The organism is Massilia mucilaginosa (genome assembly GCF_011682145.1).
Taxonomy (GTDB): Bacteria; Pseudomonadota; Gammaproteobacteria; order Burkholderiales; family Burkholderiaceae_D; genus Telluria_A; species Telluria_A mucilaginosa.
The window spans coordinates 56,928-170,357 of sequence record NZ_WHJH01000006.1 but is presented as its reverse complement, the minus strand read 5'-3'; the positions used below and the strand labels follow the sequence as shown (position 1 = coordinate 170,357).

Sequence of the window (113,430 nt, the reverse complement as noted above, 5' to 3'; positions counted from 1 at the left end):
CGCGTCTGTCCTATGCGGATTTGTCGATGTTCCAGGTGATGGAGGGCTTGCGCTATGCGTTTCCCAAGGCAATGAAGCGGCTGGAAGGCGACTATCCGGGGCTGGTGGCCTTGCACGATCAGGTGGCGCAGCGGCCGAATATTGCCGCCTACCTGGCGTCGAAGCGCCGGATTGCGTTCAACGAAGAGGGGATTTTCCGGCATTATCCGGAGCTGGACCGCTGACCACGCCTAGTGCGCCCCGACCGCGCGGCTTGTGCCCGCCACATGCACCAGCCCGTCGCGACGGTCCAGCCAGCCAGCGAGCGTGGTCAGTCCCAGCGCGCCGACCACGACAATGGCGCCGATCCATGGCGTGGCCATCAGGCCCAGGTGCGCCACGATCAGCCCGCCGCCCCAGGCGCCGAGGGCGATGCCGACGTTGAATGCGGCGATATTCAGGCCCGATGCCACGTCGACCGCCTGCGGCGCGTCACGCTCGGCGCGCTGCACCACATAGACCTGCAATCCCGGCACATTGCCGAACGCCACCGCGCCCCACAGCAGCACCGTGCCCAGCGCCAGCCACGTGTTCGATGCAGTAAACGTCAGCAACAGCAAGACGGCGGCCAGCAGCGCAAAGACAATCTGCAAGGCCTTGATCGGGCCTTTCTTGTCGGCCAGTTTGCCGCCCCAGATATTGCCGAACGCAACCGACACGCCGTACACCAGCATCACCAGGCTCACGCTCGACGCCGAGAAGCCTGACACGTCCTGCAGGATCGGCGCCAGATAGGTGAACGCGATGAACGTGCCGCCGTAGCCGAGGGTGGTCATGGCATACACCAGCAGCAGGCGCGGTTTCCTGAGCACGGCCAGTTGCGTGAGCAGGCTCGCCGGTGGGCTCATGGCGATGGTCGACGGCACCAGGACATAGCTGCCGATGAACGCAATCACTCCCAGCAGCGAGACCGCAAGAAAGGTCGATTGCCAGCCGAAACTCTGTCCGATCCAGGTTCCCAGCGGCACGCCGGTGACCAGCGCGACGGTCAGGCCGGTAAACATCAGGGCAATGGCGCTGGCGGCTTTTTCTTTGCCGACCAGGCTGGTGGCGATGGTGGAGCCGATCGAGAAAAACACGCCGTGCGCCAGGCCGGTCAGCACGCGCGCGGCCATCAGGGCGTAGTAGCCGGGCGCCATCCAGGCCACCAGGTTGCCCAGGGTGAACAGTGCCATCAAACCCAGCAGCAAGTGCTTGCGCGGCACGCGGCCGGTGAGGGCGGTCAGCACCGGCGCGCCGATGGCCACGCCAAGCGCATACAGGCTCACCAGCAAGCCGGCCGAGGGAAGCGATACGCCGAGGCTGGCGGCAATGGTGGGAATGAGGCCGACGATGACGAATTCGGTGGTCCCGATGGCGAAAGCGCTGAGTGTCAGCGCCCAGAGTGCGAGTGGCATGGATTCTCCAGTTGAGGCGGTGTGCGATGGCATGCAGTCTGCGCCCAAGGACCGTGAAGAAAAATGCCTCGCAGCACACTATACTTTTGACTCCGAGTCACTAATCAACATGGCTGGCGGGGTCATCCCGGTACAATGGCTTTTTGACTGTGGAGAAAGACATGATCGACGTCGACGCGCTCAGGGCGTTTGCCGCAGTCATCGATACCGGTTCATTTTCGGCCGCCGCCGAACGTCTCGGGCAAACGCCGTCGGGCATCAGCCGCGCCATTGCCCGGCTCGAATCGCAGCTGGGCCTGACCTTGATGCACCGCACGACGCGGCGCCAGGACCTGACCGAAGAGGGCGACTGGCTGCTCGGCCGCGCCCGCACGATCCTGGCCGAGCTGGAAGATACCGAAGCACAAGTATCGGCGCGCCGCTCGCAGCCATCGGGCCTGGTGCGCGTCAACGCCGCCACACCCGCGCTCGATCATCTGGTGGCGCCGCTGGTGCCGGCCTTTCTCGACGCCTACCCGCTGATCCGGCTCGAACTGGCCAGCGGCGAAACCGTGGTCGACCTGATCGAAGAGCGGGCCGATGTGGCCATTCGGATCGGCCAACTGGCCGATTCCAGCCTCAACGCGCGCCGCCTCGGGAGCAGCGCGCTGCGGCTGCTGGCCGCGCCGTCCTACCTGGCGCGGCACGGCACGCCTGCCACGGTGCAAGAATTGGCGGCGCATCGCCTGCTCGGCTTCAGCGCGCCCGCCTCGCTCAACACCTGGCCGCTGGCGGACGCGGGTAGCGACCCGGGTGGCGACCCGGGTAGCGACGGCGTGACGGTGACGCCGGCGGTGCTGGCGTCCAGTGGGGAAACCTTGCGCCATCTGGTGCTGGCGGGCGCGGGCATTGCATGCCTGGCGGATTTTATGACGCGCGCCGATGTCGAGGCGGGCAGGCTGGTGCCCGTGCTCGGTCCGCTGACCCTGCCGTGGTCGCAGCCGGTATGGGCCGTGTTCTACAAGCAGGGCGCGCTGGCGCCGCGGGTGGCGGCGCTTGTCGATTTCCTGGCGGACCGGCTCGGCGCGACGGTGCTGACGCGCTGAGCCTGCCCGCGTGACCGTGATTTAGCGGTCGAGCGTGCGCAAGTGCCTGGCGATCACATCGGCCGCTTTCTCGGCGCTGGCGACATCCGGATGAATGCCATCGCCGATGTGCGTGTAATCCTTCCAGATATCGAGCACGATCGCGCCCGGCAGCTCGGCCTTGAGGCGCGTGCTGCTCAGGGTCCGCAGCTGCTTGTAATCGGATTCGCCGATCACCCACGCCAGGCCGAACGCGGCCTGGAACTTCGGCAGGTCCAGATTGTCATACTGTGGAGGGATGTCGAAGATCGGCGTGAGTCCTTTTGCCAGCGCAAATTTGCCCACGGCGACGAGGCGGTCGACGCTCGCGTTCATGTCATTGAGCGTGCAGGGCTGCGATTCCGACTGCGGCACGCCGGCCGCGTCGGCGTGCAGGCAATCGTTGGCGGTGGTCACGACAACGTAGCTGGCCGTGTGCTGGCTGAAGGTCGGCGGCATGGCCACGCGCGAGAGCGCACGGTCGAGCTGGGTCTGGTAGCTGTCCCAGCCGGCCGGTCCGCAGGTGGCGGCGCCGGGCGCGCAGAACGGGTGCGCAAAGGTGCCCGCGCCGGCCTGCGCCTCGTTGATCACATAGCCGGGCAGTTTGCGGTGGCGGGTCAGCGCCTGCCCCAGGCTGAGGTAATTGCCGAAGCCGACGGCAACGCCGCCGAGCGGCGCATCGGCGCCGTGGTAGGGCGTTTTACCTTCGGCAAACGAGGCGCCGATCAGCAGCAGGGGATGTTGCGAAGGAGGGGGCTGGGACGGTTTTTGCTGGGCGAACGACGATTGAGCAAGCAGCAGACTGCAAGCGGCAACAAGCCATGTTTGAATGTGCATTACCAGAGTGACTCCCAAAGTGACTGCCGCCGCGCAAGGTGCACGGCGGATCAGTGAACGATCGACATTGCACGGCAGGAAGACCGGCACGCTTCCCCTGCTGTGTAAGTACGATACTACTTCGGCAATCCTGTTGTTTCAAAAAATATTTTTATTGGGCAATAATCAAAGGCTGATGGTGATCTTGCGCGGCGCCTGGTACATTTCCTGGGTCATCAGATCGACGCCGCAGGGCAGGGATTCAATCCAGTCGAGGAAGCGCCCGATCATGTCGCGGCCCTTGAACGGCGCGCCGTGCTGCGGCACCATCCATTCCGGATCGAGCTTGCGCACCATCTCGACCCAGTAGCGGCAGACTTTGTTCGAGACCATGTAGCGCGAGTGAAAACCGTGCATGTAGGGCAGATGCTTGTCGAAATCCTGCACCGGGCCCATTGCCTGGCCTTCCGGCAGCATTGACGCGCCCATGTCGCCCGAGAACAAAATGCGGCTGACCGGATCGTAAAACTGGAAGTTGCCTTCCGCATGCAGAAAGTGGGCCGGCAGGATCTGGAATTCGGTGTCGCCCAGCGGCAAAAGACTGCCTTCGTCCGGAATCGCGATGATGCGGCCCTCGGTTTTGCCCTGCGCGCAAAAGTGCGGCACGAAGCGCGACCAGATCGACGAGATCAGCAGCTTGGTATCGGAACCTGCCAGCCAGCGCGGCAGCGAGGCGATGATATCGGGGTCGGCGTGCGAAGCGAATACATAGCGGAGCTGTTTTGGTGGAAAATACTTGCTCATTCCAATGTACAGATCGTTGTAGGTCAGCACCCCGCCCGGGTCGAGCAGGATGCCGGTGCCATCCTGGACAATCAAAAACTGGTTCGACTGGACCGAGGCCTCGCCTTCGTCGACCAGATCGGAGAACATCAGGCAGATGTGCTTGCCATTATTGAACAGTTCGATAGCCATGATAACCCTACCTATGAAAGGGTTTATTGTAGACCTCTAATTGGTTCTTGGCAATGTTTCCAATTCAAACTTGTGAGTCGTGCAGCCCGGTGCGGGGTTTTGCGGTAGGCTGATGCGAATGACCTCAGGAGCATCCGCATGAGCACACCCTATTCCCCGGCGCAGCCGGAACGCAGCGAGATCGATGCCACGCCCGGCGTGGTGGTGCTGGACTTCGGCACCGACTGGTGCGGCCATTGCCGCGCGGCGGCGCCGCTGATCGAACAGGCGCTTGCCGCCGCGCCCGACGCGCGCCATATCAAGGTCGAGGACGGCAGCGGCCGCAAGCTGGGCCGCTCGTTCAAGGTCAAGCTGTGGCCGACGGTCATCGTGGTCAAGGATGGCAAAGAGGTCGCGCGCGTGGTGCGCCCGGATGATGTGGCCGAGGTGCGCAAGGCGCTCGACGGGTAGCGACGGCTATCAGCGCGGCCGCTGGCGGCAGGCTTGCGCAGGGGCGCTTCGCAGGGCCGTTTCAATTGCGGGTCAGGCAGTCGCGCAATGTTGTTTTATGTGTTACGGTTGAGGAATCGATGCTGCTAAAAAATGCGGCAACCCGCGCCCACGAGGACATCATGATCTTTGCCGCCGATACCGAAGAATGTTCGCTGCTCGTCTTCCCAGACGCGCTGACAGCGTCCGTCTACTGCGACGCGGTCGATGTCGAGGCAAGCTTGTGGCGTTTTTGGGATGATGAGGGGGCGCCGCTGATGCCGGCCTTCCTCGTGCCCAACGAGCGGCATTTGTTCACCACCACCACGGGCGTGTACAGCCTGGTTCCGGTGAACGAGGGACACTATGAATTTTTGTGGGATGCGCTACGGCATATCCGCCAGGTGATCGGGGAAATGCCGTTTACCGATGTGCGCGCCGTACGCGATTATCTGGTCATGCAATGCGGCGGACAGGCTTCTCCGGCCTGAAGCAGGCCTTGCAAGCCGCCGCCGCCGCGCAGGGGGGCATTGCCTCCCGCGCGGACAATCAATTACTGGCGATTCGGATTGTTGGGGCGCTCGTCGCGACGATTCGGTACGCCGTCGCCATCATTGTCGCGCTGTCCGCGTGCCCAGTTACCGCGCTGCATTTCCCAGCGTCCATCACGCTCCTGCCAGGCCGGCGCGGTGTAATGGTAGCCCTTGCGGTCGCGAATCCAGGTGCCGCGCACCCAGACGTGGTGATTGTTGCGCCAGTCCCAGTGTCCGGGTGCCCATACATAACCGCGGCGTGGCGCCGGCATGCGTTCGGCACGCGGCTCGGGCGGCGCTTCGCGCACGATGATCACCGCCGAGATGGCGGGAGCGGCAACGCTGCCGAGCGAGCCGGCGATCAGGGCGGCAATTATCAGTTTTTTCATCATCTTCTTCTCCTGGTATCGAATAGTGTCTCACTGTTATACAGCTTGCATAAGTGCATGTATGTGCGAATTCGCGCATAGCGTTACCTTTGCAAAACGTTGACATTTGCGTGGCCCGGGCCTATCGTCATCGCCACCAACACCACACGAGAGCGAGCTTCATGATCCTGCGCACCACTGCCATCGTCCTGGCCGGCTTGCTGGCGCTGCCCTGCCGCGCGGCCCCCGCCAGCGACGCGCGCGACGCTTTTTTCGCCAACCTCGGCAAACTCTGCGGCGCCGTCTACGCAGGCGCGTCGGTCGCGCCCGATGACGGCGGCGAGGCCTTCGCCGGCAAGAAGCTGGTCGCCACCGTCAGCGCCTGCAACGCCAGCGAGATCCGGATTCCCTTCGTCGTCGGCGAGGACGCCTCGCGCACCTGGATCGTCACCCGCACCCCGTCCGGCCTGACCCTGCAGCACGACCACCGCCACGCCGACGGCTCGCCCGACGAACAAACCATGTACGGCGGCGCCGCCGGCAGCGACGGCAGCGCCATCGCCCAGATGTTTCGCGCCGACGCTTACACGGCCAGGCTGATTCCCGCCGCCGCCACCAACGTCTGGACGCTCTCGGTCTCGCCGGACGGGCGCAAACTCAGTTATGTGTTAGAGCGCGACGGCAAACCGCGCTTCAGGGCCGAGCTGCTGCAAACGCGTGTGCCCAACCGATGACCGCACCGCAGTTCGAGGTGGTCGTCATCGGCAGCGGCTTCGGTGGCCTGTGCGCCGCCGTGAAGCTCAAGCAGGCCGGCATCGACAATTTTGTCATCCTCGAAAAAGACGCGCAGTTCGGCGGCACCTGGCAAGTCAACACCTATCCCGGCTGCGCGGTCGACATTCCCAGCCAGGTGTATTCGTTTTCGTTCGCGCCCAACCCGCACTGGACGCGCCGCCTGGCCAGCCAGTCCGAACTGCTCGACTACACGCGCGCCATCGTGCGCGATTTCGGCCTTGGGCCGCACCTGCGCCTCGGGGTCGCCTACGAAGGCGCGCAGTTCGAGGAGGAGGGCGGCTACTGGCAGGTGCGCACCAGCGCCGGGCCAATCAGCGCCAAGAGCGTGGTCTCGGCCCTGGGCGCGATGAACCGCGCGGCGATACCGGCCTTGCCCGGCATCGACACGTTTGCCGGCACGGCGTTTCATTCGAGCCGCTGGAACCACGACGTGGACCTGCGCGGCAAGCGCGTGGCGGTGATCGGCAACGGCGCCAGCGCGATCCAGTTCATCCCGAAGATTGCGCCCATCGTCGCGCAGCTCGATGTGTACCAGCGCACCGCGCAGTGGATCGTGCCGCGCCACGACCGCGCCATCGGCCCGCGCGAACGTTCGCTGCTGGCCAGGATCGCGCCGATCCGCCTCTTGTACCGCGCCTTCAACTACACCCTGTATGAAATCAACGCGCCGCTGTACGTGTTTTTCCCGCGCCTGTTCCGCCTCGCGCAGGCGGTCGGCCTGCGCCACCTGCACCGCCAGGTGACCGATCCGCTGCTGCGGCGCCAGCTCACGCCCGGCTACACCATGGGCTGCAAGCGGGTGCTGGTCATGAGCGGCTACTACCCGGCGCTCACGCGCCCCAACGTCAGCCTGGTCACCAGCGCGGTGGCGCAGGTGCGCGCCAACAGCATCGTCGATGCCGACGGCGGCGAGCGAGCGGTCGATGTGTTGATCTACGCGACCGGCTTTCATGTGGGGCACGCGCCCGGTGCCGTCGAGGTGCGCGGGCGCGGCGGCAAGCGCCTGTTCGAGCATGACCAGGACTGCTACAAGGGCTGCGCCGTGGCCGGCTTTCCGAACTACTTCACCGTCACCGGGCCGAATAGCGGGCTGGGTCACAATTCGATGATCTACATGATCGAGTCGAGCGTGAACTACGTGGTCGAGGCCGTCAAGGCGATCCGTGCGCGGGGCCTGCACTCGGTCGAGGTCAAGGCGGAGGTGCAGCGCGACTTTGTGGCAAAGGTCCAGCGCAAGCTGCGCGGCACGATCTGGAACAGCGGCTGCAAGAGCTGGTACCTCGATGGGCGCGGGCGCAATTACGCGGCCTGGCCGGGCTTTACCTTCACCTATCGCTGGGCCACGCGCCGTTTCGACATCGGCAACTACGTGGTGCGCACCTGATGGCCGCGCCCGAGTTCGAGGTCATCGTCATCGGCAGCGGCTTCGGCGGCCTGTGCGCCGGGGTGCGGCTCAAGCAGGCCGGCATCGACAACTTCGTCATCCTCGAAAAGGACAAGGACTTCGGCGGCACCTGGTGGGTAAACACCTATCCCGGCTGCGCGGTCGACATTCCCAGCCATCTGTATTCGTTCTCGTTCGCGCCCAATGCGCGCTGGACGCGCCGTTTCGCCGGCCAGGATGAACTGCTGGCCTACACCCGTTCGGTGGTGCGCGACTTCGGCCTGGCGCCGCACCTGCGCCTGGGCACCGCGTTCGACGGCGCGCAGTTCGACGAGGAGGGCGGCTACTGGCTGGTGCGCACCAGCGCCGGCGCGCTGACCACCCGCTCGGTCATCAGCGCGCCCGGTGCCCTGAGCCGCGCAGCCATGCCGGCCCTGCCGGGACTGGACGGCTTTGCGGGCGCCAGTTTTCACTCCAGCCGCTGGGATCACGCGGTCGATTTGCGCGGCAAGCGCGTGGCCGTCATCGGCAACGGCGCCAGTGCGATCCAGTTCATTCCGCGGATTGCGCCGCTTGTGGCGCAGCTCGACGTCTATCAGCGCACGCCGCAATGGATCATGCCGCGTCCGGACCGCATGATCGGCCCGCGCGAGCGCGCGCTGCTGGCGCGCGTGGCGCCGCTGCGGCTCGCCTACCGCGCGCTGAACTATCTGCTGTACGAATCGCGCGCGCCGCTGTTCCTGTACACGCCGCGCCTGCTGGCGCTGCCCCAGTGGGTGGCGCGGCGGCATCTGGCGCGCCAGATCGCCGATCCGCTGCTGCGGCGCCAGCTCACGCCGGCCTACAAGATGGGCTGCAAGCGCGTGCTGATGGCGAACGATTTTTATCCGGCCCTGACGCGCCCCAACGTGCAGCTGGTCACGGACAGCATCAGCCAGGTCGGCGCCAGCGCCATCGCCACCGCCGGCGGCGCCGAACGGGCGGCCGACGTGATCATCTTCGCCACCGGGTTCGAGGTCGAGCGCGTGCTCAATGCCGTCGATGTGCGCGGACGCGCCGGCAAGCGCATGTTCGCCGACAGCCTGGAAGCCTACAAGGGCTGCACGGTGGCCGGCTTTCCCAACTACTTCACGATTGTCGGGCCGAACACGGGCCTGGGCCACAGTTCGATGATCTACATGATCGAGGCCGCCGTGAACTACGCGGTCGACGCCATCAAGACCATCCGCGCGCGCAAGCTGCTGTCGGTCGAGGTGAAGGAAGAGGCGCAGCGCGCCTGGAACGACAAGCTGCGGCGCAGGCTGCGCGGCGGCGTGTGGAGCAGCGGCTGCAAGAACTGGTACCTCGATGGTCAGGGCCGCAATTACGCCATCTGGCCGGGCTTTACCTTTGCCTACCGCTGGGCCACACGCCGTTTCGACAGCGAGAACTACACCCTGCGTTGAGGTCAGTTCGCCAGCGGCATCACCAGCGCGATGCGCAGGCCGCCGCCTTCGCGGTTGCTGACCTGGAGTTCGGCGTTGTGGCGCAAGACCACCCGTTCCACGATCGCCAGTCCGAGCCCGGCGCCGTTGGCCTGTCCGCGCGCGCTGTCCATGCGCGTGAAGGGCTTGAGCAGCAGTTCGATATGGTCGTCCGGCACGCCCTGGCCGTGGTCCTGCACGTCGATCACGACGCGCTTGCCCAGGCCGTGCGGCTTGATGCGGCACGAGATATCGAGTTCGGTGAAGTCGCTGCCGGCGGTCTTGCCGTAGCGGCGCGCGTTCTCCACCAGGTTGTTGAAGACGCGCCGCAGGTCGGTGGCGTTGCCCATCACGTGCACGCCTTCTTCGATGTGGGTCGTCACATGAACGTCGAGCATGCGCTCGGCTTCGCGCGCGGTGTCCTTCAACAGCTCGCCGATGTCGACCGGCACGAACGTGGCCGCCTCGGTCGGTTTGGCGTAGTCGAGGAACTGGCCGATGATGGCGTCCATCTGGCCGATATCGGACTGCAAGCCCTCGCGCGCTTCGTTACTGAGCTTGGCCATTTCGAGTTCGAGCTGCATGCGCGTGAGCGGCGTGCGCAGGTCGTGCGAAATGCCGGCCAAAATCACCGCGCGGTCCGATTCGACCTGCTGCAAGTCTTCCACCATCTGGTTGAAGCTGCGATTGGCCTCGATGATCTCTTTCGAGCCTTTTTCGGGCAGGCGGTCCGGTTTTTTGCCCTGGGCGATGGCGCGCGCGGCCGCCGTCAGGCGCGCCAGCGGCAGGTTGACCAGGCTCGAAATGAGCGCCGCGCCCACCACCGACAAGGCGCCCACCACCGTGGCCCAGCCGAGCCACTGCACGCCGGTCAGGCCTTCGAGGCGTTCGCGTTCGAGCATCAGCCAGTAGCTGTCGTCGTCGATCTTGAAACTGATCCAGAAGCCGGCGGTGCCGTTCACGCGGCTCGAAAAGCGCGTGTCGGCGCCCAGCTTGGACTTGATGATGGCTTCGATTTCCGGCATCAGGGCGCTGTCCGGCGGCGGGTCGACCGCGTCGGAACTCTCGAGCGTGAAGATGCGGATGCCCTCGTTGCTGACCAATTCGAACAGCAGCTCGCGCCGCAGTTCGGGCGCGGAGTGGGTCAGGGCGGCTTTGGTGATGGTCACGACCGAGATGACCAGGTCGGCCGTCTGTTCGACTTGCGGACCGCGCTGCACGGCGCTGATCATCCCGATCCACGAGGCCATCGAGACCGTGGTCAGGATGCTGAGGAGGAGGAAGGTGCGCCAGAACAGGCCGCTCCTGAGCCAGCTCATTCGCGTGCGCGTGCTGCCGGGCGTGGTCGAATCGCGCGCAAACACTACCTTGGCTGGCCTTCAGGAATGAACACATAGCCCAGGCCCCACACGGTCTGGATGTACAGCGGCGAGGACGGATCCGGTTCGATCAGCTTGCGCAGGCGTGAAATCTGCACGTCCAGGCTGCGGTCGAACACTTCGTATTCGCGCCCGCGCGCCAGTTCCATGAGTTTTTCGCGCGAGAGCGGCTGGCGCGCATGGCGTGCGAACACCTTGAGCACCGAGAATTCGCCGGTCGTCAGCGGCACCGTCTCGCCATTCTTTTTCAGCGTGCGCGTTCCCAGGTCCAGCACGAACTGGCCGAATTCGAAGGACTGCGGCGTTTCGGATGGCGCGCCCGGAATTTCGTCCGGGCCCTTGCGGCGCAGGACGGCGCTGATGCGCGCCACCAGTTCGCGCGGGTTGAAGGGCTTTGGCAGGTAGTCGTCCGCGCCCATTTCGAGGCCGACGATGCGGTCCACGTCTTCGCCTTTGGCGGTGAGCATGATGATCGGGGTCTGGTCGCCGGCGCCGCGCAGGCGGCGGCAGATCGACAGGCCGTCTTCGCCAGGCAGCATCAGGTCGAGTACCAGCAGGTCGTAGCGCTCGCGCAGCCACAGCTTGTTCATGGCCGGCGCGCTCTCGGCGGTGACCACCGAAAAGCCTTGTTCGGTAAGATAGCGGCGCAGCAGGTCGCGCAGGCGCACATCGTCGTCGACTACCATAATCTTGGCGGCGTGACCATTGGCGTTCGCCTGCGTTGTATTGTTGCTTGAGATAGGCGTGGCTGGTGTGTTCATTTGGCTGTCAGATTTGTCAGATTCATATCGCTATGGTAACGTCTTATCGCCCGATAGAACATGACGCGCGAAGGTCATTACATACTGTTACAAACTTTACCCAATTCGGCTTATGCCCACATGCAAATGGTCATACACTGAGTCCAGTAGCAGGTCAAGCTTATATGTTTATCAGGCACTGCGGAAGAGGATCACCATGAATATCGCACACACCAAAACCAAGACAGCCACCCTCGCAGATCGTTGCAGGCATGCGTTCGTCCGTCGCGTGGCTGTGTGCTGCCTGTTCGCTTGCGCCGGCTTGTCCGTGGCACAGGCCAATCCGGGCGACAAGGAGCGCGATGCCCAGCGCAGCGCCGACGCCCAGCGCGCCCAGCAGCAGCAGCGCCAGTTTGAACTGCGCGCCGAAGACAATCGCCGCCGGCTGGAATCCCAGCAGGAGCAAAACGCCCAGAGTGCCGATGCGTCCCGCCGCGGCAGCGGTAGCCGCATGACGCCCGACGAGCGGCGCGACCTGCGGCGCCAGATCAACGAAGCCGGCGTCGACATCTACCGGAACGCGCCGCGCCGCTGACCTTCTCCCGGGCGCGCCACGGCGCCCGCTCCCGCACCGCGCGGTTTTTCCCTCGCTCCATCCCCTTTCCCCGAATTGTTACATTTGTTCAGTTTCGCGCATCCAATTGTTTATTTGGGTGAGACAACCTGTTACGCTAGAAAAAACTTACCAATAGCGAAATATACTTGCCAGGTGTATAAGCTTGCCTCAGCAATGGAGTGCCGTCTTGTCGATTGAATTTTCTGGCGCAAGTTCGCCCCGTGCGGCCGCCGGCCCGGGTGCCGCGATGCCCGAGCTGGACCACTGCATTATCGAGCGTCCCGACGGCGTGTATGGCGACCCGAGCGTGCTCGGCACGACTTTCGGCGCCGCCATCGACCGCATCTTCGCCACCAGTTATCTGGTCGACCTCGACTATCCGCTGCTGATCAAGGCCATTTACGGCGCCGGTCCGGCGTTGCCGAAGTCCCCCGACGGCCACGTGATCATCCGCCTGGCCTCCGCCATCCTGCCTTTCAGCCCGCTGCGGCGCCCGCTCTACAAGGCGGTCAAGATCAACCGCGGCAAGGCCGAGTATTTATTCGAGCCGGTGTACCTGGCCGACCCCGCCGACCCGGACGGACCGGGCAATCTGGAACGGCTCGATGTCGACGAATTCATCGCCGACATGTGGGTCAAGGGGATCCGTTTCGGGGTCGACGTCGAGGCGGTGCGCCAGGCTATCGATGCCGGCAAGTCCGAGCGCGTGGTGGTGGCCAAGGTGCTCGAAGCGCGTCCCGGGCGTGACGCCCATGTGATCGAAGTGACCAGCGACCTGCATCGCAGCGACGCGCCGCTGCAACTGGCCAACGGCAAGCTCGATCTGATGGCGTTCCAGAACCGCTTTCCGCAGGTCGAGAAGGGCGTGCGGCTGCTGAAAAAGGTGCCGCGCGTGGCGGGCACCCCGGGTTTCGAGCTGTCCGGATTGCGCATCGATCCGCCCGTGCCCAAGGATACCGAAGTGACGCCCATGGCCGGACCGGGCACGGCGGTCGAGGTCTCGGGCGACGGTGAGTTCCTGGTCGCGCAGCACGCCGGTTTTTTGAACGTGGACAGCAAGAGCGGCCAGATTTCGGTGGGCGACAAGATCATCAGCCGCGATGGGGTCAGCGCGCGCACCACAGGCAACCTGAAACTGACCGGCGACTTCGAGGAATTCGGCGAAGTGCAGGAAAAGCGCGTGGTCGAAGGCGAGGGCATCACGATCCACGCCGACGTGTTCGGGAACATCATCTCGCGCGGCGGCATGGTGCTGTTGAACCGCAACCTGGTCGGCGGCACAGCGCATAACGCGCGCGGCGGCATCCGCGTCAAGGGCGTGGCATCGGGCTCGGTGATCCAGGCCAGCGCCGGCGAGGTGGTGCTCAACCGCGCCGAGAGCTGCGTCATTTCCGGCACCCGCGTGACCATCCTGCATGCGGTGAACTGCGAGATCATGGGCGAGGAAGTGACGATCAGCCAGGCCGAGGGCTGCGCCATCGCGGCGCGCACGGTGACGGTCAACAGCGCCGGGCCGCGCCGCCAGAGCGAGATGAACATCTTCGCCCTGCAGCCCGACAGCGCGCGCCTGGATGAGGTGATCGCGGCGATGACGGCGCGGGTCGCGCAGTTCGCCGCGCTGGCGCTGCGGCGCAAGGCCGAGATGGAAGCGATGACCAACGAGCCGGAAGTGCGCAAGTACGTCATGCTGGCCTCCAAGGTGCGCAAGAAGGAGTTGATCCTGACCGAGGAGCAGGTGCCGATGTTCCAGAAGATGGCGCTGGCGGCGGGGCCGGCCCTGAAGGCGATCGCCAAGGTGTCGCTCGACGTGAAGGCGGCCGAAACGGAGCAGCAGGCCGGCGCCGCCCTGGTGGCGGAACTGGTGCGGCAGCGCGTCGACAGCGCCGGCGTCAGTTCGGTGAAGGTCAAGCGGATCGAGGGCGAGACGGTGGTGCGCTCCATGACCTACAACCCGGACGGAACCAGCATCTACGACCTGCCGGCCAAGGACATCAAGCTCAAACTGCGCACCAAGCGCGCCGAAGGGGAGGTGATTTTTGCGGGGGAGGCGGGGGTGGTCGATTGGAAGAGCGGGGCGTGAGACGCGCTACTCGCTGACCTTGCCCCGCATCGCCTTGGTCTGCCCGCTTTTGGTCTTCGAATCGAGCCGGCGGCGCTGCGAGCCCCTGGTCGGCTTGGTTGCGCGCCGTACCGTGGGCAGCACCGCCACGCTGTCGACCAGCTCCTGCAACCTGCGCAGCGCGTCTTCCTTGTTCTGTTCCAGGCTGCGCGACTGCTGCGCCTTGAGCACCACCACGCCGGCCTGGGTGATGCGCTGGTCCGACAGGGCCAGCAAGCGCTCCTTGATCGCCTCGGGCAGCGACGAGGCGCCCACATCGAAGCGCATGTGCACCGCGCACGAGACCTTGTTCACGTTCTGTCCGCCCGGCCCCTGGGCGCGGATGGCGGAAAACTCCACCTCGCCCGGATCGATCGTTGCGTTCACGGCGCCGGCGCCGGCGTGGCCAGCGCGGGCGTCGCCACGACATCGTCTTCGATCGCGTCGAGTGTGCGGTAGCAAGCCATGGCCTGCGCCGACAATCCCTTGAACAGCACCGGATCGTCGCGTCCCAGGCGGTCGTTGTCGACCAGGATGCGCACCTTGCTCAGGTAATCGGATTGCGTCAGCAGTTGCCCCAGCGGCGACACCGCCACGCCTTTGCGCATGCCGGCCTGCTCGCCGATGGCCGTGACCACGCTCTCCGGAAAATTCCATTCGCGTCCGATGCTGCAGGTGAGGATGCGGGCGTCGCGCACCAGGCGCGCGCAGAACATCTCCGAGCCCAGTTCCTTTTCTCCACGGCTCATCTGGTCCATGATGCGCAGGGTGACGATCAGGCCCACGTTCTGCACCAGGCCGGCGAGGAAGGCTTCGAAGGGATCGACGCCCATGTCTTCGGCCAGCATGCGGTTGGCCACCGCGCAGCGCTCGGACTGGTCCCAGATGCGCGGCGCCAGCAAGCGTGTGTACTGGCCGGAATTGAGGTCGATGATGGGGCGGAAGGCGACGCTGGTAATCAGGTGGCGCAAGCCCTCCTGGCCGATCAGCATGACCGCGTGTTCGACGCTGGTGATGGTGGTGCCGCTGCCCTTGAACGAGGTATTGGCCATGCGGATCACGGCCGCCACCAGCACCACGTCGTTGGAGATGGTGCGCGAGAGATGCGCGCCCGAGAAGTTATCGCTGCGCAGGCTTTGCAGCAGTTGCGGCAGCAGGCCGGGAAGGCGCCGCACCAGCGCAGCGCCGGACTGCTGCGATGCCAGGATGGCCGTGAGCGCGTCCAGCACCTGGTTTTCGTGCGGCGTGGTGTCCAGGCCAGTGACCTCGGCATTCTCGAACAGCCAGCTGAAATAGGTGCCGTTGACGCCGTCGCGCTGCTCGAACGATAAGGGGGCAGCCGATCCGCGTGGCGCGCCGCTGGCGGCTGCGGCGGCTGGTGGCTGGTTCGCTTGCGCCGCGCCGGGCGCGTCGGGCGCCGGCTCGGAAGCGGAAAAAAGTCGCTTCACCCATTGATACATTGTCCATCCTTCAAGTTCGCCGTATCCCCGTGGAATATTGCCGCCCCATTGTAAAGACTTCCCGTTGCATTGCAAGCGCAGCCAGAGTGCCGCAAACCTTGATCGCGCTCAACGAGACGCTTGCACACGCGCATTACGATGAGGTTTCGCGACCATGCCGCAGCTCCCGCAAAGACGAAAGGACCACCATGCACACGATTTCAACGCAGACCGCCCCCATCGTCAAGATGGAGTTCCTGAGTTTTCAGCTGGCGGGCATGGAATACGGGGTGGATTGCCGCAAGGTGAAGGAACTGCGCACCTTCCAGTCACTGGAGCGTTTCGCCTCGGAAGGGGCGATCGTCAAGGGCGTGGCGGTGTCGCGCGGCGTGATCATGCCGCTGGTCGATATGCGGGTGGCCTTCAACGAGCGCGCCGCCTCGCCCGGCCCGCTGACCGACGTGATCATCCTGCAACTGTCGAGCTGCGTGATGGGGATGGTGGTGGACGGGGTGACCGACGTGGTGCGCATGTATCCGGACCAGATCACGCCGATTCCGGGCATGACCCGCGACAGCGGCTGCGATTATCTGATGGGGCTTGGCGAAATCGACGGACGGCGCTTGATCCTGGTCGATATCGACAAGCTGATGTCGATCCGGCGCGAGACGGTGGCCGGGGCGCAGAAGGCTGCGTGACATTAACCGTCCCCCTTGAGCAAGCGGCCGTGGTAACCGTCGTCCTAGCATGGCGCCGCGCGTAAACCACCGTCGCCCCCGCCTGCGCGGGGGCGACGGTCTTAAGGTCTGCGGCTTGAACGTGAAGCGTCAGCCTCTATTAGGCTAAAGCGCCCAAGCCTTCCAACTGCTCCTGCAACTCCATCCACTCCGCTTCCAGCTGCGCCAGGTCCTTCTTGTAGAACGACTGATCCGCCAGCAGCGTTTTCAGCTTGGCCTTGTTGGCCGCTTCATAGATGCTCGCTTCGCCGAGCTTCCCATCCACGTCGGCCTTCTGCTCGTTGCGCTTGGCGATCTGCTCTTCCAGGCGCTTGATCTTGCCCTCGATAGGTTTACGCAGCGCCGCCGTGCGCTGGCGCTGCTCAGCGTCCTGGCGCTTCTGCTCCTTTTGGTCCTTCTTGTCGACCACCGGCGCGGCCGGCGCCGCAACCGCCGCCGCCACCGGGAACGCGGTCTTGTTGTCCTTGCCCGCCGCCGGCAGCACGGTGGTGCCCTTGCCAAGCTTGGTCTGGAACAGCCAGTCCTTGTAGTCGTCCAGGTCACCGTCGAACGGCTGCAGCTTGCCGTCGGCGACGATGATGAACTGGTCGGTGGTGGCGCGCAGCAGATGGCGATCGTGCGATACCACCACCAGGGTGCCTTCGAACTGCGCCAGCGCCATGGTCAGCGCTTCGCGGGTTTCCAGATCCAGGTGATTGGTCGGTTCATCGAGCAGCAGCAAATTCGGCCGCTGCCAGACGATCAGGGCCAGCGCCAGGCGCGCCTTTTCGCCGCCGGAAAACGGGCGGATCGGGCTGGTGACCATATTGCCGGGGAAGTTAAAGCCGCCCAGGAAGTTGCGCAGTTCCTGCTCGCGCACGGTCGGCGCGATTTTTGCCAGGTGCCACAGCGGCGACTCGTCATGGCGCAGCATTTCCACCTGGTGCTGGGCGAAGTAGCCGATCGACAGGCCCTTGCCAAGCGTGGCGTCGCCCGTCAGCGGCATCAGTTCGCCGGCGATGGTCTTGATCAGGGTCGATTTGCCGGCGCCGTTCACACCCAAGAGGCCAATGCGCTGGCCGATCTGCAGCGAGAATTTGATGTTCGAGACGATCACCTTGTCGCCGACCTTGTCGCCATGCTCGTCGAGGATGTGGTAGCCGGCGTCCACGTCTTCCATCACCAGCAGCGGATTCGGTGCCGCCAGCGGCTCGCGGAATTCGAACGAGAATTCGGCGGCGGCGCGCAAGGGCGCCAATTCTTCCATTTTCTCCAGCGCCTTCATGCGGCTCTGGGCCTGGCGCGCTTTCGAGGCCTGCGCCTTGAAGCGGTTCACGAACGACTCGAGGTGGGCACGCTGGCGCTGCTGCTTGGCGAGGGCGCCGGCGGCCAGGATCATCTGGGCCGCGCGCTGGCGTTCGAAACCGGAGTAGTTGCCCGAGTAGCGTTTCAGCCTGCGCTCGTCGATGTGCACGATGACGTTGACGATTTCGTCGAGGAAGTCGCGATCGTGGGAAATGATGATCAGGGTGCCGGCGTAGCGTTTGAGCCAGTCTTCCAGCCAGATGATCGCGTCCAGATCCAGGTGATTGGTCGGTTCATCGAGCAGCAGCAGGTCGGAAGGGCACATCAGCGCCTGCGCCAGGTTCAGGCGCATGCGCCAGCCGCCCGAGAAACTGGCGATCGGCTGCTGCATCTGCGACAGCGAAAAGCCAAGGCCCAGCAGCAGCTGTTCGCCGCGCGACTGCACCGTGTAGGCGTCGGCATCGGCCAGCGCGCTGTAGATGTCGCCGATGGCGATGCCGTTTTCGGTCGATTCCGGTTCCGATTCCAGGCGCGCCAGTTCCGCTTCGAGTTTGCGCAGGTGGACGTCGCCGTCGATCGCGTAATCGAGCGCCGCGCGTTCGAGCGGCGGCGTTTCCTGGGCCACGTACGCCATGCGCCATTTGGCGGGGAAATCGATCTCGCCCTGGTCCGGGTGCAGCTCGCCGCGCAGCATGCCGAACAGGCTCGATTTGCCGGCGCCATTGGCACCAATCAGGCCAATTTTATCGCCCGGGTTGAGGGTAAGGTCGACGCCTTCCAGCAGCGGCTTGGTGCCGCGCATCAGACTAACGTTCAGGAAACGGATCATGTTCTACTTTTTGTAATGAGTGGGATTACTGTGCTTGCAACTGCTCTGCGGTGAGCAGGAAAACCATGTCGTCGCCGGCGCTGGTGGTCACCCAGGTCAGGCCGAGGTGGCCGAAGGCCGCTTCCGCGTACTCGCGCTCGTTGCCGATTTCGACCATCAGGATGCCGTTCGGCGCCAGGCGTTCAGCCGCCCCGGCGACGATCTTGCGCACCAGGTCCATGCCGTCGGCGCCGCCGTCGAGCGCAATCTGCGGCTCGCGCAGGTACTCCGGCGGCAGCGACGCCATCGACGCCGAATTGACGTACGGCGGGTTGGAGATGATCAGGTCGTACTTTTTGAACGGGACGTTCTGGTACAGGTCCGAGGCGATCGGGTTGACCCGGCCTTCGAGCTTGTATTCGCGGATATTGCGTTCGGCCACGGCCAGCGCGTCGGTCGAAATATCGACCGCGTCGACGACGCTGTCGGGGAAAGCGTCGGCCATCATGATCGCCAGGCAGCCCGACCCGGTGCACAGTTCGAGGATGTTCTCGACCGCGTACGGATCTTCCACCCAGGGGCTGAACTGGTGCGGGATCAGTTCATGGATGAAGGAACGCGGCACGATCACGCGCTCGTCGACGTAGAAGGCATAGGTGCCCAGCCACGCTTCGTTGGTGATGTAGGCGGCCGGCACGCGCTCGTTGGCACGCCGTTCGATCACGGCCAGCACCTGCAGCACTTCGTCCGGCAGCAGGCGCGCGTCGAGGAAGGGGTCGAGCTTGTCGAGCGGGAGCTTGAGCGTGTGCAGAATCAGGTAGGCCGCTTCGTCCAGCGCTTCGGCGCTGCCGTGGCCGAAAAACAGCCTGGCGCCGTTGAAACGGGTGATCGCATAGCGCAGCAGGTCGCGCGGCGTGGTAAACAGAGTAGTCGTCATGGCTGTTCTCGGGTCATGTGTTGTGCGGCGCAGGCGCCAGCAGGTTGTCGAGTGTGCGGCGATAGATATTCTTGAGCGGATCGATGAAACGCACGTCGATGTGCTCGTCGATCTTGTGGATGCTGGCATTCGGAGGGCCGAATTCTATCACCTGCGGGCAGATGCGGGCGATGAAGCGCCCATCCGAGGTCCCGCCCGTGGTCGATAATTCGGTCGTCACGCCGGTCTCGGACAGAATGGCGCTTGAGAGCGCATCCGACAAGGCGCCGCGCGGGGTCAGGAAGGGCAGGCCGGACAAGGTCCACGCCAGGTCGTATTCCAGGCCGTGCCTGTCGAGGATCGCATGCACGCGCGCTTTCAGGCCATCGGCCGTGCTGGCGGTGGAGAAGCGGAAGTTGAAGTCGATGACCACTTCGCCCGGGATCACGTTGTTGGCGCCCGTGCCGGCGTGAATGTTCGACATCTGCCAGGACGTCGGCAGGTAGTATTCATTGCCCGCATCCCACTGCTCGGCGGCCAGTTCGGCCAGCGCCGGCGCGCCCTGGTGAATGGGATTTCTCGCCAGCTGCGGATAGGCGATGTGGCCCTGGATGCCTTTGATGACCAATTTGCCCGACAGCGAACCGCGCCGGCCGTTCTTGATCAAGTCGCCCAGGGTGTTGGCCGATGTCGGCTCGCCCACCAGGCAATAATCGATCTTCTCGCCGCGTTCTTCCAGCAGGCGGCAGACCACCACGGTGCCGTCGGTGGCCGGGCCTTCCTCGTCGCTGGTGATCAAAAAGGCGATCGAGCCGGTGTGCTCCGGGTGTTCGGCGATGAATTCTTCGCAAGCGACGACCATGGCCGCGATCGAGGTCTTCATGTCGGCCGCGCCGCGTCCATACAGCTTGCCGTCGCGCTGGGTCGGAATGAAGGGCTGTGACTGCCATTGTTCGACCGGGCCGGTCGGCACCACGTCGGTGTGGCCGGCGAAGACGAATACCGGCGAGGCGGTGCCCTTGCGCGCCCACAGATTGGTCACGCCGTTCGACGCGATGGTCTCGCACGCGAAGCCGAGCGGCGCTAGCAGGTCGATCAGGTGCTGCTGGCAGCCTTTGTCGTCTGGCGTGATCGAGGACAGCGCGATCAGTTTTTCGGTCAGCGCGAGGGTACGGGAAAAAGTCATTGGTTTCTTATAGTGAGAAAATCCGGCGGTACTGGTCGTCCGAAAAGCCGACCGACAGCTTGCCGGCGCCGGCCAGGACCGGGCGCTTGATGACGGACGGCTGTTCGAGCATCAGTTCGAGCGCGCCGGCTTTGTCGACGATGGCCGCGCGGCGCTCGTCGGGCAGCTTGCGCCAGGTCGTGCCCTTGCGGTTGACCAGCACTTCCCAGTCCAGTTCTTCGAGCCAGGCGGCCACGGTCGCGCGTTCGAGTCCCTGCTTCTTGAAGTCGTGGAAGTCGAATGCCTGCTCATGGTCGGTCAGCCAGGTGCGGGCTTTTTTGACGGTGTCGCAGTTGGGAATGCCGTACAGGGTTTTTTTCATGGTCGATCAGGAGCGCGGCGATCCGCGCCCGGCGTGCGGGCGTGGTTGCCTGAGTATTCTTGGGGAACCCGGGAGGATACCACAGGCGCACCGTTGACAGCGCGGTGGCCGGGGAGAAGACCCTGCGCGTGGCCCAAGGGCCGGCGGCACAGGGGAAGGCGGCGAGCGCCGCCCGAATCAGGTATTGAGCGTGAACTCGGTGAACGACGTCGACGGCGCTTCCTCGACCGGCTTGGGCGCCGCCTCGGGAGCACTCGCGGCGCGCACGTCCGGACCGTTGTTAAGAAGCCACAACAGATTGGTTGCCGAGTCGGCATTGGCCAGGCCTTCTTCCTGGGTGATCAGGCCGCTCTTGACCAGCTCGTACAAAGCCGATTCGAAGGTCTGCGAACCCGGCGACAGGCTGTTTTCCATCGCTTCCTTGATCTGGCCGATCTCGCCGTTGTCGATCAGGTCGGCGATGTAGCGCGTGTTGACCATGATTTCCACCGCTGCCTGGCGGGTGCCGCCGGCCGCCGAACGCACCAGGCGCTGCGACACGATGGCTTTCACCGCCGACGACAAATCCTGCAGCAGCGCCGGGCGGTTTTCGATCGGATAGAAACTGATGATCCGGTTCAATGCGTTGTACGAGTTGTTCGCGTGCAAGGTTGCCAGCACCAGGTGACCGGACTGGGCGTAGGCCAGCGCCGCGGCCATGGTTTCCTTGTCGCGGATCTCGCCGATCAGGATGCAATCGGGCGCCTGGCGCATCGAATTGCGCAGTGCGATATAGAAACTGTTGGCATCACTGCCGATTTCGCGCTGGTTGACGATCGATTTCTTGTTCTTGAACAGGTATTCGATCGGATCTTCCAGGGTCAGGATGTGGCCGGCGCGCAATTCGTTGCGGTGGTCCAGCATCGAGGCGATGGTGGTCGACTTGCCGGAGCCGGTGGCGCCGACCAGCAGCAGCAGACCGCGTTTTTCCATGATCAGGTCGGCCAGCACGTGCGGCAGGCCGAGGTCGGCGAGGGGCGGGATCACCGCCGGGACAAAGCGGAACACGGCCGAAATCGAGCCGCGCTGGCGGAACGCCGACAGACGGAAACGGCCCAGGTTGGCAACCGAAATACCCATGTTCAGCTCGTTTTCACGCATCAGCTCGTCCATCTGCTCCTGGGTGCAGATTTCGCCAAGCAGGGCGGAAATGTTCTCCGGCTCCAGCTTTTGCTGGTTGATGGGAATCAGGTTGCCGTTGATTTTGATGTGGACGGGCGAATTGACCGCGAAGAACATGTCCGACGCGTTTTTTTCTTTCATCAGATGGAACAAGCGGTCCATTGCCATTTTTTTTCTCCTGGTTTGGACTTTTACTGTATCAGATACCGCGAAGCAATTCGTTGATACCTGTTTTCGAGCGTGTCTGGGCGTCCACACGTTTTACGATGACTGCGCAGTACAGGCTGTAGCTTCCATCGGCCGACGGCAGGTTGCCCGAGACGACCACCGAACCGGCCGGCACGCGGCCATAGCTCACTTCGCCGGTGGCGCGGTCGTAGATCTTGGTCGACTGGCCGATGTACACGCCCATCGAAATGACCGAGTTTTCCTCGACGATGACGCCTTCGACGATCTCGGAGCGGGCGCCGATGAAGCAGTTGTCTTCGATGATGGTCGGATTGGCCTGCATCGGTTCGAGCACGCCGCCGATGCCGACGCCGCCGGACAGGTGCACGTTCTTGCCGATCTGCGCGCACGAACCGACCGTGGCCCAGGTGTCGACCATGGCGCCTTCATCGACGTAGGCGCCGATGTTGACGTAGGACGGCATCAGCACCACGTTCTTGGCGATGAAGCTGCCGCGCCGCGCAACCGCCGGCGGCACCACGCGGAAACCGCCCCGCGCGAAATCGTCGGCCGTGTAGTTGGCGAACTTGGTCGGAACCTTGTCGTAGAACTGCATGGTGCCGTCGGAGGTCATGACGCTGTTGTTCTCGAGGCGGAAGGAGAGCAGCACCGCTTTCTTGATCCACTGGTTGACGACCCAGTCGGCACCGGTTTTTTGGGCCACGCGCATGCTGCCGTCGTCCAGGCCGGCGATCACGTGGGCCACTGCCTCGCGCAGTTCGGCCGTGCCGTTCGATGGATTGATTTCGGCGCGCTGTTCCCAGGCGGTGTCGATGATGTTTTGGAGTTGTTGGGTCATGATCGTTTTTTAGTAAGTGGTGTGGCGGATTTCAATGTGACTTCAGTGACTTGCAAAACTGGACGATGCGTTGTGCCGCCTCGACGCCTTCGTCGACTTCGGCGACCAGGGCCATGCGAATGCGGTTGCTGCCCGGGTTGATGCCGCGCGCGTCGCGCGCCAGATAGCTGCCCGGCAGGACCGTCACATTATATTCCGCGTAAAGACGGCGCGCGAATTCGGTGTCCGACAGGCCGCTGCGGCGCACGTCGGCCCACAGGTAAAAGCCGGCGTCGGGCAGCTCCACATCCATCACTTCCTTGAGCAGCGGGGTGACCAGGGCGAATTTTTCGCGGTACTTGACGCGGTTTTCCTGGACGTGGGCTTCGTCGCCCCAGGCGGCGATGGACGCGGCCTGCACCGGTGGCGACATGGCGCCGCCGCAGTAGGTGCGGTACAACAGGAACTTCTTGATCACGGCCGCATCGCCCGCCACGAAGCCCGAGCGCATGCCCGGCACGTTGGAGCGCTTGGACAGGCTGGAAAACACGATCAGCTTGGCGTACGGCGTCTCGCCGCCGCTGCGTCCGAGCTGGTGCGCCGCTTCCAGCGCGCCCAGGGGCGCTGCGCTGGTGTGGTAAATCTCGGAATAGCATTCGTCGGCGGCGATCACGAAGCCGTACTGGTCGGACAGCGCGAACAGCTGCTTCCAGTCGTCCAGCGACAGGGTGGCGCCGGTCGGATTACCCGGGGTGCACAGGTACAGCAACTGTACGCGCGGCCAGATATCGGCCGGCACGCTGGCGTAGTCGCAGCCGAAATTGCGGCCCGGTTCCGAATTGACGAAGTACGGCTCGGCCCCGGCCAGGTAGGCCGCGCCCTCGTAGATCTGATAGAACGGGTTGGGGCAGACGATCAGCGGCGCCGGCTTCGATGCGTCGATCACGCAGTGGGCGATCCCGAACAGGGCCTCGCGCGAGCCGTTCACCGGCAGCACCTGGGTGGCCGGATTCAAGGCCGGCACGCCGTAGCGCCGTTCCAGCCAGCCGGCGATAGCGCCGCGCAAAGCGTCGCTGCCGGCCGTGGTCGGGTAGTTGGCCAGCCCCGCCACACCGTGCGCCAGCGCCTTCTGGATGAAGGGCGGCGTCGGGTGTTTCGGCTCGCCGATCCCGAGGCTGATGGCGGCGTAGTCCGGATTCGGGGTCACGCCCGCGAACAACTGGCGCAGTTTTTCGAAAGGGTAGGGGTGCAGTTTGTCGAGATGTGGATTCACGGCGTTGCCAGGTTTTGGCGCAGGAAGCGCAGGGTTAGCGTAGATCGGAACAGCGACGTATTATAGGCGCAAATTGCCGCTATCGCGCCACGCTCCGGGATTTACCCCGGACCATTCCTTGAAGGCGTGCGAGAAGGCGCTTTGCTCCTGGTAGCCCAGCAAAAACGCAATATCGACCAGCGACAGGCCGCCCTGGCGCAGGTAATCCATGGCCAGCGCGTAGCGCGCCTGGTCCAGCACCTGCTGGAAGCTGGCCCCGGCCTCGCTCAGTTTGCGCTGCAGGGTGCGCGGCGACAGCGCCAGCTCCCCGGCAATCGTGGCCAGCCGCACGCGGTCGTGCGCCAGATTGCGGATGATCGCCGCATGCACCCGCGCCACCACGCCATCGTCGGGCCGGCTGCGCTCGCGCAGGAGCTGCTCGGCGTGCTGCTGCAGCACCGGGTACAGGCCCACATCGGCATTCGGCACCGGCCAGCCCAGCAGTTGGGCGTCGAAGCCGGCCGCGTTGACCGCTGCGCCAAAGCGCGGCAGCGCGCCGAACACGCGTACATACTCGGCGTCGTCGGCCTGCTGCGCATGGGTAAAGCCCAGGTGCGGCAGGGGCAGGGCGGTGCCGGCCAGCCAGGTGGTAAAGGTGCGGATGCCGGCAAAGACGCTTTCGATCAGGTGGCGGCTGCCGTCGGGATAGTTGCTGACCCATTCGTACTGCGCCTGCGCGCCATCGAGGTGCAGCACCGAGCGTCCCAGGTCGTGCGCCAGCTGCTCGTAGCGCAAGGTCTGCTGGAAAGCCTGGCCGAAATCGCGGCACGACAGCAAAATCAACCCATACACACTATAAGTACCGAGCCTGACCCGTTCCCCCACATGCAGGCCGAAATGCGGGTCGCCCGCCAGTTCGGCGCCGGCGGCCAGCAGGCGCACGTAGTCGGCCGCGCCGAGCGAATCGGGAAGCCGGTCGAGCGCACCGGCGGGCAGGCCGGCGCCGTCGGCCAGGGCGGCCGCACCCACGCCGTGGGCCTGCGCCGCTTCGAGCAGCGGCTGCAGGTACGAGCCGGTGACGCGGCGCGCGTCAGGATGCGGCACTGGCGAAATCCCTGGCATGTTTGAACAAAGCGGTTGTCATGAAAGCGCAATACGTGAAGCCCGCCTTCGCATACGCTGGCGGCTGTGGATGAACTGACAAGTATAACGGGAAAAAACGATGAAACGGTGGAACGGATGGGGCGACGATGCCATTGAATTTGCGCTGAACGACGACGCGCTGGCATTTTTGGGCGAGCGCCTGGGTCCCGGGACGGCCGGCGCCGAGACCAGCCATGCCGACACCTGCGCGCGCATCGGCGCCAGCCGCCTGCCGCCGCATCCGCTGATCGACACCTCGGCCGCCGCGCGCCTGGCCAACGCTCTCGGCCAGAGCCTGCCCGACTGGCTGCGTCTGCGCTACGGCAAAATCGACACCGCCCCGGACGGCGTGGCCTATCCCGAAAGCGGGGAAGAAGTGCGCGAACTGCTCGATGTCGCGGCGCAGTGCGGCGCCATCGTCATTCCCTACGGCGGCGGCACCAGCGTGGCCGGCCATGTCGGCGTGGACGCGGGGCCGAAGCCGGTCCTGACCATCAACCTGACGCGCATGCGCGCCCTGATCGACCTCGACAAGGAAGCCCAGCTGGCCACCTTCGGGGCCGGCGTGCTGGGGCCGGACCTGGAAGCGCAGCTGCGCGCCTTCGGCTACACGCTCGGCCACTTTCCGCAATCGTTCGAATATTCGACCCTGGGCGGCTGGGTGGTGACGCGTTCCTCGGGCCAGCAGTCGCTGCGTTACGGACGCATCGAACAGCTGTTCGCCGGCGGACGGGTCGAAACCCCGGCCGGCACCCTGGATTTGCCGACCTTTCCGGCCTCGGCCGCCGGTACCGACCTGCGCGAAATCGTGCTCGGCTCCGAGGGACGGCTCGGCATCCTCACCGAAGCGACGGTGCGCATCAGCCGCCTGCCGCAGTACGAAGCCTTTCACGCGGTGTTCTTTCCGAGCTGGGATGCGGCGGCGGCGGCCACGCGCGAACTGGCGCAGGCCAGGCTGCCGCTGTCGATGCTGCGCCTGTCGAATCCCCTGGAAACCCTGACCATGCTGACCCTGGCCGGCCACAAGCGCCTGATCGGCGCGCTGGAAACCTGGCTGCGCTGGCGCGGCTGCGCCGACGGCAAATGCATGCTGATGATCGGCGCCAGCGGCAGCGCCCCCAACGCCAAACACGCACTGCGCGCCGCACTCAGCATCGCGCGCGCCGGCGGCGGCGTGCACGTGGGCCGCACCATGGGCGACAAATGGAAGCGGAACCGCTTTCGCAACGTCTATCTGCGCAACGCCGCCTGGCAGCGGGGCTACGCCATCGACACGGTCGAAACGGCGGTCGACTGGCCGGGCGTGACGCCGATGATGCACGCGCTCGAAGACGCCGCGACGCAAGCCATGGCCTCATGCGGGGAACGCGTGCACGCCTACACCCACCTGTCGCACCTGTATGCGCAGGGCGCCAGCGTCTACACCACCTTCGTGTACCGCCTGTCCGGCAGCTACGAGGAAGACTTGCGGCGCTGGCGCCGTTTGAAGAGCGCCGTATCGGAAGCGATTGTCGTCAACGGCGGCACCATCAGCCACCAGCACGGCGTCGGCGCCGACCATGCACCGTACCTCGCGTCCGAAAAAGGTTTGCTGGGCATGGGCGCCATGCGCACCTTGTTCCGCCACTTCGATCCGGACGGGCGCATGAACCCCGGCAAACTGGTGTCGCCATGAGTGCGCACTGGCAGAACGGCTGGCACGCCACGCTGCCGCTGCTGCTGGCGCGCGAATGGGACCTGTTGATCATCGGCGGCGGCATCACCGGCGCCGGCATCCTGCTGGAGGCCTCGCGCCGGGGCCTGAAAGCGCTGCTGGTCGAACAGCGCGACTTTGCATGGGGCACATCGAGCCGCTCCTCGAAACTGGTGCACGGCGGCCTGCGCTACCTGAAAGAAGGCCGCTTCGGCCTGACCCGCGAATCGGTGCACGAGCGCGACGCGCTGCTGGCGGCGGCCGAGGGCCTGGTTGAACCGCAAAGCTTCGCCTTTGGCGACTACGTGGGCCGCAAGCCGGGCCGCAAGACCTTTTTGCTCGGCCTGGCCATCTACGATTTCATGGCCGGCAAGCGCGAACGTCATTATGTCGATGGCGATGCATTCGCGATGATGACGCCCAACGCCGCGCGCGCCGGCCTGCAGGGCGGCATGCTCTACACCGACGCCAAGACCGACGACGCGCGCCTGGTGCTGCGCGTGCTGCGGGAAGCCCAGTCGCATGGCGGCGTGGCGATCAACTACATGGCGGCGCGCGAGCTGCTGCGCTCTGGCGCGACCGTCAACGGCGCAGTGCTGCTCGACGGCCGCAACAAAGCCACCCACGAAGTGCGCGCGCGCGTGGTCATCAACGCCACCGGGGCCTGGGCCGACGGCTTGCGCGCGCAGGCGGGCGGCGCGCCGCGACTGCGTCCGCTGCGCGGCAGCCACCTGGTGCTGCCGGCGTGGCGCCTGCCTCTGGCGCAGGCGGTCAGCCTGATGCACCCTGTCGACGGGCGCCCGGTCTTCGCGTATCCGTGGGAAGGAATCACCCTGGTCGGCACCACCGATGTCGATCATGGCGGCGGCCTGGCAAGCGAAGCGGCCATCACCCGGGCCGAACTCGATTACCTGATGGCGGCGCTGCATGCCCAGTTCCCGCAACTGGCGCTGACCGAGTCGGATGTCATCGCTACCTTCGCCGGGGTGCGCCCGGTGATCGACAGCGGCGCGGGCGACCCGTCCAAGGCTTCGCGCGACCATGCGGTGTGGCTGGAGGACGGTCTCTTGAGCGTCACCGGCGGCAAGCTGACCACCTTCCGCGTGATCGCGCTCGACGCGCTGCGGCACGCCATGCCGCGGCTAGCGGGCTGGCGCGACGACCTGGCGCCGTGCGCCGTGTTTGCGCCGTCGCCAGCGCTGGTCGCGCCGCTGCGGCCGGCGGTGGTGCGGCGTTTGCGCGGCCGCTACGGCGCGCACGCGCAGGCATTGATCGACGCGGCCCGTCCCGGCGAGCTGGAAACCATCCCCGGCACCGAATCGCTGTGGGCCGAACTGCGCTGGGCGGCGCGCTCGGAAGCGGTGCAGCACCTGGAAGACCTGCTGCTGCGCCGCACCCGCCTCGGTTTGCAGCTGCGCGGCGGGGGCGTGCGCCACCTGGCGCGCATCCGCGCGATCTGCCAGCGCGAGCTGGAATGGGACGACGCGCGCTGGATTGCCAGCGAAGCGGCGTATCTGGCACTATGGCAGGCGCACTACGGCCTTCCCGGGAGCCAGGCATGACCCATCGAACCATCCTCGCCATCGACAACGGCACCCAGAGCGTGCGCGCGATCCTGTTCGACCTGCATGGCAATATCGTCGCCAAAGCGCAGGTGCATTTCGAGAGCTACTTTTCGGCGCATCCCGGCTGGGCCGAGCACGATCCGGAAGATTACTGGCAGTCGCTGTGCCGCGCCTGCAACGAGCTGTGGCGGCAGCCGGGCGCCGACAAGGCGGCCGTAGCGGGCGTGGCGGTGACCACCCAGCGCGGCACGGTGATCAACGTCGGCATCGACGGCGTGCCGCTGCGCCCGGCCATCACCTGGCTGGACCAGCGCCGCACCGACGCGGCGCCGCAAGTGGGCATGTGGTGGAACCTGGCGTTCCGGCTGGCGCGGGTCAAGGGCACGATCGACTATTTTCGCGGCGAGGCCGAGGTCAACTGGATCAAGGCGCACCAGCCGGAGGTATGGGCGCGCACGCACAAGGTGCTGCTGTTGTCGGGCTATCTGCATTTTCGCCTGTGCGGGCGCTATGTCGATTCGACCGGCTCGCAGGTGGCGTATCTGCCGTTCGACTACAAGCGCCAGCGCTGGGCCGGGCCGCGCGACTGGAAGTGGCAGGCGCTCGCGATCACGCCGCAGATGCTGCCCGAGCTGGTGGCGCCGGGCACGGTGATCGGCAGGATCGACGCTGCGGTGGCCGCCATGACCGGCATCCCGGCCGGCACGCCGCTGCTGGCGGCGGCCGCCGACAAGGCGTGCGAAGTGATCGGCGCCGGCTGCCAGGCGCCGCACATCGGGTGCCTCAGTTACGGCACCACGGCCACCATCAACACCACCAGCCGCCGCTACGTGGAGGTGACGCCCTTCATTCCGCCATACCCGGCCGCCATACCCGATACCTACAGCACCGAGGTGCAGATTTTTCGCGGCTACTGGATGGTGAACTGGTTCAAGGAGCAGTTCGGCCACCACGAGCGTGCGCGCGCACTGGAAGAAGATGTGGCGCCGGAGCAGTTGTTCGATGAACTGGTCAATGCGGTGCCGGCCGGCGCCATGGGGCTGATGCTGCAGCCTTACTGGAGTCCGGGCATCCGGGTGCCGGGACCGGAGGCGAAGGGCGCGATCATCGGCTTTGGCGATGTGCACACGCGCGCGCATGTGTACCGGGCGATCCTGGAAGGGCTGGCGTACGCGCTGCGCGAGGGGAAGGAGCGCACCGAGAAGCGCAGCGGGGTCTTGATTACCGAGTTGCGCGTGTCGGGCGGCGGCTCGCAGAGCGACGCGGCGATGCAGCTGACGGCCGATATTTTCGGGCTGCCGACCGCCCGTCCGCATGTGTATGAAACGTCGGGACTGGGGGCGGCGATCGCGGCGGCGGTGGGGCTGGGCTTGTATCCGGACTTTGCGGCGGCCATTGCCGGGATGACGCGCATCGGGCGGGTGTTCGAGCCGATTGCGGCGAACCGGGTCATGTACGACCGTTTGTACAGGCAGGTGTACCGCAAGATGTACGCGCGCTTGCAGCCGATGTATGCGCAGATTGCGGAGATTACGGGGTATCCGAAGAAGCCTTGAGGCCTGGGAAATCCCAGCGATCGACGCACACCATGTCGGCCAGCTTGCGGCGCGTCTCCCACCCCTCCATCTCCAGCATCGGCATAGGATAAAACTGCGCCACATGGCCGATGCAGACCACCGCCACCGGCTTGCCGCCCTCGGGAATCGACAGCAGCGCGGCCAGCCTGGCGGGATCGAACAGCGACACCCAGCCCATCCCGACCCCTTCCGCGCGCGAGGCCAGCCACATGTTCTGCAGCGCGCAGGCCACCGACGCCAGGTCCATCTCGGGCAAGGTGCGCCGTCCGAACACATACTCCTCGCGCCGGTCCATCAGCGCCGCCACCAGCAGCTCGCCGCATTCGCGGATTCCCTCGACCTTGAGCCGCATGAATTCCGAACCGCGCTCGCCGAGCGCCTCGGCGGTGGCCAGCCGCTCCTCGTCGACCAGCGCCACGATCGCCTCGCGCACGGCGTCGCTGCGGATGCGGATGAAGCGCCACGGCTGCATCATCCCCACGCTGGGCGCTTGGTGCGCCGCCTTGATCAAGCGCGCGAACAGTTCTTCGCCGATGGCGCCCGGTACAAAATGGCGCACGTCGCGGCGCGCGGCGATGGCGCGGTAGACGGCGTCGATGTCGTTCTGGCTGAATTGGTCGCTCAAGCTGGTCTCGCAGGTGGCGGGCGGCGCGGATTGCGCCGCCGGTGCCGCCATTATCGGGCAGCCCGGCTACTTGAGCAAACGCGAGATGAAGGTCTGGATCAGCTCCGTGCTTTCGCTCGCCGCGCTCATGTGCGGGCAGTGTCCGATATTGTCGACAAACGCCAGCCAGCTCACCGGCAGGTGCAAGCGCATGTATTCGCCCACTTCGCGCGGGGCGATCATGTCGTCGGTGCTTTGCAATACCAGGGTGGGCGTGTGCGAGCGCGGCACGTCGGCGCGGTGGTCCGACAGGAACGTGACGCGCGCGAAGTGCCTGGCGATTTCGGGGTCGTTGCGGCAAAAGCTGGCGGTCAGCTCCTGCTGCAGGTCGGGCTGGCCGGGCGCGCCCATGATCAGTGGCGCCATGTTGGCCGCCCACTTGAGGTAGTTGTCGTGCATGAGGCGCAGCAGGGTGTCGATATCCTCGCGGTTAAAGCCGCCGATGTAATCGCCATCGTTGATGAAACAGGGCGACGGCCCCACCATCACCTGGCCGGCGAACATGGCCGGCTCGCGGATCGCGGCCAGCATGCCGATCATGGCGCTGACAGAATGGCCGATGAAGAGCACCGGCTCGTTGGCGAATTCGTGGATGATCTCGAGCAGGTCTTCGCCGTGGCGGTGCAGGGTGGCGTAGTCGAATTCGTTGTAGGCCGACAGGTCCGACTTGCCGCTGCCGACCAGGTCGTAGACGATGATCTTGTAGCGGCCGGAAAAGGCGGGCAGCAGCTTGCGCCACATGCTCTGGTCGCAGCCGAAGCCGTGGCCGAATACCAGGGTGGAGGAACCGGTTCCGTAAAAATTCACGTTGTTGCGTTGTTGAATATTCATGGCCCATCCAAGAGTGAGCACAGCATTGGCTCGCGTACCTGTCAGAGCGCGCTGTTGTCGGCTTATTCTATTCCTGTTATCAATACAAATGTGTCTTTCATGACAATTGTGTCGCTATATGCATGGTGGGTAAAGCGCCCGACTTGCTGCTCGTATAATAGCGCCCGCCCTTGACCGGAACCCTTCCGAAGGGCATTTTCTGGTGCAATCGACGATGACTTCTCCCAGCACACCCACGCAACCGCGGCCGGTCGATGTTGTCCTGCTGGGCGCGGCGCTGCTCGCATGGATGATTTCCATGGGCAGCCCGGTGTTTGCCACCGGTGCCTACAGTCCCCCTCTGCCGGGCGGCGGCGTCTTGCTGCTGGGCCTGTTATTCGGCTGGGCCGCGAACGGCTGGGCGGTGTATGCCAATCCCTTCTTCCTGTTCGCGGCGTGGCGTTTGTGCATCGGCAAGGTGCCGCGCAAGTCCATCGTGCTCATGCTCCTGTTCGCCGCCACCTTGCCGCTGTTGAACGGCATTCCAGGCATGAAGGGCGGGCACGGCGTGCACGCGGTCAGCTGGGGATGGGGCGCATTCATGTGGCTCTGGTCGCTGGTGCTGCTGACCGCCGCCACGGCCGCCAGGCGCGGGATCATCGGTGCGCGCGGCGCGCTGCTCCTGGGGCTGCTGATGGTGCTCAGTTTCGTCGCGGCGGTATCGCCCCATGCGCGCCAGTGGCGCGTCGCCGGCCATGAGGACCGCGCCTTGCTTCTGCCTCTCGGCATGATCTACACCACCAGCGACTTGTGCCCCATCCCGCTGACCTGGCCGCTGCCGTCGGACGCGCCCGAGGGCGAACCGCTGGTGCTCGACATCGATGCGCAGGTGCTGCAGCAGCCGGGTGCGGGGCCGGCGCTGGCACTGCCCGGCGGGTTCACCGGGGCGCACGCCGACGGGTCGGCCTGGATCGCGTATTCCGACCGGGAAGACAGCTTGATGATCCGGCAGGCGGCGCAGCCCGGCACGCTGCTGCTGCAGATCAAAGCGCAGGGCGACGGCGCCGTGCTGCGCTTGCTCAAAGGCGCACCGCGCCGGCTGCTGTACGAGCAGCGGGTAGCCAGCGTGTCCAGCGGCCGCGGCCGCCACCGCAGTCTGTGCCCGCTCATGGCGCGCGCGCCGAATGTCGGGCTGCACTCCGAGTATGGGTGGGCGCTGCTGCGCGCCATGGGCCAAAACCTGCCATTCGCGCGCGGCACGCCGCTGGCGCGTGCCGAAGCGGCGCGCCAGCGCTGTCCGGTCGGGAGCGCCGACATCGACGGCATCGCGCGCCTGCGCTCGCTGGACGGGCGCGAAGTTATCCTGGGAGGGCGGATGGACCGCATGGCCGGCTTTTGTTCGGCCAGCTATGTCGTGCTGGCCGGCGACCTGACGCGTCCCGGCGACGCCGGGCTGCGCCAGGTCGTGTATGTCCTCGACCGGAAAAGTCTCAGGCCGCTGGCCCGCTTCGAGGGCCAGCGCACCTGTCCGGCGGCAATCTGCGCGCCAGGGCCGGAACCGGTTGTGAGCGGGGTTCGCCTGGAAGGCGCCAGCGCGGTCATTGAAACCTCGCGCGGCGAGTATGTGGCCGCCTTCAGAACGCGGCCCTGACCCGGCGCCGCCTACATGGCGTGGCGCAGTTGCAGCGAGAATGCGCGCCCGGGCAGCGGCAGGTCGAACGGAATATTCCCGGGCGCGGCGCTCGGCTCGCGCACGTCGCGGTCGAACAGGTTCAGCACCGACGCGCGCAGTTCCCAGTTGCCCGACAGGCGCTCGCGCAGCACGCTGACATCGGTCGTGGTGTAGTCGGCCACGGGCGCGCGCGCGTCGCCCGGTTCGCGCCGGCGTCCGGCCACGTGATTGACGGTCGCGCCCAACTGCCACGACGGCGCCGCACGCCAGTCGGCGCGCGCGAACAGGCGCCTGTGCGGCGCCAGCCCCGCATCCTGGCCGCTGGCTTGATCGACGCTGCGCTGGTACGAGGCGCTGGCGGCCAGGTGCAGCGCGCGCAGGGGCGTCCAGGCGGCCTCGAATTCGGCGCCGCGTCCATGCTGGTCGCCGGTGTTGCGAAAGGTCTTGCCGGTACCCGGATCGGCGTTGGGCGCGGCCACGATGATGTCGCGCATGCGGTAGCGGAACAGATTGACGCTGGTGCGCCAGTCGCTGGCCGGCTGCCATGACACGGCCAGTTCGCCGGTCTCGATGGTTTCGGGATGGAGGTTCGGATTGCCCACGTTGACCGGGTTGTTGATCGTGTACTGCTCGACGAAGTGCGGCGCCCGGAAGGCGCGTCCGTAGATGGCCTTGACGATGACGTTGTAGGCCGCGTCCCACACCAGCGCCGCGCGCGGATTGGTGGTGCCGCCGAAGTCCGAATAGCGGTCGTGGCGCACGCCGGCGGTCAGGGTCCAGTCGTTGGCGATGCGCCATTCGTCCTGCGCAAAGGCATACTCGATGTTGCGCTTGTGCGGGGTCAGGTACACCAGCGCCGGATTGCCGGTGGCGTCGACCAGCGCGGGCAGGGGACGGAGGGTGGCGCCCACGCCCGGCGTGAGCACGAAGCTGAAGTTCTTCATCTCGGTGGCGCTGTGCAGGTCGTCGACCCGGTAGCCGGCGCCGATGCGGATGCGGTGCGCGTCCAGGCCCGTGTAGAAGGCCGACACGCTGGCGTTGTAATGGCGCTCGGCGTGGCCCGGATTGCCCACCACCCCGCCGGGGTAGGCGCCACCGAAGGCGCCGGCCGGGAACAGGCGGTAGGCCGGTTCGCCCGGACGGTTGTTGAGCGCGTGGTAGCCCGCCACCAGCGCCAGGTCCCAGTGCGGCGCGATGCCGGCCCGGTTGTAGCTCAAGTCCAGGTAGGTGCGGGTTTCCGGTACGCGCGCGTCCGGGTCGAGCGCATCGGCCAGGCCGACGCCAATGCCCATCTCGCGCTTCTGCCAGGCGCCGCGCAGGCGCCAGTTGCCCCATTCCAGATCGGCGCGGGTGTCGAGCGCCTTGCGCTGCGCGCTGGCTACGCCGGGAGCGCGCGAGGCGCGGGTGCCGAAGAGGGCATCGAGGCCGCTCTGCGCATCCTGTTCGACCACGCGCCTGGCGCCATCGGTGCCGCCGGCGCGCAGGTACAGCGCCGCGCGCAGCGCTCCCCAGGCATGGCTGGACTGGACCCAGGCGTCGCGGCTGCGAAAGCTCCCCAGGCGTACGCCCGCTTCGACGCCGCGGATGTCGGCCGCCGTCCTGGTGACCACGTTGATCACGCCCGAAAACGCATCGGCGCCGTACAGGGCCGAACCGGGGCCGCGAATGACTTCGATCCGCTGCACGTTCTCGAGCGGCATGCCGCCCCAGGCCTGGCCGCGGTTGCCGGCGAAGACGGAGGTGATCGGCAGGCCGTTGACCAGCATCAGCACCTGCGGGTTGTAGCCGCTGTGGATGCCGCGGATGCTGTAGATCGGATTGAACGGCGCCGAAAACGAGGACACGTGCAGGCCGGGCACGCTCGCGAGCGCCTGATCGAGATCGGTCGCGCCCATGGCGGCGATGTCGTGCGCCGAGATCACCGAGGCCACCGCCGGCGCGCGCGCCAGCGCTTGCGCGCTGCCGGTGGCGATCGAGACCACGGCGCGCTCGCCGTAGGTCAGCGCCAGTTCGTCTTCGTCGCTGCTCTGGGCCAGGGCCGCGCCGTGGCAGGCCAGCGCGCAGGAGGAGGCAAAGGACAGGGCCAGCAGCCGTGCATGCGCGATCCGTGTGGCCATCCGCTTCCCCGATACGGTTGAGTTAATGCCTCACGATAACATGCGACCCAGGCCGCATACAAATGCAAAACGCCGTCCGCCAGTTGCCTGGGGGACGGCGCCGGGCTGTCGCGGCCGGGCTTACATCTGCGCGGCGATCAGCTTGCCGAGGATGGCGACGCCCTCACGGATGCGCTCCGGCGGCACCGTCACGAAGGACAGGCGCAGGGTATTGGTTTCCGGCTCGTTGGCGTAGAACGGCGCGCCCGGCACGAAGGCCACCTTGGCCGCGATGGCCTGGTCGAGCAGCTTCATGGCATCGATATGCTTGGGCAGGGTGACCCAGATGAACATGCCGCCTTCCGGTTTGGTCCAGGTGACGCCTTCCGGGAAGAACTCGGTGACCGCGTCGAGCATCGCCTGGCACTGGTTGGCGTACAGCGCGCGGATGGTCGGGATGTGCTGGTCGAGGAAGCCATCCTTGACCACTTCGTAGACCACCATCTGCGTCAGCTGCGCGGTGTGCAGGTCGGCGGCCTGCTTGGCCAGCTCGAGGCGGCGCACCAGCGGCAGCGGCGCGACCACGTAGCCGAGGCGGATGCCCGGCGTGAGCACCTTCGAGAACGAGCCCATGTAGATGACGCCGTCCGGATTCATGTTCAGCATCTTCGGGAAGGGCTCGCCCTTGTAGCTCAGCGCGCCGTACGGATCGTCCTCGATCAGCGGCAGGCCGAGGCGGGCGCAGGTTTCGACCAGCTCCTGGCGGCGCTCGATCGACAGGCTGCGGCCGGTCGGGTTCTGGAAGTTGGGCAGCGCGTACAGCAGGCGCGCGCCGTCGGCCACGGCCGCGATCGAGGACGGCACCAGGCCATGCTCGTCGGTGGCGACCGACTTGAATTCGGGACGATACACCGAGAACGCCTGCAGCGCGCCCAGGTAGCTCGGCGTTTCGACCAGCACGCGGCTGCCTTCGTCGATCAGCACCTTGCCCAGCAAGTCGAGCGCCTGCTGCGAGCCGGAAGTCATCAGGACCTGTTCCGGCAGGATCTTGCAGGTGGCGGTGGAGAGCGAATTGGCGATCCACTCGCGCAGCAGCGGGTAGCCGTCGGTCGGGCCGTATTGCAATGCCACTTTACCGTTTTCGGACAAGACCTTGTCGAAGGCCGCCTTCATGTGCTCGACCGGGAAGGTGGCGGGCGAGGGCAGGCCGCCGGCGAAGGAGATGATCTCCGGACGCTGGGTGATCTTCAGGATCTCGCGGATGAAAGAACTCTGAAGCTGGCTGGCGCGCTCGGAAAAACGCCACTCGATGGGGTTTGGATTCTCGATTTTCATACTGGTCTCACAGTCAAGGCGGCGCGGTTCGCACCGGGCCGATTATAGAGCACGCTGGGTAAGCGGCTGGAAAGACGCCGCCGGATAAGCAGCGTCCGGGATGTTGATATTGGTTTAAGCGACTTCGACGATCATTTCGATTTCGACACAGGCGCCGCGCGGATTCTGCGCCACGCCGAAAGCCGAGCGCGCATGCTTGCCGGCATCGCCGAACACCTCGGCCAACAGCTCCGAGGCGCCGTTGGTGACCAGGTGCTGGTCGGTGAAGCCGGGGGTCGAGTTGACCAGGCTCATCAGTTTGACCACGCGTGTGACCTTGCCGAGATCGCCGCCGCAGGCTTCCTGGAGCGTGCCCAACAGATCAATCGCAATCGCGCGCGCGGCGCTGATGCCCTGTTCGGTAGTGACATCCTTGCCCAGTTGACCGGCATTGACGGAACCATCGGCGTTTTTCGCGATGTGTCCGGAGATAAACACCAAGTTCCCGGTTTGCACATACATCACATACGCGGCGACGGGCGCGGCGGGCGGGTTCAGGGTGATATTGAGCGATTTCAGTTTGTCGTAGACGGTCATGGCGATTCCTCGAAGCGGAAAGAAAGAACAAGGCGGTATTGTACGTCGGGCACGACCGGCTGCCCACCGGAATCGCGCCAAGGCAAAAACTTACAAAACCGGCGACAGAATCCGAGCACCCAACCTCCAAAACTCCTACAACCGGGGTCAGAGCTCCAAATCGAAACTTTTTCTTTCCATTAACGCAAATCGCATTCGATCGCTCGCATTTTCAGCGTGCCAACGACTTATCGCCCCGGCTTGTCGTGAAAAGCGTGCAAAACCGGCGCCTGCGAAGGTTTTGCAACAAAAACGTTTCTGATTAGAGCTCTGACCCCGGTTGGCGGGGTTTTAGCGTTTGATCTGCATGCGGCGCCCGATGGCGACCACGGCGATCACGGCGAGGGCGAAGCCGATGTTGGCCAGTTCCAGCGGCTCGCCCAGCAGCAGCCAGGCGCCAGCGAGCGTCATGAACGGTTGCAGCAGCTGCACTTGCCCGACCCGGGCAATGCCGCCGCGCGCCATGCCGCGGTACCAGAAGAAAAAGCCGATGAACATCGAGAATACCGACACATACGCAAAGCCGATCCATGCCCGTGCGCCAGCCTCGGCCATGCGGTCCAGCTGCGGCCAGGCCAGCCAGATAACCAGCGGCAACACCAGCGGCACCGACAGTACCAGCGCCCAGCTGATCACTTGCTGGCCGCCCATGCTCTGGGACAGCTTTCCGCCCTCGGCGTAGCCCACCGCCGCCGCCGCCACCGCGCCGAACATCAGCAGGTCGGCCTGGTGGAAGCCGCCGCCGCTCTGGCGCAGGGCGAAGCCGATCACGATAGCCGAGCCGGTCAGGGCGGTCAGCCAGAAGCCGAGCGACGGCTTGTCAATGCCGCGCAGCGCGGAGACGAGTGCCGTGGCCAGCGGCAGGATGCCGACCAGCACCGCGCCGTGCGACGCCGGCAAACTGCGCAGGGCAATCGAGGTCAGCCACGGAAAGCCGATCACGCAGCCGAGCGAGACCATCGCCAGCGGCCACAACGCCGATCGCGGCGGCAGCGGCGCGCGCTTCCACATCAGCCAGATGGCCGCCAGCAGGGCCGCCACCAGCGCCCGCCCCAGCGCGACGAAGACCGGCTCCAGCCCGGCCACCGCCATCCGTGTGAAGGGCAGCGTCAGGCTGAAGAGGGCAACCCCGGCCAGCCCCAGCAGCATCCCGGCGCTCTCGTCCGACATGCCGGGGCGCGCTGCAATCGTCAAGGTGGTGCTCATGGCTCAGGGTCCTTGCAGGATGTGGCGGAACAGCTCGGCGTCGACATTGCCGCCAGTGAGCGGCAGGCCGATCTTCTTGCCCCGGATGAGCGGGCCGTCCTTGATCTGCATGGCCGCCGCCAGCGCCGCCGCGCCCGCGCCCTCGGCCAGGTTGTGGGTGCAGCGGTAATACAGGCGCATGGCGCGCGCCACTTCGTCGTCGCTCACGGCCAGCACGTCGTCGGCGCATTCGAGCACCGCCGCCAGCGAGGCGGCGTCGGCCACCCGGCACGCCAGTCCGTCCGCCACCACCGTGCTGACCGCCGCCTCGATGCTGTACCCGGCCCTGAACGAGAGCTGGTAGGCCGGCGCATGGCTCGATACCACGCCGATGATGCGGGTCTTGACCCCGAGCGCGTGGCGCGCCGCGATCGCGCCGCAGATGCCCGAGCCTTGCCCGATCGGCACCAGCACCAGGTCCAGGTCGGGCTGGGCGCGGAACAGTTCGAGCCAGCCGCTGGCCACGCCCGCCACCAGGTCTTCGTGATACGAGGGCACCATGTGCAGGCCTTCGTCGCGCATCAGGGCCAGCGCATGCTCGCGGCTTTCCTGGAAGTCGTGGCCATGTTCGATGACCCGCGCGCCCAGGCCGCGCATGCAGGCGTTCTTTTCCACGCTGTTCCCGTGCGGGACCACCACCGTCACCTGCAGTCCCAGGCGCGCGCCGCTGAAGGCGATCGCCTGGCCATGGTTGCCCCGGGTCGGGGCGATGATGCCGCGCACCTCGGGCGCGCGCCGCACCAGGGCGTCGAGATAGACCACCGCGCCGCGCGCCTTGAAGGTGCCGAGCGGGGTGTGATTCTCGTGCTTGACCCAGACCCCGGTGCCGACCGCCTCGTTCAGCAGCGGCCACGAATACTGCGGCGTGGGCGGCATGGCGCGGTAGACAAGGGCCGCGGCGGCATCGAGTTCGGCAAGGGATGGCAAGTACATGGCGCGCTTTCAAAGGTGGGTCGATGGGTGTATCCTAGACGAGAAAACCAGTACAGTACAAATACACTTATCCACATAATTACGCATACTGTGATGGTGCCATGACCAATACAAGCATTCCCGCCATCGGCTTGCTCACGCGCGGCTCGGGCGAAACGCTGATCGACCAGATCGTGCGCTCGGTGTCGAGCCGCATCGACGACAAGCTGCTGCGCAGCGGCGCGCGCATGCCGTCGATCCGCCAGTTCGCGGCCACCCACGGCGTGTCGTGCTTCACGGTGGTGGCCAGCTACGACAAGCTGGTGGCCAAGGGCTACGTGGAGTCGCGCCGCGGCGCCGGATTTTTTGTGCGCGAGCGCTCGCCGCTGAACGCCGGCGAACGCTCGGTGCCCGACGCCGCCCCGGCGCCGCTGGAAACCAAGCCGCTCGACGTGGTCTGGCTGATCCGCAACATGTTCCGTCCCGCGCCGTCGCAGCGCGTGCCCGGTTCCGGCGTGCTGCCGTCCGAATGGCTCGATGGCCCGATGATCGCCAACGCGCTGCGCGCGGTCAGCCGCCAGAGCGCCGCGCTGCTGGTCAACTACGGCATGCCGCAGGGCTTCCTGCCGCTGCGCCAGCAGCTCCAGCTGAAACTGGCCGAACTCGAAATCGACGCCGCGCCCGAGCAGTTCGTGACCACCGTCGGCGTGACCCAGGCGCTGGACCTGGTGGCGCGCGAGTTCACCCGTCCGGGCGACACCATTTTCGTCGACGACCCGGCCTGGTTCCTGATGTTCGGGGCGTTCGCGGCGATGGGCCTGAAGGTGGTCGGCATCCCGCGCCTGGCCGACGGCCCCGACATCGCCCAGCTGGCCGCGATGGCGGCGCTGCACAGACCGAAGCTGTACGTGATCAATTCGGTGCTGCACAACCCGACCTCGACCTCGCTGTCGGCGGCCAAGGCGTTCCAGGTGCTGCGCGTCGCCGAGGAACACGGCTTTACCATCGTCGAAGACGATATCTACTGCGACCTGCATCCCGGTAGCGCGGTGCAGCCGGCCACGCGCATGGCGGCGCTCGACCAGCTGAAACGGGTGATTTACCTGGGCGGCTTTTCCAAGTCGCTGGCGGCCAACCTGCGGGTCGGCTTCATCGCCACCTCGCCCGAGTGGGCGCAGCGCCTGTGCGACCGCAAGATGCTGGCCACGCTCACCACCAGCGATATCGGCGAACGCGTGGTGTACAAGGTGCTCTCCGAGGGCTTGTACCGCAAGCACGCCGACCGCCTGCGCGCACGGCTCGACGCGGTGCGCGCGCGCACGGTGCGCCAGATGGAGAAGGCCGGCCTGCACATCGCCGTGGCGCCGCCGGCCGGCATGTTCATCTGGGCCGACACCGGCATCGATACCATTCCCCTGGCCGAACGCGCCCTGGCCGCCGGCTTGCTGCTGGCGCCGGGCGCGCTGTTTTCGCCCAGCCAGCTGCCGTCGACCATGATGCGGATGAATGTGTCCACCTCCCAGGAGCCGGATGTGTGGGAATTTCTGGCCCGGGAACTGGGACGCTCGGTTCGCAGGCCTTGAAATCGCCCGGAACACCCCCATTTCTGCCCAATCCGTTCAACCCGTCTTACACGAGGACTAAAAATGGCTGTTGCCGAAAAAGAAACCCTTGGTTTTCAAGCAGAAGTAAAACAGTTGCTGCAACTGATGATCCACTCCCTGTACTCGAACAAGGAGATCTTCCTGCGCGAGCTCATTTCGAACGCGTCCGACGCGTCCGACAAGCTGCGCTTCGAGGCGATCAATAACGACGCTTTGTACGGCAACGACCACGAACTGAAAATCCGCGTCGCCTTCAACAAGGAAGCGCGCACGGTCACCATTTCCGACAACGGCATCGGCATGAGCCGCGACGAAGTCATCTCGCACCTGGGCACCATCGCCAAGTCGGGCACCAAGGAATTCTTCGGCAAACTGTCCGGCGACCAGCAGGCCGACGCGGCCCTGATCGGCCAGTTCGGCGTGGGCTTCTATTCGGGCTTCATCGTGGCCGACAAGATCACGGTCGAAACCCGCCGCGCCGGCGCCGACGCATCCGAAGGCGTGCGCTGGGAATCGGCGGGCGAGGGCGATTACAGCGTCGAAGCGATCGAGAAGACCGCGCGCGGCACCGACATCATCCTGCACCTGCGCGAAGGCGAGGACGAGCTGCTGTCGAGCTGGAAGCTGAAATCGATCATCCGCAAGTACTCGGACCACATCTCGCTGCCGATCGTGATGCAAAAGGACGAGTGGGACGCCGAGAAGAGCGAGACGGCCCTCAAGGACGAAGTCGAGACGGTCAACCAGGCCAGCGCGCTGTGGGCCCGCAACAAGAACGACATCACGCCCGAGCAGTACGAGGAATTCTACAAGCACGTCTCGCACGACTTCCAGGCCCCGCTGACCCACACCCATAACCGGGTCGAGGGCCGCAGCGAATACACCCAGCTGCTGTACGTGCCGAGCCACGCGCCGTTCGACCTGTGGGACCGCAGCAAGCGCGGCGGCATCAAGCTGTACGTCAAGCGCGTGTTCATCATGGACGATGCCGAGCAGCTGATGCCGGCCTACCTGCGCTTCATCAAAGGCGTGATCGACTCGAACGACCTGCCGCTCAATGTCTCGCGCGAGATCCTGCAGGAGTCGCGCGATGTGAAGGTAATCCGCGAAGGCTCGACCAAGCGCGTGCTGGGCATGCTGGAAGAATTGGCCAACGCCGAGGAGCAGGAAAAGAAGGACAAGTACACCACCTTCTGGACCGAATTCGGCCAGGTGCTCAAGGAAGGCATCGGCGAAGATGCCGGCAACCTCGAACGGATCGCCAAGCTGCTGCGCTTCGCCTCGACCGCCAGCGACAATGCCGACCAGGCGAGTTCGCTGGCCGACTACATCGGGCGCATGAAGGAAGGCCAGGAGAAGATCTACTACGTCACCGGCGACAATTACACCGCCGCCAGGAACAGCCCGCACCTCGAAATCTTCCGCAAGAAGGGCGTGGAAGTGCTGTTGATGACCGACCGCGTCGATGAATGGATGCTGTCGTTCCTGACCGAGTTCGAAGGCAAGGAGCTGGTGTCGGTGGCCAAGGGCGGCCTCGATCTGGGCGGACTGGAAGACGAAGCCGAGAAGAAGGAACACGAAGAAACCGAAACGTCGTACAAGGACCTGGTCGAGCGCATGAAGGCGGCGCTGGGCGAGAAGGCCAAGGACGTGCGCGTGACGTTCCGCCTGACCGATTCGCCAGCCTGCCTGGTGGCCGACGAGAACGAGCTGTCGGGCAACCTGCTGCGCATGCTGAAGGCGGCGGGGCAGAGTGCGCCGGAATCGAAGCCGATTTTGGAGATCAACCCGAACCACCCGCTGGTGACGCGCTTGAAGAACGAAGACGCGGCCAGCCCGCAGTTCGGCGACTGGGCGCACATCCTGTTCGACCAGGCGCTGCTCGCTGAAGGCGGTTCGCTGAGCGATCCGGCCACGTTCGTCAAGCGCTTGAACGAGATGCTGCTGGCCGGGGCGAAGTAAGGCGCTTAGTTGGCACCATAAACCCGAAAACCGTCGTTCCCGCGAAGGCGGGAACCCAATTTTGTTGAGCCGCGTTTAATGCTGCTAACTTGGGTTCCCGCCTCCGCGGGAACGACGATTTTGATGTTAACGGAGAAGGCTCCTTAAGCCGACACCTGCTGGCACAACTGCGCCAACAGCTTTTCCCCCTCCGGCCAGTCGCCGTACCCGCTGTCCCCATTGATATGCCCCGCCTCGCCAATCTCGACGAAGCGGCTGCCCCACGCCTGGGCAAACGCGCGTGCGCGGTCGATCGACACATACGGATCGTTGGTGCTGGCCACCACGATGCTAGGAAACGGCAGCTGTTGCAGCTGCATCGGCGCAAACCCGACCGCCTCGGACGGAAACGACGGTCCTTCCGCATCGGCCGGCGCCACCAGGAACGCGCCGCCGATACCGAGCTTTGATTCCGAACGCGCCCAATGCGCCACCAGGCCGCACGCCAGACTGTGCGCCACCAGGATCGGCGGCCCTTCGCTCATCGCAATGGCCGCATCCACCTCGTCGACCCATTCGCGGCAATCGGGATTGTTCCAGTCGCGGTGCGCGACGCGCTTCCACTTCGGGTGGCGCCGCTCCCAGTGCGTTTGCCAGTGCGACGGACCCGAATTCCAGATCCCCGCCAATGTCAGTACATCGCAATCCATTACCCCTCCGCTGTCGGTCGTTTGATTACAACGATTGTACGACCAAAGGCGTCACCGCTTGCGCACGCGGCCAGGCGCACTGGCCGCGTACGCACGGGCCGCTATCGCGCCGCCTTGCTCACCTTGATCCAGTTCAGGTTCCAGCCTCCCTGTTTCGCATACACGCCGAAGGAATGGCTGCCGGCCGACAGGGTCACGCTGCGCTTGACCGAGGCCCAGTTCTGCCAGCCGCCCGTGGCCGGTAGCGCCACCGTGGCGTACGCCGGCTTGCCGCCGGCTTCCTCGAAACTGAGTTCGCCCCCGCCCGGACTGGCGACCCGGAATTCGATGGTGTAGGTGCCGGTTTCAGGAATCGTCACCGGGGCGTTGGTGTACGACATCCAGTCGCCCGTGTCGATATGGCTGGCGTTCCTGCCGCCGCCGGCGTCGCTGGTCTGTTCCGACTCCACCCCGCTCATGCTGGCATGGTCTTCGGCCTGGATCAGGGCGATCTGGCCGCCCGTTCCGGCGGCGGCGATGCCGATCCAGTTCAGGTTGAAGCCGCCGGCCTTGGCCGCGATGCCGATCGACTGCTTGCCGGCCGGGAGCTGCACGTTGTGCGAGATGGTGCTCCAGCTTTGCCAGCCGCCGGTGGCGCCCACCGCCATGGTGCCGAACACCGGGCTGCCGCCGGCCCGTTCCAGGCTGATATTGCCGCCGCCATTGGCGCTGGCCACGCGGTACGACACCGTGTACAGGCCGGCGGACGGCACGTCGACAGTGTAGTTCATCCAGTCGCCGCTATCGATATAGCCGACGTTCTGGCCGCCGCCGGCATCCAGGGTCGTTTCAAGCTGCACGCCGCTCATCTGGCACCAGGCTTCGGCCTGGATGGTCGATGGCACGCCGGCCGTGGCGCAGCCGGCGTCCGGCACCCCCGGCCAGTTGCGCACCGTCTCGCGCGCCTGCCTGCCCGATTCGGTCAGGTCCCAGTTGGCCCAGCCGCCGGTGGAACTGGCGCCCGGTACCAGGCTGGCCGAACCCTCGCGGGCATCGTCCAGCGCCCAGTTGGCGTTGCTCAGATTGTGCTTCCGCATGAAGTCGATCCAGGCGTTGGTTTCGGGGTAGTTCACGCCGCCGTTGCCGTCCGCGTTGACCGAACCCCATTCGGTGACGAACAGGGCCAGGCCGTTGTTCATGGCGGTGGCGGCCTTGTCGCGCAGGTATTGGGTGTGGGTGCCGGCGTAGAAGTGCAGGGTGTAGGCGATGTTGCTGTGCCCCGTGATCGGGTTGCGCGAGGCGACGTCGGCATCCTGCGACCAGCGCGGCGAGCCGACGATGATCAGGTTATCGGGGTCGATCGCGCGGATCGCCGCGATCACCGCCTGCGCGTACGGCTTGACGTGGGCGTCCCAGGTGACGTCGTCCTTCGGTTCGTTGTAGATCTCGTAGATGACGTGCTTGTTGTTGCCGTAGGTGCGCGCCATCTCCTGGAAAAAGGCGATCGCTTCGTTCTGGTGGCGGAAGGCGTAGTGCGAGTGCCAGTCGATGATGACGTACATGTCCTTGGCGATGGCGGCGTCCACCACGGCCTTGACGCGCGCCTTGTTCTCGGCCGGGAACTGGAGGTAGCCGCCGTCGTCTTCCACGCCCATGGCGGCGCGCACCAGTTTGGCCTTCCAGTCGTCCTTGAGCCAGCCGACCGCGCCGGCGTTGTAGAAGCGCGCGCCGGGCCAGCCGTTGTTGGACCAGTACATGCTGCTGCCGCTGATGCTGCCCGGTTTGCCGCCGACCAGCACCTGGTTGCCGGCAACCGAGAGCGCCGGCACGTCGGCCAGCGCGGCGCCGGCGCACAGCGACAGCGCCAGGGCGCCGGCGAGGCGGGTGAACCCGAAGCGGGAAGTCGGACGCAAGGTGGGGCGCAATTGTGCTGCTTTGCTGAGGGTCATGCTCATCGCTGTTGTCTCCTGAATGGATGTCGTTGAGCGAGGGGCGACGGGCCAGTGGCGGGATCGGGCTTGTGCCATCTCGATGTTTTACGCGGCGCGCATGGCGCTGCGGCAGTCCCTGAAATTTGGTTTGAAATCGTTTTCAGTTGACTGTGGAGCATTTGACATCACGCTCCCGGCCACGTCAATGGAAACCTTTCCGTAGTGCGGCTTGGAAGAAACACTGACTTACGGCAAGTGCAGTCGCGCGCGGGTCCCCGGACGTTTACAGCGCCGTGCGCAGCGCGAACAGCTCCGGAAACAGCACCACATCGAGCATCTTGCGCAGATAGCTCACGCCGGCCGTGCCGCCGGTGCCGGCCTTGAACCCGATGATGCGTTCGACCGTGGTCACATGGCGGAAGCGCCAGAAGCGGAAGGCGGTTTCCATGTCCACCAGCTTTTCGGCCAGTTCGTACAAGGCCCAGTGCCGCGACGGGTCCTGGTACACGGCCAGCCAGGCCGCCTTGACCGAGTCGTCGGCGCGGGTCGGCAGGGTCCAGTCGGCGTCGAGGCGTTCGGGCGCGATGGCAAAGCCGCTGCGGGCGAGCAGCATGACCGCTTCGTCGTAGACCGATGGCGCGCGCAGTTCGCGCTCGAGCACCGCGTGCGCGGCCGGCGCGGTTTCGTGCACATTCAGCAGCGCCGCGTTCTTGTTCCCGAGCAGGAATTCGAGTTCGCGGTACTGGTGCGACTGAAAGCCCGACGAGGCGCCCAGGAACGGGCGGATGGCGGTGTACTCGGGCGGCGTCATGGTGGCCAGCACGTCCCAGGCATGCACCAGCTGGTCCATGATGCGCGCCACCCGCGCCAGCATCTTGAAGGCCGGCGCCAGTTCGCCGGCGCGCAGGTTGGTGCGCACCGCCTGCAGTTCGTGCAGCATCAGCTTGAGCCACAATTCGCTGGTCTGGTGCTGCACGATGAACAGCATCTCATTGTGGTTGGGCGAGCGCGGATGCTGGGCATTGAGGATCTGGTCGAGCCCCAGGTAGTCGCCGTAGCTCATCGCTTCGCTGAAATCCATCTTGGCGCCGTGCCATTGGGCCGGGCATTTTGCTTCTTCGGACATGATTGGCTCTCAGGTGACTGCGTCAGGTAACGGCGCCGCGGCTGGCGGCAATATCGTAGGCTCGGTCGTCCAGAATGTGGCGCAGGATCTCGACCGCGTCCCAGACCTCGGCAAAGCCGGTGTACAGCGGCGTGAAGCCGAAGCGCATGATGGCCGGCTCGCGGTAGTCGCCGATCACGCCGCGCGCGATCAGGGCCTGCATCACCGCGTAGCCGTGCGGGTGGGTAAAACTCACCTGGCTGCCGCGCCGCGCGTGCTCGCGCGGGGTGGCAAGGCCGAGCGGATGGCTGGCGCAGCGTTCTTCCACCAGTGCGATGAACAGGTCGGTCAGGGCCAGCGACTTGGCGCGGATGGCTTGCATGCTGGTCTGTTCGAAGATCTCGAGCCCGCATTCGACCAGGGTGAGCGAGACGATCGGCTGGGTGCCGCACAGCGCGCGCCCGATGCCGGCGGCCGGTTCGAATTCGGGCGCCATGGCGAACGGCCTGGCGTGGCCCCACCAGCCGGACAGCGGCTGGGTGAAGGCTTGCTGGTGGCGTTCCGGCACCCAGATAAAGGCCGGCGCGCCGGGGCCGCCGTTGAGGTATTTGTAGGTACAGCCGACCGCCAGGTCGGCGCCGTCGCGCCGCAGGTCGAGCGGCACGGCGCCGGCCGAGTGGGCCAGGTCCCACAAAATCAGCGCGCCCTGTTGGTGCGCGTGGCGGCTCATGGCGGCCATGTCGTGCTGGTAGCCGGTGCGGTAGTTCACATGGGTGAGCATGACCGCGGCGCAGTCCTGGCCGATCGCGCCCTCAAGCTCCTCGACCGAGTCGACCAGGCGCACTTCGTAGCCCCGGTCGAGCCAGCTGGTCAGGCCCTGGGCCATGTACAGGTCGGTGGGGAAGTTGCTGCGCTCGGTGACGATGACCTTGCGCCCGGGGGAGGCCGCTTGCATGTGCAGGGCCGCCGCCAGCGCCTTGAACAGGTTGAGCGAGGTGGTGTCGTTGACCACGACTTCGCCGGCTTGCGCGCCGATCAGCGGCGCCAGGCGGTCGCCGAGGCGCCTGGGCAGGTCGAACCAGCCGGCCGTGTTCCAGCTGGTGATCAGATCCGTGCCCCATTCGCGCGCGATGACGTCCTGGGCGCGGGCGAGGGCGGCGCGCGGACGGGCGCCCAGCGAGTTGCCGTCGAGGTAGATCAGGCCCTCGGGCAGGTCGAATTGCTGGCGCAGGGGGGCGAGGGCATCGTTGGCGTCGAGGGCAAGGCAGTCGTTACGGTTCATCGTTCACCTTAAAAATACTTTAGGCTTCATCTATTTTAGCCAATGCGGGAGTGTAACAAGAATTCGGGCTTCTTCGGAAAGCGTGTTCGTGGATCTAAAAAATTGCAAGAAATGAAAGGTTGAAAAGTAAGAATCATTAAGTAAAAAGTCATCTATCATGGATTCGTCTTCGGTCGCAACGGCATGCCGCCAGAGCGTCGGACGCCGGTCGATGCGTGGGCATTTCTGTCTGCGCTAGATTTCCAGCCTGTTTTACTACTTGAGAAAAGTGAATATGAAACTAATCAAACACTTGCCAGTTCTTGCCTTGGCGCTTTGGATGCCCTTGGCGCATGCCCAGGCCGGCCCCGGCGCAGCCGTGCCATCGCTTAGCCTGGCTCAGGTGAAAGCGGCGCTGACGCCCGCCGCAGCGAAAAAGATTCGTCCCCAACTGCTCGACGCGGTGTCGAGAGGCGAGCAGCGCGAGGTGATCGTGATGTTCCAGGACCAGTCGGGCGCGGCGGCAGTCAAGCAACAGGCGCAGCGTCTGGCGATCGAGAAAAATGCGTTCGGCGCGACGCGCCGCAATGTCCAGGCGACGCTCGGCGCCGCCAATGTCGTGTTTCTGCGTGAATATATGCATCTTCCACTTGCCGTGGTACGGGTAGAGAACAACGCCGGGCTGATGAGCTTGCTGAATCATCCCCTGGTCGTCCATGTCGGGGAAAATGTCCCCATGCAGCCGCAGACCAGCGAGAGCTTGCCCCTGATTCATCAGCCACAGGTCATCGCAACCGGCCGCCGCGGCACAGGCAGCACGGTTGCCATGCTTGACGTCGGTGTCGAAACCGCACATCCCTCGCTTGGCTTTTGCGGTGTCCCGGTTCCGCCGCCGTCCTGCCGGATAGTCGAGATCGTCGATAAGTCGGGAGCGGGATTCACGACCGGTGACGATGCCGATCATGGCACCACGGCGGCAGCTGTCGTGGCCCAGACGGCGCCAGGGGCGAAGATCGCCGTTGTCGACATTTTCGTAGGTAAAGCGTCCAGTCCCAAGCTCATTTTTGCCGGTATCGACTGGGCCATCGAGAACCAGGCGAAATATAATATCGTGGCCCTGAATGTGAACGCGGCCTATGAGGATAGTGGTGGCGGCTTGTGCACTCCGGGTAATGGCGACCTCGCGATCATGATCGATACTCTCGACAGGCTAAGGAAGCTCAGGATCTTTCCCGTCATCGCTGCCGGCAATAACTTCGAATTGAACGAGAGGCCTAATTTTCCTGCGTGCGCCGCCGAGGGGACAGCGGCGGCGGTCGTCGGGGCCGTCTACGACCAGGACATGAGCTATGCGGGCGGACACGGATGCGCCGATAAAAATGCCCGAACAAATCAGATGACCTGCTTTTCAGCCCGTGATCCGTGGGTGAATATTGCCGCACCGGGCGCTATCATCTACACCGGCAGCCACCTCCCCGGCAGCCAATCCGGCACATCGTATGCGGCGCCCCATGTCGCCGGTGCCGTCGCCGTATTGCGGGCACCGGACGCGGCGCCTTTGGACACTGTGGAGCAGACCTGGGGACGGCTGAGAAATACCGGGCTCGAAATTGTTCCCCATACCCTGCGCCAGAAACCGACCCCGCGCATTCCGCGCCTGGACTTGATGGCGTCGCTCAACAGCGTGTTTTACGTCACCGTGACGCAGCAGTTCTATATCAGCCTGTTGGGCCGTCCCGCTGACCCAAGCGGCTTGCTCGGGTTCTCCCATGGCTTGCGCGACACCGGCGCACCATCGACGCTCAGGGAGCTCAACCGGTTGTATGACTACAGTACGCAGATTCGCTCACTGGTCGACTCGGTCGGAGCCAGTGCCGAAGCGACCGCCCTTTATCCTGGCGACAACGCCGCCTTCGTGACGGCGATGTACCAGAACATTGTCAACCGCACTCCCGACGCGGGCACCCTGGCCTACTGGAAAGGCCAACTCGACAGCGGCGCCATGACGCGCGGCAGGCTCGCGCTGGCGATCGGGTCTTTCCTGGAGCAGTACAACGACGGCGCCACCTTGTATAAAAAAGCGGCAGTGGCGACCAACTTCACGAATGCGCTCGACCAGCCGGCCGAAGTGGCCAGCTACCAGCGCTCCACCGCCGAAGCGCGCGCCATGTTGAGGACCGTCAATTCGCTGACCTACGTCGAACAGATGGATGCGGTTATCCAGAGCACAATCGCAAACATGCTGAATCGCTAACAATGCGGCCGGGGCGCGCCACGGCGTCCCGGCCCTTGTTGCGTGAAAATTTTTTTCAAAGAAGCCTAAAGTCCTGCCGCCAGCTGCCGTTACAGAGTCAGACACGCGGGACTCCAAACTATTTTCAGTTTTTTTGAATGTATTTTCAAAAAACCCTCAAGTTCTCCAAAAGTTTGACGTAACCGGTACAAGACGACAGAAAAACCGCGTCGACGGGTCAGTGACACAGCGCCCCACAATCAGCTTTTCCGCCCCGTTCTCATAGGGGCGCGACCATGATCCGGCAGGGTTCGTAGGACGAACACCTACGGACTTGCCTCATCTGTACCTCACCCAAAATACAGGCGCGCGCCTATTCTCGTATTGTTGCTGTACAGTCAGAATCTATCTCACTGGCAATACGAACACAGCGCCAGATTTCAACGGATTGAAGGAGACGGAAAATGACTGCGAACGACATGATGGCTGAAATTCGTGATGCGAACCTGAGCTACCTGATGCTCGCCCAGCAGATGATTCGCGCCGACAAAGTGACCGCGATCTTCCGTCTCGGGATTTCGGCGGACATCGCTGAACTGATCGAAAACATGAGCAATTCCCAGATCCTGAAGCTGGCGGGCGGCAACATGATGCTGGCGCGCTTCCGCTTCGACGATAGTGCTATTCTGTCGATGTTGACCAGCAACAGCAAAGACCGCGTCCTCGCCCAGTCCCACGCCGCCATCCTGATGGCCGGCCAGGCAGTCGAAGAAATCGTGTAAGCGCCTTGTCTTTGTTGCAGCAGTCGCAGCCAAAAACAGCACCGGGAGCCGTCATGTCCAAGAAAAGCGTCGTATCGGAAGCCCAGGAAATCGGTCTGGCCATGGAGCTGATCAACCTGGGCGCCCGATTGCAGTTGCTCGAGACCGAAGTCTCGCTCTCGCGCGAACGCTTGCTCAAGCTGTACAAGGAACTCAAGGGCGTCTCGCCGCCGAAGGGCATGCTGCCTTTCTCGACCGACTGGTTCCTCACCTGGCAGCCGAATATCCACGCCTCGCTGTTCATCAATATCCACAAATTCCTGGTCGAGCATGCTGGCGCCACCGGCATCGAAGCGGTCATGAAGGCCTACAAGCTGTATCTCGAACAAATGCCGCCCGAGCCCGGGGTCGAACCGCTGCTGTCGCTGACGCGCGCGTGGACCCTGGTGCGCTTTTTCCAGAGCAAAATGCTGGCCATGGCCCCGTGCGACAAGTGCCAGGGCAAGTTCGTGGTCGATTGCCTCGACCTGAACCACGCTTATCAGTGCGGCCTGTGCAACATGCCTTCGCGCGCCGGCAAGACCAGGAAGGTCAAGGACGCCAAGGATGCCAAGGATGCCAAGGACGCGAGCGAGGCCAGGGACGCTAAAGATGCGCACGCCGCCGCGACCGCGCTGCAAGGCGTGTGAGCCATCCCCGCGTGCCCGGCACCCGCGTGCCGCCTGCATCTTCTTCCCGCACATCCTCCGAAGGGCAGGGCGCAAGCCTTGCCCTTCGCCGCATCTGGCGCGCCCCCGCGGTGCAGGCGCTGCTGCTGCAATGCCTCTCCTTCCCGCTGACCCTGCTCATCGTGTTCCTGCTGGCGCGCAACGGCGCCAGCTTGTCCTATGCCGATTTTGCCCTGGTGCAGGGCATCGTCGCCTGCGCCATGACGCGCCTGCGCGGCCTGGCCGTGTGGTGGCTCGGGATCCAGCTGGTGTTTCCGCTGGCGCTGACGGGCGCGCTCAAGCTTGACATTCCTCCCCTGCTGTTCCTGGGCCTGTTCCTGTTCCTGCTGGCGCTGTACTGGTCCACCTTCCGCACCCAGGTGCCGTACTACCCGTCCGGCAAATGGGTCTGGAATGAAGTCGACCAGCTGCTGCCGAAAGACAAGCCCTTGCTGGTGATCGATATCGGCAGCGGCCTGGGCGGTTTTACGCTGGACATGGCGCGCCGTCGCCCGGAGTCGGTTTTTGTGGGCATCGAACTGGCGCCGCTGCCCTGGCTGCTGAGCTTTTTGCGCGCCCGGCTGAGCGCAAGTCGCGCGCGTTTTGTGCGTGGCGATTACGACAATCTTGATTTAAGTAACTACGACGCGGTGTTCGCGTATCTGTCGCCGGCGGCAATGAGCGGCTTATGGAGCAAGGCATCAAAAGAGATGCGCCCCGGTAGCATTTTGCTCAGTTATGAGTTTCTGATAACGGAAAAAACGCCGGATATTATTCTTATGCCTACAGGGCGTGGCGCGCCTCTCTACGGATGGCACTTTTAGGAGACAGACGGCAGGGTTTTCCTTGCCGCTCGGGCCGTCTCACGCTATTGTAGTTCCGTATGTAAATTAAATGAATCGAGCCATTTAAAGAAACGACAGCATTCATTGCCATTCATATATTGGCGTTGTTATCTTTAACACGTCGGGCGCTGCCCGAGCTCTTTCCAACTTGGGAGTCAGCGCACTTGTTAGTCATACTCGGATACATCATCGTTTGCGGTTCGGTCTTCGGCGGCTTTGCCGCCAGTGGCGGCCACCTCGCGTCGCTGTTCCAGCCGCTCGAACTGGTGATGATCGGCGGTGCGGCTTTCGGCGCTTTCTTCGTGGGCAATAACAGCAAATCGATCAAGGCCACGCTCAAGGCCGTTCCCGGCCTGTTCAAAGGTTCGCGTTATACCAAGGACCTGTACATGGAAATGATGTCGCTGCTGTTCGACGTCCTTTCCAAAGTGCGCAAGGAAGGCCTGATGTCGATTGAAGGCGATATCGAAAATCCGGAGCAGAGCCCGGTGTTTTCCAAATATCCCGGCGTGCTGGCGGATCACCATATTGTCGAATTCATGACAGATTATCTGCGCTTGATGGTATCGGGAAATATGGACGCCTTTCAGATTGAAAATCTGATGGATAACGAAATTGAAACGCACCACCACGAGGGCGCGGTTCCGGCCCATTGCATCGCCAAGCTGGGCGACGGCTTGCCGGCCTTCGGCATCGTGGCCGCGGTGATGGGCGTGGTGCACACGATGGAGTCGGTCGGTATTCCGCCGGCCGAACTGGGGATCCTGATCGCCAAGGCGCTGGTCGGCACCTTCCTCGGCATTTTGCTGGCCTACGGCTTCGTCGGCCCGCTGGCCAGCCTGCTCGAACAGAAGCTGGAAGAGTCGACCAAGATGTTCCAGTGCGTGAAAGTGACCCTGCTGGCGAGCCTGAACGGCTACGCGCCGGCGCTGGCGGTCGAATTCGGGCGCAAGGTGCTGTACTCGACCGAGCGGCCCACCTTCGCCGAGCTGGAAGAACACATCAAGAAATCGAAGACCAAATAAGCCCATCATGCCCAGCCACCTTGCCCTTTGCATGATGCCGACCAGACGGAGCGCGTATGTCCGATGAAGGCCTGCGGCCGATTATCGTCAAGCGCATCAAGAAGACCGCGGGCGGCCACCACGGCGGCGCCTGGAAGATCGCCTACGCCGACTTCGTGACGGCGATGATGGCCTTCTTCCTCCTGATGTGGCTGCTGGGGTCGACCAGCAAGGGTGACTTGAACGGCATTTCCGAATTTTTCCAGACCCCGCTGAAGGTGGCGCTGGCGGGCGGCTCGGGCAGCGGCGACAGTTCGTCGATCCTGCAGGGCGGCGGCCAGGACCTGTCGCGCCGCACCGGCCAGGTCAAGCGCGGCGAGAACCCGGACAAGAGGACGTTCGATCTGAAGGCGGCCAAGGCGGCGCTGGAAGCGGCCGAGGCGGACCGCCTCAAGACACTCAAGGCCAAGCTGGAAGCGACCATCGAGGCCAATCCGTTGCTGAAGAAGTACAAGAACCAGCTGCTGCTCGATATCACCAGCGAAGGTTTGCGGATCCAGATCGTGGACGAATTGAACCGGCCGATGTTCAACCTGGCCAAGGCCGAACTGCAGCCGTACACGCGCGACATCCTGCACGTGATCGGGATCGTCCTCAATGAAGTACCGAACCGGATCGGCCTGTCGGGCCACACCGATTCGACGCCGTACATGAGCGACACCGGTTACAGCAACTGGGAATTGTCGGCCGACCGCGCCAACGCATCGCGGCGCGAACTGGTCATCGGCGGCATGAGCGATGCCAAGATCCTGCGCGTGGTGGGACTGGCCTCGGCGGCGCCGCTGGACCGCCAGGATCCGTTCAGCGCGGCCAACCGGCGCATCAGCATCATCGTCATGAACAAGCGCACGGAAGACGCGGTCATGCGCGACGGCGCCTCGATGGAGGTGCCGGAACAGTCGGGCGTCGCCACGCCGGGCGTCGCCACGCCGGGCGTCGCTACGCCGGCGCCGGCGGATACAGCAGCACCAGCGGTACCCAAGGCGGCGCCATGATGGCCAGGGAAGATACGGGAGAGGGCGAATGACAAGAAAGAAAATACTGGGCTCGCACGTGAAGCGCTTGCTGTCGGGCGTGTCGGATCACGGCAAGAAGCATTTGACGGAAGTCGAGACCGATCTGCTCCAGACCCATCTGCTACTGGAAGAAGCCATCGACAAGCTGACCAGCAGTTTCATGGCGATCCACACCGCCGTCGGGGCGCAGCAGGACACCATCAACCTGCTGTTGGCCGGCGGCACGCCGAGCGCGGAGGACAGCGCGCGCCTGGGCGCGATGTCGGGCGAGATCGGCGCGCATGTCAACACGGCGATCACCAGCATGCAGTTCCAGGACATGACGAGCCAGCTGATCGACCGCACGCTCAAGCGCGTGACGGGCTTACGCGAATTTCTGGGCACCCTGGGCGCGCACAGCGCCGACATCGTGCCCGAGACGAACAGCGAGGAAATCGTCGACTTGCTCGGCAAAGTCAGCATGGCGCTGGCGATCCAGTCGCTCGAATTACGCAGTGTACTAAGAAAAGCAGTCAATCAGCAGCATCTGGAAAGTGGCGACATAGAACTGTTCTAAGGTTCACTCTCGATGATTATGGGCGCGGTGCCCCCCCGATTTAAAAATAGCAGGAGCAAAAATGGCTAAAACAATACTCGCAGTCGACGATTCCAGTTCGCTGCGCCAGATGGTGGCATTCAGTCTCAAGGCCGCGGGCTACCTCGTGGTGGAAGCGGTCGACGGCCAGGACGGGCTCGAAAAAGCCAAGCAGCAAACGGTCGACCTGGTGCTGACCGACCAGAACATGCCGCGCATGGACGGCCTGTCCTTGATCAAACTGCTGCGCGGCCTGCCCGCGTACCAGAAGGTGCCGATCCTGATGCTGACCACCGAATCGTCCGACGAAATGAAGACCAAGGGACGTGCCGCCGGCGCCAATGGCTGGCTGGTCAAGCCGTTCGACCCGCAGCGCCTGATCGAAGTCGTCAAAAAAGTCATCGGCTGATGAACCGGGTGGGAGCACGCGCAATGATGCATCGCGAAATTCACGGAGTCCGACCATGACCATCGACATAAGCCAGTTTTTCCAGGTCTTCTTCGATGAAGCCGAAGAACTGCTGGCCGAAAAAGAGCGTCTGCTGCTGGCCGTCGACATCGCGTCGCCGGATCCGGAAGACCTGAACGCCATTTTCCGCACCGCCCACTCGATCAAGGGCGGTTCGTCGACGTTCGGCCTGAACGACATGACCGAAGTGACCCATTTCCTGGAGTCGCTGCTCGACCGCATCCGCAAGGGCGAAATGGCGCTCACCGCCGAACACGTCGACGCCTTCCTGGCCGCCAAGGACATCCTCAAGATGCAGCTCGACGGCCATCGCAACGGCGCCCACGTCGACCAGGATGCCGTGGCCAATGTGCGCATGATGCTGCAGGAGCTCTCGCAGGACGTGGTGCCGGTGGCCGCGCCGCCGGCGCCGTCGTTCGTGCAAAGCGCGATCAAGGCCAACGTGAGCACCGGCGGGCGGCGCTACCGCATCGAGATGCCGCACGTGGAGCAGCGCGATGTGAATGCGCTGACGGCCGAACTGGGCCTGCTCGGGCGCGTGTCGGTCATGCCGCTGCCGGGCGAGCGCCATGCGATCACCGTCACCACCCACGAGTCGCTGGACGACATCATTGCGATCTGCTCGTTCGTGCTCAACCCCGACGACCTGAAAATCTTCGAGGCGCCGGCGCTCACGCCCGAGCAGCAGATCATCGAAGACCGCGAACGGGCCAAGGTCGAAGACGACATGGGCTACGGCTTCTTCGACCCGATCGACGCCCCAAGCCAGGAGCAGAGCGACGAGGAGCGCGGTTACGGCTTCTTCCAGCCGATCGAACATATCCGCGCCACGGCCGGCATCGTGGCGCCGCCGCAGGCCAGCGCGGCCAGTGCCGCGCCGCCGCAGGCGGTGCGCGCCGAGCCGCTCGAGACCGGCGAGCCGGCCGAGAAAAAAGCCGTCGCCAAGAAAGACGACAAGCACGCCGCCGCCGAATCGTCGTCGATCCGCGTCTCGATCGAAAAGGTCGACCAGTTGATCAACCTGATCGGCGAACTGGTGATCACCCAGGCCATGATCGAGCAGCGCAGCGACGCGCTCGACCCGATGCTGCACGAACGCCTGTTAAACAGCGTCAGCCAGCTCACGCGCAACACGCGCGACCTGCAGGAAGCGGTCATGTCGATCCGCATGATGCCGATGGACTTCGTGTTCTCGCGCTTTCCGCGCATGGTGCGCGACCTGGCCGCGAAACTGGGCAAGAAGGTCGACTTCATCACCAACGGCGCCGCCACCGAATTGGACAAGGGCCTGATCGAACGCATTGTCGATCCGCTCACTCACCTGGTACGCAACAGTATCGACCACGGCATCGAAATGCCGGAAGCGCGCGCCGCCGCCGGCAAGACCGAAGCGGGGCGCCTGTTCCTCTCGGCCGGCCACCAGGGCGGCAATATTGTGATCGAAGTCTCGGACGACGGCGCTGGCCTGAACCGCGAACGCATTCTGGCCAAGGCGGCCCAGAACGGCCTGCCGGTGAGCGACAACATGAGCGACGCCGATGTCTGGCAGCTGATCTTCGCGCCGGGTTTTTCGACCGCCGAAACCGTGACCGACGTGTCCGGGCGCGGGGTGGGCATGGATGTCGTCAAGCGCAACATCATGGCCATGGGCGGCTCGGTCGAGATCCGCTCGGCCAAGGGCTTCGGCACCACGATCTCGATTTCGCTGCCGCTTACCCTGGCCATCCTGGACGGCATGTCGATCCGCTGCGGCGAAGAAGTGTATATCCTGCCGCTCGGCTTCGTGGTCGAGTCCTTGCAGCCGGCGCTTGAGGACATCAAGGAAATTTCGGGCCGCGGCCCGGTGATCAAGGTGCGCGGCGAATACCTGCCCCTGATCCCGCTGTACCAGATGTTCGACATTACGCCGCGTTTTACCAACCCGTGCGAAGGGATCGTGGTGATCCTGGAGTCGGACGGGCGCAAGGCCGGGCTGTTCGTGGACGACCTGGTCGGCCAGCAGCAGGTCGTGGTCAAGAACCTCGAATCGAATTACCGCAAGGTGACCGGGATTTCCGGTGCCACGATCCTGGGCGATGGCGGCGTGTCGCTGATCCTCGACGTCACGGCCCTGATGCGCTCTTCGCGCCAGCTGGCCGACGACGCCATCTTCTCCTAGGCGCCATCTTCTCATAACCGGATTTTCATCCAATACAGCAACCAAAAGGATTTATCATGTCAATGACTTCAACCTCCTCCAAGAACGGCGACGTCAAGGATGGCGCGGGCAGCGAATTTTTGGCCTTCACGCTCGGCTCCGAAGAATACGGGATCGACATCCTGAAAGTGCAGGAAATCCGCGGCTACGAAGCGGTCACCCGCATCGCCAACGCGCCCGAATTCATCAAGGGCGTGATCAACCTGCGCGGCATCATCATTCCGGTGGTCGACATGCGCATCAAGTTCAACCTCGGCACCCCGGTGTACGACCAGTTCACGGTCGTCATCATCCTCAACATCGGTGGCCGCATCATGGGCGTGGTGGTCGACAGCGTCTCCGACGTGACCACCCTCACCCCCGAGCAGATCAAGCCGGCCCCGGAAATGGGCACCGCCTTCGGTTCCGACTACCTGGTCGGCCTGGGCACCGTGGACCAGCGCATGCTGATCCTGATCGACATCGACAAGCTGATGTCGTCGGGCGAGATGGGCCTGATCGAAAAACTGGCCGCCTAAATTCGCGGCCGTTCACGCATTGACAGCAACGCCGGAGCGAGCGGCTCGCCAGAAGCCGCCGTCCCTATCCATACGAAGTATCGAGGAGAGAAAACATGAATCTGCGCGATTTTAAGATTGGTACGCGCCTGGCGTTCGGATTCGGCAGTATTTTGCTGATCCTGGTCGCGATGGCGTTGATGGCGAGTGTGCTCAACTCGCGCAACAAGAACAGCCTGATGACGGGCCTGGCCAGTTCCAGCGCCCAGAACCTGCATGCGGCCAGCATGAAGAGCGCGATGCTCGAGACCGGCATCGCGATGCGCAATATCGGCCTGCAGTCCGACGTCGCGCTGATGCAGAAGGAACAGGACAAGGTCAAGGTCCAAAGCAAGCGCTATGAAGAGGCGCGCACCCGCCTGCAAGCGACGGGCCTGGACGAAGCCGAAACCAAGCTGCTGGCCGACATCGCCGCGCTCGACAAGGAAGTCGACGCCGCGTTCAAGGAAGCCATCGGCCAGGTGCTGGCGTTTAACAGCGAAGGCGCGGCCAAGGTGATCGCCACGCGCATCGACCCGCTCAACCAGAAAACCCTGGAAGTGCTCAATAAACTGGTCGACAAGCAGCAGGTCGAATCCGACGAATTCCTGAAAAAATCGGTCGAAGCCGACCAGCGCGTGGGCATGATCATGTTCGTGGTGTGCGCACTGGCCGTGGCGCTGGGCGTGGTGTGCGCACTGGTGATCACGCGCTCGATCGCGCTGCCGCTGCTGGGCGCCGTCGCGGTGGCCAAGAAGGTCGCCGCCGGCGAACTGACTTCCGAAATCCGGGTCGAGGGCCAGGATGAAACCAGCGAACTGCTGCAAGCGCTCAAGGACATGAACGACAGCCTGTCGAAAACCGTGGGCGACGTGCGCTCCGGGACCGAGATGATCACCGTGGCGTCGCAGGAAATCGCCTCCGGCAACGCCGACCTGTCTTCGCGCACCGAGTCGCAAGCCAGTTCGCTCGAAGAAACCGCCAGCTCGATGGAAGAACTCACCTCCACCGTCAAGCAAAATGCCGACAATGCGCGCCAGGCCAACCAGCTGGCCGTGTCGGCGTCGTCGGTCGCGGTCAAGGGTGGCGCCGTGGTGTCGCAGGTTGTTGATACCATGGGCTCGATCAAGGAAAGCTCGCGCAAGATCGTCGACATCATCGGCGTCATCGACGGCATCGCGTTCCAGACCAATATCCTGGCGCTGAACGCCGCGGTGGAAGCGGCGCGCGCCGGCGAACAGGGTCGCGGTTTCGCGGTCGTGGCGTCCGAAGTGCGCAACCTGGCGCAGCGCTCGGCCGGTGCGGCCAAGGAAATCAAGTCGCTGATCGGCGACTCGGTCGACAAGGTCGATGCCGGCAGCAAGCTGGTGGACGAAGCGGGGCAGACCATGGACCTGATCGTGACCTCGATCAAGCAGGTGGCCGACATCATGGGCGAGATCACCGCGGCGACCCAGGAACAGAGCAACGGCATCGAGGAAGTCAACCAGGCCATCACCCAGATGGACGAAATGACGCAGCAGAACGCGGCCCTGGTCGAGGAAGCCGCGGCCGCCGCCGAGAGCATGCAGGAACAGGCCCAGTTGCTGGCCGCCGCCGTGAGCATCTTCAAGCTCAGTGGCGACGAGCGCAAGGCCCAGATGGCGGCGCCAGTACGGGCGGCGGTGCGTGCAGCCGCGCCGAAGAGCGCCTCGCGCGCGGTGGCAACCGTGGCCAAGCCGGCGCCCGCTGCGCCAGCCAAGCCGAAAAAGGTGGCCGTATCGGCGCCTGGCGACGACTGGGAAGAGTTTTAAACGTTGCGGCCACTTGGCACCACGCGCAGTCAAAATGAAAACAGGGTGAAGCAGTGACGCAAACGAAAACCGACACCGTCAAGGAATTCAACTTCACCAAGAGTGATTTTGAGCGCGTGCGCGCGCTGATTTACCAGCGCGCCGGCATTTCGCTGGCCGACAGCAAGCAGGAGATGGTCTACAGCCGCCTGGCGCGGCGCCTGCGCGCCACCGGCATCGTTTCGTTCGGGCGCTACCTGGACGACCTGGAAGCGGGGCGCCTGGGCGAGGAGTGGGAGTCGTTCACCAACGCGCTCACCACCAACCTGACCTCGTTCTTCCGCGAAGCGCACCACTTCCCGCTGCTGGCCGAGCATGTGAAGAAGCTGCGCGACCATCCGATCCAGATCTGGTGCTCGGCCGCCTCCACCGGCGAAGAGCCGTATTCGATCGCCATGACCGTGTGCGAAGCCTTCAACACGCTCACGCCGCCGGTGCAGATCATCGCCACCGACATCGACACCAATGTGCTGGCCACGGGCGCCAACGGGGTGTACGCGATCGACCGCATCGAGAAGATGGAGCCCGAGCGCGCCAAGCGCTTTTTCTTGCGCGGCAAGGGCGACCAGGACGGCATGGTGCGCGTGCGTCCCGAACTGCGCCAGCTGGTCACCTTCAAGCAGCTCAATCTGCTGGGCGACGGCTGGCCGCTCAAGGGACCGTTCGACGTCATTTTCTGCCGTAACGTGATGATCTATTTCGACAAAGCGACCCAGCGCAAGATTCTATCGCGCTTCGTGCCGCTGATGAAGCCCGATGGACTGCTGTTTGCCGGCCATTCCGAAAATTTTCTGTATGTGTCGGAGTCGCTCAAACTGCGTGGGAAAACCGTGTACGAACTCGATGGTCGCCGACCTTGACGCGACCCGCACCGAACTGAGAATTGAACATGGCTATCGAAATCAAAGAACAATTCGCGACCAACGTGTATTACGACCGTACCTTCGACTGCGACGCGGCCAAGATCCTGCCGGGCGAGTACTACTACACCCCCAAGGACATGCTGATCGTGACGGTGCTCGGTTCCTGCGTGTCGGCCTGCATCCGCGACAAGGTCACCGGCCTGGGCGGGATGAACCACTTCATGCTGCCGGACGGCGGCAGCGACCCGAACAGCCCGATCTCGGCCTCGATGCGCTACGGGACGTACGCGATGGAAGTGCTGATCAACGACCTGCTCAAGGCCGGAGCGCGGCGCGAGAACATGGAAGCGAAAGTGTTCGGCGGCGGCGCGGTGCTGCGCGGGTTCACGGCGATTAACGTGGGCGAGCGCAATGCGGCGTTCGTGATGAACTTTCTCAAGACCGAAAAAATGCGGGTGGTGGCCGAAGACCTGAACGACATCTGGCCGCGCAAGGTGTATTTTTTTCCGCGCACCGGCAAGGTGCTGGTCAAGAAGCTGATGCAAACCCATAACGACACCCTGGCGCGGCGTGAACTCGATTACGCCAGCCGGCTCAAGGTGGAGCCGGTCGGCGGCGCGATCGACCTGTTCTGACCGTCCCGACCGACATACTGAAAGCACAATATGAAGATCAAAGTACTGATCGTGGACGACTCGGCGCTGATCCGCAGCGTCATGAGCGAGATCATCTCGAGCCAGCCCGACATGGAAGTGGTGGGCGTGGCGCCCGATCCGCTGGTGGCGCGTGAACTGATCAAGCAGACCAACCCGGACGTGCTCACGCTCGACGTCGAGATGCCCAAGATGGACGGCCTCGACTTCCTCGAAAAGCTCATGCGCCTGCGCCCGATGCCGGTGGTGATGGTGTCCTCGCTGACCGAGCGCGGTTCCGAAATCACGATGCGCGCGCTGGAACTGGGCGCGGTCGATTTCGTGACCAAGCCGAAGATCTCGATCCAGAGCGGCATGCGCGAGTACACGGAGCTGATCTCGGACAAGATCCGGGCGGCGTCGAAGGCGCGCATCAAGCCGCGCACCGTCACCGCCGACAAGCCGAGCGGCGCGCTGCCGGCCCTGCGCAACCCGCTCACCTCGTCGGAAAAGCTGATCATCATCGGCGCCTCGACCGGCGGCACCGAGGCGATCCGCGAATTCCTGATGCAGATGCCTTCCGACTGCCCCGGCATCCTGATCGCCCAGCATATGCCGGAAGGGTTCACCACCTCGTTCGCGCGCCGCCTCGATACCCTGTGCAAGATCAGCGTGCGCGAAGCGGCCGGCGACGAGCGCGTGCTGCCGGGGCACGCCTACATCGCCCCGGGCCACTCGCACCTGCTGCTGGCGCGTTCGGGCGCCAACTATGTCACCCGCATCGAGCAGACCGACCCGGTCAACCGGCACCGGCCCTCGGTCGACGTGCTGTTTCGCTCGGCGGCCCAGGCGGCCGGTAAAAACGCGGTCGGCGTGATTCTGACCGGCATGGGAAAAGACGGCGCGGCCGGCATGCTCGACATGAAAACCGCCGGCGCCTACAACTTCGCCCAGGACGAGGCATCGTGCGTGGTTTTCGGCATGCCGCGCGAAGCGATCGCGATGGGCGGGACCCACGAAGTGGGGGCCTTGAACGCGCTGCCGGGCATGGTCCTTGGCTATCTGGCAACGCATGGCAGCCGTGCGTTGCGCGTTTGATCCGATTTGAGCCGAATTACTGTCTTTTTGCTGCTCGTTTATTCGCTTCACAGCAACAAAACTGCTATCCTTTAGTCTGCTTCCGCCCCGTAGGGGAAGTCTGTCAATAACCAGAGTAAGAGAATCAACGGAGTAATTTAATGGCTGATCCAAAGATGCGTTTTTTAGTTGTTGACGATTTCTCCACGATGCGCCGCATCGTGCGTAATCTGTTGAAAGAACTGGGTTATGCCAACGTCGACGAGGCGGAAGACGGCGTCATGGCGCTCGCCAAGCTGCGTAGCGAAACATTCGACTTCGTGGTCTCGGACTGGAACATGCCGAATATGGATGGCCTGACCATGCTGCAGAACATCCGCGCCGACCCCGCGCTGGCCAAGCTGCCGGTGCTGATGGTCACGGCCGAGGCCAAGAAAGAGAACATCATCGCCGCCGCCCAGGCGGGCGCGAACGGCTACGTGGTCAAGCCGTTCACGGCGGCCACGCTCGATGAAAAGCTGAACAAGATTTTCGAGAAGCTCGAAAAAAGCGGAGCGTGACCATGAGCGAGCACCTCAGCGCAGGCGCAGGCCAGTCGGCCGCAGGGTCGGACGAGCCGGGCGTGCACGACGAGTTCCTCAGCCGGATCGGACACATGACGCGCGCGCTGCACGACAGCCTGCGCGGCCTGGGCCTGGACAAGCTGATCGAAAAAGCCGCCAGCGACATTCCGGACGCGCGCGACCGCCTCGACTATGTCGCGCGGCTGTCGGAACAGGCTGCGCAAAAGGTGCTCACCGCAACCGAAGCGGCCGGCCCGCTGCAAGACCAGATCGACAGCGGCGCGACCGGCCTGGCCGCTTCGTGGCAAGCGCTGCTCGATGCGCCCGCCACCAGCGACGCCGAATGGCGCGCGCTGGCCGAGCGCAGCGTGGCGGCCATGGCCCAGGCCCGCACGGCCAGCAGCGCCACCAAAGGCTACCTGATGGACATCATGATGGCCCAGGATTTCCAGGACCTGACCGGGCAGGTGATCACCAAGGTGACCACCATTACCCGCAACCTGGAACAGCAACTGGTGCAAATGCTGGTCGATTTTGCGCCGGCCGAGGTCAAGCGTGAATACGACAACGGGCTGCTCAATGGCCCGCAGATCGACCCCACCCGGCACGACGTGGTTTCGAACCAGGGCCAGGTCGACGATCTGCTGGACAGTCTGGGCTTTTAAGCCGGCCGAGAGTTTCTGCCGGCGGCGGGGCGCATTGCCCCGCTTTCGCATGGCATCACCTAAACGACCCATACAATGCACGAATCAAACTTTATCGTCCGCGAACCCCTGCTCGATCCCAAGCAGCGCGTGATCGGTTATGAATTATCCTGGCAGCACCATGAAGGCCAGCCCGTCACCGACGAGGAGCTCGAAGCCCTGATCGGCTTCGTCGCCGAAAACGTCAACGACGAAGAGCACGGCTGGCTGCTGAAAGACAAAATCCTGTTCCTGGACGCGGTCCCGAACATGCTCTCGACCGATGCGTTGTTCGCCATGCCGCCCGAGCGCACCGTGCTGACCATGAAGGCATCCGACCTGGCCGACCCCGACACCCTGGCGGCGGTACAGGGCTTGCGCGCCGGCGGCGTCGGCATTTCGGTGCGCGACGGCGACCTGGCCCACCTGGGCAAGAACCTCGGCATGAGCGCCTCCTACATCGAAGTACGCTTCTCGGGCGCCGACGTGGCGGCCCAGGCCCGCACCTACGCCGCCGCCAAGCAATCGTCGGTGCGCATGGTCGGCCGTCCGGTCACCACCTGGGCCGACTTCGACGCCTGCGCCGCGCTCGGCCTGGACGCCTTCGTCGGCAAGCTGCACCTCACTCCGCGGCCCGGCATTCCGGTCAAGGGCATGAACCCGGCCCAGACCATCATCCTGCAACTGATGCAGATGGTGCAAAAGAACGAAGACATTCCCAAGATCGAAAGCGTGCTCAAGCGCGATCCGGCGCTCTCCTACAAGCTCCTGCGTTTCATCAACTCGGCCGGTTTCGGGGTCGGGCGCGAGATTCAATCCTTGCGCCAGGCCATCACCATGCTCGGCTATTCGCCGATGTACCGCTGGCTGACCCTGTTGCTGGCCACGGCCAGCACCAGCGGCTACTCGCCGGTACTGATGGAAACGGCCGTGGTGCGCGGGCGCCTGACCGAACTGCTCGGCAACAAGGGCTTGCCACGCAGCGAGAGCGAAAACCTGTTCATGACCGGCATGTTCTCCCTGCTCGACCGCCTGCTCGGCCTGTCGATGAAAGAAGTGCTCGACACCATCCAGCTGCCCGACGAAGTGGTGCGCGCGCTGCTGACGCGCGGCGGCGCGTACGGACCGTACCTGGCGCTGGCCGAAGCGTGCGAGCTCAACTCGCAGCTGGTGGCCTCGCTGGCCAAGTCGATCAACATTACGCCGGTGGACGTCAACAAGGCCCACCTGTCGGCCCTGGCCTGGGCGCAGAACCTGACCACTTGACCATCCGCAGCAATATGCATTGCCCTGCCGGGGTCTGCGCTCTGATTGGAAATCTTTCGAATCAGGGCGCAGGCCCCGCTCCCGTATGACGCCTGGTCGACGGCATGCCACTTCTACCCTATAGGATACTTATGACACACAAGTTTGCTTCGTTCATGGTCGCCGGTGCGATGTTGTTGGCAATCCCGCTGGGCGCCAGCGCCAATCCGGCGCACGATCAACTCAAGTCGATGACAGAAGCGAAGCGGCAGGCGCTGTTGACCAAGTTCATGGCCAAATCCAACAAGCAATGTACCGCAGTCACGCAGACCTTCTATCAGGGCAGCGATCAGAACGACAATGCCATCTGGAACGCCAAATGCGCGGATGGCTCGACCTTCGCAATCCAGGTCAACAACGACGCAGGCGGCTCGACCCGCATCATCAGCTGCGCGGTGCTCAAGTCCGTTTCTGGCCAAAAATGCTTTACCAAGTTCAAAAAATAGGCGCGACGGCGGCGCTGCGCAAGCCGGCGCGCCGGAGGGGTGCATGAAAGTGTACCTGGACGACGAACGCCGCACCCCGGACGGCTGGGTACGCGTGTATTGGCCGGAGCAAGCGATCGCCTTGCTGCGCACGGGCGAGGTGAGCGAGATCAGCCTCGATCACGACCTGGGCGACGACGTGCGCGGCACGGGGTATGACGTGGTGCTGTGGATCGAGGAACAGGTCATGACGGCCGGCTTTCGGGCGCCGGCGATGCGGGTGCATTCGGCCAATGCCTCGGCGCGCGAAAAAATGGAAGCGGGAATCCGAACAATCGAACGCTATGCCGGCCGCGCCGGCGCTGCATGAAGGAAGTTATGTGGGGAAACAATTGATATCACGCCTGGTCGCGGGCGCCCTGATCGCTGCGTTCGCTGGGTCCGCGTGTGCCAATCCGGTCCACCTGCGCATCGCCAAGATGACGCAAACCAAGCGCCAGGCGGCCTTGGGAGAGATGGTGCAGCAGGCCGGCATCAAGTGCATCGGCATCAAGCGCGCGATCTACCAGGGCAGCGACGAGGGCGGCACGGCGCTGTGGAGTGCGCGTTGCGCCGATGGACGCCTGTTTGCGGTAGAGATCGCCACCGACGCCGACGGCAGCGCGCGTGTCATGCGTTGCAAGTCGCGCAAACGGGGCGCCGGCAACTGCAAGTTCAAGGGCAGATTCTGAGTACGCTCGGCGTTCCGGCGTGAACCAGTCTCCCAACCGGGGTCAGAGCTCTGATTAGAAAGATTTCTAATCAGAGCTCTGACCCCGATGGGTATATGTAGCAGCAAACTGACGAAACCGTCGGATTCCATTAACTGAACAGACAAACATTGCCCACCTATGTGTAAGTATGGCGGGAATTTAACGATGTTTCGAGTCAGAGCTCTGACCCCGGTTTGGGTTTAAAGAAAGATGATTGCGATGAATATCGACGCCCTTGCCACCATGAACCCGGCATCCGGGGATCTGGCGCCCTTGACGGCGCACCTGGAGTACCTGGGTGACATTGCGCAACCCTGCATCGAGATTAGCTTGCTCGAAAGCGTCGCTCCAGCACCGGCGGCGAGCAGGTTCGGTGGCGTCCCGATGGTGCCGGCCGGCTTCGCGTGGCCGACGCACGCCGTCGGCCAGTACCGGTTCCTCGGGCAGGTCAACTTCAGTGAGATTGCCTCGCCGTCGGCATTGCCGGGCACTGGCATGTTGAGCTTGTTTTACGCACAGGACGAGCGCGGCGAATGTTTTTGGGGAGACCCCGATTATGTCCTCGCCTATTATTGGGACGATCCTGAGCAATTAGCACAGTTCACCGGTGCCGACGGGGAACCGGTCCAGCACAGCGTCGCACTCGATTTCACAGCGGGGATCAGCATTCCCCGGCATTACGAGCTGCGCAATGACTGGCCGTTCGACCAGTACAGCGAGGAGGCGGACCGCGTTCTCAGTGCTTTAGGGCCATTAACAGTCGATGATTACTTGCTAGGATATCCGTCGTTCGATTCCCTGGCGTACGATCCGACACCGGAGCAGGACTGGGTAAGCCTGTTGACGCTCGTCTCGCATGAGACGCTGCAATGGTGCTGGCAGGACGGCGCCAAGCTGATGGTGTTCATTCACAAAGACAAGCTCAAGGAAGCCGACTTCAGTGAACTGCGCTGCGATGCCGGGTAGCAATTCCCGCCAACCGGGGTCAGAGCTCTGATTAGAAATCTTTCTAATCAGAGCTCTGACCCCGGTTGGCGGGTGTTGCGAGGTCGCGACGATATCGTGGGCTGAACTCGCCAATGCCGACAAACAAGTGTCGGCGTCGGCCAAGTGTGGCAGAAACTTAACAAAATTGCGAGTCAGAGCTCTGACCCCGGTGGTGGGTCAGATTTCGAGGTTGTCGATCAGGCGGGTAGTGCCGAGCTTGGCCGCTGCCAGCACCACCAGCGGCGCGCCTTGCGCCAGGTCGCCCGCGCTCGGCGGTTGCAGGTCGTTTTGCTTGCGGATCGAGATGTAATCGGGCTTCCAGCCGCGCCGCGCCAGTTCTTCCATCGCTTTGTGTTCGAGCTGGAAAATGTCCAGGTGGCCCGAGCGGACTTCGTTCGCGACGGCGTTCAGGCTCTGGTACAGCGCCGGCGCTTCGGCCCGCTCCGCTTCCGACAGGTACATATTGCGCGACGATAGCGCCAGGCCGTCGTCCGCACGCCAGGTCTCGGCCGCGATAATCTGCGTCGGCAGCGCGAATTGACGGCTCATGTTGCGCACCATCATCAGCTGCTGGTAATCCTTCTTGCCGAAGACGGCGACTTTCGGTTGCACGCACGAAAATAGTTTCAGCACGATGGTGGTCACACCGGTAAAAAATCCCGGGCGGAATTCGCCTTCGAGGGTGTTGCCGAGGTCTTGCGGCGGGCTGACGCGAAATTCCTGCGGCTCCGGGTACAAGTCTTTCTCGGTCGGCGCGAACAGCACGTAGACGCCTTCCTTTTCCAGTTTTTCGACGTCCGCCTGGAAGGTGCGCGGGTATTTGTCGAAGTCTTCGTTCGGGCCGAATTGCAGGCGGTTCACGAAGATCGAGGCCACCACCGGGTCGCCATGCTTGCGCGCCAGGCGCATCAGCGAAAGATGCCCTTCGTGCAGGTTGCCCATTGTCGGCACGAAGGCCGTGCGCAGCTGGCCGCTGAGCTGGTCGCGCAGTTCTTCAACGGAAGAGATGATTTTCATGGGGCTTTCCTCAAACGGGTATCAAATGGATCGGCTTATGCCGGGGAGTAGGCGAGGCGCACGTAAATCGGCGCGAACGGCTCGGCCTGGGTAATTTCGATCAGGGTTTCCTTGGCCAGCTCCAGCATGGCCACGAAGTGCACGACGACAATCGGCACGCCGCCCTGGCCCTGGAACAAGTCGGCGAATTCGACGAAGCGGGCGCTTTGCAGTTGCCGCAAAATCGAGGTCATGTGCTCGCGCACCGACAGTTCCTGGCGGCTGATGCGGTGGTGCTGGGTCAGCTTGGCGCGCTTGAGCACGTCCAGCCAGGCGCGCTGCAGGTCGAGCGGATCCACATCCGGCCAGGTCGGAATGTTGCTCTGCTCGACGAACAGGGACGGCCGGGTGAAGTCGCGGTCGAGCTGGGGAATGGCGTTGATTTCGTAGGCGGCCAGCTTGATCTGCTCGTAGTCGAGCAGGCGCCGCACCAGGTCGGCGCGCGGGTCGTAGGTGTCGAGCAGGTCGTCGTCGGGCAGGCGCTGCGGCAGCAGCATGCGCGACTTGATTTCGATCAGCATGGCGGCCATCAGCAGATATTCGGCGGCCAGTTCCAGGTTGTGCAGGCGGATCTGGTCGACATATTTCAGATATTGCAGGGTGACCTGCGCCATCGGAATATCGAGGATATTGAAGTTTTGCTTGCGGATCAGGTAGAGCAGCAGGTCGAGCGGACCTTCGAAGGCGTCCAGGAAGATCTCGAGCGCGTCGGGCGGGATGAACAGGTCGGTCGGCATGCGCAGCAGCGGTTCGCCGTACAAACGGGCAAACGCGGGCACCTCGGGCGGCGTTTCAAGTTCCGCCGGCAGTTCGAGCGGGGCAGCGGGGGCGTCCCGTAGGGCGTCGCCTGGCAGGTCGCCTGGCGCGTCGCTGGGCGCGTCGCGTAGCGAGCCATCCGGCTCGGTGGCGAGTTCTTCCGTCGCCGCCTCTTCTGGCAACATGGTCTCGCCCTGAACCGTCAGAGCTTGTTCTGGTACACGTACGCTTGCTGCTGGACGCGCGATTCCTTGGTTTTATCCTGGTCGGCCAGGGTGATCGGCGCCTTGTCCCACAGCAGCGCGCGGCCGGCGATCTGGCCAGCTTCCATCTCGGGATTCTTGGCCTTGAGCTCGCGGATGAACTTGGTGTGGTCGGATTCGTAGAGCTGGAATTGTTTGGTCAGTTTCATAATAGGCAGTGGGTAGCAACGAGGGTAGCGACAACGCTATTTTACCGCGAGCAAGGCGGCAGGGGGGATTCGTCGGGCGCCCCCAGGGTAGCCCGACGACAGCGCAGTGCGGGCGCTTGACGGACGCTTACGGGTGCAGTGCGTTCAGTTGCTTGGCGATGATGTCGTGATTGAGCCACACCACCGGGGCGATTTTCTCGGCGGCGCCGTAAAACATGAGCGGGCCGGCGCTTTCCAGCACCAGTGCGCTGAGGTGGTCGGTGATCAGGGCCTTGCGGTCCTTGTGCAGCTTGGTCATGTCGTCCGAGGTGCCGATCATCACTTCCGCCAGCGCCGGGGTGTTGTCCATCGGCCAGGCGTCGAAGTTGCGGAAGCTGGCGCTGACCGGGTCGTTGTTGTAGGCCTCGATCCGGTCGATCAGGCTTTCCAGCGAGACGCCGTCGTTGAGCAATTCCTGGCAGGCTGCCCATTGCTGTTCGACCCAGGCAGCGCCGCCTTCGCGTTTGAGCGCGCTCAGCAGGGGGAACAGGGACAGTTCGACGCCGGCAAAAATATCCGAGGAGTTGGTACGGATTTCAGGGCAGTTGAACACTGTTGCAGCAATCCCTTGCGCCCAGGCAGCCTGCGCCACGCTTTCGAGCCGCATCTTGGCATAGCCCTGGGTGTAGTTGGTGTAGGTCTGCCACTGGTACTTGCCGTCGATCAGGATTTCGCTGCCGTGGTAGCCGTACGCCGTGTAGCGCACTTCGCCGCCTTGTGCGGTGACGCGCTCGCGGATCGCGGCGCTGGCGGTAATCAGGTGTTGCAGGGTGTTGGCGGTGACTTCGTCGAAGTTCATCAAAATCAGCTTGCCGAGGTCACTGTCGAGCAGTTCCCGCGATGACATGAATCGTTCGCCGCGGCCCTTGTAGATGCGGTTCGCGATCGCCAGGAAAGCCTTGATCTTCGGAATGCCGCCGGCCATGGTGTGGGCGAAGAAGACATTGCTGCCGTCCGGGATCAGCTTGTCGATCTCGGCCATGGCTTGCGCGGCGGAGCCGGCGAAGCGGCGCACGCCGACGTCGCGGCAGCGCTCGACCGCGGCCCAGTCCAGTTTTTCTTCCTGCCAGCCCTTGAGGGTGACGCCGGCCAGCATCTCGGTCGGGTTCTGTTCGCCTTCGGGCGCGTCGAGGTCGAAGCCGGCCATCAGCGGCACGTTGATGATGCGCCCGCCGAGCTTGGCTTCGGCTTCGGCCAGTTCTTCTTCGTTGAGTGCGCGCAGCGCGTTGTTGTCGTCGCGCCGGCCGACGGTGATGCCGACGATGGTCATGCCGGCCTTGCGTGCCTCGTCGATCAGGCCGTTAGCATAGCCGCGGCCGAACAGCTCGCCGAACAGTACGAATACGTCGCCTTTGCGAAACAGCTTGGCCTGCGGGATGTGCCTCAAGGAAGTCAATTCGGTCATAGATACCACTCAAAAGTAAGAAGGTTCGGGCGCCGGGCCCACCACCCCGAAGAGGCGCCGTGCTGCTGGCGGCTGGCATGCGGGGCATGTTGTTTTTCTCGTCAAGCGCGACATTATAGCGCCCGCTTGCGGCCCCCGATGTCGGCGTGACGGTATTGACGCGCTGATTCATTGCAAGGATGGTGTTGCTGTTAATGGCGCAGCACGCGCCGCATCACGCGCGGCGGCGGTTCGGCTGGATTGGCATAGGAATATTCGAGTTCGTCGGCCAGTTCGAATTCATAGGCGGCGTACAGGTCGAGCAGCCTGGGCTGGTCGTCGCGCACGGCCAGCCGCAGTTCCTGCACGCTGCTGGCCTGGCTGTGGTGGATCACCGCTTCGAGCAGGTGCTGCGACAGGTTGCCGCCACGGCAACGCGGCAGCACGCCCATGCGGCGAATTTCCCACACGTCCGGTTCGAACTCGTGCGGTGCCCAGCGTACCGAGCCGACCGGCGCATCGTCCAGCAGCAGGATGAAAGCGCCGCCGCTGCGCAGCTGTTCGGCCACGCGCTGGGCGGTCTCGCGGTGGCCGCTCGACGTCACCGTCACCGTGCCTGCCCAGCAAGCGCGGGTCAGGTTGGCAATCAGCTGGGCGTCGTCGTCGCTTGCAGCGCGCACCACGAGGTTCATGCGCGTCCTTAGCCGATGCGCATGCCAGGCTGCGCGCCCGGGAATGGTTCGAGCACGTACAGGCCAGGGTTGGCTTTCTCGTCGGCGGCGGAGGCGCACAGGACCATGCCTTCGGAGCTGCCGAACTTGCCGATCTTGCGCGGCGCCAGGTTGGCCACCATGACCGTCAGCTTGCCGATCAGTTGCTCGGGCGTGTAGGCCGACTTGATGCCGGACAGTACGTTGCGATGGCGGCCTTCGCCGACGTCCAGGGTCAGGCGCAGCAGCCGCTCGGAGCCGTCCACCGCTTCGCAGTGGACGATCCTGGCGATGCGCATGTCGATCTTTTGGAAGTCGGCGAACTCGATCGTCGGTGCGATGGCTTCGATGTCGCCGGCGACCGGCGCTTCCAGCACCGGCGCCACGGCGACGGGCACCGGTGCGGGCGCCGCCACCACAGGCGGCTTGTCGATCAGTGCCTCGACCATTTTCGGGTCGATCCGGGTCATCAGATGGTCGTACACGCCGATCTCGCGGCCGAGCATGGTTTCGTACACGGCGGCGCCGCTCGTATCGCTCCAGCTCAGTTGATCGTCGCGCAGATACACGGCAACCTTGGCCGCCACATCCGGCAGCACCGGCGCGAGCATGATGGTGATTTGGCGGAACAGGATCAATGAGGTGCTGCACACATCATGCAGCTGCGCCATTTTTTCCGGATCCTTGGCCAGCAGCCATGGCTTGTTGTCGTCGATGTACTGATTGGTGACGGCAACAATTTCCATGATTTCGCGCAGCGCCTTGCCGAATTCGCGGTTTTCGTAGCTGGCGGCGATGCCGGCCTGGCGTTCCTGGCCGTCGACCATCAGCGCGCGGCCGATGACCTGCTGGGCGTCAGGCGACAGGGTCGCGGTGAGCTTGCCTTCGAAATGCTTGGCGATGAACCCGGCGCAGCGGCTGGCGATGTTGACGTATTTGCCGATCAGGTCGCTATTCACGCGCGCAATGAAGTCGTCGCCGTTGAAGTCGAGGTCTTCCACCTTCGAGTTGAGCTTGAAGGCGATGTAGTAGCGTAGCCATTCCGGATTCATTTTCAGGTCGAGGTAGCGCAGCGGCGAAATGCCGGTGCCGCGCGACTTGGCCATCTTTTCGCCGTTCAGGGTCAGGTGGCCGTGCACGTTGACCTTGAGCTTGTCGATCACCGGGTGCCCGGCGAAGTTGAGCATCGCCGGCCAGAACAGCAGGTGGAAGGAGACGATATCCTTGCCGATGAAGTGGACTTGCTCGGTGTCCGGGTCGTTCAGCAGGGCATCGAAGTCGATGCCTTTTTTGCTGCAATAATTTTTCAGGCTGGCCAGGTAGCCGACCGGCGCGTCCAGCCAGACATAGAAAAACTTGCCCGGCGCATCGGGAATCGGGATGCCGAAGTAGGGCGCATCGCGCGAAATATCCCAGTCGGCCAGTTTTTCGCCGGCGTCGCCGAGCCATTCCGACACCTTATTGACCATTTCCGGCTGCAAGCGGCCAGGCGTGTTCAGCCATTCCTTGAGGAAGGTGTAGCAGCGCGGGTCCGACAGGGCGAAGAAATACTGTTCCGATGGTTTCAGGATCGGGGTCGAGCCGGTGAAGACCGAGAACGGGTTCACCAGTTCGGTCGGCTGGTAGGCCGCGCCGCAGACTTCGCAATTGTCGCCGTACTGGTCCTTGGCGCCGCATTTCGGGCACTCGCCCTTGATGTTGCGGTCGGCCAGGAACATGCCCTTGACCGGGTCGAAGAAGCGGTCGACCGTCTTGGTGACGATCAGGCCGGTCTCGCGCAGCTTGCGGTAGATGCCTTGCGACAGCTCCACGTTCTCAGGGGAATCGGTCGAGTACCAGTTATCGAAGGCGATGTGGAAGCCGTCCAGGTACTGCGGGCGGTCGGCGGCGATCTCGGCCACGAATTCCTGGGGCGTCATGTTCTTTTTCTCGGCCGCGATCATGATCGGCGTGCCGTGGGTGTCGTCGGCGCAGACGAAGTGGACTTCACGGGCTGCGTCGCCGTCGCGTTGCATTCGCTGGAAGCGTACCCAGATATCGGCCTGGATGTATTCCATCATGTGGCCGATATGAAAAGCTCCGTTGGCGTAAGGCAGGGCGGTGGTGACGAACAGCTTGCGAGTCATGGTTAAGATGCGCTTTTTAATAAGTTTATTAGGAAATACAGAGGAGCATTTTACCAGCGGATGACCCGACTGCGCACGGGGGATTGCCCGGATTTGCCATTCAGGCAAGGCCGCGCAGGGCAATTTGCGCTAAACTTCGGCATGTTTCGGCATCATATTCCCTGGAGATTTACATGAACATCACAGTAGAAGACGTCAAGAATGCACTGACGGCGGTTATCGATCCGAACACGCAGAAAGATTTCGTTTCTTCCAAGGCGATCAAGAATATCAAGCTCGACGGCAACGACATCGCCCTCGACGTCGAACTCGGCTATCCGGCCAAGAGCCAGATCGACGCCATCCGCAGCGCGGTGGTGGCCGCCTTGCAGGCGCTGCCGGGCGCGGGCCGGATCAATCCGAACGTGTATTCCAGGATTATTTCGCACACGGTGCAGCGCGGCCTGAAAATCATGCCGAACGTGAAGAACATCATCGCGGTGGCCTCGGGCAAGGGCGGCGTGGGCAAGTCGACCACGGCGGTCAACCTGGCGCTGGCCCTGGCGGCCGAGGGCGCCAGCGTGGGCGTGCTCGATGCCGATATTTATGGTCCGTCGCAGCCGATGATGCTCGGCATTAATGGCCGTCCGGAAACGTCGGACGGCAAGACCATGGAACCGCTGGAGAACCACGGCTTGCAGGTGTCGTCGATCGGTTTCATGATCGATCCGGACGAGCCGATGGTGTGGCGCGGCCCGATGGTCACGCAGGCGCTGCAGCAGTTGCTTGAGCAAACCAACTGGCGCGACCTCGATTACCTGATCGTCGACATGCCGCCAGGCACGGGCGACATCCAGCTGACCCTGTCGCAAAAAGTCCCGGTCACGGGCGCGGTGATCGTCACCACGCCGCAGGATATCGCCCTGCTCGACGCGCGCAAGGGTTTGAAAATGTTCGAGAAAGTTGGCATTCCGATCCTCGGCGTGGTGGAAAACATGAGTACCCACATCTGCTCGAACTGCGGCCACACGGAAGCGATTTTCGGCCATGGCGGCGGCGCCAGGATGTGCGCCGACTTCGGCGTGGAGTTCCTCGGCGCCTTGCCGCTGACCATGTCGATCCGCGAGCAGACCGATTCGGGACGCCCGACTGTGGTGGCCGAGCCGAACGGCCCGGTGGCGCAGATTTACAAGGAGATCGCGCGCAAGGTTGCCATCAAGATCGCCGAGAAGGCGAAAGACATGACCAGCAAGTTCCCCAGCATTGTCATTAAAAACGACTAAGCCAGGCTGAGAGCCTGTCCGTTGAGATAGGTTCTGGGGTGTGGCGCTTTCGCGGCGCCCACGTGCAAAATAGGCAAGGGTTGGCGTGGACCACGCCGGCCAGTCTTTTACCAACTGCAAAGGAATCCACTTGAAATCGTTCATCAAGCACATCGTCTTCTCCGCCTCCCTGCTGGCAGCGGCCGCCGCGTCGGCGCAATCGGTCTCCTTCGTCGAGCCGGCCGACGGCGCGACCGTCAAGAGCCCGTTCAAGGTCAAATTCGCCGTCGAGGGCATGGAGATCAAGCCGGCCGGCGCGCTGGTCGCCAATTCCGGCCACCATCACCTGGTGATCAACGGCGGCGCCATCAAGGAAGGCGAGTCGATTCCCTTCGATGACAAGCACTTGCACTTCGGCAAAGGCCAGACCGAAACCGACGTCAAGCTGCCGCCCGGCGAGTACACCCTGACCATGCAGTTCGCCAACGGCGCGCACCAGTCCTACGGCACGCCGATGAGCAAGTCGATTAAAGTGACCGTCAAGTAATTCCCCCGCGAGCGCTGGCGGCAGTACAATTGTTTTATCGATAAAACAATGCCTGCCATGAAGCGCTCCGATTCCCCTGTTAATGTTGCCAGACGCGCCCTGTTGCTGAGTGCGGCGGCGGCGCTCGCGGGACCTGCCGCCACCGCCCGTTCCGGGCCACGCGAGCTGCTCGTCGTCGGCGCCCATTTCGCGCGCGTGTACGAGCGCGCCAACGGCGAATTCTCGGGCATGGCGGTCGAGATCATCCGCGCCATTGCCGGCGACCTCGGCCAGCCCGTGCATTTCGAGCTGTATCCGTGGGCGCGCGCGCAGTCGATGGTGGCGCAGGGCCAGGCCGACATCCTGGTCGGCCCGTACAAATCGCCTGAACGGCTGGCGTCGTTTGCGTTTTCCGAGCGCCCGTTCTACCAGGACCAGATGGTGTTCTTCTCGCGCAGCAATGCGCCGTTTGCCTGGGACGGCACCTACGCGTCCTTGCGCGACAAGCGCATCGTGATCATCAACGGCTGGGCTTACGGCGACGAATTCAATGCCGCGCGCGATCAATTGACGGTCAGCGTGACCAATTCGGTCGAGTCGGCGCTGACCATGCTCTCGCACGGGCGCGTCGACTTGTTTGCCAGTAATGTGCGCAATACCGAGCCGGTCATTCCCCTGCTGGCGCTGGAGGGCAAAGTGATGCCGGTCGGGCGCACCATTTCCCTGCAACGCGGCTTTTTCGCCTTTCCCAAACGTCCCGAATACGACGTCATGCGTGCCCGTTTCGACCGGGCGTTCAATGCCTGGGTCGACAGCGGCGAACTGCGCAAACTCGGCAAGCGGCTCAACGTCCAGGTACCCTGAACGGCGCTGGGGCGCGCCGAGCTTGCATATATCCTCGTAGAATCGACAACTTGCGGTTACCATACGCCGCATGACGCTTTGACAACGGTCATATTCCCAGTTGATTTTTCGCAGGAGATGCCTTGCTGCGTCCACCTGCTCCCAGGAGACAAACAATGATTGATAAAAATATTCTGCGCGCCGCTTGCGTGTCGGCGGTGGCGCTATTCGGCGTGCAGGCATCCGCCTCGGCGGCGATTCTGTCCGTCGGACCGGGCAAGACCTATGCCAAACCATGCGCGGCGATCGCAGCGGCGAAGAATGGCGACACCGTCGAGATCCAAGGTGGCGTGGTCTACAGCGGCGACGTGTGCGGCATTTATGCCAGCAATTTCACCATCCGGGGCGTCAATGGACGTCCGAAAATCGATGCCGCAGGCAAGAATGCGATGGGGAAAGCGATCTGGGTGGTGGTCGGCAACAATGTGTTGATCGCCAACGTGGAAATGTATGGCGCCAAGGTTCCCGACCGCAATGGTGCGGCCTTGCGCCTGGAGGGCGCCGGCTTTACCTTGCTCAACAGCTTCCTGCACGATAACGAGAACGGCATTCTCAGCGGCGCGAATGCAGCCAGCGATGTCGTTATCGAAGGCACCGAATTCGGACGCAACGGGTATGGCACCGGGCAGACGCACAATCTGTATATCGGCACGGTGCGCAGCCTGACATTCCGCCGCAATTTTTCGCATGATGCGCATGTGGGGCACAACCTCAAGTCGCGCGCGCAGACCAACTATATTCTGTATAACCGCTTTTCCAGCCTGCGGCCGGGCGAAACCGGTTCGACCGCCGCCGGTCAGCCGAGTTACGAGATCGATCTGCCGAATGCCGGTACCTCGTATGTGATCGGGAATGTGATCCAGCAGCCGGCGGCGAATCAAAACGGCGCCATGCTGGCGTATGGGGAAGAGGGGGCGTCGAATGCCGGGCATGATCTGTATGTGGTCAATAATACCTTCCTCAACGACGATACCGCGCGCGGGGTATTTGTGATGGTCGGTTCGGGCGTGACCAAGCCGGTTCTGCTGCAGAATAATATCTTTTCGGGGATCGGGACCTTGAGTACGCAGGCCACGACGGTGGCCAAGACCAATTACCGCTCGGTGGCGCCGGGGTTTGTCAACCGCGCGACCTACGATTTGCGGCCGACGCCATCGCCGCTGGTGGTCAATGCGGCGACCGATCCGGGCGTGTCGGCCAGTGGCTATGTGCTCAAGCCGGTGGCGCAGTACAAGCATGTGGCTTTCTGGGTCGGCCGCCCGGTGACCGGCGCGCTCGATATCGGGGCGTACGAGGCGAATTCGATCGCGCCGTAGCCGTAATTGGAAAATCGCTACCGTCAAATTGAATGTTAAATGCAAAACCGTCTTTCCCGGCCTCGGCGGCCCCCTTGGCGGGAATGACGGCTCATCGTTTATTTGTCAAAATTTAGGCTACCTTACGCCTTCACCCCCACAATCCCCACTTCCGCCGCCCACTGGCTTAGATCGCTACGCTTGATCGCCGCAGCCATCAACTCCGGGAACAGATCCGGCGTACACGCAAAGCACGGCGCCCCCAGCGCGGCAAAATACGCCGCATTCGCATGGTCGTAACTCGGCGCCCCGTGATCGTCGAGCGCCAGCAGCACGATCACCTGCACGCCCGCCGCCACCAGCGCCGCCGCCCGCTTGCGCATCTCGTCATTATTCCCACCTTCGTACAAATCGCTGATCAGCACGAAAATGGTCTCGGTCGGCCGCGTGATCAAGCCCTGGCTATACCTCAGCGCCCGGTTGATATCCGTCCCGCCGCCCAATTGCGTACCGAACAGCACATCGACCGGATCGGCCAGCATCGGCGTCAGGTCGATCACCGCCGTATCGAACACCACCACCTGGGTACTGACCGCCTTGATGGTCGCCAGCACCGCCGCGAACACGCTGGCGTACACCACCGACGGCGCCATCGAGCCGCTCTGGTCGATGCACAGCACGATATCGCGCAGCGATTGCCCCTTGCGCCCGAAGCCGATGCGCGTTTCCGGGATGATCGTCCGGTACTCCGGCTGGTAATGCCGCAGATTGGCGCGGATCGTGCGCAGCCAGTCGATTTCGTGATGGCGCGGACGGCGGTTGCGCACCGCCCGGTTCAGGCTGCCCGTCACCGCCTGCCGGAACGGACTGGCCAGCCGGCGTTCGAGCTCGTCCACCACTTGGCGCACCACGATGCGCGCGGTTTCCTTGGTCTTGTTCGGCATCACCTTGTTCAAGCTGAGCAGGGTGGCGACCAGATGCACATCCGGCTCGACCGACTTGAGCATTTCGGGTTCCAGCAGCATTTGCTCCAGGCCCAGCCGCTCCAGCGCATCTTTCTGCATCACCTGCACCACGCTCGACGGAAAATACTGGCGGATGTCGCCCAGCCAGCGCGACACGTTCGGCGCCGACGCGCCGAGCCCGGCGCCGCGTCCCGATGGCGGGTTGTACAGGGCCGACAGCGCCCGGTCCATGGCCAGGTCGTCGACGCCGAGCGCGACTTCCGGCTGGCCAGGCTCGCTGCCCAATACCATGCGCCAGCGGCGCGTTTGTTCCTGCGGGGTAATGTCATGCGCCATGAGCGGCCTCCGTTGTCGATGTCACTGCGCTGCCGCCGAGAATCATGCCCAGCACCGGCAGCACCAGCCTGGCGCGCGCTTCATCGAGGTTGCCGCCCGATGCGGCGATGCTTACCGTGCCTCCGGCGCTGCCGGCGCGTTCGCTCAGCTGGCGCCGCTCGGGTGCTTCAAAGGCGCCGAAGGTGCGGCGCAGCAGCGGCAGCAGTTCGACGAAGCTGTCCGCATCGAGGCTGTTGATCCAGGAATTGACCAGGGTCCACAAGCTGTCGTTGTGCAGCAGCAGGGCCGCGCTGCCCTGTAGAAAACCTTCGAGCCAGTTGCCGCTGGCCAAAGGCGCGCTGGCGTGCGAGCAGCGCTGCGCCAGTGCGCGCGCGGTGCGTTCCTGGTCCCAGTGTCCTTGCTCCGACAGAATACGGGCGCAGCGCCCGCTGATCAGCGGATGCGACTGTTCATTGCCCGCCACCTGGTCGAGCGCGTCGAACCAGGCGTCCAGCAGCGCTTCTTCCTGAATCAGGCGGATCGCGCGGTCGGCGGCGATGAGCTGCTTGACCAGCACCCCCGCCGGTTCGTCGGCCATGCCCAGCACGCCGTAGGGCAGGGCGATGCAGGCGCGCGTGACGAGGCCGTCGACCACCTGGCCGATGGCGCTGGTATCGGTGGCGCGCACGCTGCCGTAGCGCAGCACGCCGGCCAGCGGCGGCAGGGCCGCCAGCATGAAGCCGACGTCGGGCGTCAAGGCGCCGACTTCCTGGATGCGCCGCATCAGCAAGTCGACCGCTTGCGGCAGGTCGGCCAGCAAGACCTGTTCGATCAGGGCGGTCAGGTCGGGCAGGGTCGTGGCCTCGTTGGCCTGGCTGACCGCCTTGCCGGTGGCGGCCGCTTGCACGGTGCCGCCCCACACGTTCGCTTCGATCAGGCGGATCGCAAACTCCGGCTCCCATGCCAGGCGCCACCATTCGTGGAAGGTGCCGGACTTGCCGCTCACGCGTTCGGAGCGGCCCCACTCGACGCCGAGCAGCGCCAGGCGGTGCAGCAGCACGCTTTTTTCCAGGTGCGCCGGCTGGCGCAGGTCGAGTTCGAGCTGGCTGTGGTCGGCCTTGACCGGCAGGCGCAGGCGTTTTTGCTGGGCCTGCACATCCTGCGGCAGCGGCAGGGTCGGCACGCTGTCGGGCACCTCGCCCAGGCGGTCGTTGATCAGCAGGGCGTCGTGGATCAGGCGCAGCGGGCTGTCGTTGTCGTAGCAAAACACCGCGCGCACCGCTTCCTGCAACTCGCCCAGGCCCGGACGGGGCCGTTCGCGCATCGCCGCCAGCGTATCGGCCAGGCGCACCGCTTCGATGATGCTGGCCGAGGAGGCATCCAGGTCGTGCTTGCGCAGCAAGATGGCGACGTCGGTCAGCCAGTACAGGCTGGCCTGGGCCGGGTGGTTCCACAGGTGATGGTACCAGCCGGGCGCGCTGACCCCCGCTCCGTAGCCGCTGCGAAAGGCCAGGCGGCCGTAGCTCCACGGGGTCCAGGTCGCCGCCAGTTTGACCTTCGGCAAGCCCTTGAGCAAGTCGTTGTCGCTCTTGGCGGACGGCATGCTTGCCAGCGCCGGCACGTGGTAGGCGCCGCAGACCACGGCGATGCGCTGGTGGCCCTGTTTTTCGGCCAGGCGGATGGCGTTGCGCATCCACGCTTCGCGCTGCTGCTCGTGCAGATTGGGCGGGGCGGCGATGTCGGTGCGCACCGTGCTCATCATTTCGGCGATGGCGGCGAACAGGTCGAGGCTGTCGGCGCGCTGCTCGACCAGGTGCTCCCACCAGGTGTCGGTGTCCGAAAAGCCGGCGGCGTTGGCGAGCCAGTGCAGCGGGTCTTCGTGCAGCTCGTCGCTGTCGCTGCCGGGCGATGCCTGCGCGGCGCCGTCCTCGTCCGCTTGCTCGTCCCTATCCGCATCTTCAGCCTCGGCCGGACCGGCCTCGACAACCTCCGGCCCGGCCAGGCGATGCGCCTGCGGCAAGTCGCAAAAGCGCACCGGCACGCCGTTGGCGGTGGCGTAGCGCATGGCTTGCCATTCCGGCGAGAACGCGGCGAACGGGTAGAACACGGCGCGCTGCGGCGTGGCCGGCACGTAGACCAGCAGCGCGACCGGCGGCTTGATGGCCGGGTCGGCGGCAAAGGCGATCAGCTCGTCGGCCTCGGGCGGACCTTCGATCAGGATGCAGTCCGGGGCCAGCGCCTGCAAGGCGTGCGCCAGGCTGCGCGCGCAGCCCGGACCGTGGTGGCGGATGCCGAATAAATGAACGCTCATCGGCTCAGTTCATCACGTCGCGGCAGGCCCGGTACAGGTCTTTCCAGCCTTCGCGTTCCTTGACCACGGTTTCCAGATATTCCAGCATGACCACGCGGTCCTGGACCGGGTCCTTGACGATGGCGCCGATCATGCCGGCGGCCACGTCGGCGCCGCGCATGGTGCCGTCGCCGAAGTGGGCCGCCAGCGACATGCCGTTGGTGATGACCGAAATCGCTTCGGCCGTGCTCATGCTGGCGCTGGGGGCCTTGATCTTGCGCTTGCTGTCGCTGGTGACGCCGGCGCGCAGCTCGCGGAACACGGTGACGACGCGGCGGATTTCTTCCAGCGCCGGCACTTCGCCCGGCAACTCCAGCGCGCGGCCGAGGCTGGCCACGCGGGTTTCGACGATGCGCACTTCCTCGTCGGCGGTGGCCGGCGGCGGCAGCACCACGGTGTTGAAGCGGCGTTTGAGCGCGCTCGACAGTTCATTCACGCCACGGTCGCGGTCGTTGGCGGTGGCGATGATGTTAAAGCCCTTTTGCGCCAGCACTTCATCGTCGAGCTCGGCGATCGGCAGCATTTTTTCCGACAGGATGGTGATCAGGCTGTCCTGCACTTCGCTCGGGATGCGGGTCAATTCTTCGACGCGGGCGATTTTGCCGTCGCGCATGGCGCGCATGATCGGGCTCGGCACCACCGCTTCCATCGACGGCCCTTTGGCCAGCAGCTGCGCGTAGTTCCAGCCGAAGCGCACCGCTTCCTCGCTGGTGCCGGCGGTTCCCTGCACGATCATGGTCGAATCGCCGCTGATGGCGGCAGCCAGGTGTTCCGATACCCACGACTTGGCGGTCCCGGGTACGCCCAGCAGCAGCAGGGCGCGGTCGGTGGCCAGGGTGGCGACGGCGATTTCGATGATGCGCGCATTGCCGATGTACTTGGCGCTGATTTCCACGCCATTGTCCAGCGTGCCGCCCAGCAGGTATTTGGACACGGCCCATGGCGACAGCTTCCAGCGCGGCGGGCGCTGGCGCGTGTCGACCGCGGCCAGCGCTGCGAGTTCCTCGGCGTACTGCGTTTCGGCGTGCTGGCGCAGGATGGTAGAAATGGCGGTCATGCAGAGTGCTCCTGAAAAGGTAAGTACATATCGTGTCGGAAACGCAGGGTGCGCAGGAATTTGCCGACCGTGTCTTCCCACTGCGCGAACTCGGGGATGTCTTTCGGCCAGCCGTTTTCGTAGGCTTCGATGGCGCGCGGGTCGAGCACCAGCGCCAAGGTGGCCATGGTGTAGCTGAGCGACCAGCTTTGCAGCGTGTTGGCCGCGCAGCCGGCCTGGATGCGGCTGACCACGGCCTTGGACAAGGCCAGCGGCCAGTTGCGCTTCGCGTTCTTGGCGGCATCGTCGAGCAGGTCGATCAGGCTCGAATGGGCGCGCATCCAGGCGGCCGGGGTGGCTTCGACCAGGGTGCCGAGCAAGGCGTCGGCGGCATCCGGCGGCAGGGTGCCGAACAGGCTGAAGAAGTCGCGCGGCATGTGGGTGTGGATGCCGGTCGATTTCAGGTACAGGTCGAGGAAGGCGGTGAACCACGCATGCAGGCCGGCATCGTAGCCGGCTTGCAGGCTGCGTTGCAGCGCGCTCGACCAGCCCAGCAGCAAAGTATGTTTGAACTCGCTGCCCATGGCCAGTGTCAAACAGGTGCGCGGGGAGGCGTCGAAGCTGGTCGACCAGTGGGTCGGCGGCACGGCGGCCAGAATATCGACCACCCAGCTCGACTTTTCGCCCATGGCGGGGTACAGGCCGGCGCCGACACCGTCGCGCTGCATGCTTTTGTCGCGCTCTTGCGGTACCTCGACCAGCAGGTGGCTCGAGGCGCCGTTGCGTTCGACGCGCAGCAGCGGCAAGGCGCGTTCCAGCATGCGCTGCGCCAGTTGCGAGCCGGGCAGGCCGGCCAGCAGGCGCTGGGCCACGCTGCGCACTTCCTTGCGCTTGTCGTCGAGCGCGCTTTCCAGAAAGGCTTCGTCGGCCAGGCTCAGGCCGACCGACAGGCAGCCGAGCAGGGTGGCGCGGTGATCCGGCGTTTCGCTGGCCCAGGTCGCTTGCAGGGCCTGCACGGCGGCGCCCGTGTCGCCTGCACGCATGTCGCGCAGCGCGTTGGCACGCTGTTCGATATTGCCGTCTTCCCACAAGGCGTTGACGTCATCGGTGTCGGCGCCAACCCAGTTCCAGTCGGGATTCTGCTTCGCCAGCCAGTGGCCGCGCGCGCCCAGCACGCCTTCGATCAGGGCGCGCAGGGGACGCTGCGCGGTGCCCAGGTCCAGCACGCCCGGTAGCAGGCGCGGCGGCAGGCGGCATTGATGGGCATTCGCCAGGCGCAGCCATTCGGGGCGCACTTGCGGATAGTCATCGAGCAGCAGCGCCAGCGCTTTTTCGGCCTGCGCCGGGCAGGGGCGCAAGGCATCGCTGTCGCAGGGCGGCGTTGCCGGCGCACCTTCCGCGGCGCTGGCGGGCTGGTGGCCGGCGCGCTGCCACAGGGCGTGCGCGGCCAGCGAGAGCCACAGGTTTTCCTCTGGCGGGGCGGCGTTCGCGCCGGGACGGCTGCGCACGCTGTCGCGCAGGTCCAGCGGCAGGTCGTCGTCGAAACCGGGCGCGGCGCGCGAGGTGCCGATCTGCAGGGTTTGATGGATTTTTATCGGGAGCGGGGAACTCATGCGACGGTCTCATTGTCAAAATGATGCAAGCGGCCTTCGGCGAACACGCCGAGCGGGACGATGGCGTAGCCGTCCCACTCGCCCATCACCGTGACCGGGTGGCCGCCGCTGAGCGCGAGCAGCGGCCACAGGTGGCGAAAGCCTGCGTGCAGCGGCAGTATCCGTCCATCGGCGCCGGCAAGGTGGGGCGCCGTGCCTGCGTGCGGCACCATGGCGTCCAGCAGCAACGGAAAGCGGTCGAGGAAGGGGTTGCGCGCCAGCGCCTCGGCGTAGGCGGCCAGCGCGGTGTCCAGGGTGGGGGCGGGCGCCAGGGCGTCGAGCGTGCCGAAGGCTTCCTGCTGTTTGATCAGGGCGCGCAGCGGGTAAGCGCTGTGGTAGAAGCACAGTTCGCCATCGAACTGGGTGCCGGGTGCCAGCACCTTGTCGTAGCCCTGCGTGCCGGCGGCGTACTGCAAGATCATGGCCCAGCGCCCGCTCGCCTGCCCGCGCAGCCAGGTCGTACGTGCACGCACGCGTTCGTTGTCGCTGGTGTGCTGGGCCAGCACCTGCCAGCGGTCCTGCACGCCGGTCTGGGCCAGCACGTCCTCCTGGCTGACGCTCCAGCCGACCAGGGAGCGTACGTCGCTTTGCAGTTCCGGCGCAAGGTCAGGCAGGCGGCGGCAGGCGGTGCCGAGCAGGTAGATCGCGGCCAGTTCGCGCGCCAGCCGGGTTTCCCAGTCGGGCAGCTTGGTGTCGAAGCACATGCCGCTGGCGCGGCGCAGGCGCGCAGCCAGGCCGCCGGCCTGGGCGTCGACCATGCGGGCGGCAATGTCGGTCCAGAACGCGGGGCCGCGTGCGCGCAGGGTCGACAAGCCCTCGCGCGCCAGGTCTTCCAGCCAGGTTTGCAGCTCGACGATGCCGGCTGCGACTTTGTTGTCGCGCTTTTCCTCGCGTTTTTGCGCGGCCGCCGCTTGCGCCGCGGCTTGCTCGGGCGTGGTGGCGGCGGCTTTGTCGGCGGCGCTTTGCTGCTTCTTTTCGCTGCGCTGCTGGCGGCTGTCGAGCCAGTCGCCGACCCACTGCGGCGCTTCGGAGGCGGCGAACAGCGGGCCGTTGGCAGCGAGTAGCAGATACAGGCCGATGCCGTGCTTGCACGGAAACTTGCGGCTGGGGCAGGAGCACTTGAAAGCAGGTTCGCCGAGGTCGATCTGGGTACGGTAGGGAACTTTGCCGCTGCCCTGGCATTCGCCCCACACGGCGCTGTCGGTCCGGCCCAGGTTGCCCCATTTGGCGGGTCCGGCGAGCTGGCTGCCGGCTTTGGCGGAACTCGCATCGGGCGCCAGTGCGAGGATTTGATCGGCGTTCAAAGTCATGGAGGGGACAATGCCCACGGCTAAAGACCGTTGGCAAATGATTAAAGTTAGTAAGTTAACCGTTGGTAGCCATTTTGGGAAGTCCTTTTTTGCCGAACCGGCCCCTCAGCCATGCCAGCGCCGGATGCGGTGGGCGTAGCGCTGGTGGCCGGTTGCGCAGTGTCGATCCGCGCCAGGCGGCCGGGGGGTGTTACACGCGGCGGCTTTGACGAGGAGGGATCGGATCTGGGGGCAAGCGGCAGGCATTGATCTGGCCGCGCAGGGCTGGCGGCTGCCAGTCCGGCCGATGCCGGCCTGGCAGCGCGTGGCGGGGCGGCGTGTGGTCAGGCGTTGCCGCTCCAGAGCGCGCGTGCGCGTGCGAACGCGGTGGCGCCCACCTGGTTGCCGAGCGAGCGGCCGGCATCGCTGGCGCGCTCGAAGTGGATGCCCGTATACGTGCGCGACGCGCTGGCCTCGATGACGGCGTCGGTGAAGGTTTCCCAGGCAAGGGTGACGGGCGCCGTGGGCAGGCCAGGATCGATCAGGAGCGAGCGCGCCTGGATGGTGACCGCATGCCTGAACAAATCGCTGCCGGTAAAGCGCCGCAGCACTTCGGCCGAGGCCGCGCTGAAGGTGCTGTGTCCGGAAACATGGTCGGGGAAGGCCGGTGTGGGCGCGCTCGGCAGCTGGAAGGGCATCCAGGCCTCGCCGGGGACCGGACGCAGTCCGCCGGCCGGGCCTTCCGGGCCGAAGCTTTGAACGATGCGCCCGTTGAACAGGTAGCGGATCGCGCTGATCGGGCGCGCTGAATCGTAGGCGCGCTTGGCGTCCCAGGCGGCAATGCTGGCATCGAGTACGGCGTTGGTGAGCGCGAAAAACAGTTTCACGTCGTCATCGTCGGTGTAGCCCTTGCGCGCCGACATCAATTGGGCAAAGCGGCACCAGTACGAACCGGGCAATTCGCCGCCGGCGCCGCCGGCCCAGAAGTCGCCGATGACCTTCTGGCGCTCGCTCAAGGTGGCCTGGATCTGAACGATCTCGGCTGCCTGATCGACAAATTCCTGGGTGCCGAAGGTGGCAGGCGGGGGCGGGCGGAACTGGCTGCCCGAGGTCAGCGCGAACGGCCGCACCGTGCCCCAGAACGGGGTGAGAAAGCTCTGGGTGCGGCGCACGCCGGCGGCGTCGTTGAGCGAGAGCGGTTGCCAGCGGTCGGGGAAGACGATGTTGCTGCGCGGCGTGGGCTGGATGACCAGCAGAGGGGGATTGCGCGCCAGGTAGCCGCTGTAATCGGCGAACGGGGTGCCGCCCGGCGCCATCGTGCCTGCCTGGTTGGCGCCATCGTCGCGGCGCTTGTCGAGTACCGCCTGGGCGGCGATGGTGCCCAGGCGGGGGGCGGTGGCCGTGTTGTTGTAGGCATCGATCGGGCGGCTGCCGAGCGTGATGAGGTAGGCGGTGAGGGCGGCTTGCTGGCCGGGAAACTGATCGAGCAGGGCGGCATACGCGGCAAAGCTCATGGCCTTCGCTTTGTTGGCCGCGGTGCGCTCCACGGCCGGCCTGCGCAACTGCGCGCCCAGGTACTGTCCGAGTGCGGCATTGTCGTAGGCGGCCCAGGCTTCGTACATGGCACTGTGGACAATCGCGACCGCGCGCGCGGCCATGGTAGGCGCCATGCGCGTGGCGCGCACGGCCTCGAGCGCCTGGTTGTTCCAGCCGGTGACCGTGCCCGCTTGGGTCGGTTCCGGTTCCGGTTCCGGTGGCGGAGGAGGTCGATTGCGCGAGCCGCCGCAGGCCGTCAGCGCATTGCCGATGGCGGCAGCGCCGCCAGCCGCCAGAAAGGTGCGTCGTTTCATGGTGTGTTCCCTGTGAGATGGCTTCCGGCCGGGAAGCGCGGGGATGCCCGCAGGGGTGGTCCACGGTCGGGGGCATACGTGCGGACGATAGCCCGCCTGCGCCGGATGGGTGTTGCGGTGACTCAGGCGGGGACCGGCAGTCGTGTCAGTGTTGACGCGCTGCCCGGGACAGGCCGCAGGCGTCGGTCCCGGAGAAGTTGGCCGCAGTGTAAAAATAGGGTGCGGGCATGATGAAATCCGGTACGGTTTGATTGAGCGTGCAATGCGACGCTGTAAAATACTTCTCTTTACCTACGCATACTATTCCCATGACCGTCGTCCGCACCCGTTTTGCCCCCAGCCCAACCGGCTACCTCCACCTTGGCGGCGCCCGCACCGCACTCTACAGCTGGGCGTATGCCCGCCATTTCGGCGGCACCTTCGTACTGCGTATCGAAGACACCGACGTCGAGCGCTCCACGCCGGAAGCGGTGCAGGCCATCATCGAGGGCATGCAGTGGCTCGGCCTGACGCATGACGAAGGCCCGTTCTATCAGATGCAGCGCATGGAGCGCTACCGCGAGGTGCTGGCCCAGATGCTGGAAGCCGGTACCGCCTACCACTGCTATTCCTCGAAGGAAGAAGTCGACGCCATGCGCGAGCGCTTCACGGCCGCCGGCGAAAAACCGCGCTACGACGGCACCTGGCGCCCGGAGCCGGGCAAGACCCTGCCTGCGGTCCCCGCCGACCGCGAGCCTGTGGTGCGTTTCAAGAATCCGCTCGACGGCGCCGTCAGCTGGGACGATGTGGTCAAGGGCACGATCACGATTTCCAACAAGGAACTGGACGACCTCGTCATCGCCCGTCCGGGCGGCGTGCCGACCTATAACTTCTGCGTCGCGGTCGACGACTGGGACATGCAGATCACCCACGTGCTGCGTGGCGACGATCACGTCAATAACACCCCGCGCCAGATCAATATCCTGCGCGCGATCGGTGCTCCGCTGCCACAGTACGGTCACCTGCCGATGATCCTCGACCATGAGGGCAAGAAACTGTCGAAGCGCACCTCCGCCGTCAGCGTCATGGATTACCCCGCCAAAGGCATCTTGCCGGAAGCGATGTTGAACTACCTGGCGCGCCTGGGCTGGAGTCACGGCGATGATGAAATCTTTTCGATGGAGCAGTTCTGCGCCTGGTTCAATACCGATCACCTGACCAGCTCGGCTGCACAGTTCGACCTGGAAAAGCTGGCCTGGCTGAACAACCACTATATCAAGCAGGCCGACAACACCCGCCTGGCCGACCTGGCGCGTCCGATGATGGAAGCGCAGGGCGCCCGGTTCGACGGCGCCCCCGACCTGGCGGCCGCACTGGCGCTGATGAAGGACCGCACCAACACGATCAACGAACTGGCCGACGCGGCCATGCTGTTCTACCGCACGCCACAGCCGGATGCGGCGCTGATGACCCAGCACCTGAGCGACGCCGTCAAGCCGGCGCTGGCCCAGTTCGCCGAGCGTTGCGCCACGGTCGAGTGGACGCGCGACGCGCTGGCCGCGATGATCAAGGAAGTGCTTGCTGCTCACACGATCAAGATGCCGGTACTGGCGATGCCGCTGCGCCTCTTGCTGACCGGGCAGTTGCAGACGCCGGCCATCGACGCCGTGCTGGTGCTGCTGGGCCGCGAGCTGGTTCTGTCGCGCCTGAAAGCGGCTGTATAAATTGTTTTTCCCGGGGCTTTGCATATTGCAAGCCCTAGTATATAATTCTGCTTCTTCGACGGACGGGGGTATAGCTCAGCTGGGAGAGCGCTTGCATGGCATGCAAGAGGTCAGCGGTTCGATCCCGCTTACCTCCACCACTAATCGAAGTAGTTGTACGCAGTTGTAGTAGATTGCAGATAGATGCCACTATCTGAAGCAGTACCGGGTCCCCATCGTCTAGAGGCCTAGGACATCACCCTTTCACGGTGAGTACAGGGGTTCGAATCCCCTTGGGGACGCCAGGATTCGAGTAGTAAAATGCAGTAAGATGCAGTATAATGCAGCCGCAGTTTAGTACCACTAAACGCCCTGATACGTCAGGGTTTTTTATTGGTGCAGTAAGGCAGGTCAGGATGTAGAATACGTCCAGGACAGATTTCTGTCCCCATCGTCTAGAGGCCTAGGACATCACCCTTTCACGGTGAGTACAGGGGTTCGAATCCCCTTGGGGACGCCAGTTTTACCAGAGGGTCGTGAAAACGGTTCTTTGTTGTTCCAGCGCAGAGTAGTTCGCGTTACATGGGGGGTATAGCTCAGCTGGGAGAGCGCTTGCATGGCATGCAAGAGGTCAGCGGTTCGATCCCGCTTACCTCCACCAAGTTTTGATGTAGTCGTACATTGCAGGTAGTTGCCGCTACCTGACAACAGTTCAGGTCCCCATCGTCTAGAGGCCTAGGACATCACCCTTTCACGGTGAGTACAGGGGTTCGAATCCCCTTGGGGACGCCAGTCAGTGCAAAAAGCCGCCTTGTGCGGCTTTTTGCATTGCGCGGCCCGATACGCTCGTGCCGCCCTTGGGACGTCGTCCCCGCCTGCGCGGGGACGACGGTTTGTAAGTCAGCGGTTTTACGCTCAGAGCGATCTTCCCTCATGTCATTTAACGATCCAGCACTCACCCTCGCCCTGTTCTGCCGTGTTGTCGACAACTACGGCGATATCGGCATCTGCTGGCGCCTCGCGCGCCAACTCCAGCGCGAGCACGGCATTGCCGTCACCCTGTGGGTCGACGACCTGCCAAGTTTTCGCCGCATTTGCCCCGCGATCGACCCCGCCGCCGCGCGCCAGGAGGTCGACGGCGTGCTGGTGCGCCACTGGGCCAGCCAGGATGGTGTCTTCGCCCCTGGCGACATCGCCGACATGGTCATCGAATTTTTCGCCTGCGACATTCCGCCCGGCTATATCACCGCCATGGCCCAGTGCGAGCCGCGTCCGGTCTGGTTCAACCTGGAAGGCTTGAGCGCCGAAGAGTGGGTCGAAGGCTGCCACACCCTGCCATCGTCCCATCCGCGCCTGCCGCTGACGAAACATTTCTTCTTCCCCGGCTTCACCGCCAAAACCGGCGGCCTGATGCGCGAAGCGAGGCTCGACGACGAACGCCGCCAGTTCCAGGCCGATCCGGTCACGATGGCCGATTTTCTCGGGCAGTTCGGCGTCACCGCGAGCGAGATGGCCTCCACCAAAGTCTCTCTGTTCTGCTACCCGCACGCGCCGGTGGCGCAGCTGTTCGCGGCCTGGCAGGGCGGTTCGCACGCCATCACCTGCCTGGTGCCCGACGGCGTCGCAAAAGACGCAGTCGAAAGTTTTCTGGAAGCGCCTGCCGACCCCGGCGCCGCCCGCACCCGCGGCGCGCTGACCGTGCGCGTGCTGCCGTTCGTCGCCCAGCCCGATTACGACCGCTTGCTGTGGGCGTGCGAGCTGAACTTCGTGCGCGGCGAAGATTCCTTCGTGCGGGCGCAGTGGGCCGGGCGCCCTTTCGTCTGGCATATCTATCCGCAAGATGAAAACCTGCACCACAAAAAGCTGCGCGCCTTCCTGGACCGCTACGCTACCGGTCTCGACCGCCTGTGCGCGCTGTCGCTGTGCTGGAACGGCGCCATGCCCGGCAATCCCGATCCGGCGCCGCTGTGGCCGGCATTCCAGGCCGCTTTGCCTGAAATGCATGCCCATGCCGACGAATGGCAGCGCCGGATGTTGGCAAACGGCGACCTGACCAGTAATATGCTGATCTTTGCCTCTTCGCTTAGGTCATGCAGGCCCGGATAAGGTACAATATTCGGTTAATTTCTAACGTATTTTTACCTCGATCAAACGTGAGCTTCCGGCGTCATGCCAGCAGGCGACAGATGATTTTTATGCAACCCACTTTTTACGTACACTCTTTATGAAACCTGCAAAAGAAATTCGTGTTGGCAACATTATTATGGTCGACAGCAAGCCTATGATCGTGTTGCGTTCCGATGTCAACGGCTCGAGCCGCACGGGCTTCACCTACAAATGGAAGATGAAGAATCTTCTGAACAACAGCCCAATGGAAAACGTTTTCCGTGGCGACGACAAGTTCGACGTCGTGGTGCTGGACAAAAAGCCAGTAACGTACTCGTACTTCGCCGATCCGCTGTTCGTCTTCATGGATACTGAATACAACCAGTATGAAATCGAAGAAGAAAACCTGGGCGATGCGCTGCATTACCTGAAAGACGGCATGGAATGCGAAGCCGTGTTCTACGACGGCAAGGCCATCTCGGTCGAGCTGCCAACCACGATCGCACGCAAAGTGGCTTACTCCGAGCCAGCAGTCAAAGGCAACACGTCGGGCAACGTCCTGAAAGAAGCCAAACTGGAAAACGCCATCGAAGCGCACAGCCACTCGGTCCAGGTGCCACTGTTCGTCAGCACCGACGACGTCATCGAGATCGACACCCGCACCAATGAGTACAAGCGCGTCGTCCGTAACTGATCACGCCGCTGCTCAAAAAGAAACGCTGCCTCATGGGCAGCGTTTTTTTTCGTCGGTATCGATCGTGTGCGTTGGATTACTTGGCTTTTTTGGCCTTGGCGAAAACCGGGCCCCACAGCGGATGCCCGCTTTCGCCGGGCGCCAGCGCAAAGGCCGGATCGAGCTTGAAGGCTTTGTCGAAATGCTGGCGGCACGGCACCGGACGCGACGTCACGCAGTAGCTGAAGGCGATGTACTTGTGCGCCATGACCTGGTTGGCCTTCGAGCCGCCCGTCACATCGGCCGCGCCGAGGCGCTTGATGGCGTCGTTGTAGGAACCCTGGTTGTACAGCTCGATGCCTTCGTTCAGTGCCAGCTGGTCGGCGCTGGGCGCCTGGGTGGTGGGAACGACCGGCGCTGGAGGTCGGGGCGTGGGCGTGCGCGGCGTCGTCGGCTTGACGGCCGCGCTCGGCTTGGACGGCGCTTCGGGAGTGACGCAGCCGGACAGCGCGAGGCTGCCGGTCAGTGCGGCATACATCAGAAAGTGTTGGGATCGGTTCATGCCTCGATCTTAATGCGTTTATTTAGGCTGCGCTGTGAAATCATGTTCAATCGTGCGTGACTTGTTTTTGCTGGTATCGAGATTGACCGTAAAATCCTGGAAACCGGGATTGGCGATCCGGATCTTGTGCTTGCCGGCCGCCAGGGTCAGTTTTTTCAGCGGCGGCGTCACACCGGCTTCCTTGCCGTCGACATAGATGGTGCCCCACGGCTTGATCGCCAGCTTGTAGTTGAACGATTCCGGCGCCGCTTCCGGCACCGGCTCGGCCAGCACATCGGCGGCGGCGACACCCTCGGCCGGCACAGTCGTGGCCGCTTCCACGGTCTCGGCCCGCCCAGCCGGTTCGACCGGCGGCGTGGCCGCGACCACGGGCGGCGTCACGGCGGCTGGCGGCGGCAGGGCGGAGGCGTCGGGTATGACGGGCTGGGCCGGTGCCACCATGATCGTGTCGGACGGCTTGGACAGCAGCGAATACAGGCCCACGGCAATCGCTGCGACCATCACCACGCCGGAGGCGGCAATGCCGGTCCAGGGCGGCAAGCCCTTTTTGGCTGGCTTGACCGGTTTGGACGGCTTGTCGGCCACGTCCGGCTTTGGACGGCGCGAGGATTTGGCCAGCGGATCCTGTTTCGACGACGCCCCGGGCGACTTCGACAGGTTCGCCTTGGCTGGCGTGGCATCGGCGCCATTCGCAGGCAGCGGGCCGGTGCATGCGCTGGCGGCAGCGTCCGGCAGGCGGTCGAGCGTGGCGAAGCGCTGGGCCGGGCCGGTGGGCCGGGCGCGCGGTGCTTCGCCGCTGGTTTCGATGCCGAGCAGGGCACGGAAGGCGTCGATGGTTTGCGGACGGTCTTGCGCCAGCACCGCCAGGCCCTTGTCGATCGCCGCCAGGAAGGCCTGGCTGTAGCCGGGCAGGCCGCGTTCGGCCAGCGGCTTGACCGGATCGCGCACCATGCGCGCGATCGAGGTCGCCGGCGGTTCCTTGATGATGGCAAAAAACATCACCGCGGCCAGCGCATAGATGTCGGTGTACGGTCCCTGGTCGAGCGAGGCGTCGCCGGCGTACTGTTCCACTGGCGCGTAGCCCGGTTTCAGGATCACGGTCAGGCCGCGCGTGCGGTCGCCGATGATCTGGCGCGCCGAACCGAAGTCGAGCAGCACGGCGTCGCCGCTTTCCTGCACGATGATGTTGTCCGGCGAAACGTCGCGGTGCAGGATTTTCATGGTGTACAGCATCTCGAGGGCGTCGAGAATCTGCTTCATCACCTTCTTGCACCACGCTTCGGTCACCAGTTCCGGGCTTTGCGTGACAATATCCTTGATCGTGCGGCCATCGTAATACTGCATCGCCGTGTAGGCGGTGCGGTTCTGTTCCCAGAAACGGTGCACCTTGACCAGCGACGGGTGGTCGAACTGGGCCAGGAAACGCGCTTCGTTGATGAAGCTTTTCAGCCCCACATTGAAGGTTTCCTGGTGCCGTTCGGCACGCACCATGATGCTGTTGTCGCTGGCGCGCGCGGCCAGCACGCCCGGCATGTATTCTTTCAGGGCCACGCTGCGCTGCAGCGAATGGTCGAACGCCATGTAGACGATGCCGAAGCCGCCTTCACCGAGCACGCCGGTGATTTCGAAGTCGGCCAGCCGGGTGCCGATCGGCAGGCAGTTTTCGGAGCCGGGGGCGAGGGCGTTCATACGATCTCTCTCTCGACCCGGATGGCGTACGCGGAAAAATTGTCGCGTACCTTGTCGGTGCCTTCCAGGGCCGCGTCGGCCAGCGCGCACATGGCGGTCAGCCATTGCTCGCTGTTGCCCGATTCGGCCAGGGTGCGCTCCATCTCGTCTTCGTGTACCCATTCCCACAGACCATCGCTGCAGACCAGCAAGGCGTCGCCGTCGAGCAACTGGACCGGGCCGTCGCCGAGCGCGACCGGGGTTTCGCCTTCGGCGCCGATGGCCGCGAACAGGATGTTGCGTTGCGGATGGCTGCGCAGGTGCTCGGCGCGCGCATAGCCGGCGTCGATCAGTTGCTGGGTCAGGCTGTGGTCGCGCGTGACGCTGACCAGCTTCGCTGCCCGGAACAGGTAGACCCGGGTGTCGCCCAGATGCGCCCATAAGGCGTGGGCATTGGCCTGGTCGACCAGCAGGGCGGCCACGGTGGCGCTCATGTCGTGGTTTTGCGGCTGAGTTTGTTTGTTTTTCGCAACACTTGCGATGGCGTTGGCTGTGTACGAGAGCAAGGCATGCGCGCCGAAGGCGGGCGCGCTGGCAAATTTGTCGAGCATGGCTTCGACCACGATATTGGCGGCCACTTCGCCGCCCTCGTGCCCACCGGCGCCGTCGGCGATGATGAAGCAGGAAATATCGCCATGCTGGGCTTCGCCGACAGCGTCCTGGTTACTGGCGCGCATGCCGATTTCGCTGATGCGGGTCCAGGCCAGCCGGATCGGATTGCGCTCAACCATTGCTGGTGCCGGCATTCGCGCGCTCGACTTCCTTTTCATAGGCGGCCAGGAAGGCCGGGCCGAAAATGGTCTTGAACTGGTCTTTCGCTTCCACCTCGGCGGTGTGGTAGGCCTGTTTGTAGGTCTTCCAGCTCTCGGCCTGGCGGCGCGAAGGAATCAGGGTGCCCATCATGCCGCCGCCCGACACCTCGGTTTCGAACAGCTCCGGTTTCAGGCGCGCCATCATGGCGCCCATGCTGGCGCGGGTGCCGGCGACCATGCCTTTCTGGTGGCTGCGCAGGTCGTTGTAGGCGTCGTCGAGCGACTCGAGCGGCTCCATGAAGCCGGGCATTTTCTTGCGCAGCATCTGGGTCAGCACGGTCTGGCTGTCGGGGAAGAATTTGAGTGGGTTGTTGTTGCGCATCACCACCATCGTGACATCGGCCTTGACCTCTTGCTTGACCAGCGAACGCAGCGCCAGCAAGTCGATCGTCCCCTGCAGCGAGCTGGCCATCAGCTTGCCCATCAGCTCCATTAACTCCGGCGTCAGGCCGGAACCGAGCGCATCGGCAGGAATGCCGGCGCCGCGCAGGAAAGCCTGCTTCAGTGTTTCAATGTCATCAAGCACGACGTTATTATTCATGAGTGCGGGGCCGCAGGGAAGCGTCGATGTTTATCTCAAGCAATCATGCCAGATTTAACGATTAAGCGCATCACCCGGATGAACCTAATTTATGCATTTTGCCTCATGACAACGCAATTTGCCGCATCTTCCGGCATGAGCGCCATCATTGGCGTCATGCGCGCGTCCTTCCGCTGCATTTCTGAGCGGCAGGAAGCGTGACACGTTTAGTGTAGCTGCATAAGTGCCCCGCCGCATAGCCCGGCTTGTCGGATGCGCAACACAATGCCTTGCGAAATCGTTACCAGATGTTTCCTCAGGCGTCGATAAAGCGCATCTTGAAGCTGCGGCCCTTGATATTGCCGAAATCGCGGCCCAGTTTATTGCCCGCATTGAGGCGCTGGAACGCTTGCTCGGCCACATGGCGGTCGAGCGCGACGTAGGTCATGAATTCGAACACATTGATCTTGCCGACCTGTTCCTTGGTCAGGCCGGCGTCGCCGGTCAGCGCGCCCAGCAGGTCGCCCGGGCGCAGCTTGTCTTTCTTGCCGCCCATGATGACCAGGGTCAGCATCGGTGCCGGCGCGGCCGGCTCGCCATCGTCGGCCAGTTCCGACAGCGGATGCCAGCTGACCGGCGCGTGCTGGTATTGCTCGATCAGCTTGACCCATTTCTTTTCGTTCGGTGCGCACAGAGTCAGCGCCAGGCCCGATTCGCCGGCGCGGCCGGTGCGGCCCACGCGGTGGATGTGCACTTCGGTATCTTTCGAGACGTCGGCATTGATCACCGCGCCCAGGTTGGCGATGTCGAGGCCGCGCGCGGCCACGTCGGTCGCCACCAGCACCGAGCAGCTGCGGTTGGAAAACAACACCAGGATCTCGTCGCGCTCGCGCTGTTCCAGTTCGCCGTACAGCGCCAGCGCCGAAAAGCCCTGCGCGCGCAGTTCGTCGGCCAGTTCGCGGCAATGCACCTTGGTGTTGCAAAAGGCCAGCGCCGAAACGGGTTTGAAGTGCTTCAAGAGGCGGCCGACGGCCTGGTCGCGGTTGTCGAAGCCGACTTCATAGAAGCGCTGCTCGATCTGCTCGCCGCTGTGCTGGGCTTCGACCACGACTTCGACCGGGTTGCGCAGGAACAATTCGGTGGCGCGCCGGATATCGTCCGGGTAGGTCGCCGAAAACAACAAGGTCTGGCGGCGCGACGGGCAGGCGCTGACGATGCCGGCGATCTCGTCGTAGAAACCCATGTCGGTCATGCGGTCGGCTTCGTCCAGCACCAGGGTCTGCACCTTGGACAGGTCGATGCTGCCGCGTCCCAGGTGGTCGCGGATGCGGCCCGGGGTGCCGACCACGATGTGGGCGCCGTGTTCGAGCGAGGCGATCTGCGGGCGCATCGGCGCGCCGCCGGTCAGGGTCAGCACCTTGATGTTGCCTTCGCCGCGCGCCAGGCGGCGCAGTTCGTTGGCGACCTGGTCGGCCAGTTCGCGCGTCGGGCACAGCACCAGGCCCTGCACCGCGAACCAGGCTGGATTGAGTTTATGCAAAATGCCGATGCCGAAAGCCGCGGTCTTGCCGCTGCCGGTCTTGGCCTGGGCGATCAGATCGCGTCCGTCGAGCACGTGCGGCAGGCTCTTGGTCTGGATGTCGGTCATCTCGCGATAGCCGAGCGAGTCCAGGTTGGCCAGGAAGGTGGCGGTCAGGGGCAGGGTGGCGAAGGCGTTTGGATTCATGGCGTGCTCTGGCAAAAAAGGGAACGGACCCAGTCTAGCAGGCAAGCTGCGAGAGGGCGGATGGCGCGCCACTGTGTACTTGTGCGCGCCGGGGAATTAGGCGGCAGCCCAGTTGGGCAGGCCGGTCAGGTCGGTATTGTCTTCGCGCCGCCACACCGGCAGGCCGCTGGCGTCGGTTTCGTCGAGCAGTTCGAGTTGTTCCTGGCGGAGGGCGGCTTTGCGCTGGCGCGGCACGCTGGTGCGGCGCGCTTCGGCAGGGGGATGAACGAGCGGCGCAGCCGCGCCGAACCCCGGCAAATCGAAGGTCGCGTTATCTTTTTTGTCTCTCATGGGAGGTGCGGTGGACTGGCTTGGAGGCAGCTAGTCCCTTTCTAAAAACAAAAGCCCGGCTGTGTGAAGAGTCGGGCTCAGTTCAAAATGTGTTTGGTTGCGGGGACAGGATTTGAACCTGTGACCTTCGGGTTATGAGCCCGACGAGCTGCCAGACTGCTCCACCCCGCGTCTGAGCGGCGAATTATATAGAGGTTTTTGCAGAAGTGCAAATCCTTTGCCATTCCCGCCGCTAGCGGGGCGCGGGAATCGGCTGCAAGCGAAGAATGATCGTCTGGTCGGCGGCGGGCCGGGCGTTTTCGCCGCGCAGGGATGCAATTTCGATGCCGCGCGCGCTCAGCGCCTTGACGATGACCGCGCCCTTGCCCGACGCTTCGATCAATGCGGCAGCGTTCCTGGCGCGTGCGGCCGACAAAATGCCGTTGCGGTCGCGCATGGCGGGGGAACATCCTTTGATGGCAATCGATTCAAGCAGTTTGTTCGGAAAGCGGCAATTGACCGGCGCGCGTTTCACCACCGGGCAGTAGGCCAGCTTGGCTTTGGGGAGTGACGAGAAGCCATCGACCGTGGCGTCGAACCGGACGCCGTGCAGATCGCGATAGGTGGCCAGGCGCTGGCCGATCGCGCTCAGGGCCGGTTCAAGATCACCGGCCTGGCAAGAATCGCTGCCGAACGGGCCATCGAAGATGACCGAGTAGCCCGCCCCGTCGCGGATGCATGTCGTTCCGGCCGACAGCGCTTGAACCGCATCGCAGAGCGCCGGTACGGATTCACTCGCACCCGCCGAAGGAAGGTAAATCATGGGCGCGACAATATTCTGATTGGTTGCCGCGAATGTATTCGTATTGCTGATGCTGATATTCAGGTTGAGGGCGATCGAGGCCATGCTGACCGCATGCGAGGCGTTGGTGACGTTCAGTGCGCTCGTCAGATAGGGCGAGCCCGACACGTTCGTGGCGGTCAGCATGCCCGGTTCCAGGCGCACGGCGTCGTCGACGGTTTTTGCCGTCACCGCATCGGCCAGGCGTTCGACTGCACTCTCGTCCAGGGTCTCGATTCCCGGGAAATTGCCCACCACGCCTTTGTCGGCCTGGGCCATCAGCCTGGCAGTCATCTTTTGCTTGAGCAGGTGTTGCCGCGCCGTCCATTCGCTGACCACATACACTGAGAAAGGCGTGGTGCGAGGCGTCTCGCCGAAACTCGCCGACGCCGGCGCGTTGGCAAACATCAGATAGCCTTCTTCCCCATCCACATCCAGACTTCCTGCCTGCTTGGGCGTTTCGGCGCCATTGCCCGCCCGCCAGGGGGAATTGACGGGGGGAAGCAGTGGATATTTGTCGGTGACTTTCAAAATCAGCATGGTATCGACCAGTTCCGACAGCATGGAAAACTGGGTGCCCTTGACCAGCCTGTCGCACGCCGCCCGCCGCAGTTCCTCCATGAAGATCTGGGTGTTGCTGATGGAGTCCTTCGGGGACGCGCCCGCGTCCTTCTGGCGCTTCGCATACACTTCTTCCAGCTTGCCGTACGCATCGTTGACCGCGCTTTGAATGTTCGGCCCAAAGGCCAGATAGCCAATGCTGACGGCGCCGTAGGCCTTGTCGTCGAGGCGGTTGAGTACCGCATCCGCCGCTTTCAGCGATCCGTGCAGCAACTCCAGGCTGCGGCGCGCGACATGGGTCACTACCTGGTCGCGCAAACTGTCGTGCAGGACAAGGCGAAGATCGCCTGAAAACAAGCGCTCCATCTGATCAAGCTGGGCGCGCACATTGTGGTCCCACGCTGCCAATTCGGCTCTCGCATCGAGTTCCAGCGCCGTTCCCAGGCTGGACGTTGCTCTGCTAAGCCGGTCGAGCGCCTCGCGCAGCGCTTGCCGGTCCGTGTCGCCGTTCAGTGCCACATTGCGAATTTCATTCAGCAACGCGGTATTGCCGCTGTAAGTGGATCGCGTCGCGTTGACGAAGTGCTTCTGATAGATGAGGTCAAGCTCGTTTGCCTGACCCACCATCTTTGCAAGCTGCTCGCGGAAAGCCATTTCGGCTTTATCGAATTCTTCAACGGATGCCGCGCTGGCTTTCAATGTGGGATTGTGCTTGAATCCAGAGCGCGCAACAATCTGCTTGAGCGAGCACACTGCCAGCGGCTGGTCTTGTTGACCAATGCGGCAACTCCCGAGGTTACCCAGCGTAACGCTTGCGATGGCATCGGGCGGTTTCAGCCCGCCCGGCAACTGCGAGGTGGCAAGTCGGCATTGCTCGCTTACCTCCACCCGCTGTTCAATCGATTTGCTCAGCGTGGAGCAACCAGCGAGAAGACAGCAAACCAGACCGATGAACCCTGCATGATGTCCTCGCATATCCGTCTCCGGTGGTTGATCGCTTGTCAACCAGCGTACGTCAATCTTGTAGTTATGTCATTCAATATGTTGCGCATTCAATACGGTTCTGCAAGTTTCTTTTTGTACGGCTCGGCGCCTCAGCGCACGCCGTAGCGTGCGCGCAGCGCTTGCAGGCTGCCGTTTTTCTCAAGCCGCGCGATGGCCGCGTTGATGCGCGCCAGGTCGTCGACGGTGGTGCTGGCGCGGCTGAGCATCAAGTGCACAGGGGCCTGCTGCAGCACGAACGGAAGCTGGCGCAGCACCAGCTTCTGGCGCTGCGCTTCGTACAGCACGGCGGCGCGGTCGCCCATGATCAGCTGCGCGCGGCCGGCGCCGAGCATGCGCATGCCCTGCTCGAAGGTGCCGAACTCGAACAGGCGCCCGCCGGCGCGCAGGCTTGGCACGGCCTTCGCAAAATCGGCGCCGTACCAGCCGACGCGCGGCGCCAGTACGGCCGCCTGGCCGCGCAGCACGGCCGGCATGCTGTTGATGCCGGCGTAGCGCGCATGGTCGCGCTCCAGCGCGAACAGCGCCACCGTCTCGTGGCGGTAGGCGTCGGAAAAGCGCGCGAACCGGCGCCGCTCCGGCGTGTCGGTGGCGGCCAGCATCAGGTCGAAGTCGCCGCGCTCGAACAGCAGCATGCGCCGCACGGTCGGCAGCGGCGGCGCGGTGACCAGGGTGCAGCCGGCTTCCTTGAGGATGGCCTTGGCCATGTCCATATCGAGGCCGGTCTGGAGATTCTCTTCGTTGGTAAACGAGTAGGGCGGCCACTCTTCGCTGACCATGTTCAGCGGGCGGCTGCACGCGCCCGCCTGCGCGCAGGCGAGCAGCGATGCCAGCCCGATCGCGGCGGCCAGCAGGGCGCTTACAGTGCGCGCAGGCGCCATAGCGATGTCAGTTCGGCGGCGCGCGCGGCGTGCAGCGGGTCGGCCGCATCGCTGGCGCGCGGATGGGTGGGACGCACGTCGTGGCGTTCGATCACCGCAAGGCCGCCGGCCGCGATCAGCGCCAGCAGCTGCTCGCGCGGACGCAGGCCGAGGTGCTCGGCCAGGTCCGACAGGATCAGCCAGCCCTCGCCACCGGGCGCCAGGTGCGCCGCCAGGCCATTGATGAAGCCCTTGAGCATGCGGCTGTCGGGGTCATACACCGCGTATTCGATCGAGGAGCTCGGGCGCCCCGGCAGCCATGGCGGATTGCACACCACCAGGTTGGCGCGGCCTTCCGGGAACAGGTCGGCCTGCACCACGTCGACCGTACCGGCCAGGCCCAGGCGCTGCAGGTTTTCGCGCGCGCAGGACAGCGCGCGCGCATCCATGTCGGTCGCCACCACGCGCCCCACGCCGCGCTGCGCCAGCAAGGCCGCCAGCACGCCGGTGCCGGTGCCGATGTCGAACGCCAGCGCGCACGCGGGCGGCAGCGGCGCGTCGGCCACCAGCGCCACGTACTCGCCGCGAATCGGCGAAAACACGCCGTAGTGCGGGTGGATGCGCGCCTCCAGCGCGGCAATCTCGACCCCGTTCTTGCGCCACTCGTGGGCGCCGATCAGGCCAAGCAGTTCGCGCATCGATGCCACAAACGCTTCGTCGCCGCGCCCGTAGGCTTCGTTGCAGGCTTGCTTGACGTCCGGTGCGCGCCGCAGCGGCACCGTGTAGTCGGCCTCGAACGGCAGCAGCAGCATGGCCAGGGTGCGCGCGCGCTGCGACTGGGCCTGGCGGTGCAGGTGGAAGGCGTCGGCCGGCGAGGCGGGCGCCTTGGGCGCCTTGGCGCGCCCGCCTTTATGGTCGGCGCGCCGCGCCAGCGCCTGCAGCAGCTGGCGCGCATTGTGGAAGTCGCCGCGCCAGAGCAGGGCGGTGCCTTCGCAGGCGAGGCGGTAGGCCACGTCGGCCGGGGTCTTGTCGTCGGCGATGACGACCTTTTTTGGCGGCGGCATGCCGCTCTCGGAGCGCCAGCGCGCGCTGCGCGGCTGGCCCTCTTCGGTCCAGTGGATGCGCGCCGGTGCGTCGGCAGTGTGTTCAGGTGGCATGGGGGCGATCGGTCAGTGGTGCAAAAACGGAAAACGGCAAGCGCCCCGTGCAGGCACGGGGCGTCAATATGACTATTATACGTGGGTCTCTGGCGCCGTCAGGCGGTCGCCAGCATGCTTGCGCCCGCCGGCGCGCTGCCGTAGGAACTGGCCAGGGCCTTGCTGCGGTCCGGTACCGGCAGATCCGGCTGGTCGGCGCGCGGACGCGGCGCCAGCAGGGCGGCGCGGTCGACCAGGCGCAACAGGCGCAGGCCGAGATCGCCGCCGTTTTCGCCGGCGTTGCCGTTGACGTTGGCCTGCAGCTCGCGTCCAAGCAGCTTGAACAGGTCGTCCAGGCTGCCGGGAAACTTCACGGGCGGCAGCGGCTTGCCGGTCAGTACCAGCACATCGGGCGAGTCGAGTAGGGCCGGGCGGCTGGCCGGGGCATTCTCGGCCACCGATTCGCGGATCACGCTGGCGCTGGCCTGGTAATTGACTTCCAGCTCGAAATCGAAGGTCTGGCCGTCGGCCGTGAGCAACTGGCCGGTGCCGATGAAGCTGGCGGACTCGTTCAGGGAAAAGGCGCTGCTGCGCACGCTGCCGTTTTGCATGGCGGAGCTTGACAACGCCGATTGCGCTTGCACCGCCACGGCGTCGAAACTGACTGTGGCGCCCTTGGCGGCGTCGCCGAACAGCTTGCCCACGAAGGTATCGAGAAACTTCTGGGCGACATCGACAGTGGAGCTGGCCAGCCCGCCGACCCGGTTCATCATGCTCTGTGGCGACAAGCTGACGTTATCGTTGTACAGCGAGACCGGATCGACCACCGGCAAACGCGGGGCGATATTGCCGCTCGCCGGCGTGAGCTGCGCGCCCACCGACCGGCCGCCACCCTGCGCGACGGCGGGAAGGAGGGTGGAAGCCGGCGGACGGGCGCTCAGGGCGGACAAAAAAGACATGGCGATCAGACAATAAAAACGTTGCGTTACTGACCATAACGGCAGCCATGCCGATTACTTTAGTTATTTTTCTATTATTTTTTTGTTGCCTTGAGGCATCTCAATCAATGGTGATGGGACCATTGCCCTTCTGGCGAAGCGAGATAGGATTCAACTGCGTCCTTGCTTCCTGTCGCGTGGCGCCTGAGTTCACCGCAGGCGCACACGCCCTGGTAGGGCTGGATATGGGAGCAGGCGGAAACTTTCTGCAGGAAGACTTTGACAGGTTTCTCGCACTTGACGCATTTGAAGGTCAGCACGCGGGCGGGTTTTGACATTGGAAAGATCCGGACGTAAAAAACGCGCATTTTATCATCGGGGTGCGCGGTCGCCGTCAACTGCTGGCCTGGCGCAGCGTTAACCGAGCAGGCCCCCGGGCGAACTGATCGAGACAGGAAGCAACATGAACACCGACAAGCAACCAAGCAAGGAAAGCGTGCGCCAGTGGCTGCGCATGCAAATCGCCCAGCGCCGCCCGCCGCCCGACCCGCAGGAAATCCGGCGTGAGCTGGGGTGGGAGCGCACCAAGGTGCAGTTGGCGAAAGTAAAACGCTAGACCAGCGGCGGATTACTGGACCGTCACGGTACTGGTGCCGCCGCCGCCCGGCTGCACCAGGATGCGCGTTGCAATGCGCTCCGTCATCTCCTGTACGTGCGAGATCACGCCGACCTTGCGGCCCATCGACTGCAGGCCGTCCAGCGCATCCATCGCCACCCGCAGCGTTTCGCTATCGAGGCTGCCGAAGCCCTCGTCGATGAACAGCGACTCGACCCGCACCCGGTTCGACGATAGCGACGCCAGTCCCAGCGCCAGCGCCAGCGACACCAGGAACGATTCGCCGCCCGAGAGCGAATTGACCGAGCGAACCTCGCCGCCCATGTCCTGGTCGCGCACCATCAGCCCGAGCGACGGCCCGGCTGCGTTGACCACCCGTTCGAGACGATAGCGCCTGGCCAGGTGATGCAGGTGGCTGTTGGCATACCCGAGCAGCACATCGAGCGTGAACTGCTGCGCGTAGTTGCGGAACTTCTTGCCGTCGGCCGAGCCGATCAACTCGTTCATCTTGCCCCAGCGCCGCTCGCTCAACTGCTGCTCCTCGATCTGCGCCATGACCGATTGCGCCTGCGTGCGCCGCACGTCGTCCTGCGCGATCTGCAGGCGCAGCGCGGCGGCTGCGCCGGCGGCGGTGGTGCGTTCCGCCAGCAGTTCTTCCAGCGCTTGCACCAGCAAGGCTTCGCTGGCGGCCGGATCGTCGCCCTCCACCTGCTGCTGGTGCTGTTCGTGCAGTTCGCGCTGGGCGCGCCGTTCCGCCAGCACCGCCGCGGCGTTGGCGCTGCGCTCGTCGATCGCCTGCAAGCGGGCGCGCTCCTGCATGATGACGCCGGCGTCCTGCGCCAGCAGTTCGGCCAGACGCGCGCCATCGGCCACGGGATCGAGCGCCGGATGGCGTTCGGCGTAGGTGGCCAGCCAGTGCGCCAGCCGCTGGCCGACCTGCTGCTTGCCGGTCTGCGAGGCCGTGAGGCGGGTACCGAGGTGCAGCAGCGCTTCGCGCGCGCGCGTCTCGGCCTGGGCGGCCTGGCTGGCGGCGATTTGCTGCCGCTCCAGTGCGGCGCGGGCCGCGTCGACCGCGCCGGTCAGCTGCGCTTCGATCTCGCGCACCGGCTGCCCGCCCCACAGGGCGGCGCGCTGCGCCTGCATGGCCCGGACCTCGGCGTCGATCCGCGCAAAGTCGGCGCCGGCCGCCGCGTCGGCCTGGCGCGCGCGTTCCAGCTCGCCGGCCGCTGCCAGGTGAGCCGTTTCCAGGGCCATGATCGCACCGGCGCGGCTGGCGTGCAGCGCCGATTGCGTGCGCCATTGCTGCGCCTCGGCGGCGCGCGCGTCGCGAAAGGCCTGCGCATCGCGCTGCCATGCGCCGCGCCAGTCGCCACCGAAGGCGGGGTCGAGTTCTTCCAGCAACTGCGCCAGGGTGCTGGCGGCGCGGGCGTGCTTGTCCGACAGCGCCGCATGCCGGGCGTTGGCTTCGGCCAGGGCGGTGCGGCCGGCGCTGGCGGCGTCTTGCAGGCGCGCGTGGGCGCTGTTGGCGCTATCGCAGGCGCGCTGCGCGGCATCGCGCGCGCTGGCGGCGCTGCGCGCGGCGTGTTCGCGTTCGTCGAGCTGCTGCGAGCGCGCCTTGAGCGTGGCCGCTTCGCTGACGAACCAGGCGCTGCGTCCCATTTCTGCCGGCGCGAGGCCGGCCAGGGCGTGCTCGCTCCATGCCGCCTGCGCGTCGGCCAGGGTGGCCTCCAGCATGTCGTGTTCGCGCACGCTGGCGTCGAGCTGCGCGCCGGCCGCCGCGCCGACCGCGCGTTCGGTGGCCTGGGCCGACAGGTTCTCTTGCAGCGCTGCGCGGCAGGCGGCCACTTCGGCGCGCAGGCTGCCCAGCATGGCGCGCAGGCCCGCATCCTGATGCTGGTACGGGTGCTCGGCGCTGCCGCACACGGGGCAGGGCTGGCCGTCATCGAGATTGGCGCGCAGGTCGACGATGCTGTCGGCGCATGCCAGTTCGGCGATCTTGAGCGAGCGCTCGGCCTGGGCCAGTGCCGCTTCCAGCGCGGCGGCGGCGGCCACGTGCGCGGCCAGCGCGTTGCCGGCGGCGTCGATCGCGCCGCGCGAACGCGCCGCATTGGCGGCGCACTGGCGCAGGCGCTCGCGCGTCGAATTCAGACCGGCCCAGATCTTCTCGGCCTCGACCAGGCTGTCGCGGTGCCGGTCGAGCGCTGTGCGTTCGGCGCGCAGTTGGTCGGCGTCGAAGGCGTCGAGCGCGCTAATGGCTTGCTGGCGCGTGGTCTCCAGCGCTTGCAGCTGCTGGGTCGATTGCGCAAGCGCCTCGGCGGCGCGCGCTTCGTTGACGGCGGCGGCCAGCATGGCCTGCTGCGCCGCTTCCAGGCCGGCGGCGCCGGCGCGGTCGTGCGACGCCGCCTGCGCGGCTTGCGCGAACAGCGTGTCCCAGCGCGGCCACTCGGCGGCCAGCACTTCCCAGTCGCGTTGGCGCACCAGCCAGTCGGCGCCTTGCTGGTGTGCGCTGCGCAGCGCCGCCAGTTCGGCGGTTTTCGCTTGCAGTGCGGCGCCGGCGGCGGCGGCGTCGCGCGTGGCGTGCTCGCGCACCTGCGCTGCCTTGGCGTGCGACGGTTTGAGGGCCTCGATGCTGGCGTCGAACGCCTTGGCCTGGTCCAGCTGCGGCGCGGCCGCGCGCAGGGCCTGTTCCTTGTCGTGCAAGGCGGCGCTGGCGTCGGCCAGGGCGAGGGTTGCGCTTTGCCGCATGTCCTGGGCGCGCTGCAGTTCGTCGCCGCTGGCGGCCAGCGCTTGATCGAGGGCGGCGATGTCGGCGTCGAGCCGGGCCTGTTCGGCCAGCAGCGCGCGCGCCGGTTGCAGCGCGTCCAGGGTGGCGAGGTGGCGGCGGCGCGCTTCGGCTTGCTGCGACTCGGCGCGCGCGCTGGCCAGGGTTTCCTCGGCCAGCAGTTCGTTGCGGCGCAGGCGCGCGCGCTCCTGGTGCCAGCGCAGCTGATGCTCGAGCAGGGCCTTGCGCTGGTCCAGCGCCGCCAGGGCGGTGTCGGCGGCGCCGCTGCGTTCGTCGATCTCGGCGCGGGCCTCGGCCGGCAGCGGGGCCTGGTCGGCAAGGCGCGCGCACAGGCGTTTCAATTCGTCTTGCTCTTTTCTGAAACGCTCGAAGGCGCGCTTCGAAATGGCGGTGTAGATGGCGCTTCCGGTGAGCGTTTCAAGCAGTTCGCCACGGTCGTTGTCTTCGGTTTTCAGGAAGGCTGAAAACTCGTTCTGCGCCAGCAGCACGGCGCGCGTGAACTGGTCGAACGAGAGCCCGATGCACTTCACGATCTCGTCGAGGACCTCGGTTTTGGTGCCACCGAGTGGAATCAGGTCCGGCAGCTTGTGCAAGCTCATTGAGGACGGTTGCAGGGCGCCGCCAGCCTTGCCGCGCGAGCGCCGCACGCTCCAGCGCGCGCGGTAGCGCAGTTGGTCGTTGCCGACGAAGTCGACTTCGGCATTCGCCTCGCCCGCGCCACGCCGGAGCAAGGTGCGCGGATCGTGGGCCGACACGGTGTCCTGGCCCACATCGGGGAGCACGCTGCCGTTGCGGACGATCTTGAGCAGCCGTGGCGTGGCGTTGTACAAGGCCAGGCACAGGGCGTCGAGCAGGGTGCTCTTGCCGGCGCCGGTGGGGCCGCTGATGGCGAACAGGCCGGCCGCGGCGAGCGGCTCCTGTTCGAAGTCGACGCAAAATTCGCCGGCCAGCGAAGCGAGGTTCCTGCCGCTGATCTTGAGGATCTTCATGCGTCGTCCCCGAGCGCGCCGGGCAGCATCAGTTCCGCAAAGGCGCTGAGCTGGTCGGGCGGCGCCTCGTCGCCGAACTTCTGGCGGTACAGGCGGCGGAAAATATCGTCCGGCTGGATTTGCGCCAGTTGTTCGAGCGAGAGCACCGTGCCCGCTTCGCCCGCGCCAGTGTGCTTGCGGGTCGGTTCGATCTTCGCCAGGCGCACCGGTTTACCGGCGATGGCCGCTTCGACCCGGCCGCGCAGGCCCGGTTCGGGCGCGTCCAGCAGCACCCGCACTTCCAGGAAGGGCTGGGCCGGCAGCGGCAAGTCTTCCAGGTCGAGCGCCGCGAGTGCGGCCAGGGCTTCTTCCAGCGGCGCCGGTTGCGACGGCACGCGCAGCAGGTCGACCGCGCGCGGCACCGGCAGCGCTTCGACGTCGAGCGCGCCGTCAGCCAGGTCGATGCGCAGGATCTGGTGCCGGTAGGCGACCTCGGAAAACGACAGCGGCAGCGGACTGCCGCTGTAGCGCACCTGCTCCTTCTGGCCGACGCGCTGCGCCAGGTGCAGGTGGCCCAGCGCGGCGTAGGCGATGGCCGGGTCGAAGATCGCCGCCGGCAGCGCCTCGGTGCCGCCGATGACGATGCGGCGCTCGGAGTCGAGCGAGGCCTGGCCGTCGACCATGTGGCAGTGGCCCATGGCGACCACCACCTGGCCGTTTTCGCAGCGCGCTTTGGCCAGCGCGAACACCTGCTGGTAGAGCAGGGCGATGCCGTTCAGGTAGGGGTCCGGCGGCGGTGCTTCCGGTCCTTGCGCGGCCGCGTCAAGCGCGGGCAGGCGCGGCACGTCGCCCGGGCGCAGGAAGGGAACGGCGATGCACCACGCGGCCACCGCGCCGGTCGCGTCGTGCAGCGGCACGATCAGGCGTTCGAGGTCGATCTCGCCATCGCGCCGGCGCGCCACGTGGCCGACCACGGCGGTGCCGTAGGCTTCGAGCAGCGGCGCGGGCGCTTCCAGGCGGCCCGGCGAATCGTGGTTGCCGGCGATGATGACGATGTCGAGCGATGGCGCGCGCGTGCGGGCCTGCTGCAAAAAGCGGTACAGCTGCTTTTGCGAGGCGGCGGAAGGATTGGCCGTGTCGAACACGTCTCCGGCGACCAGCAGCGCGTCGGGGCGCTCCAGCACGATGATGTCGAGCAGCCAGTCGAGAAAACACTGGTGCTCGTAGGTGCGGTCGTGATTGTGGAGAGTCTGGCCGAGATGCCAGTCGGACGTGTGCAGCAGGCGCATAGGATGGTTGAAGCGAGAGAGAGGCGCTCAATATAGCGCAAGTTGGCAGCGCACGAGCGCTGCCGGCGCAGGCGGCGGCCAACTCGGCGTTCGCCGGCACGGTGCACGCCGCTTTCCTGATAATCTGGAAAGTAAATTTGCCTTTTGGCACAACCAACAACATTCCACTTCATTCGACAGGCGCGCCGCATGCACACTCCTTTGTTTCTGCGTGAACAACTCAAAACCGCCATCGCGGCCGGCGATGCAGCGGCCGTCGCGGCCATCGTCGATGAGTGCAAGCAAGCCGGCGCCAGCCGTTTCGCCGACGTCGTCGCCCCGGATCATCTCGACGATGGGTCCCGCCTGCCCTTGTTCGAGGCGGTCCGCAGCGGGCAGAGCGCCATCGTCGCCTTGTTGCGTGAGCAGGGTTGCGACCTGGAGCAGCGCGACTGGTTCGTGCGGCAAGTCGTGGCGCCCGCTTCGGTGAGCGAGCTGGGCAACACGGCATGAAGGCCACGCCGACGTAGCCCGTTCAGCGCAGAAACGTTAGCGCGGAACGACTGCCGGTAGGTGAACTACTCAGCGGGAGGATTTGCGTAGCCGACGGGCGCTACGCCGTTGACGTAGCGTATTACCCCGCTGCCATCTGCTTGACTTCTTCGTAGGCGTTTCACCAACGCGTCATGGCGGAGGCGGCGGCATAACGTTGATTACTTTTATGATCGTTTGTGTTTCCAGTTCATAGGGAACACGGATATTCTGGCCGACAAAGTCCTTTTTGTTTCGGGTGATGATCAGCCGTCCCGTTACAGCTGCGCTGGCCTTGATGATCGCGTCCAGCAATGGAATTTTCGGCGGCCTGAGCATACTTGCGCTGCGCTGCGGAGCGCCGCGGCCTCATGCATGATCGCTTCATTGGTCTGGATGACTTCAAATCCCAGCTTGATCAGAAAAGCCCGTGCGCGAGGCTGCTCCGAGAGTGAAGCTCCCGCAATCAGCTCCATCCACGTGACCGTACTGATGGCTGGATTGGCGTAATACTCCAGCTCTTGACTGGCTTGAGCAGTGCCATTCAAAGCGTCGATGACGATATTTGTATCGAACAAGACTAAGGCCATTCAGCCCTCGACTCGATTTGATATTGAAGACCGTCTTTGGGGGTGTCGTCTCGATCTTTCCAGGCGCCGAACATTTCCTTGAGCGCTGCCGAGCGCTGTTCACGCACGGTTTTCAAGGCATCTTCAGCCGATTCCGTGTCCCCTGGCCGATGAGGCGTATCGGGCGACGCCACTGGCTCGGCTTCCGAAGCGCTTGCGTCGATGTCAACGCGCACCTCATCAGCGTCACCCTTGACGTCGATTTTGCACGTAATCAACATGTGCGACTGCGGGTCGGAACTGCTCGTTCTCATTTCGGAACCGTAGGAATAGCGGATCTGATGGACTTTTCTGTCTTCACCACGGTTGCCCGTTTCATGCAAGGTCGCTACATAGTTCAGATGGACATGCGTCGAGTAAGATGGCGCCGGACCTGTGACTGCGGCCTGATCCCGGCTTTGCTCCGGTGCCGTGCCTGCGGGCGATGAACGTTCCGTGCTCCACGCGGTAGCGCCACTGTTTTCATTGGATGGGCTCATGCGTTGCTCCCCATTGTTCATGCATGCCATATCGGTCTGGCGCAATTGGGCCGGAATGCCCCCGCGCGCCTGCCGTTCCCGCAGCGTCGGCCTGCAAAAACGCCAGCCAACTGCCTGCGACAGAAGTTGGACATGCGCGCATCGTCCGAGTTCCCGCCCCCGGGCCATCCTCGCGCCTTTTCCGCCACGATGCCCCGCAACGCCCGCTTGCTCAATCACCGCCAACAAATGCGCTGGCGACAATTCTGGCCTTGTGCCCGCTCAGCAGCCATCCTGACGCTGCTGCTACAGTCAAACCGGACGCTCAACCGGGAGGCCCCGCCATGCTTGCTCGACTAAGACCTTGGATCTGCGCGCTGCTGTGCGCCGCGCTGGCCCTGCCGGCCACTGCCGCGGTGCGCTTCCTGGCCCTGGGCGACGCCGGCGAAGGCAATCGCGCCCAGTACGCGAACGGCAAGGCCATGGCGGCCTTGTGCGCGCGCAAGGGCTGCGATTTCGTGATCTATTTGGGCGATAATTTCTGCGGCCAAGGCATCACCAGCCCGGACGATCCCCAGTTCCGGCAAAAATTCGAATTGCCTTACGCCGGCCTCGACCTGCCGTTCTATGCCATGCTGGGCAACCACGACTACGGCGATCCGCCCCTGGATTACTGGAAGCCGCAGTTCCAGATCGCCTACACCTGGCGCTCGGCGCGCTGGAAAATGCCGCACCCGTTCTATCACGTCCAGAAAGACGAGGTGGCCCTGTTTGCGCTCGACACCACCGGCTACCTGCAGGGCGTCAACACCGACACGCAGCGCGCCTGGCTGGCCGACGCGCTGGCTATTTCCGGGGCGAAATGGAAGATCGTTGCCGGACACCATCCCTACCTGTCGAACGGCCAACACGGCAATGCGGGCAACTATGAAGGCTGCGGCAATCTTTGCCCGGATATCGTCAACGGCGCGCCCCTCAAGCGCCTGTTCGAGGACATCATCTGCGGCAACGCCGACATCGTCCTCAGCGCCCACGACCACAACCTGCAATGGCCGGCGGCGCGCTGCGGCACGGAATTCATCGTCTCCGGGGCCGGCTCGAAAACCACGCAACTGGTCGGACGCGATGCCAATCCGGTGCACTTCGCCTACGACCGCACGCCCGGCTTCCTGTGGGCCAGCATCGACGGCAACCGTTTCAGCGCCGAGTTTTACGACCTCCATGGCAAGCTGCTGTACCGGCGCGGCATCACCAGGGCCGCGCCCCCGGCCTGGCGCTGCGTGCGGCCATGGCCCGGCTACGCCGGATGCCTGCCGGCGCAGCGCCAGCCGGGCGCCGGCAGCGGCAGCGACGGTCAGGCTGGCGGGCGCGGTCCGATACCGCCCGCTGAAAATCGACCCGCATCAAGGCCTTGAAGACGGGATCGTCCGGCTTGATGTCGCTCCAGCACCGGGTATGCGCCGCGGCGGCGTGCCAACGCTCTCGAATTGTCACAACTACAGTGGCGTTCCGAGGGTGCGCCAGGCGAGAATCAGGCCGCCGCGCGCCAGGTGTTGCGCCCGGCCTGCTTGGCCTGGTACAGCTGCATGTCGGCCTGCTGCAGCAGCGCGTCCGGATCCGGGGTGCCTCCGCTGAAGTAGGCCAGCCCGATGCTGGCCGAGACCGACACCGTCACCATGCCCAGCTCGAACGGCGCCTGCATCGCGCTGACGATCTTGGCCGCGATCGCCTGCGCGTCTTCCGGGCGCGCCAGCTTTTCCATGATGATGGTGAATTCGTCGCCGCCCAGGCGCGCCACCGTGTCGCTGGCGCGCAGGGTCTGCGTCAGGCGCGCCGAAAACGCCTTGAGCAGGGCGTCGCCCACATGGTGGCCATGGGTGTCGTTGACCGGCTTGAAATGGTCGATGTCCATGTACATCAGCGCCATCAACTGGCCGTCGTCGGCGCTTTCGCGCATGGCCACGCTGAGTTTGAGCAGGAAGCCGGCGCGGTTGGCCAGCCCGGTCAGCGCGTCGACCTGGGCCAGCTTGAGCAGGCGCTTCTTCTCGCGCTTTTGCGAGGTGATGTCCTGGCGCATGACGTGAAAGCCGACCACCGTCACGCCGTCCTCGCCCAGTTGCGGAATGTAGGTCACTTCCAGCGCGCGCTCGCTGCCTTCGCTGCCGTCGTGTTCTTCGAAGACCAGGGTCTCGCCCCCCAGCGCGCGCAGGATGTACGGTTCGAGCGTGGCGAAGCGTTTCTCGCCGACGGTCTGGCGCACCGTCATGCCGGGCACCTGGGTGCCGCCGCGTCCGAACTCGCGGTCGTAGGCCAGGTTGTGGAAGCGGTAGACCTGGTTGGCGTCGATGTAGGCCACCATGGCCGGCAAGGTGTCGGCGATGGTGCGCAGGCGCGCCTCGCTTTCGCGCAGCGCCATCTCGGCTTCGCGCAGGGTGGTGATGTCGTCGATGGTGCCCACGAAACCTTCGATGCGTTCGCCGATGCGGACCGCCGCTACCTTGAGCGAGCCCCATACCACGCTGCCGTCCGGATGCTGGCAGCGCACCACTTTCTTGAACGGCTCGGTGGTCCTGCGCTGATGCAGGAAAATGGTGTCGAGGCTGTCGCGTTCTTCGGGCAGCAGCGCGTCTTTCCAGCCGCTGCCCAGCGCCTGCGCGCGCGTCAGGCCGGTGATGGTTTCGAACATGCGGTTGACGTAGGTGCAGTGGCCGCGCAGGTCGGCGCGGATCAGGCCGAGCGGGGAGGCATTGGTGATCGCGGTCAGCTGCGCTTCGCTGTTGCGCAGGTTCTGGTCCTGCTCATGGCGCCGCGTGACGTCTTCGGCGATGCATAAGATGTACTCGATGGCGCCGGCGCTGTCGAACAGCGGCACCGACACCGTGTGCAGGTAGCGCAATTCGCCGTCGGGCCGGCGCAGCGGCTTTTCCGGCAGGTCGACCACCGCCGGACTGGCCAGCATGGCGCGGTCTTCTTCAACGCTGCACAGGGCGAAATCGGGCGCGAAGGCGGTGCAGTCGGTCTTGCCGATGACATCCTCGGCGGCGTAGCCGGTGGCCGCTTCGGCCGCCTTGTTCCACACCACCATGGTGCCGAAGCTGGCCGGGCGCACGCTCT

103 protein-coding genes and 6 tRNA genes (2 of these 109 running past the window's edge) are annotated in these 113,430 nt (G+C 64.6%); 53 read left to right on the top strand and 56 right to left on the bottom strand.

The window, feature by feature from the left end; translation table 11 throughout:
• Positions 1–224 carry the final stretch of a glutathione S-transferase gene (locus F2P45_RS08485; RefSeq protein ID WP_166872785.1) on the top strand. It extends 487 nt beyond the left edge of the window, so only the last 224 of its 711 coding nucleotides appear in the window; the start codon falls outside the window, past its left edge; its stop codon occupies positions 222–224.
• 6 nt (positions 225–230) lie between these two features.
• On the opposite strand, the gene F2P45_RS08480 is transcribed toward F2P45_RS08485, so the two are convergent.
• The gene (locus F2P45_RS08480) at positions 231–1,436 is read right to left on the bottom strand and encodes an MFS transporter (RefSeq protein ID WP_166872782.1); all 1,206 of its coding nucleotides are present in this window, start codon (positions 1,434–1,436) and stop codon (positions 231–233) included.
• 161 nt (positions 1,437–1,597) lie between these two features.
• Here F2P45_RS08480 and F2P45_RS08475 point away from each other — a divergent pair, with 161 nt between their 5' ends.
• Positions 1,598–2,521 carry a LysR family transcriptional regulator gene (locus F2P45_RS08475; RefSeq protein ID WP_166872779.1) on the top strand — a complete coding sequence of 308 codons (924 nt, stop codon included), beginning with the start codon at positions 1,598–1,600 and terminating at the stop codon, positions 2,519–2,521.
• Positions 2,522–2,542: 21 nt separating this feature from the next.
• Here the strand turns inward: F2P45_RS08475 and F2P45_RS08470 are convergent, their stop codons facing one another.
• Both F2P45_RS08470 and F2P45_RS08465 read right to left on the bottom strand, forming a co-directional pair.
• Complete coding sequence (locus tag F2P45_RS08470) at positions 2,543–3,376, bottom strand: SGNH/GDSL hydrolase family protein (RefSeq protein WP_166872776.1); 834 nt, start codon at positions 3,374–3,376, stop codon at positions 2,543–2,545.
• A gap of 165 nt (positions 3,377–3,541) precedes the next feature.
• On the bottom strand, positions 3,542–4,330 hold the full coding sequence (locus F2P45_RS08465) for an oxygen-binding di-iron domain-containing protein (protein ID WP_166872773.1): 789 nt from the start codon (positions 4,328–4,330) through the stop codon (positions 3,542–3,544).
• Positions 4,331–4,462: 132 nt separating this feature from the next.
• Between F2P45_RS08465 and F2P45_RS08460 the strand changes: the two genes are divergently transcribed.
• Together F2P45_RS08460 and F2P45_RS08455 are read left to right on the top strand one after the other, a co-directional pair.
• On the top strand, positions 4,463–4,780 hold the full coding sequence (locus tag F2P45_RS08460) for a thioredoxin family protein (RefSeq protein WP_370663223.1): 318 nt from the start codon (positions 4,463–4,465) through the stop codon (positions 4,778–4,780).
• A 119-nt stretch (positions 4,781–4,899) separates the two neighbouring features.
• On the top strand, positions 4,900–5,289 hold the full coding sequence (locus F2P45_RS08455) for a hypothetical protein (RefSeq protein ID WP_166872767.1): 390 nt from the start codon (positions 4,900–4,902) through the stop codon (positions 5,287–5,289).
• Positions 5,290–5,351: 62 nt separating this feature from the next.
• Here F2P45_RS08455 and F2P45_RS08450 read toward each other — a convergent pair whose 3' ends face one another.
• Positions 5,352–5,720, bottom strand: a complete 369-nt coding sequence (locus F2P45_RS08450) for a YXWGXW repeat-containing protein (protein ID WP_166872764.1) — start codon at positions 5,718–5,720, stop codon at positions 5,352–5,354.
• A gap of 161 nt (positions 5,721–5,881) precedes the next feature.
• On the opposite strand from F2P45_RS08450, the gene F2P45_RS08445 reads away from it, so the two are divergent.
• Genes F2P45_RS08445 through F2P45_RS08435 form a run of 3 tightly spaced genes read left to right on the top strand, consistent with a single transcriptional unit; the run spans position 5,882 to position 9,323 of the window.
• Positions 5,882–6,433 carry a TolB-like translocation protein gene (locus tag F2P45_RS08445; protein WP_166872761.1) on the top strand — a complete coding sequence of 184 codons (552 nt, stop codon included), beginning with the start codon at positions 5,882–5,884 and terminating at the stop codon, positions 6,431–6,433.
• A complete protein-coding gene (locus tag F2P45_RS08440; RefSeq protein ID WP_166872758.1) occupies positions 6,430–7,878 on the top strand; it encodes a flavin-containing monooxygenase in 1,449 nt (482 codons plus the stop codon). The genes F2P45_RS08445 and F2P45_RS08440 overlap by 4 nt, the downstream gene beginning before the upstream one ends.
• A complete protein-coding gene (locus F2P45_RS08435) occupies positions 7,878–9,323 on the top strand; it encodes a flavin-containing monooxygenase (RefSeq protein ID WP_166872755.1) in 1,446 nt (481 codons plus the stop codon). Before F2P45_RS08440 ends, F2P45_RS08435 begins: the two co-directional genes overlap by 1 nt.
• A gap of 2 nt (positions 9,324–9,325) precedes the next feature.
• Here F2P45_RS08435 and F2P45_RS08430 read toward each other — a convergent pair whose 3' ends face one another.
• Both F2P45_RS08430 and ompR read right to left on the bottom strand, forming a co-directional pair.
• The gene (locus F2P45_RS08430) at positions 9,326–10,660 is read right to left on the bottom strand and encodes a sensor histidine kinase family protein (RefSeq protein ID WP_166872892.1); all 1,335 of its coding nucleotides are present in this window, start codon (positions 10,658–10,660) and stop codon (positions 9,326–9,328) included.
• A 44-nt stretch (positions 10,661–10,704) separates the two neighbouring features.
• Positions 10,705–11,406 carry an osmolarity response regulator transcription factor OmpR gene (ompR, locus tag F2P45_RS08425; protein WP_229421903.1) on the bottom strand — a complete coding sequence of 234 codons (702 nt, stop codon included), beginning with the start codon at positions 11,404–11,406 and terminating at the stop codon, positions 10,705–10,707.
• 271 nt (positions 11,407–11,677) lie between these two features.
• Between ompR and F2P45_RS08420 the strand changes: the two genes are divergently transcribed.
• Both F2P45_RS08420 and F2P45_RS08415 read left to right on the top strand, forming a co-directional pair.
• Positions 11,678–12,055, top strand: coding sequence for a hypothetical protein (locus F2P45_RS08420; RefSeq protein ID WP_229504972.1), 378 nt, complete (start codon positions 11,678–11,680; stop codon positions 12,053–12,055).
• 208 nt (positions 12,056–12,263) lie between these two features.
• Positions 12,264–14,156 (top strand): flagellar assembly protein A, encoded by a 1,893-nt coding sequence (locus F2P45_RS08415; protein ID WP_166872748.1) that lies wholly within the window; start codon positions 12,264–12,266, stop codon positions 14,154–14,156.
• Positions 14,157–14,162: 6 nt separating this feature from the next.
• Here F2P45_RS08415 and arfB read toward each other — a convergent pair whose 3' ends face one another.
• Entirely contained in the window at positions 14,163–14,561 is a 399-nt protein-coding gene (gene arfB / locus F2P45_RS08410; protein WP_166872744.1) for an alternative ribosome rescue aminoacyl-tRNA hydrolase ArfB, read from the bottom strand.
• Positions 14,558–15,622 carry an HDOD domain-containing protein gene (locus F2P45_RS08405; RefSeq protein ID WP_370663220.1) on the bottom strand — a complete coding sequence of 355 codons (1,065 nt, stop codon included), beginning with the start codon at positions 15,620–15,622 and terminating at the stop codon, positions 14,558–14,560. Before F2P45_RS08405 ends, arfB begins: the two co-directional genes overlap by 4 nt.
• 200 nt (positions 15,623–15,822) lie before the next feature.
• Between F2P45_RS08405 and F2P45_RS08400 the strand changes: the two genes are divergently transcribed.
• Complete coding sequence (locus F2P45_RS08400; RefSeq protein WP_166872739.1) at positions 15,823–16,311, top strand: chemotaxis protein CheW; 489 nt, start codon at positions 15,823–15,825, stop codon at positions 16,309–16,311.
• Positions 16,312–16,450: 139 nt separating this feature from the next.
• Here F2P45_RS08400 and F2P45_RS08395 read toward each other — a convergent pair whose 3' ends face one another.
• From F2P45_RS08395 to F2P45_RS08360, 8 genes are all read right to left on the bottom strand, one after another.
• Positions 16,451–18,463, bottom strand: a complete 2,013-nt coding sequence (locus F2P45_RS08395; protein WP_166872736.1) for an ATP-binding cassette domain-containing protein — start codon at positions 18,461–18,463, stop codon at positions 16,451–16,453.
• Between the two features lie 25 nt (positions 18,464–18,488).
• Positions 18,489–19,379, bottom strand: a complete 891-nt coding sequence (gene prmB, locus F2P45_RS08390; RefSeq protein WP_166872733.1) for a 50S ribosomal protein L3 N(5)-glutamine methyltransferase — start codon at positions 19,377–19,379, stop codon at positions 18,489–18,491.
• Between the two features lie 13 nt (positions 19,380–19,392).
• The gene (dapE, locus tag F2P45_RS08385) at positions 19,393–20,544 is read right to left on the bottom strand and encodes a succinyl-diaminopimelate desuccinylase (protein WP_166872730.1); all 1,152 of its coding nucleotides are present in this window, start codon (positions 20,542–20,544) and stop codon (positions 19,393–19,395) included.
• A 7-nt stretch (positions 20,545–20,551) separates the two neighbouring features.
• Positions 20,552–20,905, bottom strand: a complete 354-nt coding sequence (locus F2P45_RS08380) for an ArsC family reductase (RefSeq protein WP_166872727.1) — start codon at positions 20,903–20,905, stop codon at positions 20,552–20,554.
• 177 nt (positions 20,906–21,082) lie between these two features.
• Complete coding sequence (locus F2P45_RS08375; protein ID WP_166872724.1) at positions 21,083–22,234, bottom strand: PilT/PilU family type 4a pilus ATPase; 1,152 nt, start codon at positions 22,232–22,234, stop codon at positions 21,083–21,085.
• A gap of 31 nt (positions 22,235–22,265) precedes the next feature.
• Entirely contained in the window at positions 22,266–23,093 is an 828-nt protein-coding gene (dapD, locus tag F2P45_RS08370) for a 2,3,4,5-tetrahydropyridine-2,6-dicarboxylate N-succinyltransferase (RefSeq protein WP_166872721.1), read from the bottom strand.
• Positions 23,094–23,124: 31 nt separating this feature from the next.
• Positions 23,125–24,345, bottom strand: coding sequence for a succinyldiaminopimelate transaminase (gene dapC / locus F2P45_RS08365; protein ID WP_166872718.1), 1,221 nt, complete (start codon positions 24,343–24,345; stop codon positions 23,125–23,127).
• A gap of 60 nt (positions 24,346–24,405) precedes the next feature.
• Positions 24,406–25,446 (bottom strand): AraC family transcriptional regulator, encoded by a 1,041-nt coding sequence (locus tag F2P45_RS08360; RefSeq protein ID WP_166872715.1) that lies wholly within the window; start codon positions 25,444–25,446, stop codon positions 24,406–24,408.
• Between the two features lie 100 nt (positions 25,447–25,546).
• On the opposite strand from F2P45_RS08360, the gene F2P45_RS08355 reads away from it, so the two are divergent.
• From F2P45_RS08355 to F2P45_RS08345, 3 genes are read left to right on the top strand one after another with little or no spacing between them, the layout of a single operon-like run.
• Positions 25,547–27,142, top strand: coding sequence for an FAD-binding oxidoreductase (locus F2P45_RS08355; protein WP_166872712.1), 1,596 nt, complete (start codon positions 25,547–25,549; stop codon positions 27,140–27,142).
• Positions 27,139–28,722 carry a glycerol-3-phosphate dehydrogenase/oxidase gene (locus F2P45_RS08350; protein ID WP_166872709.1) on the top strand — a complete coding sequence of 528 codons (1,584 nt, stop codon included), beginning with the start codon at positions 27,139–27,141 and terminating at the stop codon, positions 28,720–28,722. Before F2P45_RS08355 ends, F2P45_RS08350 begins: the two co-directional genes overlap by 4 nt.
• Positions 28,719–30,281 carry an FGGY-family carbohydrate kinase gene (locus F2P45_RS08345; RefSeq protein ID WP_166872706.1) on the top strand — a complete coding sequence of 521 codons (1,563 nt, stop codon included), beginning with the start codon at positions 28,719–28,721 and terminating at the stop codon, positions 30,279–30,281. The genes F2P45_RS08350 and F2P45_RS08345 overlap by 4 nt, the downstream gene beginning before the upstream one ends.
• On the opposite strand, the gene bluB is transcribed toward F2P45_RS08345, so the two are convergent.
• Together bluB and F2P45_RS08335 are read right to left on the bottom strand one after the other, a co-directional pair.
• The gene (gene bluB / locus F2P45_RS08340) at positions 30,256–30,927 is read right to left on the bottom strand and encodes a 5,6-dimethylbenzimidazole synthase (protein WP_229504971.1); all 672 of its coding nucleotides are present in this window, start codon (positions 30,925–30,927) and stop codon (positions 30,256–30,258) included. The two genes, F2P45_RS08345 and bluB, sit on opposite strands and share 26 nt — an antisense overlap.
• A 66-nt stretch (positions 30,928–30,993) precedes the next feature.
• Positions 30,994–31,797 carry an alpha/beta fold hydrolase gene (locus F2P45_RS08335; RefSeq protein WP_166872699.1) on the bottom strand — a complete coding sequence of 268 codons (804 nt, stop codon included), beginning with the start codon at positions 31,795–31,797 and terminating at the stop codon, positions 30,994–30,996.
• 214 nt (positions 31,798–32,011) lie between these two features.
• Here F2P45_RS08335 and F2P45_RS08330 point away from each other — a divergent pair, with 214 nt between their 5' ends.
• On the top strand, positions 32,012–33,427 hold the full coding sequence (locus F2P45_RS08330) for a hypothetical protein (protein ID WP_166872696.1): 1,416 nt from the start codon (positions 32,012–32,014) through the stop codon (positions 33,425–33,427).
• A gap of 11 nt (positions 33,428–33,438) precedes the next feature.
• On the opposite strand, the gene F2P45_RS08325 is transcribed toward F2P45_RS08330, so the two are convergent.
• From F2P45_RS08325 to F2P45_RS08305, 5 genes are all read right to left on the bottom strand, one after another.
• Positions 33,439–35,565: a TonB-dependent receptor plug domain-containing protein gene (locus F2P45_RS08325; RefSeq protein ID WP_166872693.1), complete on the bottom strand. Its 2,127-nt coding sequence runs from the start codon at positions 35,563–35,565 to the stop codon at positions 33,439–33,441.
• 120 nt (positions 35,566–35,685) lie between these two features.
• Positions 35,686–36,879, bottom strand: coding sequence for an aminotransferase-like domain-containing protein (locus F2P45_RS08320; RefSeq protein ID WP_166872691.1), 1,194 nt, complete (start codon positions 36,877–36,879; stop codon positions 35,686–35,688).
• Between the two features lie 114 nt (positions 36,880–36,993).
• Entirely contained in the window at positions 36,994–37,455 is a 462-nt protein-coding gene (locus tag F2P45_RS08315; protein ID WP_166872688.1) for a RidA family protein, read from the bottom strand.
• A gap of 330 nt (positions 37,456–37,785) precedes the next feature.
• Positions 37,786–38,700, bottom strand: a complete 915-nt coding sequence (locus F2P45_RS08310; RefSeq protein ID WP_229504970.1) for a DMT family transporter — start codon at positions 38,698–38,700, stop codon at positions 37,786–37,788.
• Positions 38,701–38,703: 3 nt separating this feature from the next.
• Positions 38,704–39,672 carry a threonine dehydratase gene (locus F2P45_RS08305; RefSeq protein ID WP_166872685.1) on the bottom strand — a complete coding sequence of 323 codons (969 nt, stop codon included), beginning with the start codon at positions 39,670–39,672 and terminating at the stop codon, positions 38,704–38,706.
• A 101-nt stretch (positions 39,673–39,773) separates the two neighbouring features.
• On the opposite strand from F2P45_RS08305, the gene F2P45_RS08300 reads away from it, so the two are divergent.
• Complete coding sequence (locus F2P45_RS08300; protein WP_166872682.1) at positions 39,774–41,234, top strand: aminotransferase-like domain-containing protein; 1,461 nt, start codon at positions 39,774–39,776, stop codon at positions 41,232–41,234.
• A gap of 63 nt (positions 41,235–41,297) precedes the next feature.
• A complete protein-coding gene (gene htpG, locus F2P45_RS08295) occupies positions 41,298–43,217 on the top strand; it encodes a molecular chaperone HtpG (RefSeq protein WP_166872679.1) in 1,920 nt (639 codons plus the stop codon).
• 143 nt (positions 43,218–43,360) lie between these two features.
• On the opposite strand, the gene F2P45_RS08290 is transcribed toward htpG, so the two are convergent.
• The 4 genes from F2P45_RS08290 to kynU form a co-directional block, all read right to left on the bottom strand.
• Positions 43,361–43,906, bottom strand: coding sequence for an RBBP9/YdeN family alpha/beta hydrolase (locus tag F2P45_RS08290; RefSeq protein WP_166872676.1), 546 nt, complete (start codon positions 43,904–43,906; stop codon positions 43,361–43,363).
• Positions 43,907–44,007: 101 nt separating this feature from the next.
• Positions 44,008–45,840, bottom strand: a complete 1,833-nt coding sequence (locus F2P45_RS08285) for a cellulase family glycosylhydrolase (RefSeq protein ID WP_166872673.1) — start codon at positions 45,838–45,840, stop codon at positions 44,008–44,010.
• Between the two features lie 259 nt (positions 45,841–46,099).
• Entirely contained in the window at positions 46,100–46,942 is an 843-nt protein-coding gene (gene kynA, locus F2P45_RS08280; protein WP_166872670.1) for a tryptophan 2,3-dioxygenase, read from the bottom strand.
• 22 nt (positions 46,943–46,964) lie between these two features.
• Entirely contained in the window at positions 46,965–48,203 is a 1,239-nt protein-coding gene (gene kynU / locus F2P45_RS08275) for a kynureninase (RefSeq protein WP_166872667.1), read from the bottom strand.
• Between the two features lie 274 nt (positions 48,204–48,477).
• On the opposite strand from kynU, the gene F2P45_RS36740 reads away from it, so the two are divergent.
• The 21 genes from F2P45_RS36740 to F2P45_RS08170 all read left to right on the top strand — a co-directional run bounded on the left by F2P45_RS36740 (position 48,478) and on the right by F2P45_RS08170 (position 67,682).
• Positions 48,478–50,436, top strand: a complete 1,959-nt coding sequence (locus F2P45_RS36740) for a S8 family serine peptidase (protein ID WP_166872665.1) — start codon at positions 48,478–48,480, stop codon at positions 50,434–50,436.
• 443 nt (positions 50,437–50,879) lie between these two features.
• Positions 50,880–51,197 carry a flagellar transcriptional regulator FlhD gene (gene flhD / locus F2P45_RS08265; protein WP_126075177.1) on the top strand — a complete coding sequence of 106 codons (318 nt, stop codon included), beginning with the start codon at positions 50,880–50,882 and terminating at the stop codon, positions 51,195–51,197.
• Positions 51,198–51,250: 53 nt separating this feature from the next.
• Entirely contained in the window at positions 51,251–51,865 is a 615-nt protein-coding gene (flhC, locus tag F2P45_RS08260) for a flagellar transcriptional regulator FlhC (protein WP_166872662.1), read from the top strand.
• Entirely contained in the window at positions 51,862–52,707 is an 846-nt protein-coding gene (locus tag F2P45_RS08255) for a class I SAM-dependent methyltransferase (RefSeq protein WP_370663219.1), read from the top strand. The genes flhC and F2P45_RS08255 overlap by 4 nt, the downstream gene beginning before the upstream one ends.
• A 185-nt stretch (positions 52,708–52,892) precedes the next feature.
• Positions 52,893–53,753, top strand: a complete 861-nt coding sequence (motA, locus tag F2P45_RS08250) for a flagellar motor stator protein MotA (RefSeq protein WP_099876852.1) — start codon at positions 52,893–52,895, stop codon at positions 53,751–53,753.
• Between the two features lie 56 nt (positions 53,754–53,809).
• A complete protein-coding gene (motB, locus tag F2P45_RS08245) occupies positions 53,810–54,787 on the top strand; it encodes a flagellar motor protein MotB (RefSeq protein WP_166872658.1) in 978 nt (325 codons plus the stop codon).
• 28 nt (positions 54,788–54,815) lie between these two features.
• Positions 54,816–55,364, top strand: coding sequence for a chemotaxis protein (locus F2P45_RS08240; protein WP_166872655.1), 549 nt, complete (start codon positions 54,816–54,818; stop codon positions 55,362–55,364).
• Between the two features lie 61 nt (positions 55,365–55,425).
• Entirely contained in the window at positions 55,426–55,791 is a 366-nt protein-coding gene (locus tag F2P45_RS08235; RefSeq protein ID WP_054267173.1) for a response regulator, read from the top strand.
• Positions 55,792–55,846: 55 nt separating this feature from the next.
• Positions 55,847–58,009, top strand: a complete 2,163-nt coding sequence (gene cheA, locus F2P45_RS08230; protein WP_166872652.1) for a chemotaxis protein CheA — start codon at positions 55,847–55,849, stop codon at positions 58,007–58,009.
• Positions 58,010–58,071: 62 nt separating this feature from the next.
• Positions 58,072–58,566, top strand: a complete 495-nt coding sequence (locus F2P45_RS08225; RefSeq protein WP_166872881.1) for a chemotaxis protein CheW — start codon at positions 58,072–58,074, stop codon at positions 58,564–58,566.
• Positions 58,567–58,661: 95 nt separating this feature from the next.
• The gene (locus tag F2P45_RS08220) at positions 58,662–60,377 is read left to right on the top strand and encodes a methyl-accepting chemotaxis protein (protein ID WP_166872649.1); all 1,716 of its coding nucleotides are present in this window, start codon (positions 58,662–58,664) and stop codon (positions 60,375–60,377) included.
• 53 nt (positions 60,378–60,430) lie between these two features.
• Positions 60,431–61,276 (top strand): CheR family methyltransferase, encoded by an 846-nt coding sequence (locus F2P45_RS08215; protein ID WP_166872647.1) that lies wholly within the window; start codon positions 60,431–60,433, stop codon positions 61,274–61,276.
• 29 nt (positions 61,277–61,305) lie between these two features.
• Complete coding sequence (cheD, locus tag F2P45_RS08210) at positions 61,306–61,914, top strand: chemoreceptor glutamine deamidase CheD (RefSeq protein ID WP_181002760.1); 609 nt, start codon at positions 61,306–61,308, stop codon at positions 61,912–61,914.
• A 30-nt stretch (positions 61,915–61,944) separates the two neighbouring features.
• A complete protein-coding gene (locus F2P45_RS08205) occupies positions 61,945–63,009 on the top strand; it encodes a protein-glutamate methylesterase/protein-glutamine glutaminase (RefSeq protein ID WP_166872644.1) in 1,065 nt (354 codons plus the stop codon).
• A gap of 140 nt (positions 63,010–63,149) precedes the next feature.
• The gene (gene cheY / locus F2P45_RS08200; protein WP_054267179.1) at positions 63,150–63,548 is read left to right on the top strand and encodes a chemotaxis response regulator CheY; all 399 of its coding nucleotides are present in this window, start codon (positions 63,150–63,152) and stop codon (positions 63,546–63,548) included.
• A gap of 2 nt (positions 63,549–63,550) precedes the next feature.
• On the top strand, positions 63,551–64,216 hold the full coding sequence (gene cheZ / locus F2P45_RS08195) for a protein phosphatase CheZ (RefSeq protein ID WP_166872641.1): 666 nt from the start codon (positions 63,551–63,553) through the stop codon (positions 64,214–64,216).
• Between the two features lie 75 nt (positions 64,217–64,291).
• Positions 64,292–65,500: an EAL and HDOD domain-containing protein gene (locus tag F2P45_RS08190; protein ID WP_166872638.1), complete on the top strand. Its 1,209-nt coding sequence runs from the start codon at positions 64,292–64,294 to the stop codon at positions 65,498–65,500.
• 155 nt (positions 65,501–65,655) lie between these two features.
• Entirely contained in the window at positions 65,656–65,985 is a 330-nt protein-coding gene (locus F2P45_RS08185) for a hypothetical protein (RefSeq protein WP_166872635.1), read from the top strand.
• A 43-nt stretch (positions 65,986–66,028) separates the two neighbouring features.
• Positions 66,029–66,334 (top strand): cyclic-phosphate processing receiver domain-containing protein, encoded by a 306-nt coding sequence (locus F2P45_RS08180; protein WP_166872632.1) that lies wholly within the window; start codon positions 66,029–66,031, stop codon positions 66,332–66,334.
• Between the two features lie 10 nt (positions 66,335–66,344).
• A complete protein-coding gene (locus F2P45_RS08175) occupies positions 66,345–66,695 on the top strand; it encodes a hypothetical protein (RefSeq protein ID WP_223164695.1) in 351 nt (116 codons plus the stop codon).
• 240 nt (positions 66,696–66,935) lie between these two features.
• On the top strand, positions 66,936–67,682 hold the full coding sequence (locus F2P45_RS08170; protein ID WP_229504969.1) for a YwqG family protein: 747 nt from the start codon (positions 66,936–66,938) through the stop codon (positions 67,680–67,682).
• A gap of 198 nt (positions 67,683–67,880) precedes the next feature.
• Here the strand turns inward: F2P45_RS08170 and panC are convergent, their stop codons facing one another.
• The 6 genes from panC to metG form a co-directional block, all read right to left on the bottom strand.
• Entirely contained in the window at positions 67,881–68,720 is an 840-nt protein-coding gene (panC, locus tag F2P45_RS08165) for a pantoate--beta-alanine ligase (RefSeq protein WP_166872626.1), read from the bottom strand.
• A gap of 35 nt (positions 68,721–68,755) precedes the next feature.
• Positions 68,756–69,700 (bottom strand): segregation and condensation protein A, encoded by a 945-nt coding sequence (locus tag F2P45_RS08160; RefSeq protein WP_166872623.1) that lies wholly within the window; start codon positions 69,698–69,700, stop codon positions 68,756–68,758.
• A 17-nt stretch (positions 69,701–69,717) separates the two neighbouring features.
• A complete protein-coding gene (locus tag F2P45_RS08155; protein WP_166872620.1) occupies positions 69,718–69,927 on the bottom strand; it encodes a DUF3460 family protein in 210 nt (69 codons plus the stop codon).
• 127 nt (positions 69,928–70,054) lie between these two features.
• Positions 70,055–71,371, bottom strand: coding sequence for an enoyl ACP reductase FabMG family protein (locus tag F2P45_RS08150; protein WP_166872617.1), 1,317 nt, complete (start codon positions 71,369–71,371; stop codon positions 70,055–70,057).
• A gap of 191 nt (positions 71,372–71,562) precedes the next feature.
• Complete coding sequence (locus tag F2P45_RS08145) at positions 71,563–72,042, bottom strand: GNAT family N-acetyltransferase (protein ID WP_166872613.1); 480 nt, start codon at positions 72,040–72,042, stop codon at positions 71,563–71,565.
• A gap of 8 nt (positions 72,043–72,050) precedes the next feature.
• Positions 72,051–74,186, bottom strand: coding sequence for a methionine--tRNA ligase (metG, locus tag F2P45_RS08140; protein WP_166872611.1), 2,136 nt, complete (start codon positions 74,184–74,186; stop codon positions 72,051–72,053).
• 173 nt (positions 74,187–74,359) lie between these two features.
• Between metG and apbC the strand changes: the two genes are divergently transcribed.
• The 4 genes from apbC (at position 74,360) to F2P45_RS08120 (ending at position 78,172) form a co-directional block, all read left to right on the top strand.
• On the top strand, positions 74,360–75,448 hold the full coding sequence (gene apbC, locus F2P45_RS08135) for an iron-sulfur cluster carrier protein ApbC (RefSeq protein ID WP_166872608.1): 1,089 nt from the start codon (positions 74,360–74,362) through the stop codon (positions 75,446–75,448).
• Between the two features lie 130 nt (positions 75,449–75,578).
• Entirely contained in the window at positions 75,579–75,974 is a 396-nt protein-coding gene (locus F2P45_RS08130; RefSeq protein WP_166872604.1) for a DUF4399 domain-containing protein, read from the top strand.
• A gap of 57 nt (positions 75,975–76,031) precedes the next feature.
• Complete coding sequence (locus tag F2P45_RS08125; RefSeq protein WP_166872875.1) at positions 76,032–76,817, top strand: substrate-binding periplasmic protein; 786 nt, start codon at positions 76,032–76,034, stop codon at positions 76,815–76,817.
• A gap of 155 nt (positions 76,818–76,972) precedes the next feature.
• Positions 76,973–78,172 (top strand): right-handed parallel beta-helix repeat-containing protein, encoded by a 1,200-nt coding sequence (locus F2P45_RS08120; protein WP_188130115.1) that lies wholly within the window; start codon positions 76,973–76,975, stop codon positions 78,170–78,172.
• Between the two features lie 122 nt (positions 78,173–78,294).
• Here the strand turns inward: F2P45_RS08120 and F2P45_RS08115 are convergent, their stop codons facing one another.
• The 6 genes from F2P45_RS08115 to F2P45_RS08090 form a co-directional block, all read right to left on the bottom strand.
• Positions 78,295–79,452: a VWA domain-containing protein gene (locus F2P45_RS08115; protein ID WP_166872601.1), complete on the bottom strand. Its 1,158-nt coding sequence runs from the start codon at positions 79,450–79,452 to the stop codon at positions 78,295–78,297.
• Complete coding sequence (locus tag F2P45_RS08110) at positions 79,442–81,742, bottom strand: DUF5682 family protein (RefSeq protein ID WP_166872598.1); 2,301 nt, start codon at positions 81,740–81,742, stop codon at positions 79,442–79,444. The genes F2P45_RS08115 and F2P45_RS08110 overlap by 11 nt, the downstream gene beginning before the upstream one ends.
• Positions 81,743–81,746: 4 nt before the next feature.
• Entirely contained in the window at positions 81,747–82,829 is a 1,083-nt protein-coding gene (locus F2P45_RS08105) for an AAA family ATPase (RefSeq protein ID WP_370663222.1), read from the bottom strand.
• 5 nt (positions 82,830–82,834) lie between these two features.
• Positions 82,835–84,430 carry a DUF5691 domain-containing protein gene (locus tag F2P45_RS08100; RefSeq protein ID WP_166872592.1) on the bottom strand — a complete coding sequence of 532 codons (1,596 nt, stop codon included), beginning with the start codon at positions 84,428–84,430 and terminating at the stop codon, positions 82,835–82,837.
• Positions 84,427–85,779, bottom strand: coding sequence for an SWIM zinc finger family protein (locus tag F2P45_RS08095; protein ID WP_166872588.1), 1,353 nt, complete (start codon positions 85,777–85,779; stop codon positions 84,427–84,429). The genes F2P45_RS08100 and F2P45_RS08095 overlap by 4 nt, the downstream gene beginning before the upstream one ends.
• Before the next feature lie 323 nt (positions 85,780–86,102).
• Complete coding sequence (locus F2P45_RS08090; RefSeq protein ID WP_166872585.1) at positions 86,103–87,608, bottom strand: vanadium-dependent haloperoxidase; 1,506 nt, start codon at positions 87,606–87,608, stop codon at positions 86,103–86,105.
• Between the two features lie 308 nt (positions 87,609–87,916).
• Between F2P45_RS08090 and gltX the strand changes: the two genes are divergently transcribed.
• The 8 genes from gltX to F2P45_RS08050 all read left to right on the top strand — a co-directional run bounded on the left by gltX (position 87,917) and on the right by F2P45_RS08050 (position 92,090).
• Positions 87,917–89,311 (top strand): glutamate--tRNA ligase, encoded by a 1,395-nt coding sequence (gltX, locus tag F2P45_RS08085; RefSeq protein ID WP_187367155.1) that lies wholly within the window; start codon positions 87,917–87,919, stop codon positions 89,309–89,311.
• Between the two features lie 64 nt (positions 89,312–89,375).
• Positions 89,376–89,451 (top strand) — tRNA-Ala (locus F2P45_RS08080).
• Between the two features lie 68 nt (positions 89,452–89,519).
• A tRNA-Glu gene (locus F2P45_RS08075) sits at positions 89,520–89,595 on the top strand.
• Positions 89,596–89,734: 139 nt separating this feature from the next.
• Positions 89,735–89,810 (top strand) — tRNA-Glu (locus F2P45_RS08070).
• Between the two features lie 65 nt (positions 89,811–89,875).
• Positions 89,876–89,951 (top strand) — tRNA-Ala (locus F2P45_RS08065).
• Between the two features lie 55 nt (positions 89,952–90,006).
• Positions 90,007–90,082, top strand: a tRNA-Glu gene (locus tag F2P45_RS08060).
• A 141-nt stretch (positions 90,083–90,223) separates the two neighbouring features.
• A complete protein-coding gene (gene earP, locus F2P45_RS08055; RefSeq protein ID WP_166872582.1) occupies positions 90,224–91,396 on the top strand; it encodes an elongation factor P maturation arginine rhamnosyltransferase EarP in 1,173 nt (390 codons plus the stop codon).
• 118 nt (positions 91,397–91,514) lie between these two features.
• Positions 91,515–92,090, top strand: a complete 576-nt coding sequence (locus tag F2P45_RS08050; RefSeq protein ID WP_054267202.1) for an elongation factor P — start codon at positions 91,515–91,517, stop codon at positions 92,088–92,090.
• Positions 92,091–92,166: 76 nt separating this feature from the next.
• Here the strand turns inward: F2P45_RS08050 and F2P45_RS08045 are convergent, their stop codons facing one another.
• Genes F2P45_RS08045 through tagH form a run of 4 tightly spaced genes read right to left on the bottom strand, consistent with a single transcriptional unit; the run spans position 92,167 to position 95,712 of the window.
• Positions 92,167–92,631, bottom strand: a complete 465-nt coding sequence (locus F2P45_RS08045) for a TssQ family T6SS-associated lipoprotein (RefSeq protein WP_166872579.1) — start codon at positions 92,629–92,631, stop codon at positions 92,167–92,169.
• Positions 92,632–92,649: 18 nt separating this feature from the next.
• The gene (locus tag F2P45_RS08040) at positions 92,650–94,320 is read right to left on the bottom strand and encodes a protein kinase domain-containing protein (protein WP_229504968.1); all 1,671 of its coding nucleotides are present in this window, start codon (positions 94,318–94,320) and stop codon (positions 92,650–92,652) included.
• Positions 94,317–95,090 (bottom strand): PP2C family protein-serine/threonine phosphatase, encoded by a 774-nt coding sequence (locus F2P45_RS08035; protein ID WP_223164694.1) that lies wholly within the window; start codon positions 95,088–95,090, stop codon positions 94,317–94,319. The genes F2P45_RS08040 and F2P45_RS08035 overlap by 4 nt, the downstream gene beginning before the upstream one ends.
• Complete coding sequence (gene tagH / locus F2P45_RS08030; RefSeq protein WP_166872571.1) at positions 95,083–95,712, bottom strand: type VI secretion system-associated FHA domain protein TagH; 630 nt, start codon at positions 95,710–95,712, stop codon at positions 95,083–95,085. The genes F2P45_RS08035 and tagH overlap by 8 nt, the downstream gene beginning before the upstream one ends.
• 45 nt (positions 95,713–95,757) lie before the next feature.
• Here tagH and F2P45_RS08025 point away from each other — a divergent pair, with 45 nt between their 5' ends.
• Positions 95,758–95,913 (top strand): hypothetical protein, encoded by a 156-nt coding sequence (locus tag F2P45_RS08025; RefSeq protein WP_166872568.1) that lies wholly within the window; start codon positions 95,758–95,760, stop codon positions 95,911–95,913.
• 94 nt (positions 95,914–96,007) lie between these two features.
• On the opposite strand, the gene dbpA is transcribed toward F2P45_RS08025, so the two are convergent.
• The 8 genes from dbpA to F2P45_RS36055 form a co-directional block, all read right to left on the bottom strand.
• Positions 96,008–97,417: an ATP-dependent RNA helicase DbpA gene (gene dbpA, locus F2P45_RS08020; protein WP_166872565.1), complete on the bottom strand. Its 1,410-nt coding sequence runs from the start codon at positions 97,415–97,417 to the stop codon at positions 96,008–96,010.
• Positions 97,418–97,513: 96 nt separating this feature from the next.
• Positions 97,514–97,747: a hypothetical protein gene (locus tag F2P45_RS08015; protein ID WP_166872563.1), complete on the bottom strand. Its 234-nt coding sequence runs from the start codon at positions 97,745–97,747 to the stop codon at positions 97,514–97,516.
• Between the two features lie 94 nt (positions 97,748–97,841).
• Positions 97,842–97,918 (bottom strand) — tRNA-Met (locus F2P45_RS08010).
• Positions 97,919–97,979: 61 nt separating this feature from the next.
• The gene (locus tag F2P45_RS08005; RefSeq protein WP_166872560.1) at positions 97,980–100,103 is read right to left on the bottom strand and encodes a hypothetical protein; all 2,124 of its coding nucleotides are present in this window, start codon (positions 100,101–100,103) and stop codon (positions 97,980–97,982) included.
• Positions 100,104–100,222: 119 nt separating this feature from the next.
• Positions 100,223–101,011, bottom strand: a complete 789-nt coding sequence (locus tag F2P45_RS08000) for a substrate-binding periplasmic protein (RefSeq protein ID WP_166872558.1) — start codon at positions 101,009–101,011, stop codon at positions 100,223–100,225.
• A complete protein-coding gene (locus F2P45_RS07995; RefSeq protein WP_166872555.1) occupies positions 100,990–102,147 on the bottom strand; it encodes a methyltransferase in 1,158 nt (385 codons plus the stop codon). The genes F2P45_RS08000 and F2P45_RS07995 overlap by 22 nt, the downstream gene beginning before the upstream one ends.
• A gap of 98 nt (positions 102,148–102,245) precedes the next feature.
• Entirely contained in the window at positions 102,246–103,085 is an 840-nt protein-coding gene (locus F2P45_RS07990; protein WP_166872552.1) for a hypothetical protein, read from the bottom strand.
• Positions 103,086–103,189: 104 nt separating this feature from the next.
• On the bottom strand, positions 103,190–103,402 hold the full coding sequence (locus F2P45_RS36055; protein WP_166872867.1) for a hypothetical protein: 213 nt from the start codon (positions 103,400–103,402) through the stop codon (positions 103,190–103,192).
• Positions 103,403–103,527: 125 nt separating this feature from the next.
• Between F2P45_RS36055 and F2P45_RS07980 the strand changes: the two genes are divergently transcribed.
• The gene (locus F2P45_RS07980; protein ID WP_166872550.1) at positions 103,528–103,680 is read left to right on the top strand and encodes a hypothetical protein; all 153 of its coding nucleotides are present in this window, start codon (positions 103,528–103,530) and stop codon (positions 103,678–103,680) included.
• A 12-nt stretch (positions 103,681–103,692) separates the two neighbouring features.
• Here F2P45_RS07980 and F2P45_RS07975 read toward each other — a convergent pair whose 3' ends face one another.
• Entirely contained in the window at positions 103,693–107,451 is a 3,759-nt protein-coding gene (locus tag F2P45_RS07975; protein ID WP_166872547.1) for an AAA family ATPase, read from the bottom strand.
• A complete protein-coding gene (locus F2P45_RS07970) occupies positions 107,448–108,719 on the bottom strand; it encodes an exonuclease SbcCD subunit D C-terminal domain-containing protein (protein WP_166872544.1) in 1,272 nt (423 codons plus the stop codon). Before F2P45_RS07970 ends, F2P45_RS07975 begins: the two co-directional genes overlap by 4 nt.
• Positions 108,720–108,908: 189 nt before the next feature.
• Between F2P45_RS07970 and F2P45_RS07965 the strand changes: the two genes are divergently transcribed.
• Entirely contained in the window at positions 108,909–109,211 is a 303-nt protein-coding gene (locus tag F2P45_RS07965; RefSeq protein ID WP_166872542.1) for an ankyrin repeat domain-containing protein, read from the top strand.
• Positions 109,212–109,507: 296 nt separating this feature from the next.
• Here the strand turns inward: F2P45_RS07965 and F2P45_RS07960 are convergent, their stop codons facing one another.
• Positions 109,508–109,807 (bottom strand): PIN domain-containing protein, encoded by a 300-nt coding sequence (locus F2P45_RS07960; protein WP_223164692.1) that lies wholly within the window; start codon positions 109,805–109,807, stop codon positions 109,508–109,510.
• Positions 109,808–109,809: 2 nt separating this feature from the next.
• Positions 109,810–110,337 carry a hypothetical protein gene (locus F2P45_RS07955; protein ID WP_166872536.1) on the bottom strand — a complete coding sequence of 176 codons (528 nt, stop codon included), beginning with the start codon at positions 110,335–110,337 and terminating at the stop codon, positions 109,810–109,812.
• A gap of 323 nt (positions 110,338–110,660) precedes the next feature.
• Between F2P45_RS07955 and F2P45_RS07950 the strand changes: the two genes are divergently transcribed.
• On the top strand, positions 110,661–111,731 hold the full coding sequence (locus tag F2P45_RS07950) for a metallophosphoesterase (RefSeq protein WP_166872533.1): 1,071 nt from the start codon (positions 110,661–110,663) through the stop codon (positions 111,729–111,731).
• Between the two features lie 116 nt (positions 111,732–111,847).
• Here the strand turns inward: F2P45_RS07950 and F2P45_RS07945 are convergent, their stop codons facing one another.
• A protein-coding gene (locus F2P45_RS07945) for a PAS domain S-box protein (RefSeq protein WP_166872530.1) crosses the window boundary here: on the bottom strand, positions 111,848–113,430 show its 3' portion. Its footprint extends 1,321 nt past the window's final position; the window shows 1,583 of its 2,904 coding nt (coding positions 1,322–2,904); its start codon lies beyond the right edge, outside the window — the gene reads right to left on this strand; the stop codon is at positions 111,848–111,850.

Excerpts from the sequence above, each read along its gene's own strand:
- F2P45_RS08480 (WP_166872782.1), bottom strand. The coding sequence starts at position 1,436 with ATGCCACTCGCACTCTGGGCGCTGACACTCAGCGCTTTCGCCATCGGG.
- F2P45_RS08475 (WP_166872779.1), top strand. The coding sequence starts at position 1,598 with ATGATCGACGTCGACGCGCTCAGGGCGTTTGCCGCAGTCATCGATACC.
- F2P45_RS08470 (WP_166872776.1), bottom strand. The coding sequence starts at position 3,376 with ATGCACATTCAAACATGGCTTGTTGCCGCTTGCAGTCTGCTGCTTGCT.
- F2P45_RS08465 (WP_166872773.1), bottom strand. The coding sequence starts at position 4,330 with ATGGCTATCGAACTGTTCAATAATGGCAAGCACATCTGCCTGATGTTC.
- F2P45_RS08455 (WP_166872767.1), top strand. The coding sequence starts at position 4,900 with ATGCTGCTAAAAAATGCGGCAACCCGCGCCCACGAGGACATCATGATC.
- F2P45_RS08450 (WP_166872764.1), bottom strand. The coding sequence starts at position 5,720 with ATGAAAAAACTGATAATTGCCGCCCTGATCGCCGGCTCGCTCGGCAGC.
- F2P45_RS08445 (WP_166872761.1), top strand. The coding sequence starts at position 5,882 with ATGATCCTGCGCACCACTGCCATCGTCCTGGCCGGCTTGCTGGCGCTG.
- F2P45_RS08440 (WP_166872758.1), top strand. The coding sequence starts at position 6,430 with ATGACCGCACCGCAGTTCGAGGTGGTCGTCATCGGCAGCGGCTTCGGT.
- F2P45_RS08435 (WP_166872755.1), top strand. The coding sequence starts at position 7,878 with ATGGCCGCGCCCGAGTTCGAGGTCATCGTCATCGGCAGCGGCTTCGGC.
- F2P45_RS08430 (WP_166872892.1), bottom strand. The coding sequence starts at position 10,660 with ATGAGCTGGCTCAGGAGCGGCCTGTTCTGGCGCACCTTCCTCCTCCTC.
- ompR (WP_229421903.1), bottom strand. The coding sequence starts at position 11,406 with ATGGTAGTCGACGACGATGTGCGCCTGCGCGACCTGCTGCGCCGCTAT.
- F2P45_RS08420 (WP_229504972.1), top strand. The coding sequence starts at position 11,678 with ATGAATATCGCACACACCAAAACCAAGACAGCCACCCTCGCAGATCGT.
- F2P45_RS08400 (WP_166872739.1), top strand. The coding sequence starts at position 15,823 with ATGCACACGATTTCAACGCAGACCGCCCCCATCGTCAAGATGGAGTTC.
- F2P45_RS08395 (WP_166872736.1), bottom strand. The coding sequence starts at position 18,463 with ATGATCCGTTTCCTGAACGTTAGTCTGATGCGCGGCACCAAGCCGCTG.
- prmB (WP_166872733.1), bottom strand. The coding sequence starts at position 19,379 with ATGACGACTACTCTGTTTACCACGCCGCGCGACCTGCTGCGCTATGCG.
- dapE (WP_166872730.1), bottom strand. The coding sequence starts at position 20,544 with ATGACTTTTTCCCGTACCCTCGCGCTGACCGAAAAACTGATCGCGCTG.
- F2P45_RS08380 (WP_166872727.1), bottom strand. The coding sequence starts at position 20,905 with ATGAAAAAAACCCTGTACGGCATTCCCAACTGCGACACCGTCAAAAAA.
- F2P45_RS08375 (WP_166872724.1), bottom strand. The coding sequence starts at position 22,234 with ATGGCAATGGACCGCTTGTTCCATCTGATGAAAGAAAAAAACGCGTCG.
- dapD (WP_166872721.1), bottom strand. The coding sequence starts at position 23,093 with ATGACCCAACAACTCCAAAACATCATCGACACCGCCTGGGAACAGCGC.
- F2P45_RS08360 (WP_166872715.1), bottom strand. The coding sequence starts at position 25,446 with ATGCCAGGGATTTCGCCAGTGCCGCATCCTGACGCGCGCCGCGTCACC.
- F2P45_RS08355 (WP_166872712.1), top strand. The coding sequence starts at position 25,547 with ATGAAACGGTGGAACGGATGGGGCGACGATGCCATTGAATTTGCGCTG.
- F2P45_RS08350 (WP_166872709.1), top strand. The coding sequence starts at position 27,139 with ATGAGTGCGCACTGGCAGAACGGCTGGCACGCCACGCTGCCGCTGCTG.
- F2P45_RS08345 (WP_166872706.1), top strand. The coding sequence starts at position 28,719 with ATGACCCATCGAACCATCCTCGCCATCGACAACGGCACCCAGAGCGTG.
- F2P45_RS08335 (WP_166872699.1), bottom strand. The coding sequence starts at position 31,797 with ATGAATATTCAACAACGCAACAACGTGAATTTTTACGGAACCGGTTCC.
- F2P45_RS08330 (WP_166872696.1), top strand. The coding sequence starts at position 32,012 with ATGACTTCTCCCAGCACACCCACGCAACCGCGGCCGGTCGATGTTGTC.
- F2P45_RS08325 (WP_166872693.1), bottom strand. The coding sequence starts at position 35,565 with ATGGCCACACGGATCGCGCATGCACGGCTGCTGGCCCTGTCCTTTGCC.
- F2P45_RS08320 (WP_166872691.1), bottom strand. The coding sequence starts at position 36,879 with ATGAAAATCGAGAATCCAAACCCCATCGAGTGGCGTTTTTCCGAGCGC.
- F2P45_RS08315 (WP_166872688.1), bottom strand. The coding sequence starts at position 37,455 with ATGACCGTCTACGACAAACTGAAATCGCTCAATATCACCCTGAACCCG.
- F2P45_RS08310 (WP_229504970.1), bottom strand. The coding sequence starts at position 38,700 with ATGAGCACCACCTTGACGATTGCAGCGCGCCCCGGCATGTCGGACGAG.
- F2P45_RS08305 (WP_166872685.1), bottom strand. The coding sequence starts at position 39,672 with ATGTACTTGCCATCCCTTGCCGAACTCGATGCCGCCGCGGCCCTTGTC.
- F2P45_RS08300 (WP_166872682.1), top strand. The coding sequence starts at position 39,774 with ATGACCAATACAAGCATTCCCGCCATCGGCTTGCTCACGCGCGGCTCG.
- htpG (WP_166872679.1), top strand. The coding sequence starts at position 41,298 with ATGGCTGTTGCCGAAAAAGAAACCCTTGGTTTTCAAGCAGAAGTAAAA.
- F2P45_RS08290 (WP_166872676.1), bottom strand. The coding sequence starts at position 43,906 with ATGGATTGCGATGTACTGACATTGGCGGGGATCTGGAATTCGGGTCCG.
- F2P45_RS08285 (WP_166872673.1), bottom strand. The coding sequence starts at position 45,840 with ATGAGCATGACCCTCAGCAAAGCAGCACAATTGCGCCCCACCTTGCGT.
- kynA (WP_166872670.1), bottom strand. The coding sequence starts at position 46,942 with ATGTCCGAAGAAGCAAAATGCCCGGCCCAATGGCACGGCGCCAAGATG.
- kynU (WP_166872667.1), bottom strand. The coding sequence starts at position 48,203 with ATGAACCGTAACGACTGCCTTGCCCTCGACGCCAACGATGCCCTCGCC.
- F2P45_RS36740 (WP_166872665.1), top strand. The coding sequence starts at position 48,478 with ATGAAACTAATCAAACACTTGCCAGTTCTTGCCTTGGCGCTTTGGATG.
- flhD (WP_126075177.1), top strand. The coding sequence starts at position 50,880 with ATGACTGCGAACGACATGATGGCTGAAATTCGTGATGCGAACCTGAGC.
- flhC (WP_166872662.1), top strand. The coding sequence starts at position 51,251 with ATGTCCAAGAAAAGCGTCGTATCGGAAGCCCAGGAAATCGGTCTGGCC.
- motB (WP_166872658.1), top strand. The coding sequence starts at position 53,810 with ATGTCCGATGAAGGCCTGCGGCCGATTATCGTCAAGCGCATCAAGAAG.
- F2P45_RS08240 (WP_166872655.1), top strand. The coding sequence starts at position 54,816 with ATGACAAGAAAGAAAATACTGGGCTCGCACGTGAAGCGCTTGCTGTCG.
- F2P45_RS08235 (WP_054267173.1), top strand. The coding sequence starts at position 55,426 with ATGGCTAAAACAATACTCGCAGTCGACGATTCCAGTTCGCTGCGCCAG.
- cheA (WP_166872652.1), top strand. The coding sequence starts at position 55,847 with ATGACCATCGACATAAGCCAGTTTTTCCAGGTCTTCTTCGATGAAGCC.
- F2P45_RS08225 (WP_166872881.1), top strand. The coding sequence starts at position 58,072 with ATGACTTCAACCTCCTCCAAGAACGGCGACGTCAAGGATGGCGCGGGC.
- F2P45_RS08220 (WP_166872649.1), top strand. The coding sequence starts at position 58,662 with ATGAATCTGCGCGATTTTAAGATTGGTACGCGCCTGGCGTTCGGATTC.
- cheD (WP_181002760.1), top strand. The coding sequence starts at position 61,306 with ATGGCTATCGAAATCAAAGAACAATTCGCGACCAACGTGTATTACGAC.
- F2P45_RS08205 (WP_166872644.1), top strand. The coding sequence starts at position 61,945 with ATGAAGATCAAAGTACTGATCGTGGACGACTCGGCGCTGATCCGCAGC.
- cheY (WP_054267179.1), top strand. The coding sequence starts at position 63,150 with ATGGCTGATCCAAAGATGCGTTTTTTAGTTGTTGACGATTTCTCCACG.
- cheZ (WP_166872641.1), top strand. The coding sequence starts at position 63,551 with ATGAGCGAGCACCTCAGCGCAGGCGCAGGCCAGTCGGCCGCAGGGTCG.
- F2P45_RS08190 (WP_166872638.1), top strand. The coding sequence starts at position 64,292 with ATGCACGAATCAAACTTTATCGTCCGCGAACCCCTGCTCGATCCCAAG.
- F2P45_RS08185 (WP_166872635.1), top strand. The coding sequence starts at position 65,656 with ATGGTCGCCGGTGCGATGTTGTTGGCAATCCCGCTGGGCGCCAGCGCC.
- F2P45_RS08180 (WP_166872632.1), top strand. The coding sequence starts at position 66,029 with ATGAAAGTGTACCTGGACGACGAACGCCGCACCCCGGACGGCTGGGTA.
- F2P45_RS08170 (WP_229504969.1), top strand. The coding sequence starts at position 66,936 with ATGAATATCGACGCCCTTGCCACCATGAACCCGGCATCCGGGGATCTG.
- panC (WP_166872626.1), bottom strand. The coding sequence starts at position 68,720 with ATGAAAATCATCTCTTCCGTTGAAGAACTGCGCGACCAGCTCAGCGGC.
- F2P45_RS08160 (WP_166872623.1), bottom strand. The coding sequence starts at position 69,700 with ATGTTGCCAGAAGAGGCGGCGACGGAAGAACTCGCCACCGAGCCGGAT.
- F2P45_RS08155 (WP_166872620.1), bottom strand. The coding sequence starts at position 69,927 with ATGAAACTGACCAAACAATTCCAGCTCTACGAATCCGACCACACCAAG.
- F2P45_RS08150 (WP_166872617.1), bottom strand. The coding sequence starts at position 71,371 with ATGACCGAATTGACTTCCTTGAGGCACATCCCGCAGGCCAAGCTGTTT.
- F2P45_RS08145 (WP_166872613.1), bottom strand. The coding sequence starts at position 72,042 with ATGAACCTCGTGGTGCGCGCTGCAAGCGACGACGACGCCCAGCTGATT.
- metG (WP_166872611.1), bottom strand. The coding sequence starts at position 74,186 with ATGACTCGCAAGCTGTTCGTCACCACCGCCCTGCCTTACGCCAACGGA.
- apbC (WP_166872608.1), top strand. The coding sequence starts at position 74,360 with ATGAACATCACAGTAGAAGACGTCAAGAATGCACTGACGGCGGTTATC.
- F2P45_RS08125 (WP_166872875.1), top strand. The coding sequence starts at position 76,032 with ATGAAGCGCTCCGATTCCCCTGTTAATGTTGCCAGACGCGCCCTGTTG.
- F2P45_RS08120 (WP_188130115.1), top strand. The coding sequence starts at position 76,973 with ATGATTGATAAAAATATTCTGCGCGCCGCTTGCGTGTCGGCGGTGGCG.
- F2P45_RS08115 (WP_166872601.1), bottom strand. The coding sequence starts at position 79,452 with ATGGCGCATGACATTACCCCGCAGGAACAAACGCGCCGCTGGCGCATG.
- F2P45_RS08110 (WP_166872598.1), bottom strand. The coding sequence starts at position 81,742 with ATGAGCGTTCATTTATTCGGCATCCGCCACCACGGTCCGGGCTGCGCG.
- F2P45_RS08100 (WP_166872592.1), bottom strand. The coding sequence starts at position 84,430 with ATGAGTTCCCCGCTCCCGATAAAAATCCATCAAACCCTGCAGATCGGC.
- F2P45_RS08095 (WP_166872588.1), bottom strand. The coding sequence starts at position 85,779 with ATGACTTTGAACGCCGATCAAATCCTCGCACTGGCGCCCGATGCGAGT.
- F2P45_RS08090 (WP_166872585.1), bottom strand. The coding sequence starts at position 87,608 with ATGAAACGACGCACCTTTCTGGCGGCTGGCGGCGCTGCCGCCATCGGC.
- gltX (WP_187367155.1), top strand. The coding sequence starts at position 87,917 with ATGACCGTCGTCCGCACCCGTTTTGCCCCCAGCCCAACCGGCTACCTC.
- earP (WP_166872582.1), top strand. The coding sequence starts at position 90,224 with ATGTCATTTAACGATCCAGCACTCACCCTCGCCCTGTTCTGCCGTGTT.
- F2P45_RS08050 (WP_054267202.1), top strand. The coding sequence starts at position 91,515 with ATGAAACCTGCAAAAGAAATTCGTGTTGGCAACATTATTATGGTCGAC.
- F2P45_RS08045 (WP_166872579.1), bottom strand. The coding sequence starts at position 92,631 with ATGAACCGATCCCAACACTTTCTGATGTATGCCGCACTGACCGGCAGC.
- F2P45_RS08040 (WP_229504968.1), bottom strand. The coding sequence starts at position 94,320 with ATGAACGCCCTCGCCCCCGGCTCCGAAAACTGCCTGCCGATCGGCACC.
- F2P45_RS08035 (WP_223164694.1), bottom strand. The coding sequence starts at position 95,090 with ATGGTTGAGCGCAATCCGATCCGGCTGGCCTGGACCCGCATCAGCGAA.
- tagH (WP_166872571.1), bottom strand. The coding sequence starts at position 95,712 with ATGAATAATAACGTCGTGCTTGATGACATTGAAACACTGAAGCAGGCT.
- F2P45_RS08025 (WP_166872568.1), top strand. The coding sequence starts at position 95,758 with ATGCCAGATTTAACGATTAAGCGCATCACCCGGATGAACCTAATTTAT.
- dbpA (WP_166872565.1), bottom strand. The coding sequence starts at position 97,417 with ATGAATCCAAACGCCTTCGCCACCCTGCCCCTGACCGCCACCTTCCTG.
- F2P45_RS08015 (WP_166872563.1), bottom strand. The coding sequence starts at position 97,747 with ATGAGAGACAAAAAAGATAACGCGACCTTCGATTTGCCGGGGTTCGGC.
- F2P45_RS08005 (WP_166872560.1), bottom strand. The coding sequence starts at position 100,103 with ATGCGAGGACATCATGCAGGGTTCATCGGTCTGGTTTGCTGTCTTCTC.
- F2P45_RS08000 (WP_166872558.1), bottom strand. The coding sequence starts at position 101,011 with ATGGCGCCTGCGCGCACTGTAAGCGCCCTGCTGGCCGCCGCGATCGGG.
- F2P45_RS07995 (WP_166872555.1), bottom strand. The coding sequence starts at position 102,147 with ATGCCACCTGAACACACTGCCGACGCACCGGCGCGCATCCACTGGACC.
- F2P45_RS07990 (WP_166872552.1), bottom strand. The coding sequence starts at position 103,085 with ATGTCTTTTTTGTCCGCCCTGAGCGCCCGTCCGCCGGCTTCCACCCTC.
- F2P45_RS36055 (WP_166872867.1), bottom strand. The coding sequence starts at position 103,402 with ATGTCAAAACCCGCCCGCGTGCTGACCTTCAAATGCGTCAAGTGCGAG.
- F2P45_RS07980 (WP_166872550.1), top strand. The coding sequence starts at position 103,528 with ATGAACACCGACAAGCAACCAAGCAAGGAAAGCGTGCGCCAGTGGCTG.
- F2P45_RS07975 (WP_166872547.1), bottom strand. The coding sequence starts at position 107,451 with ATGAAGATCCTCAAGATCAGCGGCAGGAACCTCGCTTCGCTGGCCGGC.
- F2P45_RS07970 (WP_166872544.1), bottom strand. The coding sequence starts at position 108,719 with ATGCGCCTGCTGCACACGTCCGACTGGCATCTCGGCCAGACTCTCCAC.
- F2P45_RS07965 (WP_166872542.1), top strand. The coding sequence starts at position 108,909 with ATGCACACTCCTTTGTTTCTGCGTGAACAACTCAAAACCGCCATCGCG.
- F2P45_RS07955 (WP_166872536.1), bottom strand. The coding sequence starts at position 110,337 with ATGAGCCCATCCAATGAAAACAGTGGCGCTACCGCGTGGAGCACGGAA.
- F2P45_RS07950 (WP_166872533.1), top strand. The coding sequence starts at position 110,661 with ATGCTTGCTCGACTAAGACCTTGGATCTGCGCGCTGCTGTGCGCCGCG.